At 34.2% G+C, this 115,343-nt stretch carries 111 protein-coding genes, 1 tRNA gene, 1 other RNA gene and 1 pseudogene (2 of these 114 cut by a window edge); 71 read left to right on the top strand and 43 right to left on the bottom strand.

Translation table 11 applies throughout. The annotated features are described in order from the left end of the window. Positions 1 to 1,360, bottom strand: part of the annotated coding region (locus EYD45_RS07630; protein ID WP_130963945.1) for a M14 family zinc carboxypeptidase (this coding region is incomplete at its 3' end). 2,450 nt of the annotated region lie to the left of the window's left edge; 1,360 of its 3,810 annotated nt are in view. Between the two features lie 547 nt (positions 1,361 to 1,907). Between EYD45_RS07630 and EYD45_RS07625 the strand changes: the two are divergent. The 7 genes and pseudogenes from EYD45_RS07625 to EYD45_RS07595 all read left to right on the top strand — a co-directional run. After that, a pseudogene (locus EYD45_RS07625) lies at positions 1,908 to 2,738 on the top strand (SDR family oxidoreductase); the annotation flags it as partial. A gap of 22 nt (positions 2,739 to 2,760) precedes the next feature. Continuing rightward, positions 2,761 to 3,774, top strand: a complete 1,014-nt coding sequence (locus tag EYD45_RS07620; RefSeq protein ID WP_130963943.1) for a Gfo/Idh/MocA family protein — start codon at positions 2,761 to 2,763, stop codon at positions 3,772 to 3,774. Next, entirely contained in the window at positions 3,740 to 4,915 is a 1,176-nt protein-coding gene (gene uxuA / locus EYD45_RS07615; protein ID WP_130963942.1) for a mannonate dehydratase, read from the top strand. The genes EYD45_RS07620 and uxuA overlap by 35 nt, the downstream gene beginning before the upstream one ends. Positions 4,916 to 4,975: 60 nt before the next feature. After that, positions 4,976 to 6,394 (top strand): glucuronate isomerase, encoded by a 1,419-nt coding sequence (uxaC, locus tag EYD45_RS07610; RefSeq protein WP_130963941.1) that lies wholly within the window; start codon positions 4,976 to 4,978, stop codon positions 6,392 to 6,394. A gap of 7 nt (positions 6,395 to 6,401) precedes the next feature. Further along, on the top strand, positions 6,402 to 7,373 hold the full coding sequence (locus EYD45_RS07605; protein ID WP_130963940.1) for a TRAP transporter substrate-binding protein: 972 nt from the start codon (positions 6,402 to 6,404) through the stop codon (positions 7,371 to 7,373). A 45-nt stretch (positions 7,374 to 7,418) separates the two neighbouring features. Continuing rightward, on the top strand, positions 7,419 to 7,868 hold the full coding sequence (locus EYD45_RS07600; RefSeq protein ID WP_233702566.1) for a TRAP transporter small permease: 450 nt from the start codon (positions 7,419 to 7,421) through the stop codon (positions 7,866 to 7,868). Between the two features lie 2 nt (positions 7,869 to 7,870). Then, positions 7,871 to 9,175, top strand: a complete 1,305-nt coding sequence (locus EYD45_RS07595; protein WP_207303297.1) for a TRAP transporter large permease — start codon at positions 7,871 to 7,873, stop codon at positions 9,173 to 9,175. Positions 9,176 to 9,647: 472 nt separating this feature from the next. Here EYD45_RS07595 and EYD45_RS07590 read toward each other — a convergent pair whose 3' ends face one another. The 6 genes from EYD45_RS07590 to EYD45_RS07565 all read right to left on the bottom strand — a co-directional run bounded on the left by EYD45_RS07590 (position 9,648) and on the right by EYD45_RS07565 (position 16,577). Then, positions 9,648 to 10,160, bottom strand: coding sequence for a hypothetical protein (locus tag EYD45_RS07590; protein WP_233702564.1), 513 nt, complete (start codon positions 10,158 to 10,160; stop codon positions 9,648 to 9,650). Further along, the gene (locus tag EYD45_RS07585) at positions 10,150 to 11,301 is read right to left on the bottom strand and encodes a PilN domain-containing protein (RefSeq protein WP_130963937.1); all 1,152 of its coding nucleotides are present in this window, start codon (positions 11,299 to 11,301) and stop codon (positions 10,150 to 10,152) included. Before EYD45_RS07585 ends, EYD45_RS07590 begins: the two co-directional genes overlap by 11 nt. A gap of 62 nt (positions 11,302 to 11,363) precedes the next feature. After that, positions 11,364 to 13,580, bottom strand: coding sequence for a type II secretion system protein GspD (locus EYD45_RS07580; protein ID WP_130963936.1), 2,217 nt, complete (start codon positions 13,578 to 13,580; stop codon positions 11,364 to 11,366). Between the two features lie 9 nt (positions 13,581 to 13,589). After that, positions 13,590 to 14,996: a GspE/PulE family protein gene (locus EYD45_RS07575; protein ID WP_130963935.1), complete on the bottom strand. Its 1,407-nt coding sequence runs from the start codon at positions 14,994 to 14,996 to the stop codon at positions 13,590 to 13,592. Between the two features lie 486 nt (positions 14,997 to 15,482). Continuing rightward, entirely contained in the window at positions 15,483 to 15,887 is a 405-nt protein-coding gene (locus tag EYD45_RS07570; RefSeq protein ID WP_130963934.1) for a prepilin-type N-terminal cleavage/methylation domain-containing protein, read from the bottom strand. A 12-nt stretch (positions 15,888 to 15,899) separates the two neighbouring features. After that, the gene (locus EYD45_RS07565; RefSeq protein WP_130963933.1) at positions 15,900 to 16,577 is read right to left on the bottom strand and encodes a response regulator transcription factor; all 678 of its coding nucleotides are present in this window, start codon (positions 16,575 to 16,577) and stop codon (positions 15,900 to 15,902) included. Between the two features lie 333 nt (positions 16,578 to 16,910). Here EYD45_RS07565 and EYD45_RS07560 point away from each other — a divergent pair, with 333 nt between their 5' ends. The 5 genes from EYD45_RS07560 to EYD45_RS16730 all read left to right on the top strand — a co-directional run bounded on the left by EYD45_RS07560 (position 16,911) and on the right by EYD45_RS16730 (position 25,443). Then, a complete protein-coding gene (locus EYD45_RS07560) occupies positions 16,911 to 19,862 on the top strand; it encodes an RHS repeat domain-containing protein (RefSeq protein ID WP_130963932.1) in 2,952 nt (983 codons plus the stop codon). A 19-nt stretch (positions 19,863 to 19,881) separates the two neighbouring features. Then, positions 19,882 to 20,343, top strand: a complete 462-nt coding sequence (locus EYD45_RS07555) for a hypothetical protein (RefSeq protein ID WP_130963931.1) — start codon at positions 19,882 to 19,884, stop codon at positions 20,341 to 20,343. Continuing rightward, positions 20,340 to 25,049 carry a DUF6443 domain-containing protein gene (locus tag EYD45_RS07550; RefSeq protein ID WP_130963954.1) on the top strand — a complete coding sequence of 1,570 codons (4,710 nt, stop codon included), beginning with the start codon at positions 20,340 to 20,342 and terminating at the stop codon, positions 25,047 to 25,049. Before EYD45_RS07555 ends, EYD45_RS07550 begins: the two co-directional genes overlap by 4 nt. A 16-nt stretch (positions 25,050 to 25,065) precedes the next feature. Next, positions 25,066 to 25,227, top strand: coding sequence for a hypothetical protein (locus tag EYD45_RS16735; protein WP_165453903.1), 162 nt, complete (start codon positions 25,066 to 25,068; stop codon positions 25,225 to 25,227). A 63-nt stretch (positions 25,228 to 25,290) separates the two neighbouring features. Continuing rightward, entirely contained in the window at positions 25,291 to 25,443 is a 153-nt protein-coding gene (locus EYD45_RS16730) for a hypothetical protein (protein ID WP_165453902.1), read from the top strand. Between the two features lie 310 nt (positions 25,444 to 25,753). On the opposite strand, the gene EYD45_RS17015 is transcribed toward EYD45_RS16730, so the two are convergent. Next, complete coding sequence (locus EYD45_RS17015) at positions 25,754 to 25,882, bottom strand: hypothetical protein (protein ID WP_262708600.1); 129 nt, start codon at positions 25,880 to 25,882, stop codon at positions 25,754 to 25,756. 454 nt (positions 25,883 to 26,336) lie between these two features. On the opposite strand from EYD45_RS17015, the gene EYD45_RS07545 reads away from it, so the two are divergent. From EYD45_RS07545 to EYD45_RS07510, 8 genes are all read left to right on the top strand, one after another. Beyond that, positions 26,337 to 26,894 carry an REP-associated tyrosine transposase gene (locus tag EYD45_RS07545; protein WP_130963930.1) on the top strand — a complete coding sequence of 186 codons (558 nt, stop codon included), beginning with the start codon at positions 26,337 to 26,339 and terminating at the stop codon, positions 26,892 to 26,894. A 453-nt stretch (positions 26,895 to 27,347) separates the two neighbouring features. Further along, positions 27,348 to 28,022, top strand: a complete 675-nt coding sequence (locus tag EYD45_RS07540) for a hypothetical protein (protein ID WP_130963929.1) — start codon at positions 27,348 to 27,350, stop codon at positions 28,020 to 28,022. Positions 28,023 to 28,026: 4 nt separating this feature from the next. Next, positions 28,027 to 28,380, top strand: coding sequence for a hypothetical protein (locus EYD45_RS07535; RefSeq protein ID WP_130963928.1), 354 nt, complete (start codon positions 28,027 to 28,029; stop codon positions 28,378 to 28,380). Further along, complete coding sequence (locus tag EYD45_RS07530) at positions 28,370 to 28,825, top strand: hypothetical protein (RefSeq protein ID WP_130963927.1); 456 nt, start codon at positions 28,370 to 28,372, stop codon at positions 28,823 to 28,825. Before EYD45_RS07535 ends, EYD45_RS07530 begins: the two co-directional genes overlap by 11 nt. Further along, positions 28,822 to 30,090 (top strand): hypothetical protein, encoded by a 1,269-nt coding sequence (locus EYD45_RS07525; protein WP_130963926.1) that lies wholly within the window; start codon positions 28,822 to 28,824, stop codon positions 30,088 to 30,090. Before EYD45_RS07530 ends, EYD45_RS07525 begins: the two co-directional genes overlap by 4 nt. After that, a complete protein-coding gene (locus tag EYD45_RS07520) occupies positions 30,078 to 30,410 on the top strand; it encodes a hypothetical protein (protein ID WP_130963925.1) in 333 nt (110 codons plus the stop codon). Before EYD45_RS07525 ends, EYD45_RS07520 begins: the two co-directional genes overlap by 13 nt. Beyond that, entirely contained in the window at positions 30,397 to 30,864 is a 468-nt protein-coding gene (locus tag EYD45_RS07515) for a prepilin-type N-terminal cleavage/methylation domain-containing protein (RefSeq protein ID WP_165453901.1), read from the top strand. Before EYD45_RS07520 ends, EYD45_RS07515 begins: the two co-directional genes overlap by 14 nt. Continuing rightward, the gene (locus EYD45_RS07510) at positions 30,864 to 32,000 is read left to right on the top strand and encodes a type II secretion system F family protein (RefSeq protein WP_130963924.1); all 1,137 of its coding nucleotides are present in this window, start codon (positions 30,864 to 30,866) and stop codon (positions 31,998 to 32,000) included. The genes EYD45_RS07515 and EYD45_RS07510 overlap by 1 nt, the downstream gene beginning before the upstream one ends. 93 nt (positions 32,001 to 32,093) lie before the next feature. Here the strand turns inward: EYD45_RS07510 and EYD45_RS07505 are convergent, their stop codons facing one another. The 4 genes from EYD45_RS07505 to EYD45_RS07490 all read right to left on the bottom strand — a co-directional run bounded on the left by EYD45_RS07505 (position 32,094) and on the right by EYD45_RS07490 (position 34,750). Continuing rightward, positions 32,094 to 32,510: a hypothetical protein gene (locus EYD45_RS07505; RefSeq protein ID WP_130963923.1), complete on the bottom strand. Its 417-nt coding sequence runs from the start codon at positions 32,508 to 32,510 to the stop codon at positions 32,094 to 32,096. 47 nt (positions 32,511 to 32,557) lie between these two features. Next, positions 32,558 to 33,307 (bottom strand): hypothetical protein, encoded by a 750-nt coding sequence (locus EYD45_RS07500; protein WP_130963922.1) that lies wholly within the window; start codon positions 33,305 to 33,307, stop codon positions 32,558 to 32,560. 1 nt (position 33,308) lies between these two features. After that, entirely contained in the window at positions 33,309 to 34,622 is a 1,314-nt protein-coding gene (locus EYD45_RS07495) for a tyrosine-type recombinase/integrase (protein ID WP_130963921.1), read from the bottom strand. A 54-nt stretch (positions 34,623 to 34,676) separates the two neighbouring features. After that, a tRNA-Met gene (locus tag EYD45_RS07490) sits at positions 34,677 to 34,750 on the bottom strand. Positions 34,751 to 34,882: 132 nt separating this feature from the next. Here EYD45_RS07490 and EYD45_RS07485 point away from each other — a divergent pair. Next, on the top strand, positions 34,883 to 35,275 hold the full coding sequence (locus tag EYD45_RS07485) for an START-like domain-containing protein (RefSeq protein WP_130963920.1): 393 nt from the start codon (positions 34,883 to 34,885) through the stop codon (positions 35,273 to 35,275). 64 nt (positions 35,276 to 35,339) lie between these two features. Next, positions 35,340 to 36,182, top strand: a complete 843-nt coding sequence (locus EYD45_RS07480) for an aminotransferase class IV (RefSeq protein ID WP_130963919.1) — start codon at positions 35,340 to 35,342, stop codon at positions 36,180 to 36,182. On the opposite strand, the gene EYD45_RS07475 is transcribed toward EYD45_RS07480, so the two are convergent. The 5 genes from EYD45_RS07475 to EYD45_RS07455 all read right to left on the bottom strand — a co-directional run bounded on the left by EYD45_RS07475 (position 36,179) and on the right by EYD45_RS07455 (position 40,714). Continuing rightward, positions 36,179 to 36,739 (bottom strand): YqgE/AlgH family protein, encoded by a 561-nt coding sequence (locus EYD45_RS07475; protein ID WP_130963918.1) that lies wholly within the window; start codon positions 36,737 to 36,739, stop codon positions 36,179 to 36,181. The genes EYD45_RS07480 and EYD45_RS07475 overlap by 4 nt on opposite strands. A gap of 123 nt (positions 36,740 to 36,862) precedes the next feature. Continuing rightward, a complete protein-coding gene (locus tag EYD45_RS07470) occupies positions 36,863 to 37,135 on the bottom strand; it encodes an HU family DNA-binding protein (protein WP_130963917.1) in 273 nt (90 codons plus the stop codon). A 188-nt stretch (positions 37,136 to 37,323) separates the two neighbouring features. Then, positions 37,324 to 38,271: a methionyl-tRNA formyltransferase gene (gene fmt, locus EYD45_RS07465; protein WP_130963916.1), complete on the bottom strand. Its 948-nt coding sequence runs from the start codon at positions 38,269 to 38,271 to the stop codon at positions 37,324 to 37,326. Next, the gene (locus EYD45_RS07460) at positions 38,268 to 40,175 is read right to left on the bottom strand and encodes a RecQ family ATP-dependent DNA helicase (RefSeq protein WP_130963915.1); all 1,908 of its coding nucleotides are present in this window, start codon (positions 40,173 to 40,175) and stop codon (positions 38,268 to 38,270) included. Before EYD45_RS07460 ends, fmt begins: the two co-directional genes overlap by 4 nt. Further along, the gene (locus tag EYD45_RS07455) at positions 40,172 to 40,714 is read right to left on the bottom strand and encodes an AAA family ATPase (protein WP_130963914.1); all 543 of its coding nucleotides are present in this window, start codon (positions 40,712 to 40,714) and stop codon (positions 40,172 to 40,174) included. Before EYD45_RS07455 ends, EYD45_RS07460 begins: the two co-directional genes overlap by 4 nt. 90 nt (positions 40,715 to 40,804) lie before the next feature. Between EYD45_RS07455 and EYD45_RS07450 the strand changes: the two genes are divergently transcribed. From EYD45_RS07450 to EYD45_RS07435, 4 genes are read left to right on the top strand one after another with little or no spacing between them, the layout of a single operon-like run. Continuing rightward, a complete protein-coding gene (locus EYD45_RS07450; RefSeq protein WP_130963913.1) occupies positions 40,805 to 41,098 on the top strand; it encodes a DUF493 family protein in 294 nt (97 codons plus the stop codon). A gap of 52 nt (positions 41,099 to 41,150) precedes the next feature. After that, the gene (locus tag EYD45_RS07445) at positions 41,151 to 41,780 is read left to right on the top strand and encodes a DUF4290 domain-containing protein (RefSeq protein WP_130963912.1); all 630 of its coding nucleotides are present in this window, start codon (positions 41,151 to 41,153) and stop codon (positions 41,778 to 41,780) included. An 8-nt stretch (positions 41,781 to 41,788) separates the two neighbouring features. Then, on the top strand, positions 41,789 to 43,096 hold the full coding sequence (gene murA / locus EYD45_RS07440) for a UDP-N-acetylglucosamine 1-carboxyvinyltransferase (protein ID WP_130963911.1): 1,308 nt from the start codon (positions 41,789 to 41,791) through the stop codon (positions 43,094 to 43,096). A gap of 33 nt (positions 43,097 to 43,129) precedes the next feature. Then, positions 43,130 to 44,029 (top strand): SMP-30/gluconolactonase/LRE family protein, encoded by a 900-nt coding sequence (locus EYD45_RS07435; RefSeq protein WP_130963910.1) that lies wholly within the window; start codon positions 43,130 to 43,132, stop codon positions 44,027 to 44,029. A gap of 11 nt (positions 44,030 to 44,040) precedes the next feature. On the opposite strand, the gene EYD45_RS07430 is transcribed toward EYD45_RS07435, so the two are convergent. Beyond that, positions 44,041 to 44,895: an AraC family transcriptional regulator gene (locus tag EYD45_RS07430; RefSeq protein ID WP_130963909.1), complete on the bottom strand. Its 855-nt coding sequence runs from the start codon at positions 44,893 to 44,895 to the stop codon at positions 44,041 to 44,043. A 152-nt stretch (positions 44,896 to 45,047) separates the two neighbouring features. Here EYD45_RS07430 and EYD45_RS07425 point away from each other — a divergent pair, with 152 nt between their 5' ends. Then, positions 45,048 to 46,220: an alpha/beta hydrolase-fold protein gene (locus EYD45_RS07425; RefSeq protein ID WP_130963908.1), complete on the top strand. Its 1,173-nt coding sequence runs from the start codon at positions 45,048 to 45,050 to the stop codon at positions 46,218 to 46,220. Here EYD45_RS07425 and EYD45_RS07420 read toward each other — a convergent pair. Further along, entirely contained in the window at positions 46,217 to 46,786 is a 570-nt protein-coding gene (locus tag EYD45_RS07420) for a GNAT family N-acetyltransferase (protein WP_130963907.1), read from the bottom strand. The genes EYD45_RS07425 and EYD45_RS07420 overlap by 4 nt on opposite strands. A 39-nt stretch (positions 46,787 to 46,825) precedes the next feature. On the opposite strand from EYD45_RS07420, the gene EYD45_RS07415 reads away from it, so the two are divergent. The 6 genes from EYD45_RS07415 (at position 46,826) to mnmE (ending at position 53,084) form a co-directional block, all read left to right on the top strand. Beyond that, positions 46,826 to 47,251, top strand: a complete 426-nt coding sequence (locus tag EYD45_RS07415) for a PaaI family thioesterase (RefSeq protein WP_130963906.1) — start codon at positions 46,826 to 46,828, stop codon at positions 47,249 to 47,251. 4 nt (positions 47,252 to 47,255) lie between these two features. Further along, on the top strand, positions 47,256 to 48,371 hold the full coding sequence (locus tag EYD45_RS07410) for a chorismate-binding protein (RefSeq protein ID WP_130963905.1): 1,116 nt from the start codon (positions 47,256 to 47,258) through the stop codon (positions 48,369 to 48,371). Positions 48,372 to 48,423: 52 nt separating this feature from the next. Then, a complete protein-coding gene (menD, locus tag EYD45_RS07405) occupies positions 48,424 to 50,184 on the top strand; it encodes a 2-succinyl-5-enolpyruvyl-6-hydroxy-3-cyclohexene-1-carboxylate synthase (protein WP_130963904.1) in 1,761 nt (586 codons plus the stop codon). Between the two features lie 85 nt (positions 50,185 to 50,269). Beyond that, on the top strand, positions 50,270 to 50,608 hold the full coding sequence (locus tag EYD45_RS07400) for a DUF2853 family protein (protein WP_130963903.1): 339 nt from the start codon (positions 50,270 to 50,272) through the stop codon (positions 50,606 to 50,608). Between the two features lie 236 nt (positions 50,609 to 50,844). Beyond that, on the top strand, positions 50,845 to 51,678 hold the full coding sequence (locus EYD45_RS07395) for a CvfB family protein (protein WP_130963902.1): 834 nt from the start codon (positions 50,845 to 50,847) through the stop codon (positions 51,676 to 51,678). A gap of 17 nt (positions 51,679 to 51,695) precedes the next feature. Then, positions 51,696 to 53,084, top strand: a complete 1,389-nt coding sequence (gene mnmE, locus EYD45_RS07390; RefSeq protein WP_130963901.1) for a tRNA uridine-5-carboxymethylaminomethyl(34) synthesis GTPase MnmE — start codon at positions 51,696 to 51,698, stop codon at positions 53,082 to 53,084. A gap of 4 nt (positions 53,085 to 53,088) precedes the next feature. Here the strand turns inward: mnmE and EYD45_RS07385 are convergent, their stop codons facing one another. From EYD45_RS07385 to EYD45_RS07360, 6 genes are read right to left on the bottom strand one after another with little or no spacing between them, the layout of a single operon-like run. Beyond that, a complete protein-coding gene (locus EYD45_RS07385; protein WP_130963900.1) occupies positions 53,089 to 53,802 on the bottom strand; it encodes a 4'-phosphopantetheinyl transferase family protein in 714 nt (237 codons plus the stop codon). A 9-nt stretch (positions 53,803 to 53,811) separates the two neighbouring features. Next, positions 53,812 to 56,220 (bottom strand): condensation domain-containing protein, encoded by a 2,409-nt coding sequence (locus EYD45_RS07380; protein ID WP_130963899.1) that lies wholly within the window; start codon positions 56,218 to 56,220, stop codon positions 53,812 to 53,814. Positions 56,221 to 56,231: 11 nt separating this feature from the next. Further along, complete coding sequence (locus tag EYD45_RS07375) at positions 56,232 to 58,454, bottom strand: acyl carrier protein (RefSeq protein WP_130963898.1); 2,223 nt, start codon at positions 58,452 to 58,454, stop codon at positions 56,232 to 56,234. Beyond that, on the bottom strand, positions 58,451 to 59,242 hold the full coding sequence (locus EYD45_RS07370; protein ID WP_130963897.1) for a class I SAM-dependent methyltransferase: 792 nt from the start codon (positions 59,240 to 59,242) through the stop codon (positions 58,451 to 58,453). The genes EYD45_RS07375 and EYD45_RS07370 overlap by 4 nt, the downstream gene beginning before the upstream one ends. Before the next feature lie 18 nt (positions 59,243 to 59,260). Then, positions 59,261 to 62,191: an amino acid adenylation domain-containing protein gene (locus EYD45_RS07365; protein WP_130963896.1), complete on the bottom strand. Its 2,931-nt coding sequence runs from the start codon at positions 62,189 to 62,191 to the stop codon at positions 59,261 to 59,263. Positions 62,192 to 62,232: 41 nt separating this feature from the next. Beyond that, entirely contained in the window at positions 62,233 to 63,459 is a 1,227-nt protein-coding gene (locus EYD45_RS07360; protein ID WP_130963895.1) for a HupE/UreJ family protein, read from the bottom strand. A 237-nt stretch (positions 63,460 to 63,696) separates the two neighbouring features. Here EYD45_RS07360 and EYD45_RS07355 point away from each other — a divergent pair, with 237 nt between their 5' ends. Beyond that, entirely contained in the window at positions 63,697 to 64,761 is a 1,065-nt protein-coding gene (locus EYD45_RS07355) for an ornithine cyclodeaminase family protein (protein ID WP_130963894.1), read from the top strand. A gap of 67 nt (positions 64,762 to 64,828) precedes the next feature. Here the strand turns inward: EYD45_RS07355 and EYD45_RS07350 are convergent, their stop codons facing one another. Next, positions 64,829 to 66,121 carry a hypothetical protein gene (locus EYD45_RS07350; protein WP_165453900.1) on the bottom strand — a complete coding sequence of 431 codons (1,293 nt, stop codon included), beginning with the start codon at positions 66,119 to 66,121 and terminating at the stop codon, positions 64,829 to 64,831. Between the two features lie 719 nt (positions 66,122 to 66,840). Here EYD45_RS07350 and EYD45_RS07345 point away from each other — a divergent pair. From EYD45_RS07345 to EYD45_RS07320, 6 genes are all read left to right on the top strand, one after another. Then, positions 66,841 to 67,992: an acyl-CoA dehydrogenase family protein gene (locus tag EYD45_RS07345; RefSeq protein WP_130963892.1), complete on the top strand. Its 1,152-nt coding sequence runs from the start codon at positions 66,841 to 66,843 to the stop codon at positions 67,990 to 67,992. A 1-nt stretch (position 67,993) separates the two neighbouring features. Next, positions 67,994 to 69,556 (top strand): amino acid adenylation domain-containing protein, encoded by a 1,563-nt coding sequence (locus EYD45_RS07340; protein ID WP_130963891.1) that lies wholly within the window; start codon positions 67,994 to 67,996, stop codon positions 69,554 to 69,556. Between the two features lies 1 nt (position 69,557). Continuing rightward, on the top strand, positions 69,558 to 69,794 hold the full coding sequence (locus tag EYD45_RS07335; RefSeq protein ID WP_130963890.1) for an acyl carrier protein: 237 nt from the start codon (positions 69,558 to 69,560) through the stop codon (positions 69,792 to 69,794). Positions 69,795 to 69,809: 15 nt separating this feature from the next. Continuing rightward, on the top strand, positions 69,810 to 72,938 hold the full coding sequence (locus tag EYD45_RS07330) for a non-ribosomal peptide synthetase (protein WP_130963889.1): 3,129 nt from the start codon (positions 69,810 to 69,812) through the stop codon (positions 72,936 to 72,938). Beyond that, entirely contained in the window at positions 72,931 to 73,401 is a 471-nt protein-coding gene (locus EYD45_RS07325; protein ID WP_130963888.1) for a hypothetical protein, read from the top strand. The genes EYD45_RS07330 and EYD45_RS07325 overlap by 8 nt, the downstream gene beginning before the upstream one ends. Positions 73,402 to 73,519: 118 nt before the next feature. Beyond that, a complete protein-coding gene (locus EYD45_RS07320; RefSeq protein ID WP_130963887.1) occupies positions 73,520 to 75,757 on the top strand; it encodes a TonB-dependent receptor in 2,238 nt (745 codons plus the stop codon). A 119-nt stretch (positions 75,758 to 75,876) separates the two neighbouring features. On the opposite strand, the gene EYD45_RS07315 is transcribed toward EYD45_RS07320, so the two are convergent. Continuing rightward, complete coding sequence (locus EYD45_RS07315) at positions 75,877 to 76,953, bottom strand: LytTR family transcriptional regulator (RefSeq protein ID WP_165453899.1); 1,077 nt, start codon at positions 76,951 to 76,953, stop codon at positions 75,877 to 75,879. Positions 76,954 to 77,221: 268 nt separating this feature from the next. On the opposite strand from EYD45_RS07315, the gene EYD45_RS07310 reads away from it, so the two are divergent. From EYD45_RS07310 to EYD45_RS07270, 9 genes are all read left to right on the top strand, one after another. Further along, positions 77,222 to 77,587 (top strand): hypothetical protein, encoded by a 366-nt coding sequence (locus EYD45_RS07310; protein ID WP_130963885.1) that lies wholly within the window; start codon positions 77,222 to 77,224, stop codon positions 77,585 to 77,587. Between the two features lie 17 nt (positions 77,588 to 77,604). Next, on the top strand, positions 77,605 to 78,171 hold the full coding sequence (locus EYD45_RS07305) for a YceI family protein (RefSeq protein WP_130963884.1): 567 nt from the start codon (positions 77,605 to 77,607) through the stop codon (positions 78,169 to 78,171). Next, positions 78,168 to 78,560, top strand: a complete 393-nt coding sequence (locus EYD45_RS07300) for a hypothetical protein (RefSeq protein WP_130963883.1) — start codon at positions 78,168 to 78,170, stop codon at positions 78,558 to 78,560. The genes EYD45_RS07305 and EYD45_RS07300 overlap by 4 nt, the downstream gene beginning before the upstream one ends. 10 nt (positions 78,561 to 78,570) lie before the next feature. Beyond that, positions 78,571 to 79,419 carry a DUF5777 family beta-barrel protein gene (locus tag EYD45_RS07295; protein ID WP_130963882.1) on the top strand — a complete coding sequence of 283 codons (849 nt, stop codon included), beginning with the start codon at positions 78,571 to 78,573 and terminating at the stop codon, positions 79,417 to 79,419. Between the two features lie 12 nt (positions 79,420 to 79,431). Continuing rightward, a complete protein-coding gene (locus EYD45_RS07290; protein WP_130963881.1) occupies positions 79,432 to 79,704 on the top strand; it encodes a heavy-metal-associated domain-containing protein in 273 nt (90 codons plus the stop codon). Positions 79,705 to 79,748: 44 nt separating this feature from the next. After that, a complete protein-coding gene (locus EYD45_RS07285; protein WP_233702562.1) occupies positions 79,749 to 80,927 on the top strand; it encodes a hypothetical protein in 1,179 nt (392 codons plus the stop codon). A gap of 87 nt (positions 80,928 to 81,014) precedes the next feature. Next, the gene (locus EYD45_RS07280) at positions 81,015 to 81,440 is read left to right on the top strand and encodes an OB-fold protein (RefSeq protein ID WP_130963880.1); all 426 of its coding nucleotides are present in this window, start codon (positions 81,015 to 81,017) and stop codon (positions 81,438 to 81,440) included. Positions 81,441 to 81,467: 27 nt separating this feature from the next. Continuing rightward, on the top strand, positions 81,468 to 81,986 hold the full coding sequence (locus EYD45_RS07275) for a YceI family protein (RefSeq protein WP_233702560.1): 519 nt from the start codon (positions 81,468 to 81,470) through the stop codon (positions 81,984 to 81,986). Next, positions 81,976 to 82,875: a DUF5777 family beta-barrel protein gene (locus tag EYD45_RS07270; protein ID WP_130963878.1), complete on the top strand. Its 900-nt coding sequence runs from the start codon at positions 81,976 to 81,978 to the stop codon at positions 82,873 to 82,875. Before EYD45_RS07275 ends, EYD45_RS07270 begins: the two co-directional genes overlap by 11 nt. A 35-nt stretch (positions 82,876 to 82,910) precedes the next feature. On the opposite strand, the gene EYD45_RS07265 is transcribed toward EYD45_RS07270, so the two are convergent. Beyond that, positions 82,911 to 83,954 (bottom strand): glutaminyl-peptide cyclotransferase, encoded by a 1,044-nt coding sequence (locus tag EYD45_RS07265; RefSeq protein WP_130963877.1) that lies wholly within the window; start codon positions 83,952 to 83,954, stop codon positions 82,911 to 82,913. Between the two features lie 89 nt (positions 83,955 to 84,043). Between EYD45_RS07265 and ffs the strand changes: the two genes are divergently transcribed. The 4 genes from ffs (at position 84,044) to fsa (ending at position 86,367) form a co-directional block, all read left to right on the top strand. Beyond that, positions 84,044 to 84,142: signal recognition particle sRNA small type (ffs, locus tag EYD45_RS07260), an RNA gene on the top strand. A gap of 70 nt (positions 84,143 to 84,212) precedes the next feature. After that, positions 84,213 to 85,016: an SDR family oxidoreductase gene (locus tag EYD45_RS07255; protein ID WP_130963876.1), complete on the top strand. Its 804-nt coding sequence runs from the start codon at positions 84,213 to 84,215 to the stop codon at positions 85,014 to 85,016. 43 nt (positions 85,017 to 85,059) lie between these two features. Beyond that, positions 85,060 to 85,479, top strand: a complete 420-nt coding sequence (locus tag EYD45_RS07250; protein ID WP_130963875.1) for a hypothetical protein — start codon at positions 85,060 to 85,062, stop codon at positions 85,477 to 85,479. 234 nt (positions 85,480 to 85,713) lie between these two features. Then, a complete protein-coding gene (fsa, locus tag EYD45_RS07245) occupies positions 85,714 to 86,367 on the top strand; it encodes a fructose-6-phosphate aldolase (protein ID WP_130963874.1) in 654 nt (217 codons plus the stop codon). Positions 86,368 to 86,444: 77 nt separating this feature from the next. Here fsa and EYD45_RS07240 read toward each other — a convergent pair whose 3' ends face one another. The 5 genes from EYD45_RS07240 to EYD45_RS07220 form a co-directional block, all read right to left on the bottom strand. After that, a complete protein-coding gene (locus tag EYD45_RS07240) occupies positions 86,445 to 87,065 on the bottom strand; it encodes a coiled-coil domain-containing protein (protein WP_130963873.1) in 621 nt (206 codons plus the stop codon). A 138-nt stretch (positions 87,066 to 87,203) separates the two neighbouring features. Next, complete coding sequence (locus EYD45_RS07235; RefSeq protein WP_130963872.1) at positions 87,204 to 88,652, bottom strand: glyceraldehyde-3-phosphate dehydrogenase; 1,449 nt, start codon at positions 88,650 to 88,652, stop codon at positions 87,204 to 87,206. Positions 88,653 to 88,786: 134 nt separating this feature from the next. Beyond that, the gene (locus EYD45_RS07230) at positions 88,787 to 89,521 is read right to left on the bottom strand and encodes an LVIVD repeat-containing protein (RefSeq protein ID WP_130963871.1); all 735 of its coding nucleotides are present in this window, start codon (positions 89,519 to 89,521) and stop codon (positions 88,787 to 88,789) included. A 7-nt stretch (positions 89,522 to 89,528) separates the two neighbouring features. Continuing rightward, a complete protein-coding gene (locus EYD45_RS07225; RefSeq protein ID WP_130963870.1) occupies positions 89,529 to 90,050 on the bottom strand; it encodes a hypothetical protein in 522 nt (173 codons plus the stop codon). A gap of 104 nt (positions 90,051 to 90,154) precedes the next feature. After that, on the bottom strand, positions 90,155 to 91,558 hold the full coding sequence (locus EYD45_RS07220; protein ID WP_130963869.1) for a trypsin-like peptidase domain-containing protein: 1,404 nt from the start codon (positions 91,556 to 91,558) through the stop codon (positions 90,155 to 90,157). Positions 91,559 to 91,684: 126 nt separating this feature from the next. Between EYD45_RS07220 and dapF the strand changes: the two genes are divergently transcribed. From dapF to EYD45_RS07195, 5 genes are all read left to right on the top strand, one after another. Further along, positions 91,685 to 92,458, top strand: a complete 774-nt coding sequence (gene dapF, locus EYD45_RS07215; RefSeq protein ID WP_130963868.1) for a diaminopimelate epimerase — start codon at positions 91,685 to 91,687, stop codon at positions 92,456 to 92,458. Beyond that, positions 92,455 to 92,979, top strand: a complete 525-nt coding sequence (locus tag EYD45_RS07210) for a GNAT family N-acetyltransferase (protein ID WP_130963867.1) — start codon at positions 92,455 to 92,457, stop codon at positions 92,977 to 92,979. The genes dapF and EYD45_RS07210 overlap by 4 nt, the downstream gene beginning before the upstream one ends. Continuing rightward, positions 92,980 to 94,023 (top strand): endolytic transglycosylase MltG, encoded by a 1,044-nt coding sequence (gene mltG / locus EYD45_RS07205; RefSeq protein ID WP_130963866.1) that lies wholly within the window; start codon positions 92,980 to 92,982, stop codon positions 94,021 to 94,023. It begins immediately after the preceding gene. Further along, positions 94,024 to 94,932 (top strand): DUF2279 domain-containing protein, encoded by a 909-nt coding sequence (locus EYD45_RS07200; protein ID WP_130963865.1) that lies wholly within the window; start codon positions 94,024 to 94,026, stop codon positions 94,930 to 94,932. Positions 94,933 to 95,043: 111 nt separating this feature from the next. Then, on the top strand, positions 95,044 to 95,709 hold the full coding sequence (locus EYD45_RS07195; RefSeq protein WP_130963864.1) for a lysozyme family protein: 666 nt from the start codon (positions 95,044 to 95,046) through the stop codon (positions 95,707 to 95,709). 7 nt (positions 95,710 to 95,716) lie between these two features. On the opposite strand, the gene EYD45_RS07190 is transcribed toward EYD45_RS07195, so the two are convergent. The 3 genes from EYD45_RS07190 to dnaA are packed head-to-tail and all read right to left on the bottom strand — an operon-like array spanning position 95,717 to position 98,348. Further along, the gene (locus EYD45_RS07190) at positions 95,717 to 96,433 is read right to left on the bottom strand and encodes an SAM-dependent methyltransferase (protein ID WP_130963863.1); all 717 of its coding nucleotides are present in this window, start codon (positions 96,431 to 96,433) and stop codon (positions 95,717 to 95,719) included. Positions 96,434 to 96,455: 22 nt separating this feature from the next. Continuing rightward, on the bottom strand, positions 96,456 to 96,908 hold the full coding sequence (locus EYD45_RS07185) for a low molecular weight protein-tyrosine-phosphatase (RefSeq protein ID WP_130963862.1): 453 nt from the start codon (positions 96,906 to 96,908) through the stop codon (positions 96,456 to 96,458). A gap of 12 nt (positions 96,909 to 96,920) precedes the next feature. After that, on the bottom strand, positions 96,921 to 98,348 hold the full coding sequence (gene dnaA / locus EYD45_RS07180; RefSeq protein ID WP_130963861.1) for a chromosomal replication initiator protein DnaA: 1,428 nt from the start codon (positions 98,346 to 98,348) through the stop codon (positions 96,921 to 96,923). Positions 98,349 to 98,541: 193 nt separating this feature from the next. On the opposite strand from dnaA, the gene EYD45_RS07175 reads away from it, so the two are divergent. After that, positions 98,542 to 98,937 (top strand): acyl-CoA thioesterase, encoded by a 396-nt coding sequence (locus EYD45_RS07175; protein WP_130963860.1) that lies wholly within the window; start codon positions 98,542 to 98,544, stop codon positions 98,935 to 98,937. A gap of 5 nt (positions 98,938 to 98,942) precedes the next feature. Here EYD45_RS07175 and EYD45_RS07170 read toward each other — a convergent pair whose 3' ends face one another. From EYD45_RS07170 to EYD45_RS07155, 4 genes are read right to left on the bottom strand one after another with little or no spacing between them, the layout of a single operon-like run. Further along, positions 98,943 to 99,551, bottom strand: coding sequence for an IMPACT family protein (locus EYD45_RS07170; RefSeq protein WP_130963859.1), 609 nt, complete (start codon positions 99,549 to 99,551; stop codon positions 98,943 to 98,945). 1 nt (position 99,552) lies between these two features. Beyond that, entirely contained in the window at positions 99,553 to 100,164 is a 612-nt protein-coding gene (locus tag EYD45_RS07165) for an HAD family hydrolase (RefSeq protein WP_130963858.1), read from the bottom strand. Continuing rightward, the gene (gene ribD / locus EYD45_RS07160; RefSeq protein WP_130963857.1) at positions 100,157 to 101,161 is read right to left on the bottom strand and encodes a bifunctional diaminohydroxyphosphoribosylaminopyrimidine deaminase/5-amino-6-(5-phosphoribosylamino)uracil reductase RibD; all 1,005 of its coding nucleotides are present in this window, start codon (positions 101,159 to 101,161) and stop codon (positions 100,157 to 100,159) included. Before ribD ends, EYD45_RS07165 begins: the two co-directional genes overlap by 8 nt. A 2-nt stretch (positions 101,162 to 101,163) precedes the next feature. Beyond that, entirely contained in the window at positions 101,164 to 101,619 is a 456-nt protein-coding gene (locus tag EYD45_RS07155; protein WP_130963856.1) for an NDR1/HIN1-like protein, read from the bottom strand. Positions 101,620 to 101,671: 52 nt separating this feature from the next. On the opposite strand from EYD45_RS07155, the gene EYD45_RS07150 reads away from it, so the two are divergent. From EYD45_RS07150 to EYD45_RS07135, 4 genes are all read left to right on the top strand, one after another. Further along, a complete protein-coding gene (locus EYD45_RS07150; RefSeq protein WP_130963855.1) occupies positions 101,672 to 102,163 on the top strand; it encodes a GNAT family N-acetyltransferase in 492 nt (163 codons plus the stop codon). Continuing rightward, a complete protein-coding gene (prmC, locus tag EYD45_RS07145) occupies positions 102,160 to 103,029 on the top strand; it encodes a peptide chain release factor N(5)-glutamine methyltransferase (RefSeq protein ID WP_130963854.1) in 870 nt (289 codons plus the stop codon). Before EYD45_RS07150 ends, prmC begins: the two co-directional genes overlap by 4 nt. Beyond that, positions 103,029 to 105,032, top strand: a complete 2,004-nt coding sequence (ligA, locus tag EYD45_RS07140) for an NAD-dependent DNA ligase LigA (protein ID WP_130963853.1) — start codon at positions 103,029 to 103,031, stop codon at positions 105,030 to 105,032. The genes prmC and ligA overlap by 1 nt, the downstream gene beginning before the upstream one ends. Positions 105,033 to 105,112: 80 nt before the next feature. Further along, the gene (locus EYD45_RS07135; RefSeq protein ID WP_130963852.1) at positions 105,113 to 105,817 is read left to right on the top strand and encodes a hypothetical protein; all 705 of its coding nucleotides are present in this window, start codon (positions 105,113 to 105,115) and stop codon (positions 105,815 to 105,817) included. On the opposite strand, the gene EYD45_RS07130 is transcribed toward EYD45_RS07135, so the two are convergent. From EYD45_RS07130 to EYD45_RS07120, 3 genes are all read right to left on the bottom strand, one after another. Next, entirely contained in the window at positions 105,810 to 106,193 is a 384-nt protein-coding gene (locus EYD45_RS07130; RefSeq protein WP_130963851.1) for a DoxX family membrane protein, read from the bottom strand. The genes EYD45_RS07135 and EYD45_RS07130 overlap by 8 nt on opposite strands. Before the next feature lie 67 nt (positions 106,194 to 106,260). Beyond that, complete coding sequence (locus EYD45_RS07125; RefSeq protein ID WP_130963850.1) at positions 106,261 to 107,175, bottom strand: bifunctional metallophosphatase/5'-nucleotidase; 915 nt, start codon at positions 107,173 to 107,175, stop codon at positions 106,261 to 106,263. Positions 107,176 to 107,179: 4 nt separating this feature from the next. After that, entirely contained in the window at positions 107,180 to 107,947 is a 768-nt protein-coding gene (locus tag EYD45_RS07120; RefSeq protein WP_130963849.1) for a 5'-nucleotidase C-terminal domain-containing protein, read from the bottom strand. 60 nt (positions 107,948 to 108,007) lie between these two features. On the opposite strand from EYD45_RS07120, the gene EYD45_RS07115 reads away from it, so the two are divergent. The 8 genes from EYD45_RS07115 to recN form a co-directional block, all read left to right on the top strand. Further along, positions 108,008 to 108,526, top strand: coding sequence for a DUF6913 domain-containing protein (locus EYD45_RS07115; protein ID WP_130963848.1), 519 nt, complete (start codon positions 108,008 to 108,010; stop codon positions 108,524 to 108,526). A gap of 2 nt (positions 108,527 to 108,528) precedes the next feature. Beyond that, on the top strand, positions 108,529 to 109,407 hold the full coding sequence (gene dapA / locus EYD45_RS07110) for a 4-hydroxy-tetrahydrodipicolinate synthase (protein WP_130963847.1): 879 nt from the start codon (positions 108,529 to 108,531) through the stop codon (positions 109,405 to 109,407). A 1-nt stretch (position 109,408) separates the two neighbouring features. After that, positions 109,409 to 110,332 (top strand): ion channel, encoded by a 924-nt coding sequence (locus EYD45_RS07105; RefSeq protein WP_130963846.1) that lies wholly within the window; start codon positions 109,409 to 109,411, stop codon positions 110,330 to 110,332. 107 nt (positions 110,333 to 110,439) lie between these two features. Beyond that, positions 110,440 to 111,267: an outer membrane protein assembly factor BamD gene (locus EYD45_RS07100; RefSeq protein WP_130963845.1), complete on the top strand. Its 828-nt coding sequence runs from the start codon at positions 110,440 to 110,442 to the stop codon at positions 111,265 to 111,267. A gap of 9 nt (positions 111,268 to 111,276) precedes the next feature. Continuing rightward, complete coding sequence (locus EYD45_RS07095; RefSeq protein ID WP_207303298.1) at positions 111,277 to 111,606, top strand: DNA-directed RNA polymerase subunit omega; 330 nt, start codon at positions 111,277 to 111,279, stop codon at positions 111,604 to 111,606. A gap of 9 nt (positions 111,607 to 111,615) precedes the next feature. Then, positions 111,616 to 112,827, top strand: coding sequence for a bifunctional phosphopantothenoylcysteine decarboxylase/phosphopantothenate--cysteine ligase CoaBC (coaBC, locus tag EYD45_RS07090; protein ID WP_130963843.1), 1,212 nt, complete (start codon positions 111,616 to 111,618; stop codon positions 112,825 to 112,827). Further along, complete coding sequence (porD, locus tag EYD45_RS07085; RefSeq protein ID WP_130963842.1) at positions 112,820 to 113,707, top strand: type IX secretion system protein PorD; 888 nt, start codon at positions 112,820 to 112,822, stop codon at positions 113,705 to 113,707. Before coaBC ends, porD begins: the two co-directional genes overlap by 8 nt. A 54-nt stretch (positions 113,708 to 113,761) precedes the next feature. After that, positions 113,762 to 115,343, top strand: partial view of a DNA repair protein RecN gene (recN, locus tag EYD45_RS07080; RefSeq protein WP_130963841.1) — the 5' portion only. 71 nt of this gene lie beyond the right edge of the window; only the first 1,582 of its 1,653 coding nucleotides appear in the window; its start codon is at positions 113,762 to 113,764; its stop codon lies beyond the right edge, outside the window.

Genomic DNA, 115,343 nt, shown 5'->3' with positions numbered 1-115,343 from the left:
CTGAACTCGTTTGTCCTCCAGATGTCACTGCAGGTCCACCTAGCATCCAGTCGTTAACATCACCATTTGCTTCATAAAGCGTATTTGGTGCAGAACCATAAATATATCTGTTATAATGTGTTAAATCATGACAAATTTTGGCATATTCATCTTCTCTTCCTGAATCTAAAGCTGAAACACTACCATTATATGAAGATGTAACAATTGAATTTAAGCCTCCATGATGGTTAACTGCTACTTTAATATCATGAGCTGTTATAAATTCTTGAACAATTTGTGTTTCAGGCTCAGACCCAGCTGAGGGACCTCTATAAGTGTTACTACTAGTTGTAGGGGATGATCCAGAATTATCCCACCCCCAGTAATAATTGAAGTTTCGGTTTAAATCTACCCCACGAACATTATTTGAAGAACTAGTTGTACCATTGTCAGCAACTCCTGGTCTTAAATTTTTACGTTGTAAACCACCACCAGATGGTGCTATAACTTCGTTCCAGCGATAACCATCTGGATTACTTATAGGCATTACATAGATCTCATGGTTATCTACAATATTCTTTACAAATGGATCTGTACTATAGTTTTCTAGCAAGTACCACATAAAGTAGAATGTGTTCATAACACTACTTATCTCACGGGCATGCATTGCACCAGTAATTAGAGTCTCTGGTTCATCACTACCATTCCCATCTTTGTCTAAATCTGGGAAATCTGAAATTTTTACATAATATATTGGTTGCCCAGACCATGTTGTGCCTCCAGTAGAGTTTCCATGGGTTACTGTTCCTGATGTTGAAGCATCTGTTCTAACAGATATCAGATTTGGATACATACTACGCATTAAATCTAGTTCGGCATAAGCTTCACTTAATGTAAATGCTCCACCCATACTTCCTAACTTAAAGTTTGTAGGTTCTACCCAATCAATTTCATCACATTCGTCATGCTGTGTTGGGTTATCAACTAGACTACTTTTCTTGCTCAAGGTTTTACTAGCTCTTTTTGCAGCCGCTATTTGTTGGGATTGTCTTAACTCTTCCTGAGCTATTGGTAAATCTCTGGCGTTTCTTTCTCGATAATAAGTAGTTAAATCATCGATTAAAACATTGTAAGCGATCCCGTTGTTGTCTAGAAGTAACAATTCGGCATAACTAAGTTCCATTTGTAAGTTATTATTAACAAACTTTGGGCCACAGGACAAATCAATCCCTGCCTTTTGTATACTTTGTAATGTAAGAACAGAGGGATTTGGTATCGCAATTCTTTTTGGTTTTTGATTTGTTACCTGAGAGAAACCATAGCTGATAAATAAATTGAAAACAAGTAGTATTACAATTTTTTGGTAGGTAGTTTTTTTCATTAGATTTAGGGGTTAATGAATTATGGGGGCTAATATAGTATATTACAGAATAAAACTCCATGAAAAGCATAAAAAATCGATGAAATACATATTTATAAAAAGAATTTAGATTACATAAGTTTTTTATTTTCTTAAAACACATGCTATTTTTTACTGATAATCAGATATTTGTGTTTATCATGTTTATTAAACAACTGAAAATATCAAGTTTTATAAAAAACCTAAAAATTTAATTTGATCAATAAATTTTCAGCAATTAATAGAATATTAAAACAAATTAAGTTTGGAATTTGCATTCTTGGTTACAACCTGTAACGAGATTAACTATTGTATTGCTAATTTTTCTATTCAACTAGATTTGCTTAAACACTATTTTCAATAAATAATTAGTTTATCCAAAAACTATTTTTATGGAACATTACTCGAAATAAAAAAAAGCAGGACAGAACAGGACAGGTAATCAACTGAATTCGCTATTTTTGTTAAGTAAGTTATTATTACGCTATCAATATTTCAAAACGAAATTTAAACCAACAACCAAGCAAAATTAATGAGTAAGACAATAGTTTTAACAGGGGCAGGAGGTGTACTTTGCGGAACATTAGCAAAGGCACTTGCAAAACAAGGACACAAAATCGCCGTTTTAGACCTTAGAAAAGAAGCAGCCGATAATATAGCAGATGAAATTAATGCCGATGGAGGGCAAGCCATTGGTGTTGCTGCCAATGTTCTTAAAAAAGAATCTTTACAACAGGCTAAAAAAGAAGTAAATCAAGCATTCGGTAAATGCGATATATTAGTTAATGGTGCAGGAGGAAATCATCCTTTAGGTACAACATCAAATCCTCACTACTTAAAAGGAGATTTAGAAAACAAAGCGGAGGGTTTTAAAACGTTTTTCGATTTAGATACCGATGGGATTAAATTTGTATTTGATTTAAATTTTATTGGAACTTTGTTGCCAACACAAGTTTTTGCAGAGGACATGGTTGAAAGAGAAGGGTGTAGTATACTAAACATTTCTTCAATGAATGCATTTACACCTTTAACCAAGATTCCTGCTTACAGTGGGGCAAAAGCAGCTATATCTAACTTTACACAGTGGTTGGCAGTACATTTCTCAAAAGTGGGTATTCGCGTGAATGCTCTGGCTCCGGGTTTCTTTTTGACAGATCAGAATCGTGCGTTACTTACTAACGATGATGGCAGTTTAACACCACGAGGAAACCAAATTATCGAACAAACGCCTATGGGTAAGTTTGGCGAGCCAGAAGATTTAATAGGAACAACGTTATGGCTATGTGGAGAAGGTGCTTCGTTTGTAACGGGAGTTGTTATTCCTATAGATGGAGGTTTTAGTGCATTTAGCGGAGTTTAATTTAAAATCTTAATTACACAAAGTGACTAACGATACTGTTATTTGGGGAATTATTGGCTGTGGTGATGTGGCCGAAGTTAAAAGTGGGCCTGCATTTCAAAAATGTCAAAATTCTAAATTATTAGCTGTCATGCGAAGAAATGGTGATTTAGCCGAAGATTTCGCAAAACGTCATTATGTACCTTTTTGGTATAGCGATGCAGATAAGCTTTTGGCAAATCCTGATATTAACGCTGTTTATATTGCAACACCTCCGTCTACACATTTGCACTATGCATTAAAAGCATTAGAGGCTGGCAAAAATGTATACATTGAAAAGCCAATGGTGCTTGACGATAATGAGGCTTTAGAGCTAGAAAACGCAGTTAATAAAAGTAATCAGAAATTAGTTGTTGCACATTATCGTAGGTTTTTACCAATGTATGTTAAAGTAAAGCAGCTTATTGATAGTGATGCCATCGGATCAATAAAATTTGTAGATTTAAGGTTTTTGCAACCTTATAATTTTAATGATAAGGCTACTTGGAGATTGGACGAGGAAGTGTCTGGAGGAGGCTATTTTCACGATATAGCACCCCATCAAATAGATTTAATGTATCATTTTTTTGGCGATTTTGATTTGGCGAAAGGCATCGCTGTTAATCAATCAAATATTAATAAAGTGGATGATACTGTAAATGGAATTATTAGTTTTAAAAATGGCATTCAATTTAGAGGTATGTGGTCCTTTGCAATCCCAAACTACTTAGAAGAAGACCGTTGTACCATTTACGGTGAAAATGGAACTATTGAAATCTCTTTTTATAAGGAAACGCTTAAACTCAACTCAAACAAAATAAATAAAACATTCGAATTTAAAAACCCAGAAAATATACAACAGCCTATGATTCAGGAGACGGTTAATTATTTTCTAGGAAAACGCAGTAACCCTTGTCCGGTTGAAGATGGCAAATTAGTAACTGAATTGATGCAAGAATTTACAAAAAAGGAAACTATACAAAATGGAGCAAACATGGAGGTGGTACGGGCCAAATGACCCCGTATCTTTATCAGATATAAAACAAGCAGGGGCAACTGGGATTGTTTCTGCACTACATCATATTCCTAATGGCGAGGTATGGACTGTGGATGAAATACAAAAGCGTAAATCTATTATTGAGGAAGAAGGCTTATCTTGGAGTGTTGTTGAAAGTATACCAGTTCATGAGAATATAAAAACCCGTTCAGGACAATTTCAAACATACATAGAACGGTATAAAGAAAGCATTGAAAACTTAGCAAAATGCGGCGTAAATATCGTCTGCTATAATTTTATGCCCGTTTTAGATTGGACTAGAACCGATTTGGATTTTGAAGTTGAAGATGGCTCAAAGGCATTGCGTTTTGATGTTATTGCTTTTGCCGCTTTTGAGTTGTTTTTATTAAAACGACCTGGAGCTGAAGATGCCTACTCAAGTGAACAAAAAAAAGCGGCTAAGGCCTATATTGACAATCTTTCTGATGTTGATAAGACAAAATTGGTAAACAACATTATTGCTGGTTTACCAGGAGCAGAAGAGGGGTATACTTTAGAACAATTTCAAACCATACTTGATACTTACAAGGATATAGATGCGCAAATACTAAGAGATAATCTGGTTTCTTTTTTGAAGGAGATTATTCCTGTGGCGTCTAAAAACAACGTGCTAATGTGTATTCATCCTGATGACCCGCCATATCCAATTTTAGGATTGCCGAGGGTTGTGAGTACAGAGTCTGATTATGCTTATTTATTTGATAATGTTCCAGACAGAGCAAACGGGATTACGTTTTGTACAGGGTCTTTAGGTGTTAGGGCGGATAACGATTTAGTCAATATCTTTAAACGATTTGCAGATAGAGCACACTTTCTGCATTTAAGAAGCACAAAAAGAGATGAGGGTGGTAATTTTTACGAGGCCAATCATCTAGAGGGCGATGTAGATATGTATAATATCGTAAAAGAAATTTTAATAGAAGAAAAAAGAAGAAAGGCTGAAGGGTATTCAGATTTTGCTATCCCTGTAAGACCCGATCATGGCCATCAGATGTTGGACGATTTACATAAAAAAACAAACCCAGGATACTCAGGTATTGGAAGATTAAGAGGTCTTGCAGAGTTAAGAGGGTTAGAATACGGTTTAAAGCACAATATCTAATAGTCCAATAAAAATAGGTAAAACTAATTAGTTAGTAGTTATCTCGAACTAAAGTTATCAATGAATACAACACATTTTATTACAGATAATTTCATACTACAATCTGATATTGCTGAAACGCTGTATCATAAGTATGCAAAGGATTTACCAATTATTGATTATCACAACCATTTATCAGCAAAAAAAATAGCTGAAAACCAACCAATTAAAAATATAACTGAGGCTTGGTTAAAGGAAGACCATTACAAATGGCGTGGAATGCGCGCAAATGGAATTGAAGAAATTTATATTACCGGTCAAGCCACTTCACATAAAGAAAAGTTCTTAAAATGGGCTGAAACCGTGCCCAACACTTTAAGAAATCCATTATTTCATTGGACGCATTTAGAATTAAAGCGTTATTTTGATATTGATGAACTGCTGCAACCTAGTACAGCCGAAGATATTTACAATCGCGCCAATGCTATCTTAGAAAATAAAACACCTGCACAACTTCTAGAATACATGAAAGTTGAAGTTGTATGCACTACGGATGATCCTACGGATGATTTGGTATATCATATGGAAATTGCAAATGGCGATTTTTATACGCAAGTATTGCCAACCTTTAGATCGGACGAGTTGTTTTTTATTGGCAAGGACACGTTTTTAGCCTATATCAAAAAACTTGGTGCTGTATCCAATTTAGAAATAAAAGATGTGGATACCTTTTTGAATGCCATAGATAAACGCTTGGCATTTTTTGATGCACAAGGTTGCAAGCTCTCCGATTTTGGTGTAGGAGAAGAACTGAAGCTTGCAGATTTCACAAGAAAAGAGATTGATGCTATATTTTCAAAACGTTTGAAAGGAAATAAGCTCAATAAAGATGAAGTTGATAAATATAGATCCTTCCTGTTTATTTATTTAGGAAAGAAATATCATGAATACAATTGGGTACAACAGTATCATTTAGGCCCTGTTCGAAATAATAACAGTAGGCTATTGAATCAAATAGGATTAGATGCAGGAGTGGATTCCATAGGGGATTTTCCAATGGCTCAGTTTATGTCAAAACTTTTTGATACCCTTAACTCAACAAATCAATTAGCAAAAACCATTACGTATAATTTAAATCCATCCCAGAATGAAGTATTTGCTACCATGATGGGCAATTTTCAAAATTCAGATTATCCTGGTAAAATGCAATGGGGCTCTGGATGGTGGTTTTTAGATCAGAAAGATGGTATGGAAAAGCAGATAAACTGTTTGTCTAATATGGGGCTATTAAGTCGTTTTGTAGGTATGCTTACAGATAGCAGAAGTTTTTTATCATTTCCAAGACACGAATACTTTAGGCGGATTTTATGTAATATCTTAGCTGAAGATGTAAAACAGGGTTTAATACCAAATGATATAGAGTTTTTGGGTAAAATGGTACAGAACATTTGCTATTATAATGCAAAAAACTACTTCGGTTTTAATCTCATCGAAAACTAAATAAAAGATGAAAAAAATACTTGTAATTAGCTTACTTTTTCTAGCAGTTCTATCTTGTAAGAAAGAAGACGGGAAAAAAGTGCTTTATTTAGGTCATACTTTACCTCAAACACATCCTGTTCACAAAGGGATTGTTGAATTTCAGAAAGCACTAGCTAAAAAATCAGGAGGAACCCTAACAATCAAGATATTTCCTGATGGACAATTAGGTTCAGAGCGTGAGGTTGTGGAGCTGCTTCAGATAGGTAGTGTTGCCATAACTAAAGTTAGTGCGGCTACCATGTCTAATTTTGTTCCAGATTACCACGTGTTTGGAATACCTTATTTATTTAGGGACAAACAGCATATGTTTGATGTTCTGGAAGGTCCGGTTGGAAAATCTATTTTGGAAAAAGGAAGCAAATTTTGGCTTCGTGGTTTGTGTTATTATGATGCAGGAAATAGAAGCTTTTACACATCAAATAAAGCCATTAGAACACCGGAGGATTTAAGTGGTTTAAAGATTAGGGTAATGAACAACCAAATGGCCATTAATATGGTTAATGCATTGGGTGGTTCGGCTACCCCAATGGCTTATGGGGAGTTATATACCGCCATTCAGCAAGGTGTGGTTGATGGTGCGGAAAACAATCCACCGTCTGTAGTGTCATCAAATCATTATGAAATTAGCAAATATTATACTTTAGATGAACATTCTGCTGTACCAGATGTACTTCTAATAGGTACAAAGCAATGGGAAAAATTATCGGAACAGGAGAGAGTTTGGGTTCAGGAAGCAGCAGAAGAATCAGCACAAGCCCAGAAGCAATTCTGGAAGGAATCAGTAGAGGAGAGCATGAAGATTATTAAGGAAGCTGGAGTAGAGGTAATTATTCCTGAAAAGCCTTTGTTTGCTGATAAAGCCAAATCAGTTTTAGAAGAATTTACAAAGGAATACCCTGAACTTGCAGATACAGTTAAGAAAATAAAAGCCAATTAAAATATGAAAACATCCAATTCTCTATTTAACAAAGTTGTAAGGTTTATGGAAATTTTCCTAATCATCATATTTGCTCTTTTGGTATTTGATGTATTGTTTCAAGTATTTGCAAGATACGTGCTAAAAGGTTCATTTTCTTGGACAGAAGAACTTGCCAGATTTTCATTAATATGGATGTCTATCCTAGGTGCTGCTTATTTAAATGCTAAAAGAGAGCATTTATCTATGGATTTCTTGTACCAAAAGTTTTCTGATAAAACCAAGAAGAAAGCATCTATTATCATTGAAGTTCTTATCTTTTTATTCGCCTTGATAGTAATGGTTATAGGAGGACTCAACTTAGTTTACACCACTTTGCATTTAGGACAATTATCGGGAACACTTCGTATTCCGCTTGGATATATATATGCCATTTTGCCGTTTAGTGGGCTACTAATTATGTGGTTTTCCGTGTACCACATCTCAAAAATTTCTAAAGACCAAATACCTGTATAATCATGAGTATTGAAGTATTAAGTATCATCGTTTTATTTGCTAGTTTTTTTACGCTATTAATGCTTAAAGTTCCTGTAGCTTACAGTATTGGGATTGCAACTACCCTTAGTTTATTACTTAATATTGATAAACTCCCTGGTTTAACCACTATAGCACAACGGATGACGACGGGTATAGATAGTTTTGCGCTGTTGGCCATTCCGTTTTTTGTTTTGGCTGGAGAAATTATGAAACAAGGGGGTATTGCCAATAGGCTTATAAATTTTGCAAAATCCTTAGTGGCAAGCCTTCCAGGAGGTTTAGCTTACGTTAATGTATTGGCATCAATGCTATTCGGTGCTATTTCGGGTTCTGCCGTTGCAGCTACTTCTGCAATAGGAAGTATCATGACAGACCGCATGGAGGAAGAGGGCTATCCAAGAGAGTTCAGTGCTTCCGTAAATATTACATCATCAACTACGGGTTTATTAATTCCACCAAGTAATATTCTAATCGTTTATGCTCTGGCAAGTGGAGGAGCAGCTTCTGTTGCAGCTTTGTTTATTGCTGGGTATTTGCCCGGTATTTTATTGGGATTGGCTTTGATAGGGTATATTGTTTTTGTAGCCATAAAAAAGAAGTTTACCAGAGGGAAAAGAGCTACTTTAAGAGAGGTTTGGAACCATTTTAGAAAAGCCTTTTTTAGTTTATTGATGCTAGTAATTGTTGTTGGAGGTATTGTTGCAGGTATTTTTACCGCAACCGAAGCCTCTGTGATAGCTGTTTTGTACGCAGCAGTTTTGGCTTTGATTTATCGAAGTGTTACCATAAAAAGTTTTCCAAACATTCTATTGAATAGCGCAAAGACAACAGCTGTGGTTATGTTCTTAATTTGTACCTCAATGGCTATGAGTTGGCTATTCTCATTCGAGGGAATTCCAGAGCTTATGAGTAATTTTCTTTTAGAACAATTTAGCAGCAAGTTTGCCATTTTCTTAGTAATCAATTTAACATTATTGATCATAGGCACCTTTATGGATATGACACCTGCAGTTCTAATTTTTACACCCATATTTTTACCAGTAGTTATGGCATTGGGTATGCATCCAGTACATTTTGGTATTGTTTTAGTGCTGAATTTATGTGTTGGCTTGTGTACGCCACCAGTAGGTACTATTCTCTTTGTAGGAAGTGGTATAGCGAAGGTATCGGTGTCTCAAGTTGTAAAACCGTTGTTGCCATTTTTACTTATTATGGTAATTGTGCTATTCCTGATAACATATATTCCAGAAATATCAATGTGGTTACCAAGGCTTTTTGATTTATAGGATATATATTTAGCCGACTAGGTATTTCATGGCTAAATTTTTGAATCATATCTCAGTTTTTACTATTCTGTAGATTAAAAAATAAAAAGTATAGTTATTTCAGCTATATTCTAGAAAACAAAAAAGTCAAGAATTATTTCTTGACTTTTCTTTGTAATATGAGTAGCGAGAACGAGATTTGAACTCGTGACCTCCGGGTTGTGAATCCAAGGAGTACTCTATTTTAAACACATTTACTGGACTCAGAGACTACTTTACTATAAAATCGTATGCAAAAACGTATGCAGTTTAATCTTTTAATTAATACAAATTTAAACAAGATATTGAGATAATCATAAATTAAAAGGTGCAAACCTTATGAAACTTGTTATTTTATGATATGGCGTAAACCTTTGGGGAGCTTTCTGTTATCGATTTTTTATTTAATAATATGTAAAGGTTCAGCCATACCACAAAGATTTCTAAGTGTATATTAACCATAACTCCTTAGCAAAACTTTAGCTTGCAAATACTTCTTACGTTTTCTAAAATCAGTTTGTTTTTCTAAATGCAAATTAATTACCTCGCCAAACTTTGTGTTTTGTTCAAAGTGATGTACTAGCTTTAATATATCATTATAATTACCTTGAACAGTGAATCGATATACCTTTACCGAAATATCTTCGTTATCGGTAACATGAGGCTCTAAGAAACCAACAACCTTTAAATTAGAAGTTTTTGAAAAGGACGTCAAAACTTGTAATAAGTTATTTTGGATGGAACCACCTTTTATTTGATGCTCATTTAAAACGGAATCGTAATATTTTTGCTTTTGTTTAAGAAGTGATAACTTTTTGGGAGTATTCTTAAATAAATCCTCCTTTTTTTTTAATAATTGATATTCGTTTTTTAAGTCCATAGTTTTGGATATGGCTAGTCTGTAACTCAAAAATAGTAGCGTTAAGAAACCAAAAACTAAAGCAATATTTTTTGACTTAATTTTCACTTTTCAATTGTATTTTTAAGTTGAACCTAGAAAGGTCTTTACTAATATCACTATAATCTGTTACTTCAATATTTTGTACCCAATCATTTTTTTCTAAATTACTGATCCACAAAGAATAAAGGTCACTGTCGTTTGAAGTTCCAGAAATGACTATAATGTCATCAGATATTGAAATAGGTTTCTCTTTTTTTACACGAGCTTGGAGCGGTTGATAATTAAGCTCTGATAATATGATAGATTGAGGTAAGGTTTTTACAATTTGATTTACAAAAAATGAGCTTTTAGATACGTTGTTTTTAAGAATATCGTCCGCCAGTTGTTGTGATTTTTCAACCTCGGTTTTAAGAGTTATGATATCACTTTTTGTGATATGATTGAGTTGCGCTGTTTCCTGTAATCCTTTTACTTTTTCAAAATAGAAATTAAAAAAAAGAAAATTGCAAAGTAAAAGTGCCAAAATAGTTATCAGACCTATTTTTAAGAATTGATTAAAAAAGCGCGTATTCTTAAATGTAGATAAGAGCTCTGTCTTTTTGTCAATAAAATTGATCTTAGTAGTCCCAAAATTTAAAATAGCATCTAATGCTCCTGAAAAAGAAAGTAAATAATTGCTTGAAACCTCTAACCCATTAATGTCGTAGTTATGCACATCTATATCATTAATAATTTTAATTGAAGAAATTGTTTGGTTTGATAATTCTATCATTGCATTTGACGTATAGAAATTAGGTTCTTCAATAAATTCAATTGCAGATGAGATTTTTGAATTTCCCAAAGAAAAATCAATGACATTTAATTTGTTTGAGATGTATCTTTGAATGATTTCATCCACATGTGATTTTCGACATATAGAAATGAGGTTGGTGTCTTCTGATGATATGATTTCATAATAAAAATTGGAAATATCAATATTTGGAAAACCTGAACTTATGATATTTTTGTCATCAATTTGTACGCGTTTATTTCCTATTATTTTTGTTAAAACCTGGGCGTCGTTAATTATTATTACTACTGGCCAACTAGTTTTTATTTTTTCTAAGATAGTTTCATAAGATTCGCTTAAAAAACTTTGAAGTATAACAATTTCTTTTTTAGTTCTTTTTAAAATGGTGCAATAAAACATACACTTATCATTTTTCACTACATGTTCAATAGCGCAAACCTTATTTCCAAACAAAGCATATGATTTTAAGTGCTCTAACATTAATAAATGATTGTAGGTTTTATAAAGACTGTTAATTTTGCTTTGGAAGCTTCTCTTTTTCTAGAACTGAAAAGCCATTTAATAACAGGTACTCGTGCTAGAAAGGGAACACCTGTTCCTGAATTACTTCGGCGTTGTTCCTCTAACCCCCCTAGAACAACAATATCTTGATCTTGAACCCTTATAATAGAGCTGAATTCACGAGAACTGATATCTGGTGGTGCGTTTTCATCAATACGGTCTCCGAAACTTGATTGAATTACAAAAATATCTAATGTAACTTGTCCGTCTCCAGAGACTAAGGGTTTTATGGTCAACCCCAATTCGGCATCAATGGGTTCATAATTTGTTATTTCTGAAGTCTGTGGGTTATCCGTTCCATATATGTTACGTTGTGTTACAGTATAATATGAAGTTTCCCCATTTGAAAACGTGGCACGATGCCCATTAAGAGTAGATAGTTTTGGAGTAGACCTTATTTTAAGATTTCCATTACTTTCCATAGCCTTTACAGTAGCAAAAAAATTGGGGATAACTTTACCAAGATTTAACTGGTCAAAACCGCTGAAACCATTTATCACCTTATTTATGGTTTTTGCGCCTAAGGTTAAGTCTGTACTCGGAAAAATGCCTCCTCTAGTTTCAACAGATTCGTCTCCAATACCCCAAGTTACTCCAGTCTCAACAGTATTATTTCTACTAACCTCTACAAACATCACTTCTATTAACACTACTGGTACAGTTTTATCAATGTATGTAATAAATTCTTTGAGCCTTTCAATTTTACCGCTGGAACCAGTGACATATAAACAATTTAACTCATTGTCTGCCTGTATGTCTAATCCTTCTGACAGTTCAGGAGGTATAATATCATCGATGGTTTGTGAAGTCCCAATACTGGAATTGTTTGAATTACCATTGAGTCTACTACTATTTTGCTGTCTATTTGTTCCAAATCTATTATTTGAACTGGTGTTAAAAGTGTTTTGGTTTATTCCAGAATTAAAACTTCTATTGTAGTCTCCATAATTGTTGCCAAGATTTCTGCCAACAGTCCTACTTCTGGAATTTCCGCCTTCTGGGTCTGAAAGCAATTCAACAGAACGGTGCATCAAATGTATCACTTCAATCTTACGAACACTTAGCTGATCTTCTGTTCCAAAAAAATAAGTGTTGCCCTCTTTTTTGAATGTAAATGTTTCTAAAGCATCAGAAGATGAGTTGTTTTGAGGTTGAGGTCTGTTGTTATTTGTGTTTTGAGGGTTTGGATTTGAATTTTGGCTTATTTGATTCACAACTCTAGATTCAAACATTTTTACCAACAGTTCATCAAACGCAATTGATTTGGTTTTAAAGGTTAACGAACCAGCTTTTTCAAGAGGTGTAGCGGTAAAAATATCCAGTTCTAAATCAGCACTTAAATTATTGATTATCGAGGCAATGGATGTATTTTGAAAATCTACTTCGAGAATTTTATTTTCAAAATCTAGAATCTTATAATTTTGGTTTTGAGCATTTCTAAGTCTTGATATACTTTGGTTCTCGTCGTTTTTTACTTCATCTTTTTCAAATAGATAAAACCCTTCATTGGTTTTTTCAACATAGAGATTGTTTGAAAGAGCAATCGTGTGCATTGCCGTATCAAAAGGCATTTCCTTAGTGTAAATGGTTAGTGGATTATTTTCTAGACCTGGAGTAAATACCAAATTTTTAGAGCTTTTGTCCATAATGGTTTTAAAAACCTCATAGAGTGTATTGTCTTGTGTATCTATGGAGATTGTAGAATTATTAGGATCGTAATTTACTGTGATAGGATATTTTTGGGGAGCTGTTTCTATGGGTTTAAAGGTTTTAATAGAGAGTATATTACCTGTGAAATCAATGGTCAGGTTGTATTCCTTACATAAGAAAACCAATAAATCTGCCACTATCACATCAGAAAAATTATTGTTTGAAATAGTGATATGATCTAATTCATTTGAAATATTAATGTTTACATCATGGGCATTGGATATGCCCAAAATAAAATTTGATAACGTGATATTACTAACATTGATCTCTGTTTTAGCTTGGTCGTTTAACCCAGGGCTATCAACAGAAAGCAGTTCAAGTTTATGTTTAATTGATGAGAGACGCTCATTGTCCGATTCTACAACCTTAGATTGTGAAAACATAACTGAACTAGCGAATAGTATGATATATAAGAGCTTCCTCATTTAGATAGTTTAATCGATTAATAGAGCATAAACTTCCTCCACAGAAGTAATGCCCTGTTGTACCAATGCTATGGCGTTTAACTTTAAGGTTGATATGTTTTGAGTTTTTAAATACTCGTCAATCTCCAAAGCATTATTTTTGATGAAGGGTGTTAATGTTTTGGTAATGGGTATAATTTCGTAGATCGCTTTTCGTCCTGCATACCCTGTGTGATAGCACTCCGGACAACCAACCGGTGTATAATGATGCCTCAAGCCCTTTGGAATCCTAAAGTTTTCAGGAAATAAAGATGAGGTTACAATATCTTTCGTTTTACAATTGTTACATAGCTTTCTAACCAAACGCTGGGCTACACTTACGTTTAAAGTACTGGCAATTAAAAACCCAGGAATACCCATATCTATTAATCTTGAAATGGTGGCCCAAGCCGAATTAGTGTGAATTGTAGAGAGCACCAAATGCCCAGTTAAAGCAGCACGAATAGCCATATTCGCTGTTTTCACATCTCTAATTTCACCAACCATAATAATATCGGGGTCCTGTCTCAAAAATGTACGTAGGGCACTAGAGAAATCCAGACCAATATTTTCTTTAAGCTGTACTTGATTGATACCTTCCAATGTATATTCTATTGGGTCTTCAATAGTAAGAATATTGGTCAAATCATTATTTAGTAATTTTAATGTAGCATAAAGCGTTGTTGTTTTTCCAGAACCTGTTGGGCCGGAAATCAAAACAATACCATTAGTTTTTTTTGTAGATTCTTTATAGCTATTCAGTTCTTTTTCGGTAAAACCCAAATCTGATAGTTCAATATGATTCGCATCCTTACTTAATAAACGCAGCACTATCTTTTCACCGTGTAATGTAGGTAAGCTGGATACACGAATATCAAATTCACCTGAATTAGTTTTTACAGTGATACGACCATCCTGGGGCAAACGCTTTTCAGAAATGTCCAGACCAGCCTTAATCTTTAGTTTATTGACTATTACTGGGTATTCAGATAAATTAATAATGAAGTATTCTTTAAGTTTTCCATCTATACGAAACCGAACCCGACATTTGTTCTCGTAAGGCTCAAAATGAATATCACTACTTCCAATAGCTTTTGCCGACAATAAAATTTTCTCTAGAAAATCATTGGAATAATGGAGATCTTCAGCTGTTGATAAGCTATTTCTTCTAAAATTATTTGTGAGGTATAAATCTATGTTTTCGGAAGAATCAGAAAGTAGCCGAACGTCTTTTCCAAAAATAACGCTCAATTCACGTTTTAAACTTTCGGAAGGGCTATCAGATTTAAAAGTAATAGTATCATGTTCTGATGCTACAGGAATAATTTTATAATGATAGGCCTGTTCACTACTAATAAGCTGTAGTAAAGATGTTGGAATATTGAAGTCATGATCCATAGTTTTAGAGTGAATAAAGATTAACTGATATGCCAGACCATTGTATAATATAGGCTATAGAAAAAAACAAGCACATATATCCTGCTAGAGGAACGGAAATAGGCGATTTAAAGTCTTTTGTTTTTACCACATGCAACAAAAGAGAAAATATAAGTGCGCCTAAAAAAATGACCACAAATGATACCGTTGAAAATGATGCTGATAGTACCATAAAAAGCAATATATCACCAAGGCCAATGACATTAAGTAAACTCTCTTTAAGTTTTAATCTAGAGTACAAGAAAACAATTAAGATGAGGATACTAATAAAACTAAGATTGAGATAAAATGATGTAAAAAATAGCTCTGGCAACGTATTATAGTAATATAAGATCCCTGATAATATCCCGATTAAAGGAAACATGAACCAAAATACCTTGCGCTCTTTCATATCTTGAAACAGAACCGCAAAAAGCGATAATATCAATATTATTTTTATAAAGACCATTAGTCCTTAACGGTTTGTTTAGGAGTCCCTGTCTCATCTATTTCCCAGACATTAAAAATACCGTCACCATCAAAATCTGTTATGGCGGTAGCTCTTGCCTTAAAGCTATTGTTATCCGCAGCCAATAGCTCATAATTATAATTACTAGTACCATTTTCATTGACAGTACGTGGTGCTTCAAAATCAATTTCATCTAAATCCAGCGCATACTTAGAGTACATATACCTATAAGTGGTTTGCGAGTTGTATATAAATTTCAATTGTGTCTGCGCCTCAACGCTTTTCGTTTTAGCAATAAGTGGCATTAGATTTGGTAAGGCCAATAAAAGCAGTATACCAATTATTACTAATACGATTAATACTTCTTGTAGGTTGTAAGCCTTTAATTTTTTAACTCTTTTCATTATTATATACATTTAAATAAAGCCTTTTTCCTTAGCTATCTTTATGAGCACTTTGTCCGACTTTTTATCATTATTAAATATTTCATTCAGCTTGCGTTTCCTCCGTTCAATACCTGCCAATGAAAGATTAACTAATTCAGGCAAATCCTTTGTTTTATTTCCTTGCGACAAATAGTAAAGTACTTGTCTGTCTATTTGGTCCAAGTTAAAATCATTAGAAATATGTTGCCTCACTAATTTAAGAACAGAGTGGGAGTAATATGGGATACCATAAAGTACATTTGAGATACTTTCGGTAAGCCTATTAAAATCTAATTCATTTTTCAATAACAAACTGTTGGGTTTAAGACATTTTAAAATATTAATTAGTCTATAATTATCACTTAAATGTGTTATAACTAGAATTTTAGCTTTTGGAAAAAGCTGCCTTACCTTAATTCCAATATCATCACCCGATAAAATACTGTATTTCTTTGCTGGAGGTAAGCTAATGTCTAGAAAAACCAAATCAACAGTTCCAAAATTAGCAGCATGTTCTATCTCTAAATAGGCTTCTTCACAACTTTTACTTATCGTGATTTTAAAACTATAATCAGATTCTCTGTTGGCAACAAAATCTAGCGCCATTTTATAAGAATCAATAATAAGTTGATGGTCTTCAACAATGAGGGTGTTTAATGGTTTATTCATTCTGTTAAAATCTTGTTGGCACTCATAAATAAAGGTTTTTCCTGTGGTTCGCCTTTAAAAGAGCAACTAAAAATATTTACTATTCTTAAATCAGAAGTAAGGTTTCCCCTTAGTTTGCGTAAGGCTTATTAAAGGTTTCAAAAATGCCCTTAGCTAGTGAGTATGAAGATGAAAATACAGATTTTTATAAAACAAACAAACCTTACTTGAAGTACATTAAAACCTTAGTATTAGATTTTTCCTTCGAATTAACTTTACTGAACATTTCATAACAGCAGTTTCGACAACTGATCAAGTGTTAATAGTTAATTCATTAATCCTAATTCCAAAACTATGAAAATACTTAGGTATATATTTTTAATTGCTATATCCATAGCATATGGACAAGAACCAAGAATAATTGAACCTAGTATAAACGCTCAGCAATATTTTAATGTAAGGACTGCAACTGAGGATCTCCATACTGGTCAAGTGTCAATGAGCATTCCTTTATTTAATTTAGAATCAAAGGGTATTAAACTTCCAATCTCCATCGTTTTTTCAGAGGGTGGCTTTACTAGACCTGAGGATCGAATAGCATCTAATGTTGGTTTGGGATGGTCTCTATTGGCGGGCGGTGTAATCTCACACACAGTTAGAGATCAAAGAGACTCTGCATCTAACTATAAAGCATGGAAGTCCTCACCTAACTATCTAAGCGGTAAACATAATCAAGCAGAAAATGAACATGACCCCCCTTATTTTGATAATGAGTTTGTTAAGGCTATGGATCATATACATTTAGATAAAGAACCTGATGAATTTAATTATTCGTTTAATGGGTACTCTGGTAAGATTGTTTTTAAATCGGACGATACAACAAATAATACTTACACGGGCATCTTATTTCCAAACATAACCTTCAAAATTGAGCGTTTACCAAGTGGTGGCTATAAAATAACTACTGATGATGGCTTAAAGTATTTTTTTGAGGAGGGAACAAGTGTTAGTATTGAGGGATCTACAGCAAGTTGGTTTTTAACAGAAATACATGCTCCACAAGGTGGTGAAATTTCCTTTGAATATGATATGGATTGCTACACGAAAGATTCACCTTATCACTCTTTTGGAGTTACTTATTGCTCAAGGAGAATAAAAAAAATTATTTATGATAAGGGTTATGTTCTATTTAATTCTGCACCACGTAGTGATATATCCTATAATGACCCTGTTAAAAAGTCTAGACGAATTTCATCTATTGAGTTGTATGATAAAAATGATCAGTTAATAAAAGGGTTTGAATTGGGTAACAACGGCAATGAAGATAGTTTAGTCCTTAATTGGCTTAAACAATATGATAAAAATTATAATTATTTACCTCCATACACTTTTGAGTATGAAACTGTACCTGGACCTGGACCTACTTCGATTAATGGTTGTGGTAGTCCAGGTTTTACTTGCAATAAATATTCTTGGGCTAGTACTCCAACTCCAATAAGTATTGCTCATAGACGATGGAGCATGGAACCTATATTTTGGGGATGGGAAGAAGACGATGGTTATACGCATGATTATAGTCTTACCAGTTATGGAGTTAATCATTATTCTTTTCTCCTTTCAAAAGTTGATTTTCCCACGGGTGGTTATGAATCTTACGAATATGAGAATCATGGTTATTCTGCTTACGGTTCAAATACTGAGTTTTCTCATAGTGGCCAAACAACTTCACCTATACAGGGCAAAAGAATAGCAAAAAAGGAAATTGTAGATGGGGATGGGAATTCCAAAGTAATTGAATATTGGTATTGTTTACATGATGAGGATTACCAACGTATTTCATCTGGATCTCTGACTCCTTCTACTAATCCAAGATATAATGTAAAGTCAAGCGGTGTTTTAATTAATCCCTCAATTAAGGTTTCTAATATGTACAAACCCATATGGAATGATTATTCTAACAATTGGACTGAGTTTTATTCTGGAAATCATATCCGGACTAGGTTTGTAGGCATCCCTCATTACACCCAAGTTTTTCCGCAGAATAAATTAGGGAAATACCATATTTACTATAAGGAGGTTGAAGAGGTGTTTACATCAAGTTCAGAAGAGGAAAACGGTAAAAACATTTATTATTTTAAAGAAGAGGTGGCTGTGCCCGCCAAGAATTATATATATCTGAATTATGAACTTTTTGGAACTGCCAACTTCCCCGCAAGTGCCAACACCTTGATAGAAATCCCTAATAATCTTTATGGAACTAATGATGGTAGTATCTGGAGAAATACAAGCTTTTTGGCTTATCCTATAGGCGATTTTACAGAATATGATTACCTAAAGGGTACGGTTCTAAAACAGGTAACCCTGAACTCAGATGGTAATATTGTTAAAAAAATAGACAATGAATATGATTCGCCATATATAGAAAAACAGTATGGTTTAATTGTACATAAATTTATAGATAATGAAGGTTCTGAAGATGAAGAGAATGGTGTTATGTCTCTTAACAGGTATCTCATTAGTAATTACACTAAACTTTTTAGTTACATAAGATTAGATAAGACAACAGTAACAGATTATTTTCCGGATTCTGGTGGGTCTTTACAACAAGAAATAAGCTATAACTACACAGCCGAAAATTACTTACGCTCTGTAGAAAATAAAAACAGTGATGGTAAAATTAAGACTGATTATTTTCATTACCCAAATGACTATAGTTACTCAGGCGACAATATATTCGGCTTAAAAGCCAATAATATAATATCAAAGCCCTTAGATATGCGCTCCTATAATGACGGGGAGTTTATATCTGGAACTCAGACCAAATACAAAATTGATGGTCAGCCAGAAGCGTTGTTCGTTGCCGAACCGAGAGGAACGCACTTTCCGAAAGATGCAACGAATCCTTATACATTCCCCGAAAAAGCAACATATACTTATAATAACCATCTAATTTCTCAAATTAATCTAAATGATAGCCATAGTAGTGTATATCTGTGGGATGCAACAGGCAACTATGTAATGGCGAAAATTGAGAATACTACTTATAGTGCTGTAGGCTCCTTGAATGGTAAAGTTTTTAGTTATAATAGCGAGACACTATACAACGAGATAAAGGCATTAGTTGGAGATAACGCTATAATATCTACTTACACACACAAGCAATTAGTAGGAATCACCCAAAAAACCGATACCCGTGGCTACACCACCTATTACCAATACGACGATTTCAATCGTCTAAAAGTAGTCAAGGACGCCGAAGGTAAGATTCTTAGCGAGAACCAATACCATTATAAAGGACAACAGTAACAGAATTTACCAATACATCATGAAACCTAGACAATATAAAATCATATTATTTGTATTCATCTTTACGGGTCTATCTTACGGTCAAACAGCAATAGAGGCTAGTTTGTTGGTTGGTGTTTGGAATTTAGATGACACTATATCAATAAATAGTATGGAGCTTTCCCAAAGAGCCAAATGGGATACCATGCCTAGTGAGAAGCAAGAGCGCATCTTGCAACACTGTAAGGAGAGAAAATTGGAACTTACCGAAGAAGGGCAGTATATGCTGACCTTAAAAAATGAGAAAACATCAAGCGGTGCTTGGACATACAATCCAGGGACAAATAGTATTGAGATTACCCATGCCAATGAAAGGATAAGTAACCAAATGTTAAAACTACTAAATACATCGCAATTGGTTCTAGTTCCAGAACAAAAGAGCCATCAACCCTTACTAATTTCTGAGTTACATTATATAAAAACTAAAACATCAATATTATGAATACTTGCCATACAAATAGCACTTCAAAAATTACGATTGTCCTATTATTTTTATTGATGCTTACTGTTAATATTACAGCTCAAAACACATATATACAAGGACCAACCAAGGTACATGAAAATGCGACTGAAACCTATACACTCGATAACTTAAATGGTAACATAAACCCTGGACTTACATCTTGGTATTGGCAAGCTTTTGATAATGATATTAATGACTATCATAATGATTCTATTACAGGAGCCTCTTTTGAAATAGAATTTAGTCATCTTTCAGAATATGAGATTTATGCAGAACTTTACGATTCCAATTCCAATTTTGTGGACGATGGATCGTTAGCGGTTACGGTTATTCCTGCCATACCCGATACACCGCCGAACCCTATTTTTTTAAGTAGCACAACAGGCACTGTAACAATACAACGTGTAGGGGAACCACATACAGACATGGATATTACTTGGTATTGGCAGGGTAGTCCAACAGGAACAAGTACAAGTTACGGTAGTGGGGAGACGATAGTACTTCCATCTGGTGCAACAGCCTGTTATTTACGAGCATATAATGCACATTCAGGATTCTGGAGCGAAGATTCTGGCGAGATAACTAAAAAACCATATTACCAAGATAGCGATGGTGATGGTCTGGGCGATCCTAATAGTTCTACTCCCCCCCAATGGACTCAACCATCGGGATATGTTGATAATGATGACGACCAATGCCCTTTTTTACAAGGAACAGAAGCTAATAATGGATGCCCTATAGTAGATTGTACATTAAGCGACCAGAATTATGTTTATACCATAACACCAACAGAGGGAGTAAATAACCTAGGTTCACTATCTAGTAACCAACGTAGAGAAAGCGTAATGTATTACGATGGATTAGGTAGACCTATGCAGAGTATAGCTATAAGAGCTGGAGGACAAGGACAAGATATAATTACACATATTGACTACGATACCTTTGGAAGGCAGGATAAGAATTATTTGCCTTATGTCATGACCAGCAGTTGCGGGCAGTACCAAACAAATGCTCTAACGGCTACTAATAATTTCTACAATACTTTAAAGTATGAAAACACACTAAATCCTTACTCCGAAATGCATCTGGAGTCCTCTCCCTTAAATAGAGTGCTGGAACAAGGTGCCCCAGGAAATGATTGGGCGGTCGACAAGACTAGTGATAACGACCATACCATAAAGTTTGAGTATGGAGCTAATACAGAAGCTGATATGGTACGCTTCTTTGAGGTTGATTTAACCTGCGGGTCACCAACATTAGTAGAAAGTGGGACTTACAAACCTAATGAATTGTACAAAACTATCACCAAAGATGAGAACTGGCAACCTAATAACAGTTATGAAAAAAACCATACCACAGAAGAATATAAGGATAAGCAAGGGCGGGTTATCTTAAAACGAACTTTTGATAAAATTAAATGGCACGACACGTATTATGTATATGATGACTATGGTAGTTTAACCTTTGTACTCCCACCAGAGTTGCCTACGTATTTAGGTCTTTTACAAAATGACATACATTATAGTGAATATTTTTCGTCAGGTTCTTTACCTAGTGATTTTGCTTTCTTTGCCACCGGAAGCGGCCATGATTATTTTGAAATGTCTATTTCTCTTTCTTCTGGGTCGGGAAGGTTTTCTTCATATGGTTATCTTGAGGGTAGTCCAAATGTACCTCTAAATTCGGGTAAAGTAACGAGTTTAGATATAGACATAGATATGGATGCATCATATATTGATCTAGGTGATATTACTTTTTATAGTGAATTAGGGGAAGAATATACATTAGGGACCGCTTACATTCAAAATGGCGATTTATATTTTAATTCTAATGGTGTAACAATATCTGCTGGTGGTGATTTTTCTTTTAGGTCAGAAACGTTATTTCACCTTCAATCCACAAACCCAACTATTATAACCGAAACAGACCTAAACAATCTAGCCTACCAATACAAATACGATGAGCGTAACAGGCTTGTAGAAAAGAAAATCCCTGGAAAAGAAAAGGAATATATTGTGTATGATAATTTAGATAGACCTATATTAACACAAGATGCTAATTTAAGGGCAGACAATAAATGGCTATTCACCAAGTACGACGTTTTTGGGCGTATAGTGTACACAGGTATATATACACATCCCAGTTTACAAGACCAAAACCAAATGCAGGGGAATTTAGATGCTTTTTATACAACGAATACATCTAATAATTTATATGAAAGTAAACAAGCCTCCGAAGGCAGTTATAACTATTATAGTAACCAGAGTTTTCCAAATACCAATATAGAGATTCTCACGGTCAACTATTACGACGATTATAGTTTTAATACAGATGGACAAGCGTTACCTTCTAGTTGGGACGGGCAAGATATCATCAACCATAATAATTCCAGTAGTAGTAAAAAGTTAACCAAAGGCTTAGCTACCGGCAGTCGAGTAAAAGTGCTGGAACAACCAAACTGGATTACCAGAGTAACAGGTTATGATGCTAAAGCAAGACCAATATATGTTATGAGCAAAAATACATATCTTGGAAGTACAGATATTGTAAAAAACACGCTAGACTTCACGGGAGCAGTAGATAAAATGGTCACAGAACATAATAAGGGTACAAATACTATTATAACCGAGGACCTGTTTACATACGACCATATGGGACGATTAAAAAAACACACCCAAGAGTTAAACAATACAAATGCCTTAGAGGTAATCGTAGAGAACCACTATGATGAGCTGGGACAATTAGAAAGTAAAGGTGTAGGTGGTAGTAATACTAATACCAACAGATTACAAAACGTAGATTATACATACAATATAAGAGGTTGGTTAAAAACCATAAACGATCCCTATAACATAGGTAACGATTTGTTTAGCTTCGGGCTAACCTATAATCAACCTGAAGGTGCTGTAACTGGTAGTATAACACCACTATATAATGGTAATATTAGCCATACCCTATGGAAAACTAATAATGATGACAATCGTATAAAAGAATATAGATACAATTATGATGCATTAAACAGGCTTACTAATGCAAATTGGGCAGAAGGAGGAACTAGCGTTGCTAAATATAATGTAAGTATTGGCTATGATCGCAATGGAAATATTTTAAGGATGAACCGTAACATGCCAATGGATTTAAATAATCCGCTAAATATGTGGTTTGGTGGTTCTAAGGCGATGGATGCTTTAACCTATAGTTATTATGGCAATAAATTACTAAATGTAAAAGATGGTATAGGTTTAAGCACAACAGGCATTGAAGGCTTTAAGGATGGCAACGTAAAAGCAAACACAGGTCTTGATGATTATACCTACGATGCCAATGGTAATATGGTAAAAGATTTAAACAAAGGTATTAATACTATTGAATATAACCATTTAAATTTACCAACAAAGGTAACATTTGATAGCAATGTTGGAGATATTTCGTACGTTTATGATGCCACAGGTGTAAAACAAAAGAAGAAAGTTTTTAGTTATGCCAATGGATGGCCGACCACAACCGTATATGCAGGGAATTACACTTACATTAATGAAGATGATGGAGAAGGAGACGTGCTAAAGTTTTTTAACCACCCAGAAGGCTATATAGAACCCGATAACCAAGGGGGTTACAATTATGCCTATCAGTACAATGATCATTTAGGGAACGTTAGACTCACATATATAAATATAGGGACTGCGAGTAATCCCAATCTTGAGATTATTGAAGAAAATAACTACTATCCTTTTGGACTTGAACATAAAGGTTACAATAATGTTGTGAATGGTGTAGAAAATAAGTATGAAACGTTTCAAGGAGTAGAATATGAGGAATCTTTAGGATTAAATCTTTATGAAATGGATTGGCGACAGTATGACCCAGCCATTGCAAGGTGGACTGGTATCGACCCAGTAACTCATTACCAACAATCTACGTATACTGCTTTTGATAATAATCCTGTATATTTTGCTGACCCAAGTGGTACAACTTCTACAGCAGAATGGATGGAAGAAAACGGAATAACACAAGATGACCTTATCACAGTTTATCAAGCAAGCGATGATAGCGATGATAGCGATGACGATAATGATGATGAGAATAAACTAAGAAAAAAGAGGCAAGAGTTAAGGCAAAATTTAGACGATGCACAAAATGCGTTGACCAATGCCAGTAGGATGAAAAGAGTAATTTCACAATTAGGGAAATACAATCAAGGAGCTGATGCTATAATGCACGTACTTAATCAATTAAAAGAGCAGAATGATGAAATTAAAAGAAAGTACAAAGAAGACCCAACGAAACTAGAAGGAGTTATAGAGGCTTTAGTTGCTGATATTATTGTTATCTATGAAAAAAATGGAAAATGGGATGTTAATATAGATTGGAAAAAACCAGGAGGCTCTGATTTAGATACGGCTATATCGGTTAGTAATTTTGGATTTACAGCTGGCACAGATGCAGCTTTAAAAGGTTATTATGGTAAGGCAGTTATGACTGCTAATGGTGTAGCCACATTAAAAGTAAAGGCACTTGAAAACAAAGTAAGGCAATTAGAAAATGAGTTGCGTTCTGTTGAAAAGCAATTGAACAAAATGAATAAACCAAGTTCTACAGAATCAGGTGGTTTTAGTGACGGCTTTGGAGGCGGTAGTTTTGGAGGCGGTGGAGCTAGTGGAAGTTGGAAAGAAAATAAAAATTAATTTAAATATATAAAAAATGGAAAGTTTATTTTATGCTATTATAATAGCAGCATCAGTTCTTTTATCAGGAGAAACAGAGAGTAATACTACTACTAATGAATCTCAAACAACGACTACCACTAATAGTAGTGATGACGGAGGAAAGTTTGGAGGCGGAGGAGCTAGTGGAAGCTGGTAAAATCAATATTAACTCAAACATACACAGGCGGTATTTCTGTCTGTGTATGTGATTTTTATAAATATGAAACTTCAACTCAATAAAAAGAAAATTTTAGTCTTATTAATTCTATTGGTTACACTATTTTTAGTGTTTTATTTTAATAACGTAGAATCCTCACCAATGCCCTTTGGTGGTGGTAGTTTTGGAGGTAGTGGGGCTAGTGGAAAATGGTAAATTATCTTATTAAATACTCTACTGGTTTTTTACCTAATATTACTTTATTGTAAAGAGTGTTAGGAAATATTTTTACACAAATATTATAATCCCCTACTACTTCATTAAGTTGTGCAATAGCTGGGTATCTTCTATCTATATCACCTTTTTCTCTTAAAATAGATATCTCTGCTTTCTTTTCTTCAATAACATTAAGAAGCTCATTTTATTTTGTATTTACATTGTAAATGTCTATTGCCAAAACAACTACAACTATTGCTAAAACGGCTAATATGATGGACTTTTTTTTCATTATAAAGTAATTTTATAGTTAAGAAATATATGCTTTTTTTGTTTTATGATAACTGATAGCCATATCAATTAAATCATAGATTTTGTTTTTTTCTTCTTCGGTAAAACTCTCAATATCTTTAATTTTTTGGAGTAACTCTTTATCCATAATCATATCATCGCCACCAAGTAGGAAATCGATAGTAACACCAAGTTCATCTGCTATGCTTTTAGCAGTATCTATAGATGGTTTAATTTCCCCCGCTACCGCTAGTCTGTGACTAGTGGCGATAAGAGTAAAAAAAATTATTACATAAAGATAATTAAGCTTTTACAATAGTTTGCGGCCACTAAGTACAGCTTAGCGGTAGCCCCCCGCTACCGCTAAGCTGTGCTTAGTGGTGGTAAGAGTAATAAAAGAAATAAAAAGGTTCGAATACCTCACTTAGAAGGAAGGTGGTCGAACCTTTTTTTTTGAATAAAACTATTAAAAGTCTATTTTGTAATTATGTGATAATCAGAGTGTATTTTTTTATGGGTCTATTTTTTGTATTTGTTTACTAATCAGATGATTAATTCCCCGCTACCGCTGTACTTAATCAAGTTTTTGATACATTAGTTACATGAGCAGAAACTATAAATTCCATAACAAACAAGGTTTGTATTTTGTATCATTCGCAACAGTAAATTGGATAGATGTTTTTACAAGACATATTTATTTTGATGTATTAGCAGAAAGTATAAGGTATTGCAGAGCAGCAAAAGGCATGGAATTATATGCCTATTGTTTTATGCCTAGTCATGTACATTTAATATTTAGGTCAAGCAATGAGCAGCCTTCAGAATTATTAAGAGATTTTAAAAGCCATACAGCTAAAAAAATAATAGAAGCTTTAGAAAACAATCCGCAAGAAAGCAGAAAAGAATGGCTATTATGGATGTTTGAACGCGCAGGAAAAAAGAATGCAACAACAAGCAAATACCAATTTTGGCAACACCATAACAAACCTATAGAGTTATGGAGCGAAAAAGTGATAAAACAAAAGATAGATTATATTCATAACAACCCGGTTAAGAGCGGCTTTGTTACCAATCCTGTAGATTGGAAATACTCTAGTGCTAGAAATTTTCAAGGCGATGATACTATTTTGAAAATTGATGACACTGGCTTCTTAGCATAAGCTATAAAAAAGCAATCGCTACAAACAAGTAATAGCGATAGAGCAAGTTTTACTAGAGCGCCTTGTTGTATTTAGATTTCTGATGAAGTTGAAACCACACGAATCCTTTCATGCGACGGCATAGGCTAAAAACATGAAAACCTTACCAAAAGTAAGCGAAACGCTTACTTTTTTCTTAGGTAAAACTCATTATTTTACAATATTTACCTTTTTACACCTATGAACTGCAAATGTTATAAACATCCTTGCATTAAAAATGGTTTTAAAACCAATAAGAAACAACGGTTATATTGCAAGTCCTTTAATTTAAGCAAACAGAACAGGAGTTCTTATTCAGTTTACAAATTACCTACAAAGATGTACATGTTTATTGCCAAAAGCTTTGGCATTAATAATATTGCTAAAGCTCTAAAAATCTTAGCCTTACTCTTCACAGTATGCAGTTGCAAAACAATGTATTTAAATCAGGACACCACATCAAAAACCACACAACAATTGGTGTTGGGTCATATTGGCTCAGAAAAGGAATATATACTACAACAGGGGTTTAATGGTACCGCCATACCTACATACAAACATCCCATAAAACTTAACGTTTACCCTACTGATTTCAACAAACACTCCTACAATCAATTTATAAATGCCAAAGCATCACAAACGGCAGATGTCCCTATTCAGTATATAGACTCCATAACAGAAAAACCGAAATACCTACAACTACAAATTGTAGATAAAGTAGCAGTAGTAGACGCGATAAACAATAATGAAAATATAAGTGTAAAGAACTATTTAAGCCATAACCGATATGCCAATGTCATCACACATATTTCCATAGCGTTTAATCAAGACCATTATAATGCCATTACGAAAGCCGATGGGGTATTTTTAATAGAAGAAACGCCAAAGTTATATGTGTTGAAACTTCAGAACACCGGTAAAAAAGCAGTGTATATACCTTTTAATAAAGGAGTAGTATTTCAATATAAAGCGTCCAATTGCTGTTGGCAGGAAAATGAAAGGCGACAGCTCAACATAGTGGATTTGGTGAGTAATTATGCTAACTGCCCCAATAAAACATTTAAGTCATCAACAAGGGCAAAAAAGAAATTGAACTTATACAAATTGTAATGTTATGAAACGATGGATACTTTGTCTTAGTTTGCTTTGTTTTTCCTGTGATGATATTACTGAAGTTGAGGATATATCAGAGGAAACTTTGGTTGTTTTAGCTCCAGTTAATGATGCAGTAGTTATCACTAATAACCTTACTTTCACTTGGGAAGGTGTTGAGGCAGCAGAAACATATCATTTACAAATTGCTACACCAAACTTTGCGAGTGCGGTACAAATAGTTAAAGACACCACACTAAATACTACAAGTTTTGCCACTACATTAAACAATAACAGCTACCAATGGCGTGTTAGGGCAGAAAAATCAGGCTATCACACCACTTACACCACACAAAATTTCAGGGTTGAAGAATAAAACAAAAACATATCTGCTGTTGGTATTGGTACTCGCCATTTGGGGAGTTATCGGATATAGAATACTTGCTGCCGTTAATCCATCTGAACCTGAAATAACAGCTCAAAATATTGACGTGACATTTCGTCCAAAAGTGAATTCTAAAATAGATACATTTTCCATCAAAACTGTAAACAGAGATCCTTTTCTAGGTACATTGCACGTAAAGAAACAAGTAGCTGCAAAAAAGATAGCGCCTAAAATAATAGAATGGAAGCCTATAGTGTATCATGGAAAGATTTCTAAAGAAAGTGGAAATAAAAGTGTCTTTATCCTTTCAATTGAAGGACACCAATACTTAGTGAAATCTGGACAAGTGGTGAACGACATTAAATTAATTAGTGGAAACACCAAACAAATAGTGGTGTCATACAAAGGACAGCGAAAAACAGTGTTAAAAACATGATAGACAAAAAACTGAAAGCTGGCGCACTGCAATTCACTATGTACGTGGTGGTGGTTATTGCTTTGGTCTTAGGTGGATTTATCATTTTAATGTACACACACAAACACTTCAAAGCACAACATAACTTCACTCTAGAAACCATTAAAATTTGCGATAGAGGTATTTTATATGCTATGGATACACCTCTAAAGCAACAGGATACCCTTGAATTAGATATATTGGATAAGGATAATGCATCTATAAAGATCCATAAAGAAAGCTGGGGTGTTTATGATAAGATTATATCCATTTCAAAAATAAAAAATAAAGTTTTTAAAAAGATAGCACTAGCTGGAGCAGTTCAACAAGAAACAAATAGGGTAGCACTTTATTTAGAAGATAACAACAAACCTCTTGTTGTGGTTGGTGACACAAAAATACAAGGTGTAGCATATCTTCCTAAACATGGAGTGAGGACTGGTAATATTTCTGGACACTCTTACTACGGTAATGCATTAATATATGGTGCTACAAAAACTAGTGACGAATTACCTAAATTATCTAGCACTTTAAATAGTCAGATCACTACAATAACGAGTATTGCTAACCGTATTGATAAGATTCAATTCTTAGATTTAGATAAAAATAGAACACATCAAAACTCCTTTTTAAATCCTGTTAAAGTAGCTTATAGTTTGGGCGATATAGAGCTGTTTAATTTTAAACTGACAGGAAATATTGTGGTGCAATCAAATACAAAAATTACTGTGGATGCTTCTTCGCAATTAAAGGATATAATTTTAATAGCACCAGAAATACATGTGATGGATGGAGTACATGGTGTGTTTCAAGCGTTTGCCACTAAGACAATTAGCGTGGGCAAAAATTGTAGGCTCAACTATCCTTCGGCATTGGTGTTAAAAAATTCTGAAATATCAAGAACGCCTTCTAAAAATTCAGGTGGTAGCTCATTAATTCAATTGGATAAAGGAGCCACTGTGAAGGGAGTGGTGGTATTTTTAGGTGGCGAAAAGAATTACAAACCCCAAATACGTTTAAAGAACAGGGCAACAATTGTTGGAGAAATTTATTGTAATAGAAATTTGGAACTATTAGGAAGGGTGAAAGGTACGGTGTTTACTTCTGGATTTGTTGCAAATCAGTCAGGTTCCAGTTATCAAAACCATATTTACGACGGACAAATAATAGTCGATAATTTACCCGAACAGTATGTAGGCCTCTCATTTCAGAATTCAAAAAAAGGTGTTGCAAAATGGTTGTACTAAAAAAAGTTAAAGCATCAACATTAATGGAAACTTTAGTGGCTTCTATTCTTATCGTTGTAATTTTTATGATGGCCAGTATGATTTTTAATAATCTATTTTCCTATAGCATAAAAACTAGCACAAGAGTTATAGATACACATTTGAATGAAATGGAGTATTTGTTCATCAATGAAGAAGTCACAACACCTCTTTATGATGATTTTGAAGCATGGACTATAACTGCCGAAAGACAGATTTTGAATAAAGAGGATGTTATAGTAATTGAAGCCACACACCAAGATAGAAAACAAAATATTTCAAGAACTATTGTTACAAACTAGGCATAAAATAGAGGCTTTTACGTTGAGTGAAATGATTGTGGTCATCATCATTACTACGATTGTTGTGGGGATGGCTTTTTCGGTCTTGGCAATGGTTCAAAAACATATGAAAGGCATTCAAGCTAACTTTAATAAAACATTGGAGATTGAAAAGTTAGAACAAGTACTAAATATAGATTTTAATAGACACACCAAAATAGAGTATGATACCATCAATGATGAATTGTTTTTCATATCTGAAATAGATACCGTGGCCTATCAATTCACCGAAAACCATGTTATAACACCTATGGATACATTACATATTCCATTGCATCACAAACAGTTTTTTTTTAATGGTTTAAAGGTTAATTATGGTAGAATAGATGCGATAAAGTTAGAGACAACAAAAACATTTTTGTCACAAAATGTATTCGTTTATAAACGTAATGATGCAACTCTATTTTTAGATTAATGGGATTTCAGTTAGAAAACATAGCACTAAAAAAAAATGAAAGAGGAAAATCTGCACCTTTAGAAAAATCATTCTTAAAGCGAGAAATCCATGTGTTTAATAATGCATTTTCCAATAAGATTAAAGAGGATTTTTATTCAGAATTAGGGGTGCTCATAAAAGCTGGCGTCTCTTTAAGAGAAGGTTTAGAGCTAATTGAAAAATCGCAAAAAAAGAAGCAAAATAAAGCTATTGTTAACACACTTTCTAATGCTATTGTTTCTGGCAGTAGTTTTTCAGAAGCGTTAAAAGCCCATAAACAATTTACTAATTACGAACTTTATTCGATAGAAATAGGCGAGGAAACAGGAACCCTATCACGCGTAACAGAGCAATTAGGAAGTTTCTTCGCAAGAAAAAATGAACAGAGACGGAACTTAATTAGTGCATTGACCTACCCTATAATCATATTAAGTACGGCGGTTTTAGTAGTGCTTTTTATGTTGCATTATGTGGTACCCATGTTTCAAGATATTTTTGAACAGCAAGGGGTAGAATTGCCAACTATAACCAAATTTATTATTAAAGCTTCAGAATTACTGAGTAGTTATGGATGGGTGTTATTAATCCTCTTAATAGCAGTTTTCTTCATTCGCCCTTTGATGAAAAAGAAACAGCGAATCAAAGCATTTATAGATCGTGTAACATTAAGACTTCCATTTATTGGAAATTTTGTAAAAACAGTTTATCTGTCACAGTTTACACAGGCAGTTGCTTTGTTAACAGCTTCGAAGGTGCCAGTGGTAAATAGCATTCAGCTTGTGAAGCAAATGATTCAGTTTTCGCCATTGCAAAATGCCCTAGGAGACATAGAGAAGCAAATTCTACAAGGAGCGTCGTTAAGCGATAGTTTAAGTCAGCACAAACTATTTGACGATAAGATGATTGCGCTTGTAAAAGTGGCAGAAGAAACGAATCAGACAGAATACGTGTTTGAACGACTGAATATGCAGTACAATACCCAAGTACAACAGCAATCAAAAATGCTTTCAACCTTAATGGAGCCTTTTATTATTCTAATTGTTGGGGTTTTGGTTGGTATCATATTAATTGCAATGTATTTGCCAATGTTTAAATTGAGTAGTGTAATGGGATAGATTTAATATATTATATTTCGATTATGATCTAATCAATAAAATAATGAGGTTCTAACAGAAGTATGAACTCTTTTGCAAATTGAGCTTTAGGAATTATATGTAAATAACATGTTTGGTCTGCACATCATAAAATGCGCTCCTCCCATAAACATCTTTTTCCATATTATATACTGGTAGGTATCTATTTGAAATCAAATTCTTCAATTCCCGAATATCCTTTTTTGTTGCAGGTTTATTCTCTGATTTAGTAAGAGCCGATTTAATCCCATCAGCAACCAAACTTCCTGCTGTAGCGTTTCCCACTCCGGCAAATGACATTTTATCCTGTTTTTTTTCTGTTAAAGAAACGCTTTCTGTTGGGGTGATTTTAAGCTTATCTATTTTCGTGTTCTCTTTTTGTTTTAAGAACCAATACCTACTCCGACATGAGTTGCTACAAAACTTTTGCACACCTCTGCGACGTGGAATAAAGTTGTCTCCACAATTGTGGCAAATCTCAGTTCTTTTCATAATACACGTAAATTAAACGTTTAATTACGTATATTTTATTTTTAATCTTATATTTTTAACTTAAAAACTTTTTTTAGCAATAATTTTTCAGCATCTGATGGCTCTATAATAGGCTGTTTGTCAATCTTATCCTTCTGTTGTAGTACTTCTTTCTGCGTTTGGTTCTGGTTAACTTTCAATGAAATTTCGTCTGTTGAGATTTTATTAGGGATATCGTCTTTACTAAAATTTAATTTAGGGTTCTTTTTTAAGTCTTGAGCAATTTCAATAAAATCTGTGTCAATAAGCTCTATTGTATTTAGATTGCTTTTTGGTAAGTCATACTGTTTTGGATAAAACTGTTTAACCAAGCTTTCCATATGAATTTTGTATGTGTTATATTGATAATGGAAAATACCTTCGGGTACTTTTTTATCTTTAATAGTGTTTTTTAGATTTTGTTGCATCCAGTTCGATATATAAAGAAAAAAGGTAACCTGCTTATAATATTCATCCAAAAGAAACTTAAAGGCATTCGAACTAAGAGATTGTTGCTTCTCTAGAAGACTGTAGATATTCCTTTTGAGTTTTTCACTTTTTAAGAACACCCTTAATTTGTTCCTATCCGCTTTATAAAGCGTAGGGCCTTTATATTGGTCTATTACGAAAATAGTATCGAATATATTATTCGTTTTGAAATATTCTATATCGTTTAAAACAGAAAGAAACACATCATTATTAGGGATGAAAAAGTATAGTTCGTCCCACAACTCCGAGGCAATTCGCCAACTAAACTGATCTAGTGTTTCCTTATCCATTTTATTGCTTTAACATTTCGGAATAATCCTCGGGTAATTCTGCGTCAATATCTCTAAGGTACTTTTCAAGTGCCGTCATCGTACTATGCCCTGTAATTAGCATCAGCTTACTTTTTGCTTCAAAGGGTGATGACTGCTTAACAATAGCCCTGTAGAGCATAGTAATATAGGTATGTCTAAAACTGTACAATCCATAATCCTTTCCTAGTCCAAATTTGTCCTTTACCACTCTTTTGAAACGCTTACTGAAATAGTCCCTGCGGTTATTCATATCTGTGTCCCAAAAACCTGCAATTTTATTTGGCGTGAATAAATCCGCCTCAGGATCTATATTTGAAAGATCAGGAAGTTCCTTTAGCAATATGTCAGGAATAATCTTTGTTTTCAATGGACTGTTCTTTGCCTTCACTTTTAAAGTCTGACTTCCAATATCTATACTCCCAACTTTGAGCCTACATACCTCTATTGGCCTAAGAAAATTATACGAGATAAATTTTATATAGAGCAATAGTATAGGATCTTCTTTTTCTAAATAGGTAAATATTTGCTCCTGAGTATCTTTGGAGTAGGTCTTGTTGCGTTCTGGAGAGGACTTTAATACAGGTGTTTTTTTGACCATATTAGACATGATAATATCATTATCCTCAAGCACCTGAACAATACTGCTCAGATCAGTTCTGTAGTTGTTCCTATTTCTTGCACTGGTCTTTAAGAGTATATGGTTCAAAAACTGGACTACTATTCTTTTATCAAGTTTTTCAATATTATTAATATCTGGATGATTTTCTTCTAACCACTTAATAAAAGTCCTTACCCTATTTTTATAGCCTTTTTTAGTTGTTGTGTTAATGACTTTTTCTTTCATCTTAATCCCAAAATCAAAAGCGTCTCTTATACTCATTTTGGTTTTTTCTTTCTCATAAGATGTATCACCTTCTTTTAAAACCTCACTTATTTTATTAGTGGGTAATGGTCCTTTCTTTCGGTTCAATTTTTTATAAAGCTCCGTATTATCGACAAAGGGGTTATAGCCAAGTTTAAGTAATTTTAAAAGGGCTTTTCGATAGATTGTAAGTACCTCTAGTCTTTCTTCTTTGGTTTTGTATTTGTTTGCCTCACCATAAAAAGGTGTCATACGTTTTAATTTTCCCGTATCGGGATTTCGGAAGGAGAAATAAATGTGCCAACGTCTGGTTAAATCACCTTTAGCGGTGTAAATCTTTGGTTTAGAAAAAAGCTTTGGCTGGGACAAATCGTATGCACTTTCGTATTCATTAACGTATGCAAATTTAAGAATTTCATTACTATTCAACATAAAAAAACGGTTTAGTGTAGACTAAACCGCTTGTCCTGTTGATTTTATGTTTCGTAGCGAGAACGAGATTTGAACTCGTGACCTCCGGGTTATGAATCCGACGCTCTAACCAACTGAGCTACCTCGCCATTTTAAGGTTGCAAATATAACAACAAAATTAATGTAGGCAAACATAACTCATGCAAAATATTATGAAAAATTATTGCAAATCTTATCAATTAATGTATATATTGAGCAACACAATATTTTAATGATTTTTCATGGACGATAAAACTAAATTTGAAATAGAATTTCCTATTCACGCATCACCTCAATTGTTATATCAATATATATCCACACCATCAGGTTTGTCAGAATGGTTTTCAGATAATGTGAACTCTCGAGGAGAGTTGTTTACTTTTATTTGGGACGATAGTGAGGAACAAGCAAAACTATTGAGTAAAAAGAGTGGAGAGCGTGTGAAGTTTAGATGGATGGCAGATGAAGAAGAAGGCGCTTCATGTTATTTTGAGATTAGAATACAAGTTGATGAAATAACTAAAGATGTATCATTGATGGTTACAGATTTTGCGGATGAGGATGAAGTAGAGGAGGCTAAAATGCTTTGGGATAATCAAATTTCAGACTTAAAACAAGTGCTAGGTTCCGCATAAAAAACACTAATTTAATCTTATATTTGTCCGCACTTAAATCAATAAAAGTAGCGGACTTTTTTTTATGATAAATATTGATGGCAACATTTTAGAAGACAATGCTCATATTTCGATATATAATCGGGGTTTTGCTTATGGGGATGCGGTTTTTGAAACTATAAAGGTGGTTAATGGCAAAAAGCTGTTTTGGGAAGATCATTACTTTAGGTTAATGGCATCTATGCGCATTATGCGAATGGAAATCCCTATGAATTTTACAATGGAGTTTCTTGAAACTGAAATTTCAGAAATTCTAAAAGCAAATGGCTTTGAAACTGGAAATGCCAGAGTAAAACTGATAGTTTATAGGAATGAAGGAGGGTTGTATTTGCCAGAGCATAACTCTGTTGGTTATACCATTAGTGTAAGACCTTTACAAACGGATGTTTATACGCTTAATACATCCAATTACGAAGTTGATTTATTTAAGGATTATTATGTTGCCCCAACTTTACTATCTACTTTAAAAACAAACAATAAGGCTATAAATGTGGTTGGCAGTATATTTGCCAGTGAAAATGAACTAGATAATTGTTTACTACTAAACACAAATAAAAATGTGGTAGAGGCTTTAAATGGGAATTTATTTTTAGTGAAAGGCAATACTATTAAAACACCGCCATTATCAGATGGTTGTTTAAAGGGAGTCATGCGAACACAAATAATAAAGTTTGTAGGGCAATTAAATGATTTTGAGCTACAAGAAGCATCAATTTCTCCTTTTGAACTTCAAAAAGCGGATGAGCTATTTATTACAAATGTGATTACTGGTATTCAGTCTGTTACAAAATATAGAAAAAAAGAGTTTTTCAATTCAGTGGCTAAAATGTTATTGGAAAAACTAAATGTTGCTGTGAGATTATCTTAATTATAATTGGGGTTTTCTGGCGCGTTAGACCAGATGCTGTACTCTCCACCAAGTTCCAGCATTTTTTCTTTCCAAAATGACACGTAATCTTTTTCAATAATGTTTTTTTCATAAACATTTTCAGAAACTACCCAAGAATTTGCTTTAAGTTCGTCCTCTAGTTGATTAGAGTCCCATCCAGAATACCCTAAGAAGAAACGAATGTCATTTTCGTTAATAGTATCATTGGTAATTAACTCTGCCACTTTTTTAAAATCTCCTCCCCAATATATACCTAGTGAAATCTCAATGCTATTAGGAATAAGGTTAGGTACTTTGTGAATAAAATATAGATTATCTTGTTCTACCGGCCCACCATTGTATACCTTAAACGCAGCCTCCACTTCAGGAATTAGGTCTTTTATAGTATACTCCAAGGGTTTGTTTAGGATAAAACCAATAGAGCCTTCTTCAGTATGGTCCGCTAATAAAACAATTGAGCGGTTAAAGGAAACATCTCCAATTATAGCTGGCTCTGCAATTAGTAAATCTCCTTTTTTTGGGGTGGTGCTCGTCATGAGTTATAATGATTTAGTAAATAAATCTAAGATTATTTTGTTAGAAATACAACTTTTGGCATACCCATAAAAAAAATACCTTCCGATTAGGAAGGTATTTTTGTATTTTTTTTAAACTAATTATTAGTTTACAGCACTTGATAAATCAGATCCAGCTTTAAACTTAACAACGTTTTTAGCTTTGATTTTGATAGTAGCTCCAGTTTGTGGGTTTCTTCCTTCTCTTGCAGATCTTCTAGAAACTGACCAAGAACCAAAACCAACTAAAGAAACTCTGTTCCCTTTTTGTAAAGCACCTTCTATTTCAATAAGTGCGCACTCTAAAGCTTTCTTAGCAGCTGCTTTAGTGATTCCTGCGTGTTCTGCCATTGCATCGATTAAATCTGTTTTGTTCATAATGTAAATTTTAATTGTTAATAAATTGGTTAAACTTTTTTGTTAAATCCTCTACAAAATTATACGGATTATGCTTTCGTGCAAGTAATAGCAAGGGAAATACAGGGTTTTGTTGATAACTTATAGCATTTGTTAATAAAGGAACTGTATTTTGTCGATGTTTTTGTGAAATGAGTAATGATAAGGGCTTAGCGCATTTTTGAGTTGTTTTCAAATTTGTAACCGTTCAACAATGATACTGCATCCATCAATTTTTTTCCTGGAAGCTTAATTTTTAGAATATTTATATGACCTCCATCCACAGCAACTTTGATGGTTTTCTTAGTGGTGATAATACTGCCGATTTCGTTGTTATGAGTTTCAATCTCTTTTTCAGCTTCATATATCTTAACTTTTAAAACATCTTTGCCGTTAACTAGTTCACACCAAGCAGCAGGATAGGGACTAAGGCCTCTAATCTTATTGAAGATGTTATCAATATTGTCATTCCAATCAATCTTACAATTGTCTTTATTTAATTTGTAGGCAGTTTTAATATCGTTATTTTCTACTTGAGGTGTGGTTTCTACATTATTAATTTCAATAAGTTTTACCGTTTTTAATACCATTTCACTGCCCAAATACATTAATTTATCGTGAAGGGTACCTGCATTTTCATCTGGTTCAATCGCAACCTCCTCCTGTAAAATCATCTCCCCAGTATCTATCTTTTCATCAATAAAAAAAGTGGAGACTCCTGTAGTTGTTTCTCCATTTATAATAGCCCAATTAATAGGGGCAGCACCTCTGTAATTTGGTAATAGCGATGCATGTAAATTAAATGTGCCGTATTTTGGCATTTGCCAAACTACTTTGGGAAGCATTCTAAAAGCCACAACGATTTGCAGATTTGCTTTGAGCGATTTCAAATCATCTAAAAACGCTTCGTCTTTAAGGTTTTTAGGTTGTAAGAGATGTAATCCAGCTGCTTTAGCGTATTTTTTCACAGCACTTTCCTTAAGTCTTCTTCCGCGACCCGCTGGCTTGTCAGGAGCAGTAATAACGCCTACAATGTTGTAATCATGTTCTACTAAGGTTTTTAGAGTGGAAACTGCAAAATCTGGAGTGCCCATAAATACTATTCGTAAATCCCTCATAAATGGCTTAATTTGTATTTGTTTGTTTTTGTAATTGTGATTATTTGATGTTCTAACAGCAATTTTAATACCTTTTTTATATCCGTATCATTGCATTCTAAAGTGTTGCTTATATATCTTGAAGATTTTTCTCCTGTTTCTAAAAGGGTTATGATTTTATTCTTGAGATCTTGCTGATTAATAGTTGGTGCATTTTTTTTCTTTTTGGTGCATACCGAACATATACCGCAGGGTGCAATATCATTTTCTCCAAAATAGTTGAGGAGTTGCATGCTTTTGCATACATCACTGTTATTTATATAATTTATCACAGCGCTAACCTGCTGATCTTTCAGTTTATTTTGTTGCTTTATAATAGTAGAAATTCTGTTTATAGTTTTGTCGTCTTCCCTGGGTTCTATAAACGTAATTTGAGCATCGGTTTTAGAATGGTTCAATGTAATGATTCCATCCTTTGCCAGTTGTTTCAAAATTTGGATTAAACTATGTTCAGACATGGAAGCTTTATCAGCTATTTTTGAAGTATTGATATTGGTCTCATGATCAAAAACACCACCATAGGATCTTAATATTGATTTGACTGCAGCATCTAATTTAGGATGATTTTCTAAATATTTAAATATTGAACTATTTGTTGAAATAAATTTTATTAAAACCTTGTTTTTAAATTGTTTAGTAAGTGATATAACTCCATTTCTATCTAAAGTTAATAGTGCATTGTAGCATAAGGTTCCGTTGTAGTTGTAGGTTTTGCAAAAACTGTTGAAGTCAAAATCAAAGGTTTGATATCCTCCTTCACCATAGGAAATCTGAAAGTAGTTGCAGAGTTTTCTGTAGACTTGTTTAATGAATTCTATTGAAGGCAATACTTTTAAAAACTGGTTTTTAACCAAAACCTCATCATTTTTATTTTTTAATATCACGGCGTAAGATATCTCCCCGTTTCTTCCAGCGCGACCAGCCTCTTGAAAATAACTTTCTAAACTTTCGGGAAGATTTAAGTGTATAACTGTTTTTACGTCGGGTTTGTCAATGCCCATACCAAAAGCATTTGTGGCGACCATAACCTGTTTTTGGTTTTGCATCCACGCACTCATATTGCTGTCTTTTTCCGTCATATTAAGTCCGCCATGGTAATATGTTGCACTTATATTTTTTGAATTTAATAGCGTGCTTACATCGATAGTTGCTTTTCTGTTTCTTACGTAAATTATTGACGGGCCTTGATATTTTTTTAAGATGGTTTCTAGCTTATAATATTTATCTTCTTCATGTAAAACAATATAGCTTAAATTCTCTCTAAAAAATGATTGTGTGAATATTTTGGGGCTAATAAAATCGAGTTGCTTCATGGTGTCTTCAACGACTTTAGGTTTAGCTGTAGCTGTTAAAGCTATTATGTTGATAGATGGGTGTAATTGTCTCAATTTTAAAATATTGCCATAGGCAGGTCTAAAGTCGTTTCCCCATTGAGAAATACAGTGTGCTTCATCAACGGCAATCAAATTCACATTCATTTGCCGAATTCTATCTTGTACCAATTCTTGCTGTAAGCGCTCAGGCGATAAGTATAAAAATTTATAGTTTCCGTAAATGCAGTTATCTAAAAGGGCATCTAATTCATTGTTGGAAATACCGCTAGTAATGGCTAGAGATTTTATACCTCTATTGTTTAAATTTTGAACCTGATCTTTCATTAGGGCTATCAAGGGAGACACAACAATACAAATACCTTCTTTTATTAATGCAGGTATCTGAAAGCAAATAGATTTTCCTCCACCTGTTGGCATTAAAGCAAAAACATCTTCTCCTTCAAGAACTGCATTTATAATGGCTTCTTGATTCTCACGGAATGAGGTGAATTTCCAGTAACGCTCTAATATGTTTACAGGGTGCTTGTTCATTTTAAATTTAGGCTACTTAAAATAAAGTCAGCTCTATCTTCAACGTTTCCAAAGGGGACATCAATTGGTTTGTAATTGTAAGCTTTATATGTGCTAAGTAGGTGTTTGTGAATGGTTTTGGCTTGAGTAAAACTCTCATAACGTTCATTATCACTTTTATAAATAGCTTCCCAAGGTTTTAAAATAAAAACAGTGTCGTAAACGGTGTTTTTCGTTACCATATCAAAATCCTTTGGATAGCTGTCTCCAATGAAATCCATGTAAGCCAGCACATCAGGTAAGCCTCTATCAAAAAAAACTATTTTACTTTTAAATGTTTTTGCTTTTTCAAATTGCTCTTGTCTACCTTTTAATAGCAGTTCACTAAAAAGTAGAGGGTTGGTTAAAAACAGCTGGTCAATACCTTGTTTTTTGGCCTCCAAAGTTACTTGTCTTGAAATTTCTTCTAAACAATCGTAACCTCTACTTATAAGTTCGTTTATAATTGTTGATTTTCCTGTACCAGGGCCACCAGTAATCACTATTTTCTTCTGGCTCAATATACTCAGCTTTTGACTGTAAAAATCGTAATTTAACTTCTATAAAAAAAATAGAAAGGAAACCTTATATTTGCACCCTAAAAAATAGCTATGGGCGCATCACCAAATCAGGACGAATTTTACCAAAAGTTGAAGGAGCAGTTGTATGATACTACGCTTTGGCCTAGCGAGTATTTGTATAAATTTATTATCAGAACAAATACTGCGGAGATAGAAAAGATTGAAAAGCTTTTTGACAACATGGGGGCTGTCATAAATACTATTCCGTCAAAAAAAGGGAAATACACTAGTGTTTCCATTAATGTGAGAATGAAAAACCCCGATGCCGTAATAGCCAAGTATAAAGAGGTTGCAGAAAAGATAGAAGGCGTGATAAGTCTTTAGTTTTTTTTCGTATTTTGCAGACTACTTCAAAGAACTTAATACCACAAACATTTTGATTGATAATTTAGAATACAATACTGAACGAGAACATTTAATTATTCCTGAGTATGGGCGTCATCTTCAAAAGATGATTAATCATGCCAAAACACGAGAAACCAAAGAAGAACGTGAAAAGTTGGCAAAGGCAATTATCTCCGTAATGGGTAATTTGCAACCGCATTTAAGAGATGTTCCAGATTTTCAGCATAAACTTTGGGATCAGTTATTTATCATGTCAGATTTTGAATTGGACGTAGAGTCTCCATTTCCTAAACCATCACGGGAAGTACTTTCAGAGCGACCTGAACCTTTAAAGTATCCACAAAACCATCCTAAATATCGTTTCTACGGAAATAATATTAAAACTATGATTGATGTGGCAAATACATGGGAAGAGGGCGAATTAAAGGAAGCATTGGTGTATACGATTGCCAACCACATGAAAAAATGTTTTTTGAATTGGAATAAGGATACTGTTGAAGACACCGTAATCTACGATCACCTTTACGAACTTTCTAATGGGAAGATAGATTTGAGAAATTCTGAAGAAGATTTATCAGATTCTAGCAGTTTAATGCGTTCTAAAGGGAAATACAGCAATAAAAAGAAAAAAGGTTCTAACCGTTCTAGAAAACGCCACTAAACTTATTCATGGGAACATTTAAAATTGAAGGAGGTCATAAGCTAAAAGGAAGCATACAACCTCAAGGTGCAAAGAATGAAGCATTACAAATTCTTTGTGCAGTACTGCTTACACCCGAAAAAGTAACCATCAATAATATCCCTGACATCATTGATGTAAACAAGCTTATTAATTTACTTAAGAAGCTTGGGGTAAAGGTTGAAAAACTATCAAAAGGTACATATACATTTCAAGCAGATGAGGTGAATTTAGAATACTTAGAGTCTGATCAGTTTAAAATAGATGGACGCGGATTACGAGGTTCTATTATGATTGTTGGTCCATTACTGGCGCGGTTTGGCAAGGGCTATATACCGAAACCAGGAGGAGATAAAATTGGGCGACGGCGACTGGATACACATTTTGAGGGTCTCATAAAATTAGGTGCAAAATTTGGATACAGCAGAGAAGAACAGTTTTATGGTGTTGAAGCTGAAAAACTTAAAGGCACCTATATGTTGCTTGAAGAAGCTTCGGTTACTGGTACAGCAAATATTGTAATGGCGGCAGTTTTAGCAGAGGGACAAACCACAATATACAATGCGGCTTGCGAACCTTACCTACAGCAATTATGCAAAATGTTGAATAGAATGGGGGCAAAGATAAGTGGTGTTGGCTCTAATATGTTGATAATTGATGGTGTTGGGCAATTAGGTGGAACTGAGCACAGGATGCTTCCCGATATGATTGAAATTGGCAGCTGGATAGGGCTTGCTGCAATGACAAAAAGTGAGCTTACCATAACTAATGTGAGTTGGAATGATCTAGGATTAATTCCAAATATATTTAGAAAGCTTGGTATTAGGATTGAAAAGCAAGGCGATGATATTCATATTCCTGCGCATACCGATGGTTATGAAATACAAAGTTTTATTGACGGCTCTATTTTGACCATTTCTGATGCACCTTGGCCAGGATTTACTCCTGATTTGTTAAGTATCATTTTGGTAGTTGCAACTCAAGCGAGAGGCAGTGTTTTAATTCACCAAAAAATGTTTGAAAGCCGCTTATTCTTTGTAGATAAATTGATTGATATGGGTGCAAAAATTATTCTTTGTGATCCCCATCGGGCAACGGTAATTGGTCATGATTTTAAATCTACTTTAAAAGCTACAACCATGACATCTCCTGATATTAGGGCAGGAGTATCCTTGTTAATTGCTGCATTATCTGCAAAAGGGACTTCAACCATAATGAATATTGAGCAGATTGATCGTGGGTACGAAAATATCGATGAACGTTTACGCGCCATTGGTGCTAGAATAGAACGCGTTTAGTGCATTAGTCTACAAACTAAAAAAACCTTTATTATGAAAACGTCATACACTGCATTGATCTTTATGGTGGCCATTCTAACTATTTCATGTAATAACAAAAAGAAGGAGAAGTTAAAGAATGTAGAGGTTGAGAGTGAAACTAACGTTGTAAAACCTTCTTTAGAGTTTCTTTGGGAGACAGATTCACTATTAACTACCTGTGAGGCCGTTTTGTTTGATAAGGCTTCGCAAACCATTTATGTGGCCAATGTCAATAATTCTCCTTGGGGAAAGGATAACAATGGTTTTATTTCTACTATAAATACTAACGGAGAAATAACAGCATTAAAATGGGCTGAAGGGTTAAGCGGACCAAAAGGTATGGGTATTCTCCATGGGAAACTATATGTTAATGATATTGACAGGGTTGTTGAGATTGATTTACTTTCTAAAAAAGCGACTAACACATTTTCTGTTGAAGATAATCCGCATTTGAATGATATTACTGTTGGAAACAATACGGTGTTTGTTTCAGGCTCAAATTCTGATGCTATTTATGAGATTACGGAAGGTAAAATTACCGAAGTTGCAAAAGATAGTTTGGGCAGGTTAAATGGATTATCTTTTCAAAAAGAAGGTATGTATTATGCAGCTTCAAGATCTCATAATTTTGGGATTTATAATAAAGATGACAATACGTTTAAAACTCTAACAACTGATATAGGACATGGCGACGGCATTGTAAGATTGGAAAACGGAGATTTTATAGTCTCTAGTTGGCAAGGTGAACTATTTTATATTTATAGCAAAGATTGGACTAAAACTCAGCTTTTAGATACTCGTGATAAAAAGATAAACGCCGCAGACATCGATTACATACCGGATACTCAAACATTGTTGGTGCCAACTTTTTTTCATAATAGGGTAATGGCATACAAGGTAAAGTTTGAGTAGTTGGAATGAGTTTATTTAATCGGTATATAGAATTCAGTTTTTAGCTTTTCTTCAGCTACACGATCTGGGTGGCTGATATATCGTTCTCTTACAGGTTCATCCCTAAGTTCATAGTCGCTATTCAACAACCAATCATTAAAAATATAATCGTAAACTTCGGCAAAATAGCTATATGAACCTTGGTATAAAAACACTGCAAATTTCCCGGATTTTAAAGTTTTTACACCTATTTCTCCCTTTGGTTTTGCAACTTTGTGTATCACGAGGCATGCGTCATATCTAATCTTTGTTTCGTCTGTAACTTTTGGGTCGTCATGTGGTAACCCAAACATTTGGATACCTTTTGTAAATAGTTTTTGTTCTTTTACCTGCCCCCAAAGTTTTTCCCAAGCACCAGCATAATCTAGCGTTTGGTAAGCCCCGTGCATGCGTAAATAAAGACATTTTTTTTCTTCTATATCTTGAATCTTAGGATTTTTAATGCTCAATATTGTTTTCATAATAGTAGTTTTTTTGATTGTGAATGATTTATCTTTTCTATAGCCATTTGGCGTTATATTAAAATGAGATTTAAATGCTTTTGTTAATGATGAAGGCGTTTCAAAACCAACATTATAGGCAATATCTTCGATGCTTAATAACGAATAGCGCAATAATTTTGTTGCTGTTTCTAATCGGGTTCTGGTAATATATTTCCCAATAGGTTCACCTAACAGTGCTCTGGTAATTCTATGAAAATGGAATGGTGAAAAGCATGATAGTTCTGCCAGCGTCTTAATGTCTATTTTATTGTCAAGATTAGTATTAATGTACTCTGTAACAATATTTAACTTTTCTTGATAAAAATTTTTGTTAGTTTGCTTCACTTTACTCTCACTTTGATATTACAAATCTAATGGAGTTTTCAATGAATTACTTATCCATTCTTGCTGAAAAGTCATAGCTAAGGATTTTTTGGGTGTTTTTTAATGAACAATTAATTACTGTAGATTAACGTTTACATAAAAAACTAACCATCATGAAAATTTTGCAAAATCTCTTTATCGTTTGCTTTATTCTAGTTGCAAATATTATTTCAGCTCAAGATAAATCTAACATAAGCCATTCTATTGATTCCAAAATATTTGATAAGGAACGAGAAGTTAAAGTATTCTTACCTGAAACCTACCATAGAGATTCAATTTCGAAATACCCAGTAGTTTATGTACTTGATGCACAAAGTGAATCTTTTTGGGGGATCCTTACGGGAAATGCTGGTTATATGGTTGATAATTATTCGGTTATGCCAATGATTTTTGTGGGTATTGTATCTGATAATCGCGGGCCAGAGTTCAATCCCAAAAACGCTGAGCTTCACAATCATTTTAAAAAAGAGGTGTTTCCATTAATTGAATCGAACTATCGAACAGAGGGTTTCAGAGCCGTTTTAGGACATTCTTGGGGTGGTGCTTTTGTTGGTAACACATTGTTTAGTGATAAAAGGGATATGTTTGATGCTTATATTGGTATTAGCCCGTCGTTTGGAGATACTGATGATAATATTATTGTAAAAAATGCGGACACGCTCCTTCAAAAGAATACAGAATTTGGGAAATACTTGTATTTCTCACATGGTGATGTTGGTAGACGGGAAGTTGAGTTTGAAAGGAATGTGAATAATATTGATGTCTTGGTTAAAAAGTACCCCAACAATACATTGTCTTGGCAACCGAGATTAATAAAAGGTGTTGGGCACTGGCAAATAGTTGGACCCTCTATTTGTGATGGCTTATTAAGTATGAGCAGAAATTATTTTGCAGACCAAAAGGTGATTCAAGATTTTGCTAAAAGCTCAAAAGGCAATTTGAAAGAAAAGATAGAGGATTTTTACAAGACTCGGAAAGCGATATTTGGATATTCCTATGAAGCAAGTGCTGGGTATCTAAATTTTGTGGCCAATGATTTTAGAGATTTAAATGATTATGAAACTGCCTTAGAAGTCTATAATTTGGCATTGAACAAAAAGCCAAATAGTGTTAGGGTGTATGTAAACATGTGCGATGTGTACGACAAAATGGGAGATAAAAAAGTTGCCAAAACCTTCATTCTTAAAACTCAAAAATTATTGGAAGAACAGAAGGATGACGTAAGCGACAATTACTATAAAAATATTTCAAAGTGGATAAAGGAAAAGCTCGAAAGCTATAATTAAAAACCCTTAAAAATTGTTGTTTTAAGACCCTTCCATTCTTCATTTAAAATACCATAACAGCAAGTATTGCGCTTAAAACCATCGGTTAATAGCACATTTTTACGTAGAATACCTTCCAGTATTCCTCCTATTTTTTCAACAGCTTTCCTGGATGCCATGTTACGTTCATCCACACGAAATTCAACTTTATCAAAATTTAAGGTTTCAAAAGCATGCTGTAACATCAAAAACTTCATGTTCATATTTAAATCAGTGCCTTGAAATTTTCGTCCAATCCAAGTTGCGCCGATTTCTAAAACGCTATGATGCCAACTTATATTCATGTAACGAGACGTTCCTGCATAGGCATTCACTGCCTTGTCAAACACAATAAAAGGAATAGCAGTGTTGTTGTCTTGCCATTCTAAGGCAGTTTCAACATAAGCTTTCAAATCTTTTGGCGTATCCACTTTGCTTGGCGAGTATTGAACCAAATTAGGCTCGCTTCCAATTGTAATTAAATGGGAATAATTATCCAACGTAAGTGGCGACAATTTTACTCTGTTATTTTCTAAGGTAATTGGCATTTCGTATTTTTACAAAACATAAAAATAGGAAAGATTTTCATGCAAATTTCGAAAGAAGAGATACTTAAACGCGCAAATGCCATTACCAAAAATACGCTGATGGAAACATTGGAAATTGAGATGGTGGATTTCGGTGAGGATTTTGTGGTAGGAAGAATGCCGGTAAATAAGCGCGTATACCAACCAGATGGTGTGTTACATGGCGGGGCAACGGTTGCTTTGGCAGAAACTACAGGTAGTTTTGCGGCAGAAATGCTTTTAGACCTTAAAGATTCCTTTGTTAGAGGTATTGAGATAAGTGCAAATCATGTAAAAAGTATTAAAGAAGGCTACGTATATGCTACTGCCAAATTCATTCATAAAGGTAGAACCACGCAATTATTTGAAATAAAAGTTACTGATGATGATGGTAATCTTATTTCACTTTGTAAGCTAACAACAATTTCTTTACCTAGAAAAAAATAAAATCTTGCAGCACTTTTTTGAACGTTTAGAACGTCACTTAAAAAACAACTTGCCTTTTGTTGTTTATCGTAAACCGAATAACATTGCATTAAAAGCAATTCTGCAACAAGATGATGAGTTGCATAAAGTAAAAGGCTTCAATAAAACTGGTTTTGTGTTTTCTCCTTTTGACAATTCTGCCGATAGTATTTTAATACCGCTTTCGGTGTCAGAAACCATTGTTTTTTCAGAAATTACTAATGACAAAGGCAATCAAACTTCCGAGGTTATTTCAAAAGTGAATTCCGAAGCAAAAGAGTTTCATCTAAGACTAGTAGACAAAGGTATAAGAGCCATTAAAAATGATGAATTTCAAAAAGTGGTATTGTCAAGAAAGGAGATTTGCGATTTTAAGGACGGCAACCCGCTTACCACTTTTAAAAAACTGTTAAACGCCTACCAATCCGCATTTGTATATTGCTGGTACCATCCAAAAATTGGCTTATGGCTAGGTGCAACTCCAGAAACACTTTTAAAGATTGAAGGTAAGCAATTCTCGATGATGTCCCTAGCAGGAACGCAGGATTATAAAGGCGATTTAAATGTAAAATGGAAGCAAAAAGAATTGCAGGAACAACAGTTTGTTACAGATTTTATTTTAGAAAGCATCAAGGATGTTGTGGACAATATACAAGTATCTAACGTTGAAACCGTAAAAGCTGGAAACCTGTTGCATTTGCGAACATTGATAAAAGGTGTTTTAAATGAAACCGCTATTGATTTTGAAAGATTGCTTTATAGTTTGCACCCGACGCCTGCGGTTTGTGGCATGCCAAAAACACCGGCAAAAGCTTTTATCTTGAAGCATGAAAATTACAATCGTGAATTTTACACAGGTTTCTTAGGAGAACTTAATTTTGAAACCGAAATTAAACCAAGAACCGGACAGCGCAATATAGAAAACAGAGCCTATACTTTAAAGCGTAAAAGCACGCAACTCTATGTGAACTTACGCTGCTTGCAGATAAAAGGTGATACGGCTTTTGTCTATGTTGGAGGCGGTATTACGGAAACCTCAAATCCTGAAAGTGAGTGGGAGGAAACCGTTGCAAAATCTAAGGTCGTTAAAAAGGTGTTATAAATAAAATGGTCTCATGGCTATTTCTTAATTTTGCTAATAGAAATAGAAGTTGATGATATACCCGAAAATTCCGCTTGCACAAACTGTGGTTCAACTGTGTAAAGCGAAAAACATAAAACACATAATAATTTCTCCTGGTAGCCGAAGTGCACCGTTAACCATTGGGTTTACGAACGATACCTTTTTTAAATGCTATAGTATTGTTGATGAACGCTGCGCTGCTTTTTTTGCACTGGGCATCGCACAACAGATTAAAGCACCAACAGCTTTGGTATGTACTTCGGGTAGTGCGCTTTTAAACTATTATCCTGCTGTTTCAGAGGCGTTTTACAGCGATATTCCGTTAGTGGTTTTATCTGCAGACAGACCCAAGCATTTAATTGGTATTGGAGATGGGCAAACCATTAACCAAAAGAATGTATATAAAAACCACATTTTATATTCAGCCAATTTAAAGTTGGATTTAAAGGATGGGAAGAACATTCCAGGTCATGAAGAGTTGCCCATTATGAAAAATCTTGAAAATAAGTTGGAGCGATTCTTAGGGCTTCAAAAAGGTATTCAGGAGTACAATGAGCACGAGATAAATAATGCTATTGATTTTGCAAAGTTCCAAAATGGTCCAGTTCATATAAATGTTCCTTTTGATGAGCCGCTATATGAAACAGTTGATAAACCAACGGTCCATGCAAAAGCAGTATCTTATTTTAAGAAGAATTCAGGTGTTGAGCCATCAGTTTTAAAGGCATGTTATGAAGATTGGATAGCGGCTTCAAAAAAGATGATTTTAGTTGGAGTTAACAACCCAAATGAAGTTAACCTATCAGTATTAGAAGAGTTGGCTAAGGATGAAAGTGTTGTTGTTTTTACTGAAACAACGTCAAACTTGCACAACAAAAGTTTTTTTCCAAGTATAGATCAAATTATAGCGCCCCTGTCAAGCAAGGAACAAAAGGCATTGCAGCCTGAAATTATAGTAACATTTGGAGGGTTAATCGTTTCTAAAAAAATAAAAGCCTTACTTAGAACGTATAAGCCGCAACAACATTGGCATATTGATGAAAAAAAAGCCAACGACACGTTTTTTTGTTTGTCAAAACATATAGAAGCTAATCCTAATGATTTTTTTGAATCGTTCTTACCATTGATAAATCAGTACACAAAAACTGATTATAGACCAGTATGGGAAAAAGTAAAGCAAAAACGTTTAGAACTTCACGAACAGTATTTAAAAAAAATTCCGTTTAGCGATTTTTTGGCTTTTAATACTATTCTCAAACAGATACCAAACAACTCTATTTTACAAGTTGGAAACAGCTCTGCTATTCGTTATACTCAGCTCTTTTCCTTGCATAAAACCATAGAAGTGTATTGTAATAGAGGCACAAGTGGTATTGATGGAAGTACCTCAACGGCCGTTGGATGTGCGGTTGCAAATGATAAACCTACTACCTTTATCACAGGGGACTTAAGTTTCTTTTATGATAGTAACGCACTTTGGAATAATTATATACCCAATAGTTTTAGAATTATTGTTGTGAACAATCAAGGTGGTGGGATTTTTAGGATTTTGCCAGGACATAAGAATACCGAGAATTTTAGTACGTATTTTGAAACACATCATCAATTAACCGCAGAGCATTTGTGTAAGATGTTTAATTTTGAATACATGACAGCTTCTGATGAAAACACGTTGAATAATGCGCTGTCTGGTTTCTTTGGTGCTTCAGATGCCCCTAAACTCCTAGAGGTGTTTACGCCAAAACAGCTAAACGACGAAATACTTTTAGACTATTTTGAATTTATCAGATAGAACAATGTGACTTAACATAAGTTAATGTGTCTAAAAAATTGATTATATTTATTGAATAATTATTAACCTAAAAATACTTTTTATCATGAGTAAACGTGACGAGCTTATTACAAAATATGCAGCAGATTTAAAAGACAAATGTGGCGTTAATGCCGATATGGATTTATTAACTAAAGTAACTATTGGTTGTGGTCCATCAATTTACAATGCTGATGCTTCTACAGTTTCAGGTTCTGATAAGTCTGAATTAGAGACTGTAAAAAACAACTTCTTAATTAAAAAACTAGGATTAAGTGCTAGCGATGATTTAGATGGTGCTATTGCTAAGGTTATGGATACTTATGGAAAGTCTAACCGTAACAAATATAGAGCTGTAGTTTATTATTTATTAACTAAGCACTTTGGAAAAGAGTCCGTTTATTAGTAGAAAAAACACTATACATCATAAGCGCTGCATTTGCAGCGCTTTTTTTTTACTCTAATAATTAGCAAATTTGCTACTATTTATGATATACAACTGATATTAGCGAGCAGTTGCGCAAGGGATTGAACGGCATGTTTGAAATCCCCTCTCCCGATAGCTATCGGGAGAGGGATTGAGTAGTGAAAGCCCGACCCTTTGGGTTGCGCCCTAATAATAAAGTGTTACCTTTGCCCACTATGGAATTAGGACAAATAAATACCTTAGAAATACTTCGTGAAACCGACCATGGTGTGTATTTAATTGATGCAAATGATGAAGAAGTATTGTTACCCAATAGATATGTGCCTTCTGAGTTTAAAATTTGGGATAAAATAGACGTTTTTGTGTATCTGGATAATGAAGAACGTCCAGTAGCTACAACGGATATTCCATATATTAAAAGAGGGGAGTTTGCGCTTTTAAGATGTAATCAAGTTACAGATTTTGGCGCGTTTTTAGATTGGGGATTGGTAAAGGAATTATTTTGTCCGTTTAAGGAGCAGGCCTTTAAAATGAAACCCGGAGGTTGGTATTTGGTGCATTGCTATTTGGATGAAAAGACAGAACGTTTAGTGGCTTCAAGCAAAACCAATAGGTTTTTGGATAATAAGGAATTGACTGTAGATCAGTTTGATGAGGTAGATTTGATTGTGTCCCATCCTTCTGATATAGGGTGGAACGTAATTGTAAACAAGAAACACTCAGGATTAATTTACAAGGATAACATTTTTAAGGATATAAGTGTAGGCGATACATTAAAAGGTGTTGTTAAAAAGATAAGACCGGGTAATAAACTTGATATTTCATTAGAAAAAATAGGATTTAGAAATATAGAACCCAATGCTCAAAAAATACTAAAGGAACTTGAGGATAATAGTGGGTTTTTAGAGCTTACAGATAAATCGGCCCCCGAAGCTATAAAAAGCAGGCTTGAAATGAGCAAAAAGAGTTTTAAGAAAGCTCTTGGGAATCTATACAAACAGCGGTTAATTGATATAACACCTGAGGGTACATTTCTAACAAACAGGTAATTTGGTAATTTTGCGTCATGATTTTAAAAGACACTATAGTTGCGTTAGCTACGCCATCTGGAGCAGGAGCAATAGCCATTATAAGGTTATCAGGAAAAGATGCTATCTCTATTGCTGAAAGACAGTTTCAATCTGTTTCTGGTAAGGTTTTAAGCAAGCAAAATACACATACCATTCACCTGGGGCATATCATTGATGATGGCATCACTTTAGATGAGGTGTTGGTGTCTGTTTTTAAAAACCCAAATTCATATACTGGTGAAGACGTTGTTGAGATATCTTGCCATGGTTCCAATTATATTCAGCAAGAAATTATTCAATTATTTCTTCGGAAAGGTTGTAGAATGGCAAATGCAGGAGAGTTTACACTACGTGCTTTTTTAAACGGCAAATTAGATTTAAGTCAGGCCGAAGCAGTTGCAGATTTAATCGCTAGTGATAATGCAGCCTCCCACCAAATAGCGATGCAGCAAATGCGAGGAGGCTTTTCATCAGAAATTGCGAGGCTAAGAGAAGAGCTATTGAACTTTGCATCTTTAATAGAGTTGGAACTAGATTTTGCCGAGGAAGATGTAGAATTTGCAGATAGAACCCAGTTTGGGGAACTTATAGAGCGAATTACATTCGTCTTAAAACGTCTTATAGATTCCTTTGCTGTGGGCAATGTCATTAAAAATGGTATACCAGTGGCTATCGTTGGAGAACCTAATGTTGGGAAATCCACCTTGCTCAATGCACTATTAAACGAAGATAGAGCTATTGTATCCGAAATTGCCGGAACTACACGAGATACCATTGAAGATGAAATCTCTATTGGAGGTATAGGTTTCAGATTTATTGATACGGCAGGTATCAGAGAAACTGAAGATGTTGTTGAAAGTATCGGTATTAAGAAGACCTTTGAAAAGATTGAACAATCACAAGTGACTATTTACTTGTTTGATGCCCAGAAGAATATAAACAATATAGAATCTGTGAGGATTGAGGTTGAAAAGATTAGAAATAAATATCCTCAAAAACCTCTGTTGGTTATTGCAAATAAAATAGATACGTTAACTGATATACAATTGGCAGAAATCAATACATCAATAGCTGATGTATTATTACTATCTGCTAAAACGGGTTTTGGAGTGGAGCAACTAACGAATTCACTTCTAAATTTAATAAATACAGGTGCGTTAAGAAACAATGAAACCATAGTTACCAATACACGTCATTATGACGCACTTTTAAAGGCATTTGAAGAAATACAAAAAGTAAAAGAAGGGTTGGAAACAGGCTTATCTGGAGATTTGTTGGCAATTGATATCCGTCAGGCATTGTACCACTTTGGGGAAATCACTGGAGAAATCACAAATGATGATTTGTTGGGTAATATTTTTGCTAATTTTTGTATCGGGAAATAGTTTTTCAAATAAAGTCTAGGCTGTATTTAAAATATTCTATAGTGTTTATTTGTCCCTTTACTGCAAGTGCCGCTTTATAATTTGCAGCGGTTTCAAAAGGTACAATTTGCCATAAGCTTTTTTCGCTTTTATCCCAAAGGGTTTCTATTAATTCAGCTTTTATATCTGAATCTATTGATACAGAAAATGAATCTAGAGGAAAAGATAACCCTTGAGATTTGGCCTTAATAAAAGCTTCTTTTCTTGTCCATCCTCTAAAAAATGCTTCGGTTTGTGTCGCTCTAGGGAGTTTGTGTAAAGCTTCTATTTCTGTTTTAGAAAAATAATTGTTAACGATATTAAAAATATTAAAGTCGTATCTAATTTGTTCAATATCAACTCCTACCTCGGTATTTTCTGAAAGTGCCATAACTACAAATTCACCTGCATGGGAAACATTAAATTTTGCAGTTTTATTATTTACTAACTCTGGTTTGCCATATTTTCCATATTTGAATATAATAGCATCAGTAGGGCAGTTTAAATATTTTGATAATAATAGTCTTAACACACCTCGAGCCAACGTTGATGTAATTCTATCTTTTTTAAACTTGAATCGTTCTACTTTTAGCTTTTCGTCTTTAGATAATAAGTTGTAGAAGTAATCGTAATGACTTTTGGTTTGGGAAATATTAAGTTGCCAAATATCCACGTTGTTATTTAATACGTATTTCGGCATATTATATGTTTAGTGTTTGTAAATTTCAGCCTCAATTGTTTTTGCTATACTGTAAATATATGGAACTGTGAATAGTTGATGGTGTTTGCCATTGGTGTGCTTCACATTAACTTTTCCATCTGTAATGCTTTTCCAAGAGTTAATGTAGGTATGGTTTAAGTTTTTATCGGCTTTATCGGATAGGATTAACAAAACATTGTCTGGGTGATTTTTATCCCAACCATATTTTATATAAATCTTTCTTAGGTTAAGTTTTAACTTCTCAAGATGTTTGTCGCTTTTAGAGGCAAAAAGGTTTGAAACTATCGGATGTATGAATTTGTAGTACTGATTTAAGACCATAAGTTTAATGGCGTTTACTGGGTTTTTACGTATTCTGCCCAAAAACCCGCTAATGCGCATTTTAATTCTATCTGGGCTTGTAAAATCCTCTTGCTTTATGATGCTATCTATCACTACAAGGTTGGTTTCTTCACCTTCAGCTTTAAAAATATTTGCTATTTCTATTCCTAGGCCAGTACTAAAACAATAACTTAACAAATTGTAAGGGCCACTAGGTTGTACGGCTTTTATTTCCTTAGCATAGTCTATAGCCATTTCTTCTAAGCTATTGTGCATTTCATTACTGCTATTGATGCCCGCGGGCTGTAAGGCGTAAACAGGAATATCATTTTCTAAAGCTTGCACAAGGGGGTTGAAAAAAATCACATACCCACCGCCACCGTGTAGGCAAAAAATAGGTTTCTTATCGCCTGAAGAGCGGATAGGTACTATAAATTGAAACGATTCACTTTTAGTTCCTGAAAGTATATGGTTAGAGAGAAGCTCTATGGATGGATATTCCAAAAGCGCCGTTGCAGATAATTTTGTTTTGAAGGTTTTATTAATGATTGAAAATAGTTTAACTGCTATAAGCGACTTGCCTCCTAACTCAAAAAAATTGGACGTAGTACTTATGTTATTAATGCCTAAAACATGCTCCCATATTTGTAAAAGTTGCAGTTCGGTTTTGTTTTTAGGTACATTATGGCCTTGATTGGTTGCACTTGAAGCAGTCTCAGTAGTTGATGAAAATTGTTTAAAGGGCTCTAGGTGGGATTTTAAAGCTTTATAAGTAGTAACTTCTCCCAAAATAATTAGCGAAATAGCTTTTTCTAAAGTATTTACAATCCATTGTGCTGTATCTGTATTTATATAAGTTGTGCTAGTGGTAAGTACAAATTCCATGCAATTATTTGGTAATATAGCTAAAGTTACGGAATAGGTAGATGTTAGTCCACTTTTTATATTTATGGCTTCAAGACCAGCCTTTTTTTCATTTATAGTTGGGTAATTTTCAAAAACTATAAGGCTGTCAAACATAGTGGCGTGTTCTGGCCAATCACAATAAGAGTAAAGCTTATCGAGGCTAGTATGTTCGTAGTTTCTGGCTTCAAAATGTAATTTTTGTATTGAGGCAAACCAACTTGGAAAGTCTAACTCTGAATCAATTTTTCCACGTACAGGCTGTACGTTCATAAACATACCAGTCATTTTATCCAGACTTGCGAAATCTCCACTTCTTCCAGAAACGGTATTGCCATGGGTTACGTCGGTTTTATTAAAATATAACGCTAATACAAGAGACCAAACACTTTGTATAAATATATTTGTTGTTATTTTATGTTGTTTGCAATAGGTTTTTAGTTTTGCTGTGGCTTCCTCTGTAAGCGAAAAACTATTTGTGGAAAATGTTTCTTGTACATCTTCTTTTTTGTTGATCTTTATATTGCTGAAAAGGGATGCATTTTTAAAATCTTTTAAATAGTTGCCCCAAAAAGTCTTTGCATTTTCTTCTGGTAAGCTTTTAATGTAATTTAAGTATGCTTTGTAATTTGGCAACGGCTGTACCGTAATAGCTTCACCATTATGAATCGTGTTGTAACAATTCAAAATATCCTTAATAAGCAAACTAGCAGACCATCCATCCAATAGAATATGGTGCATGGGCCACAAAAGTTTGTGGAGCTTACTGGATAATTTGATAATGCTAATGTTCAGTAAAGCACCTTTTTCTAGTGGCGCCTTTTCTAAGGAAGAGCTGTACTTTAAAGTTTTCCATTTACTTTTTTGCTCTTCTTCAGATAGTTTTTCCCAATCTAAATACCTAATATCAATTTCTTTCTCCTTATGGATAACTTGAACGGGCTTTTCTAAATTTTTCCAATGAATGGTGGCGCGCAAAACTTCGTGCCTTTTAAGAACAATGGTACAAGCCTGTTTGAAAACATCAAGCTTTAAATCACCTTTTAAGCAGCATTCAGTATTTAAAAAGCCTTGATCTACATCATTGGATAAATGGTGCATCAACATCCCTTGTTGCATGTAGCTTAGAGGGTAAATGGCTTCTACTGATGATTTAGTTGTATTTGTTCCCATTAAGATTTTGGTTAAAATTGGCTTAAAAGATTATCTAGATCATCTTGATCAAGATCTACTTCGGAGAAATCTGAAGGCGTATAAGATACGCCTTCTTTACTCAAACAATGTTGAATGATACTATTTAAGTAACTTATAAACGTATTGGCTAGCATTATGGCGGTACTCTCTTTATAAAGAGTTTTGGCAAAACTCCAGTTGGCAATCAATTTTCCATCTGTAATATATGCATTAATTTCAATTTCATAGTGGCGTTCACTCTCCGGATATCTTGATAATAGACCTTTTGCAAAGGAATGGTCTAGTGCATTTTTGTTATGAGATTTGGTAGATTTACCAAGATAGTTAAATAGAATTTTTGGCTTTATTTTATCTAATACCTCATTATTGTTGGCGAGGTATTTTAAAATACCAAAGCCTATGCCATTGTTTGGTATAGCTCTTAGTTGCTCTTTGGTTGTTTTTATAATTAGTGTTGTATCTTCAACATTAATAGAGTTTAATGTAACAGGAAAATAAGATGTAAACCAACCGACTGTATTGGAAAAATCCATTTCCAAATCTTTTATGGTACGTCCTTGTTTTTCTATACCTAAGGTGATGCGTTCTAAATTGCTCCAGTTACCAATGGTAGCAATTAGTGCCGTAATTAACAAATCTTCAATTGTAGTATTGTAGGCTGAATTTGCATTGTTAACTAAATTCTCGGTTTGCTCTTTATACAACTCAACTGAATGTGTAAAAGTGGTATCTTCGGCAAAGACAGAAACTCCAGAAGTATAATCGGTCGGGAGCTTTTGGTGTTCAACTAATTGTGACTCCCAATATTTCAACTCTTTGAAATCTACATGTTTTGATAGTTGAATAAGGTAATCGCTCCAATCTTTTATTGTCGTTCTATGATTTTGTTTTGAAGTTGTATCACTTAAGGCACTTTTAATGTCATTAAAAATAATATTCCAAGATATATGATCCACAACTAAATGATGCGCAACAATAATTATTTTATTGGTTTGAATTGAATTGCAATCAAAATATAAAACCTTAAATAGGCTGTCTTTAGCTAAATCTGTTTCGTGCTGTAGCTTTAGTAATTCTGTATTTATTCTATCATTTTGTTCGTTTGCAGACTGCCCGGTTACATTAATTTTGTAAAACACTTTTGTTTGTGCTGCGGGCTTAATAAATGCAGTCCACTTTCCGGAGTTATTTTTAAAACCTAACCGTAGTGCTTCATGAGTGGCAATAATTTGTTCTGATATATTTTCAAGGGTTCCGCTTGTTATGTTATCGATATTGTGTAGCTCTATAATTTGATTCCAATAGTGCGGTGCTTTTTTATGCGTTTCAAAAAACCAATGTTGAATTGGGGTTAGGGGGACTTCTCCTTTAAGTTCTACATTTTTATTAGTTACTAAATCCTTATCGCCCGGGATACTGGCAACTTGCGATAGTGCTTCTATAGTTTGATTTTCAAATAAATGATTAACTTTTAGTTCAATACCTACTTTACGTGCCTTGGCAATTATTTGAATGCTTAAAATAGAATCTCCACCAATTTCAAAAAAGTTATCGTTTGTATGAATTGGAGAAAATCCTAAAACCTCTTCCCAAATGTTAACGAGCTTATCCTGAATGATTTTGGTGTCATCTTTTTCATCCTCAGAATCTGTGCTTTGACTTGCTATAAGCGCAAGTTCTGCTATAGTTTGGTTTTCGAATAACTGATTCGCTTTTAAATCAATACCTTCATTACGAGCTCTTGATATAATTTGAATACTCAATATGGAGTCGCCACCAATTTCAAAAAAGTTATCGTTTGTACTTATGGGCTCAAACCCTAAAACATCTTCCCATATTTTTACCAACTTTTGTTCTATCTCATTTTTTGATGTTGCAAAAATGTCATGGGTATCTTGTACTGGTATAGTTTTCTCTTTAATTTTGAGTAAACTATTTTTATCCACCTTTCCATTGGGAAGTAATGGTATTTCTTTCAAAATTTCAATTGAAGATGGTATCATATATTCTGGAAGCTCTTTCCTTAAGTAAGTTTTAAGATTTTCTTTGTTTAAAGAATTATTAGCCTTCAGAAATGCTATTATTTTCTTTGAAGAGTCTTCGCCCTTATCCTTAGGTTTTGAATGTAAAGCCTCATTTAACTTGTAGGCAAGTAACTTTTTCTCGTCAGATGAGAGTTCATTTATTTTTTGTACTAGTTCCTGTTTTGTCATTTCACTGCTTTAATCACTGCAATACTGTTTGCCCACCAAGTGTCTTTAACATCATCTGGAATAGATAGGGGAAGTGCTTGTATACTAAATGAGGAAAAATGTTTTAACAACAACTGCTGGTGTTCTCTGCTTAAAGAATTTATTTCATTCGAGAAATAGGTAAACGCACCACCTGGTTTTAAGTGGTTTGAGGCATGTTCAAAAAAATGTTCGGCAAAAGTGATACTGCCATTAACGTACTGCATATATTCATCATCGTTTAACGGATAAGTATGAAATAATATGCCATCGTATTTGCCAACATAATCTATATGGTCTTGCCACAGGCCATGGTACAGTTTTACATTTTTGTTGCTATGTTTAGCCTCAAACGGTTTATAATAGGTATCTACAACGGTATTATTACACTCAATTGTGGTATAAGAAGCGATGGGGTATGCCATTATCATTTCCGCTGATATGCCTCTTCCAAAACCAATTTCTAAAATATCTCCACCATCTTCAGCAATTGTTTTGGCCATTTCTTTCATAAGGGGGATTTGCCAATCTTCCATAATTTCTTGAGCCTCAAGAGTTATTTGAGACCTATCCTTCTTTGTGGCATGCACCGTCTCACCGGGCACGAAGTGCTTAGTTTGCTCATTTAAAATATTCAAATTACCTACAAATTCTTTTAAGGCTCGATTAATCACTGCATTTCTCTGAGCTTCTTTTGGAGGATTTATAAAATCATCATCAGTTACATTAAGTACTATTTCAAATGCTCTAGATCGTTTAATTTTTCTCATAGCTGTATATCTAATTGGTTATGTTAAGTAAGTATTTTTTTGTTCGTTACTTAACGCTTTTACCGAAGAAATCATGTTTTCAATTTCCTTTATACTTATTTGTTCAATGAGCCTATTTATGTTTTCTTCCAGATTGACAATGATGTCGATACCACCTGGTAGCTCAGAGTTATTGTTTTCAATTAAAACAAACGTATCATCTATATCATCGCTGTATGCTGCAATTACTTTTTCAATTTCACTTAGTTCAACTCTATAGCCTCTTATTTTTATTTGTTGATCGCTTCGTCCTAAAAATTCTAATTTTTTATTTCTGTTATATTTTGCTAGATCTCCCGTTTTATAAAGCTTTTCAGGTGGATTGAAAGGGTTGATAATAAATGCTTTTTGATTTAAATCAGGTCTTTTAATATAACCTGATGTTAATCCGGGGCCTCCTAGATAAATTTCGCCTACAATACTAAATGGCACAGGATTTAGCTGTTCATCTAACAAATATATTTTTGAATTTGCAACAGGCTCGCCAATAGGAATTATTCCGTCATCAATATTCTCTTGTTTTATTTTATGGGCAATACACCAAACACTGCCTTCTGTAGGACCGTACTCATTATATAAATTAGTACTAGGCAATTTTTCAAAATGTTCAATACAAAGGTTAGCGCTACAGGCTTCTCCTGCAACCATTACGTGTGTAAGGCTTTTCAGTTTGGTAATATTAACATACTGAAGCATTAGTTTATAGAGCGATGGTAGCATCAGGGTATGGCTAATGTTGTTTTCATCTATCATGTCCCCTAATTTATCTATATCCTGTTCAATACGTTTTTCAGCAATTACTAAATTACCACCTGTACATAGTGTCCAAAAAATACCAGCCTTTGAACTATCAAAAGATATAGATGACATTAGTAGAAACGCCGATGGATTTTTATCATAAAAGCTAAGTCTTCCCTCGGTTGAACTCATAATATTTTTATGCGTAATTGGTACACCTTTAGGTTTTCCCGTACTTCCTGACGTGTAGATAATATATGCTAAATTTGAAGCCTTGGATTTTGGAAAATTGATATTGTCAATAGAAACACTTCTTTCTTTGGTGTCAATGTAAACTTTAGCGGCTTTGCTATGTGCAAACTTATCTGAAAAAGCCTGTGTGGTTAAAATTGTTTTAACCTCAGCATCTTCTATCATAAAGTCTATACGCTCCTTTGGGTATTCTGGATCCAATGGTAAATAGGAGCTTCCAGATTTTAATATGGCCAGTATGCCCACAATCATGTCTGTAGATCTTTCAATGCATAAGCCTATAACATGATTTTCCGTTGAATTATTGGATATGAGTTCTTTGCCTATAGCATTAGCCTTTTCATTGAGCTCTTTATAGGTTAAATGCTCTTTTTTGTAGGTAACGGCTCTAGCGTATGGAGTACTTTGGGCATATTGCTCAATTATCTGGTGTATACCATTAAACGCTTTGAAATGATTTTCATAAATCTTTGTATTCCCAAAAAGCAAATTTTTCTCGTTTTGGGCAAGTATAGGTATGTTTTGAATTTTTAACTCAGAGTTGAACACTATTCCTTGTAATACGTTGTTGAAGTAGTTTTGAAACCTATCAATGCTTGAAGTGGTAAATAACTCTGTTGAATATTCAAATCTATAGCTCAACGCTCCACCTTCTTCAGAAACAAACAATGTTAAATCAAATTTTGAAACTTTAGGATCCAAAAACTTATGTTCTACTTCTAAATTTTCTCCAAACGACGGTGTTTTAAGAGGTTCATTATAAACAAACATTACCCTAAAAAAAGGATTGGTGGACGAACGACGCTCGACTTTTATAACTTTAACTAGCTCGCTAAAGGGCATGTTTTTATGACTTATAGCCTCGAGAGTTGTTTGTTTTACATGTTCTACAAAATCTCTAAATGTTATGCTAGGAGTTATTTTAACCCTCAGTACAAGTGTATTAAGAAAAAAACCAAAAACACTTTCGAGTGACGAATTATCTCTATCCGTGACTGGCGAACCCACCAAAATATCCTTTTGTCCGCTAGATCTGTAAAGCATAACATAATACACAGATAGTATTAGCACAAAAGGTGTTATGTCCAGTTTATTTGCCGTATCAAATATTCTTTGGGAAAACTGTTTACTAAAACTTTCCTTTGGTGATAGTTTTCCCTTAAAGGTTGATTTTATAGGTCGTGTATAATCTGTTGGGAGATTTAAAACTGGAATTTCCCCTGAAAGCTTATGTTTCCAATACTCTTTATTTTTAGATTTTAAGCTCTGTTTAGATTCCCAGTAAGCATAGTCGGTAAACTGAATGTTGTTTTTTTTACCGGTCACACTTTTCCCAGCGAGAAGCTTTATGTAGTATTCAGAAAGTTGTTTCCTAAAAATTATCATACTCCACTCATCGGTAACAATATGGTGCATACTTAATTGGAGATAATGTTTCTTTGCTCCTAATTTTATAATACACACTTTAAGCAAAGGGCCATTTTGTAGATCAAAACTATGTTTTGTATACTTATTAAGGATATTTTGTGCCTTAGTTTTTGAAGTTTTACCATCTGGGGCTGAAACATCATATTCATTTATTTCAAAAGGGATATCTTCATTTACCACTTGATATATCTTACCATTTTCCTCATGATATGTGCTTTTTAAAACATCGTGTCTTTCATAAATCTTTGATAAAGCTTGTTTTAAAATTTCTACGTTAAGTTTGCCACTAAGTATATAAACTTCTGAGTAGTTGTAAAACGGGCTATTAGGGTACATTTGCTGCAAGAACCACAAACGTTTTTGTCCGTAAGATAAAGGTATGTGGATACCTTCAGGAACTTTGCTAATTTTGCTGGTTAACTGCTTTTCCTGTTTTTTTTTGTTTTTCCACCTCTCTAGCAAAGAGGCTTTACTTTTTTCTTTTTCAGACATAGTATTTTGAAAATTTTATTTTGAAAATTTTCAAGTGCAATTTATTTTAATCCTGTAGCTTTAGCCACTTTATACAGCAACTGAAATATCTGTTCGTCCAGTGGTAAATTGATGTCAAAAACTCTTTCAATACACCAATATAAGGAGATTATGATTAATAATCCAGACAAGAATACCAAAAGCTTGGGATAAAAATTACGTTTTCTTATGAAATAGAGGATAGGGAAAATAGCTGCAATAATCACTAACTGACCGATTTCTACACCTACGTTGAAGCCTAAAAGCGAAAGTGTTAAAAATTCACCAGTTAAACCTAAATCACTTAAAACACTGGCAAAACCAAACCCGTGAAATAACCCAAAAATAAAAGCAATAATCCAGTCTCTCATTTTAAAAATGGGTTTGATGTTATGGTATGCCGCTAAACCTATGGAGAAAGCAATTATGGATTCAACAAGTCTTGATGGCAACATTACAATTTCTAATGAAGCAAGAGTAAGTGTTATAGTGTGGGCAATAGTAAAAAAGGTAACAACTTTAATTATGTATAGAAAAGCCGACTTAAATGTCATTACCGGTTCCCAGCCAAAAATACTGCTGCTCTTCCTTCTTACAACAGATGGTAAAATTAGAGCCAAAAGAAATAGAATATGATCCAGACCAATCCAAATATGCCAAACGCCTTGTTTTATCATGGCATAAAATCCGTTCCAGACCGAGTATTTGTTCAAATCCATGGTGTCTGTCGCGCTTCCGGGTGCAAAGTCTAGGGTAATATTTCGTTCTTCGTTAATTACACCAGCCCTCCAGTTATATTCCGTTATCAAGTAACCGCGATGCGTATTATCTTTTTCAAAAACGGCATCATAGGTCACCTGTAATTCATCAGGTACCTTTTCGGTATTTTCCAACTGAAAATGCAATTGAACAAAATCGCCTAAATTAAATTCGAACATACCCACTTCTCCAAAAATTACTTTATGGTTTCCTGTTTCTGACGAAAAATTGCTATGACTCAATAAGTACGCTTGAATATCTTCAATGTATGGTTGAATATCTTCCAGAGTAGCAGAATCATCAAAACTACTACCAAAAATCTTATTGATTTCCCTAGTGTTTATCTCAAACCTTCCGTGAATACCATTTGTCTCATAAATTCTGAGGAAAATATAACTTTGATTGGGAATATGACTAAGAACTATAAGTGGTAAGAAAAGAAAAAGGGCAATAAAAAAACTAGTTTTCTTATTAAAATCACATTTCATCATGTTACTGGTTTAAGGTTGGCAATTTTTTATACAAGTAAAGAAAAATACTTTCCAAAATATTAAAATCCCCAAATAATCGATTAAATACTGCTTTTTAGAAATATAAATGTTCAATGTCTTGAAAATACAGCCACTTGTCGAAACATGTAGCATTTGAGTAATTTATTTCATAAAAATCTTTAAATTTCAAAAAAAACGCTTGCTGATAACCCTTTGCAAGTGCGTTTTAATAAAGCTATGAGCAAAATTACTACGCTGTTATTGTCTGCCACCGATGTTAATTCTATAATGAATGACTATGGGAAAAACAGGTTAATGGACGACTTGATCTTTAGGCTCATAAATGAATTTAAAAACTTTAATCCTGAAGAAACAACTATTCCAATACGTTCGGGTTTTAATTATACTAATGACAACCCCGGATTAGTAGAATGGATGCCAGTTTATAAAAAAGGTGAAGAAGTTGTTATTAAAGTTGTTGGGTATCATCCCAAAAATCCAGCTAATTTCAATTTACCTACAATTCTGTCAACTATTTCGTCTTATGATACAAAAACAGGACACTTAAAAGGTTTAGCCGATGGTGTATTGCTTACAGCACTTAGAACTGGTGCAGCATCTGCAGTTGCCACAAAGTATCTTGCACACCCTAAGAGTGAAACACTTGGTCTGGTTGGTTGTGGCGCACAGTGTATTACCCAATTGCATGCAATATCTAGACTATTTCCAATAAAAAAAGTTTTGATTTTTGATACGGATGTAGAATGTATGGATTCTTTTAGTAAAAGAATTGAAATTCTTGATTTGAATATTGAAGTTGTATCATCTAATATTCAAAGTATTTTACAAGAAAGTGATATTGTTTGTACTGCTACTTCTATTGATGTTGGTGAGGGGCCTTTGTTTGATAAATATGATGTTAAAGAACACCTACACATAAATGCCATTGGATCAGACTTTCCAGGAAAAATTGAATTGCCTTTATCATTATTACGCAATAGTTTTGTATGCCCAGATTTTACAATGCAAGCAAAAATTGAAGGAGAGTGCCAGCAACTTAGTGATGATGAGATTGGTTCAGATTTGGTAGGTATTATTCAAAATTATGATGCCTTTAAAGAGCAAAGAAATTCACTAACAGTTTTCGATTCTACAGGTCTAGCATTAGAGGACCAAGTGGTTATGGATTTATTTATGGATTTGGCAAAGGAATTTAGTATAGGTATTGATATTTCACTTGAAAATATTAGTAAGGATGTAAAAAATCCTTATCATTTTATTAAACATAAGGCTAATGTTTAATAGCGTCTTCTACAATTAGTTACCTTATGTCTTGATTTCGTATTTAGGAGATTTGTTTAACACTATGCTATTCAGAATTAATATTTAAGTAATATACGGGCCTCTCTCTTATAATTTGGTAAGTTTCTCCATCAAAATACGAAAGTTTTTGATGTATGGTTAGCTTAACAATTTTAGTATTCCCTTGGTAGAGGTTATCCTTGTTGTTCATTGATATTCGTTGCGGAGGTGCTGAGATGCCTGTCAACCAAGGATTTTTTCTTAATTTATAAGTGTCTCTATCATTGATGAATTTACTAAAATATGTATCAAAATCTGAAGACAGATTTTGGTTAAACTTATTTCCCCCATATTTATGTTCTACAGCAAATATTTCTTCAGCAGATTTGGAGGTAATCAAATCGTGGAGCAACTCTTTTTCTCCAACGGTTACCCAACTGATGTTAAGCGTTTGTTTATTGCGTAGATAGTGAAAATTATATCTGTGAAATTCAAAATACTTAGGCCAAAAAAGCTCGGTGGGCACATACGAAGTATCGCCAAATTCATCTTCAACTTCAAATTCGTAAACATAATTAATGGGAGACTCATACCACGCATAAACCGAACACATGAGCCAAACCGGAGAACCTACAACCATAAAAATGGATAAAATTATATGCCACTTCGTGTAATTTTTAACAACTTTATGTAGAACATTTTTTTTGTAAAACCCATAAAGCAATATTAACTCAACCAATACCCATGGCAAAAAACCTATCCCCGTAAGTAAAAAAACTACGAAATGAAATAAAACGAAACCGATTAGGAAAAAAGTTATTGATTTTACCTTTCGGATTAAGAAAAAAATACAACCGAATTCTAAAAGAATGGCAATTACTTTAAATGGCATATTGAATTTTGCGAGAAATCGAGTTGTTTGGGAAATCGTTTCTTCGCTAAGAAATCCCATCCAACCATCTGCATACATACCTGGAAGGAACAAGTAAAGATGGTACCTTGAAAGCCATCCTAAAAGTAACTTACCCAAACCAGCCGGAAAATAGTTGCCCATTAAAACACCAAATAATAAAAAAATAAATGCTCCAATATCCCAACGTAACTTGCCTACAATCAAAAATAAAATTAATTGCGCTCCAAAGAGTATCAATAAGCGCATTGGCATCTCAGTAACACTCCAATTATTTACCAAAAACGGTTCTCCAAAATGAAATATAATAGGATACAGTAGAAACGGAATTAAAAAAAATGGTCTCCATAGAACTAATCCGGTTAATACTGCAATACATATTCTTTCAAGTATTACAGATTCATCAATGAAATATAGATGAGGGTAAGAAACATGAATCCAACAAAGCATAACCGCGCAACACCCTATGACTGCCCGGACAAAATTTCCACCAAATAAATCCCTCCATTTTGTAAGCAATAATTTATAGCGAAAAACAGTTAAAACTAGAAGTAATAGAAGAATATAGAGAGAAATAGACTGAGAGGAAAAATATTGTTGAGGTTCTTTTACCATTACAAAATTACTGAAATCTGAGGATGAAATCTCAGTAAGATCACGATACCACCAATTTAACAGAAGGAAAACAATAGCTAGAAGACAGATATTGAATAAAGAGGGAAGTGTTTTGAATAATGACTCTGGTAAAATCCCTTTTGTTTTGCTGAGAAATTTTTGTAAAATCGAGTCCATATCATCGTGCTATATTATACTCCACTTGTTGTGTTTGATTTATTGCCAAGTTACGTGACTACAGTGAATTATAACAGAAATTAAATAACTGATGTACACTACCGTCCCAATTTTAAATAACAACCTTATCCAATCCTGAATTGTAGAATTGAAGTTTCTTGAAATGTAGTTATATCTATATCTTTTCATAAAAATACATTAGATTTCATAATGAAGAAAAATTAACGATTATTTTCGTCAAACTTAAGTAATTAATGGTTAAGCTACGGTTTAAAGGTTTGATTTACTAAACAATATAAAGTATTTTAGTAATTGCAAATTCGTTAAATTGATACTTACAATTAAAAGAATTTTAATATTAATGAACACCTACTATTTTGGATTTATCTTGGAGTAAAGCTCAAATTGAGTATAAGAAAAAAGTAATTGAATTTGCTGAACAAAACCTCAACAATTCCATTAGTGAACGCGATCATGTCCTGGAGTTTTCCCGAGAGGATTGGAACAAATGTGCAAAGTTTGGCATACAGGGTTTGGCAAGTCCAAAAAAGTATGGTGGGCATGAAGACGACATTGATATTTTAACGGCAACCTTGGCCATGGAAGGGCTGGGTTATGGGTGTAGGGATAATGGTTTGCCATTTAGCCTTAATGCCCAAATGTGGACAGTACAGCTGCCCATTGCCCAGTTTGGTAATGCGTTTCAAAAAGAAAAATATTTAAAACCTTTGGCTTCAGGAGAATGGATTGGAAGCCACGGTTTGACTGAAGCTAATGCAGGTTCTGATATTTTTAATATGGAGACCACAGCCACTAAAGTTGATGGTGGTTATCTTTTAAATGGCTCTAAGAGATTAATTACTTTAGGACCTATTTGCGATATGGTGCTGGTTTTTGCAAAAACAAATCCTAAACTCGGAAAGTGGGGAGTAAGTGGCTTTATAGTCGAATCAAATTCTAAAGGATTTAAACGAAGCGCTAACAAAAGCAAAATGGGTCTAAGAACCGTACCCATTGGTGATTTGGAATTTAAGGATTGCTTTGTTCCGGAAGAAAACAGATTAGGTAAGGAGGGCGCAGGTTGGAGTATTACCATTGCATCATTAGAGTATGATAGGTGCAATATTCTGGCGAGCCAATTAGGTGCTATGGAATATCAACTGGAAGATACTATTAAATTCGTAAAAGGCAGAAAGCAATTTGGGCAGTCCATTGGAGGATTTCAATCCATTTCAAACAGAATTGCAGATATGAAGTTGCGTTTAGAAACTTCCAGATTACTACTTTATAAAGTGGCGTGGTTAAAAAGCCAAGGTAAATCTGCTATGATGGAAGCGGCTCTTTTAAAATTACACTTAAGCGAAAGCTTTATTAGCTCAAGTTTAGATGCCATAAGGTGCCACGGCGGGTCTGGTTACCTAACCGAGTTTGAAGTAGAGCGCAATTTAAGGGATGCTGTTGGTGGTGTAATTTATGCAGGAACATCAGATATTCAACGCAATATCATCTCTCAAATTTTAGGTTTGTAGTATGCAGTTATTTACACTTCCGGATATAGTAAAAAACTCAGCTAAGCTTTATCCAAATCGAGAAGCTTTTAAGAACAGTACCAATACCGTTACTTTTTTTCAATTAGATACAAAAACTAGTCAATTGGCTAAATATTTAATTGATTCTGGGGTTAAAAAAGGAGATAGAGTAGGCATTTATCTTAACAGGTGCTTGGAAACTGTAATTGCAATTTATGGTATTTTGAAAGCAGGAGCAGTATACGTACCATTGGATTTTACTGCACCGCATACCAGGACAAAATTAGTTCTAGAAAATTGTGAAATAACATTTTTAATTTCCTCACCAACACTAAAATCTAAAGTTACGAAGTTGTTGGGACATAATTTGAGTTTGAAATGTATCATAGGGCTAACACATGATGTTCCTGTTAAAACCATATCATGGGAAGATATATTTAAGATTGATTTGACAGAATACCAACCAATAAAAATTTTAGAAAACGACTTGGCCTACATTATGTTTACTTCAGGTTCAACTGGGGAGCCGAAAGGCATAATGCATACCCATAAAAGCGGGCTGTCTTATGCAAAATTATCATCAGACTTATATGGTTTAAACCATGAGGACAGAGTGGGCAATCATGCGCCCATTAACTTTGATATTTCTACTTTTGGATATTTTAGCGCACCATTGGTGGGAGCCAGTACTGTTTTGGTGTCAGATGCGCACACTAAACTTCCCAGTAGTTTAGCACAACTTATAGGAAATGAAAATATAACCATTTGGTATTCAGTTCCTTTGGCTTTAATACAGCTATTAAATTCTGGAATGCTGGATAAATTAAATATGGCATCTTTAAGATGGGTGCTTTTTGGAGGTGAGGTCTTCGGTTTAAAGTATTTAAAGGAACTAATGAAAAAATGGCCTAATGCTAAATTTTCAAATGTATATGGACCTGCTGAAGTTAACCAGTGCACCTACTACAACTTTCAAAGTTTACCTCCTAATATTAAATCGCTTCCTCTTGGTAAGGTTTGGAGAAATACCGATTTCAAAATTCTTAATACTGATGATGAAGAAGCTAAGCTAGGGAAAAAAGGAGAATTGGTAATACGGTCTGGAACAATGATGAGCGGTTACTGGAAGAACAAAGAACTTACAGAGAAGTCACTTTATCGAGAAACTTTGGATACAAGCATTGAATATGTGTATTATAGAACCGGCGATATTGTATATCAAGATGAAAATGGTGTTTTGTTTTTTGTGGGTCGTGATGATAGACAGGTAAAAATTAGAGGATATAGGATAGACCTGGATGAAATTGAATCGGTGTTAATCAATCATCCTGATGTTAATGAGGCAGCCGTAATGGTTTTGAATGTAGGTAATGAAAAAGAAATTTATGCTGCAATATTGCTTTTTGAAGACAGAGTGATAACGCCCAAGGAATTAAAACTGTTTTGTAAAAAACATTTGGCAATTTATGCCATTCCCGATGACTTTGAAATACTAAAGGATTTACCAAGAACAAGTTCGGGAAAAATAGATAAAAAAAGAATAATTGCTATAAAGAAGAATTAAAATGGAACAAGTAATATTAAAATATATCAACGAGCAATTGCTTTTTGATAACGAAATGGAAGAGGATCTTGATAGCGATACTGATTTGTTGGGCAGCGGTATTTTAGATTCTTTAGGTATGGTTCAGCTAATAGCTTTTGTGGAGAAAGAATTTATGGTAAAAGTTCCTCCAGAGGACATGGTGATTGAGAATTTTATGAACGTCGATAGTGTATGTGCCTATCTTTTGAGTAAATAATTAAGGACTCTTGCAATGGATAATACATACTTGTCTTTAACCCAAAATCAACAATTACTTTGGATTGGTCAGGATTTAAACCCTGAATCTCCAATGTATAACATGATTATGGTGTATGAGATTAAGGATGCCATTTCAGTATCCCATTTCAAGCTTGCGTTTCAAAAGTTAGTTGAGACAAGTGATGTCTTGCGCTCCGTTTTTATGGAGAAAGAAGGCATACCCGTCCAAATTTGTCTCTCGAATATTAAGTATGAACTTGATGTTATAGATTTTTCTTCAGAAGAACATCCTCTTGAAACTTATAAAACCTGGGAAAAGGAAAGGGTCAAGTTTCATTTTAACCTAAGCCAGTGCCTCTTTGATTGTGCTTTGATAAAACTTGCAAGCAACCATTTTATGTGGTATATCAACCAGCATCATTTAATAACGGATGGCTACAGTACTACCATTCTATTTTCAAGAATGTCCCAGCTTTATGAAAAAGCATTATCCAATACAATGGACGAGGTGGAAATGTTTCCTTCCTATAAAGCATTTCTAGACCATACAGAAATTATAAATGAGCAAGACGGAGGATTAGAAGCAGCTACCTATTGGAAAGAAAAACAATCAATATTTCCTACTGCCCCAGAATTGTATCATAAAAAAGATACACTACTAAGCACCAATTCCAAACGTATATTAGTAAACTTAGGCATGGAACGTTCAGAAAGGATCAATGAATTGGCCAATGCTAAGGGTATAAAAGGCTGGAGTTTAGACTTAACACTTTATAATATCTTTTTAACTGCACTTTTTGCATACGTTTACCGTATTTCTGGTCAAGAAAGTTTTGTCATTGGCTCTCCAACGCACAATCGTACTAAAAAAAGTTTTAGAGACACATTAGGCTTTTTTGTTGAGAGTTTTCCAATTTACGCTAAAATAGAGGCACGTGAGACCTTCTTTTCCCTAATTAAAAAAATACAGGTGGAAAGTAATGCATTTTTGAAAAATGCCCGAACAGGAGCTTCCACAGTAGAAATGAGCAGGGCCTACAATGTGCTTTATAATTACATCAATACCGGCAATGGCACTTGTTTCAATAATAAACCTGTATGCACAAGTTGGGTACATCCAGGGCACATGGATCCGAGGCATCATTTAAGGTTTCACGTGCATGATTTTGATAACACTGGAAGCATTAAGCTTTACTTTGATTTTAATACTAAAATTTTTGATACGGATTTACAGGATATAGCATGGCGGCATTTTTTAAAAGTTTTAGATGCTTTTATTGATAACCCCAATCAAGCGATTGATACCGTGTCTATAGCCACTGATGGTGAAATTGCTAAAATTGAATCTTGGAACAATACCAAGGTGCAGTATCCCAGAAATGAAACCTTATTGACAAAGTTTGAAGAACAAGTCCAAAAATCACCTGAAAATACTGCATTGATATTTGAAGGAGAAAAACTTTCATATAAAGATTTAGACGAAAAAGCGAATCAAGTAGCTCATTTTTTAATTAGTAAAGGTGTAAATTGCAATGATGTAATTGCGGTGAGCTTAAACAGGTCTTTAGACATGATGGTTTACATCTACGGTATTATTAAGGCTGGTGGCGCTTATTTGCCAATAGATACTGAGACACCTCATAAACGATTAGCTTTTATCTTAAAAGATGCCGGAGTAAAACTCCTGTTTTATAATCATGATGAAATTTATGAAAGCATAACTCATGATTTTCATACCGTTTCCACAGAAACGCTAAATACTAATTTGCATCAATTTCCAATTACAACGCCTTCAGTAGAACTATCAACAAATGATTTGGCCTATATTATCTATACATCAGGCAGTACTGGGAAACCAAAAGGTGTAAAATGCCATCATGAAGGCATTTGTAACAGGCTTCATTGGATGAATGATGATTATCCCATTTCAAACAATGATACCTTTATCCAAAAAACACCAATAACCTTTGACGTATCGGTCTGGGAGCTATTCTGGCCTTTACAAGAAGGCGCTAGGTTAGTGGTTGAAATACCTAATGGGCATAAAAACCCAGAGCAATTGGTGCGTACCATCCGTAAACATAAAGTTACTAATATTCACTTTGTGCCATCCATGTTGAACGTGTTTGTTCAAACAGAAGGGATAGAACACTGCATAAGCTTAACTAGGATATTTTGTAGCGGGGAATCACTCTCAGTTGCTGTTGTACAGAAAACCTTTGAGAAGTTAGATGTTGAGGTGCATAATTTGTACGGACCCACAGAGGCATCGGTTGATGTTACTAGCTGGCATTGTAAGAAAGAAGAACTGCAGCATGGTATCCCAATAGGTAAACCTGTAGCCAATACTAAACTGTATATTCTCGACCCCGCTTTAAATCGATTACCAATTGGTGTTATTGGAGAATTGTATATCGCAGGCAAGCAGGTAGCCAAAGGTTATTTAAATAGAGAAGGACTAACAAAGGAACGTTTCGTTAAAGATATATTTTCAAAAAACCCAAATACTACTATGTATAAAACTGGGGATTTGGCTAGATATAGACAAGATGGTGCTATAGAATTTCATGGTAGATTAGATAATCAAATAAAACTAAGGGGCCTTAGAATAGAGCTTGGTGAGATAGAACGGCAATTAGAGAATATAAATGGTATTTCTCAGGCCATAGTCGCTGTTGATGATGATGCAAATCTAGTGGCGTTTTATGTTGGTGTCCAAGTAGACGAACCCTTAATTATTAAAGGTTTAGAGGAGAGGCTTCCAGAGTACATGGTACCTCAAATTTACGTGCATTTAGATGGTTTTGAACTTTTACCTAGCGGAAAAGTAGATAGAAAAAAACTGCCCAGAACAAATTTACGTAAGGATATTGAGAAACCAAAAACCAAAATCCCTCCGCAAAACGAAATTGAGGAAATTGTACATGATGTATGGGTTGATGTTTTAAAACTAGAGGTCATTGGTGTGAATGAAAATTTTATCAGAATAGGAGGGAATTCTTTAAGTGCCATTGCTATTACATCGCGCCTAAAGTCTATTTTGGAATTGGATATGTCAATAACCGATGTATTTAATTATCCTACTATTTCATCTTATGCTAATAATATAGAACAAACAATAACCACTTTGCTTAATGAGTAAAGAAATTAAAAAAGGCTTCAAGTCATTTATAGTTAAAGCTGTAACCATAGCAATGTGTTTTTGCTATGTTTTCGGTCCGCTTCATAGTGAAATAAGTGAGGTTCTTCATAAAATTGCACATCAATTGGAGATGCCTGAACATGTTATTTCGCATTCAGACACTTTTTTTACGAATAACGCTCAAGCACATTCCGAGCATAGTTTGGAAACATCAGCGAACATTCATAATCATTATGTCTTAAATATTATCGATAATCTTTTTAAGGCATCAGAATCTGAGAACGACTCTGAAAACACTGACGTTTTAATTATAAAATTAGACAAACATACCCGTTATAAACAGAAGTATAAAAGATCATTGTCTTTTGTTCTGAACACTCAAAGCAAAATGACATTTTTCTTAACTGGACAAATACGCTTAGGCTACCTTAAAAGCCCTATTCAACCACCACAGTATATATAATTCTCTTATTCTAAAATGTACGGATATTACTGTACACTAATCTATTTAAAATTAAAAAAATAACAGCATTGCTCTTAGTAGTTATTAACTGCTATAGTCGTGTGTAATAATATTTGTTATGCTAAAAAAAATTATAATACTACTCGGGTTTACACTAAGTATGGGATTTATCAACGCCCATGAGCTAAATGGAACAGTAATTTCCGAAGACAATGAAAAACCTTTACAAGGAGTAGGGGTTTATAACAAAACAACAGGATCATACACCTATACCAATGTTTCTGGGTATTTTGAAATTGATGATATTTCGGTAGGCGATGTCATTTATTTTTATCAATTAGGTTATGAAAACTATGAATTAACCATTGATGAATCACATTTAGATAGCACCGTTCAGGTGATTATGAAGATATCCTCTGCATCGCTAGAGCAAGTGCTTATTGTTTCCAAGGTAAATGTGCTAAGCAATATTGTGAATGTAGATTTAAAAACAAGTCCTGTAAAATCTTCACAGGAAATCCTAAGAAAAATCCCAGGATTGTTTATTGGTCAACATGCAGGAGGGGGAAAAGCGGAACAAATCTTTTTAAGAGGTTTTGATATTGACCATGGAACAGATATCGCTATTGACGTAGATGGAATGCCTGTAAATATGGTGTCTCACGCACATGGGCAGGGATATGCCGACATGCACTTTATTATTCCAGAAACAATCGAAAATTTAGATTTTGGGAAAGGATCCTATTATGCTGATAAAGGAAACTTTAATACCGCAGGCTATGTGGATATCAAAACCAAAACTAAAATTGATAAAAACTTGATTTCTGTTGAAGCGGGCCAATTTAACACAGTAAGGGCACTTAGTATGCTCAAAATTTGGGACGGTAAAAACAGTAATGCCTACGTTGCTAGTGAAATGAACCTAACCGATGGTGTTTTTGAGTCTCCTCAAAACTTTAATCGCTTAAATGTTATGGCGCGTTACAATTATAATAATTATAAAGACCAAGAGTTCAATTTATCTTTATCCCATTTTCAAAGCAAGTGGGATGCTTCGGGGCAAATACCGCAACGTGCTGTGGATCAAGGGTTAATAAGTAGGTTTGGAGCTATCGATGATACTGAAGGAGGAAACACTAGTAGGACAAATATCTGGATGAACCATATTAAGCATTTTGATGAACACTCTAGCTTAACCTCCTCTGCTTACGTTTCTAATTATGATTTTGAGTTGTTTTCAAACTTTACATTCTTTTTGGATGATCCAGTTAATGCAGACCAAATCCGCCAGTATGAAGAGAGAACCATTATTGGAGCCAAAAGTATTTATGAGAAGTCACTTCATTTAGAGGACCACGATAAGCAACTAAAATACAGAGTAGGTGTTGGTTTTAGGTATGATGATGTAAACGACAATCAGTTGTCGCGTACTAAAAATAGAAAAGAGTTACTGGAAAGATTAGCTTATGGAAATGTTGATGAAATAAATGCGTTTTCTTTTGCAGATTTAACTTATAAAGTAAAAAATTGGACGATTAATCCTGGGGTACGTTTAGATTATTTCACATATGATTACGAAGATTTACTTTCTACAACTTATGATAGTAAAAGCGAAAATAAAACGTTATTGAGCCCGAAACTGAATTTTATATATGCAGCTTCACCTAATACTCAGTTTTTTCTTAAAACAGGTTTAGGATTTCATTCAAATGATACTAGGGTAGTCGTGGCCAATAGTGGTGAGCAAATACTGCCAACCGCCTTTAGTACAGATTTAGGTACAGTTTTAAAACCAACAGATAAATTAGTAATAAATGCAGCACTATGGTCTTTGTTTTTAGAACAAGAATTTGTTTATGTTGGAGATGCTGCCATTGTAGAACCTAGTGGTAAGACTTCGCGCTACGGTATCGATTTCGGATTACGTTATCAAATTGCCGATTGGTTATACTTTAATTCTGATATCAATTATACGGTCGCCAGAAGTACCGAAGAGCCAGAAGGTCAAGATTATATTCCTCTGGCTCCAGATTTAACTTCTGCTGGAGGATTTACAGTAAACAATTTAGGGAATTTTTCGGGTGGAATTAGCTACCGTTACATAAAAGACCGTCCTGCAAATGAGGACAATTCTATTGTTGCAGAAGGATATTTCGTTACAGATTTAAATTTAAATTATAACCATAACAATTGGACCTTTGGTTTAATAGTTGAGAACCTTTTTGATGTAGATTGGAATGAAACCCAATTTGCTACAGAAAGTAGGTTGTTCAACGAGGCGAGTTCTGTAGAGGAAATTCACTTTACGCCCGGTGTACCATTCTTTTTACGAGGGAAGATATCAGTAAGATTTTAAGAATAACATCTTGATAAATCAGAGCAATAAGAGTTCCGTTCTAAATACTTAGAGAGGAACTTTTACTGTTCATAAAGCCTTTATACAGGCCAAAAAGGAATTAGTTTTGGTTTGTGCTATTAAGTATTAAGCCATTGCTTAAATTGGGCAGCTTTATTTTTACTGATAATAATACTAGATTCTGAATCAGGAGTAACTAAAATTTTGAGTTGATTATTGCCATATTTCACAATTTTCTCAATGCTTGCAATTGAAATGATAAATTGTCTATTTGCTCTAAAGAAAAATGATTCGTCCAACTGTGCAGATAATTCATCTAAGCTTTGATTCGATGCGGAGCGTTTTTTATCATTACAAACTACATAGGTAATGGTGTTTTCGGTGTAAATATAGGCGATATCGTCTGTGGAAACAGGCACTAATTCATTTCTAACATAGGTTAACAGCCTTTTTTTGGATGCGCTAGATTCCTCTGCTGTGTTTGTGTTTTCTTCGCTAACTTTCTGTTGATATTCCCCAATAGCTCGATTTAGTTTAGAAAGGTTAATCACTTCATCCTCCAATTTTTCATTTTTAAGCTCCAACGTTTTTTCATAGGAGCTACCAAAAATTCTAAGAATAACAACGGCAGCTATTATGATAAAAAGCCCCATGACTATAAAAACAATTAGAAACTGATTTTTAAAATCCCCTACTTGACTTTTAATATTGTCCGTTCTTAAATGTGCAGCCAATATCCAATCAGAATTTTGAATAGAGCTTAGTGCAATTACCTTTGATTGTTTTTCAATGGTTTCAGTATTAGAGATGTCATTTTCAGCATTTAATAAATCATAAAATGCCTTTGGGGTAAGATCGTCATTTACAGAAGACACATAAGAGTTATTAGAACTTGCCAATAACCCTACATTTTTAATATCAGGATGAGCTATAACCTTTCCAGACCAATCATAGATACTTAAAAACCCCATTTCAAAATCAGTACCATTCAAACTTTTTTGAATGTTATCTATCAAAGTATCCTTAGCAATATTTTGCGAAAGTTGATGACTTAAAAGTGTAGAGAATGATTTAGCTTCTTTCTTGCTAAATACTAAATGGGTTTCCAATAACTTCAATGAGCTTTGCTTAACCAGATAGTGAAATGCTAAACTAGCCACGATACCATAAATGATAGTTATGGATAAAAACGTCAAAAAATAAAGTTTGTCTTTTCTCATTAGCAACCATAAAACTCAAGCTAATATAAGAATTTAGAATATTGAACTTACTATTGGTTATGTTCAAGTTCAAATATTCCATTTTCAGGTTTCCACTTAATTATTCATCCTAAAATATTCCCTTTTAAGGCTGTTTTTTCCCTCTCGCATAGGTTTATAGTGTAAAACACGTGCATTAACAATTCCTTTGTAGTGCCTTTAATTACTGGCATTATAAACAACTTCAATATTAAAAATCAAACTTATGAAATCAATTTATTATCTAATTCTACTATTATCGTTAACAACTCTATTAGGATGTAGTAACGATAGCCAAAGCGACCTTGTTGAAGAACAAAATCCTGGTACTTCGATTACGTATTCAAACACAATCCAGTCCATTATCAATAATAATTGTGTTGGATGTCATTCTAATCCACCTCAAAATGGTGCACCATTTCCACTAGCAAATTTTGATGAGGTTTTTACACGTGCGAACAACGGACAGTTATTAAGGTCTATCAGTAGGCAAACCGGAGAGCCTAGAGCAATGCCTCCGTCAGGTAGATTGCCACAAGCTACTATTGATTTAGTGGAGCAGTGGATTGAGCAAGGTATAAAAGAAAACTAATCATTAAAACTATTGAAATGAAGACATATAGAATAATCAAACTGTTACCAATCATCACGTGCTTGTTAATCTGTACAATAAGTTTTGGTCAAGATAAATACATTGATAAAAACGGCACTATTGTGTTTGAAGCATCAGAAAAACTGTTTGAAGAAGTAAAAGCCACCAATAAATATGCTACCGCTATATATAATATTGAAACCAATGAAATAGCAGCCTTGGCACTAATGAAAGGGTTTCGATTTAAAAACTCCTTAATGGAGGAACATTTTAACGAAAACTACATAGAGTCAGACACCTATCCCAAAGCCATATTTAAAGGGAAAATTGTCGATTTCAATGCTACAAAAAACCTTGGAGAGACTGCTGTAGAAGTCGATGTAAAGGGTGTTTTGGAATTGCATGGAAAACAGAAGACGATTGAAACGGTTTTAACCCTCCAAAAGGTTGATAATATAATATCCATGACCGGAAGTTTTGTTGTGTCTCCATCAGATTTTGATATTGAAATTCCCAAAATAGTACGTAATAAAATAGCCAAAATGGTTCATGTAAATCTGGATTTTAAACTGATAAGAAAATGAAGAAAAAAACCGCTTATATCATTGCCTTCTCCGTATTTACATTAGGTGTTTTAGCATGTGCTGTTTACGGCTATATGTACAAAGAACATAGGGATATTGCTACTGAAGAGGTGGATTACAGCCTAAGCTCCAATGATTTAAAAAATGTAATGCGTACCGATTCTGTTTCTGGTCAATTTATAGATAAAGTTATAAAAACAGAAGGTGTCATTACTTCAATTGAACAAAACTCCGTAGTACTCAACAATGTTATACAGGTTAACTTCATAAATACTGATGTAAGTATGTTAAAGCCTGAAGCAACATTAAGTATAAAAGGGAGATGCGTAGGATACGATGACCTACTAGAAGTAGTAAAAATAGACCAAGCAACAATAACTAACCCATAAACTATCAACAATGAAAAAACTATTATACATTTTTTGCTTAGTATCCTTTTTTGGAAATGCGCAAGATGAATTACTGGACGAAATAGATAACCAAACTACTGGAGAAAACTACAAATCTGCTGCATTTAAAGGCCTCAAAATTGTAAATTTTGAATCTACTAAAATGGTATCCCAAAAGGAGCTTTATTTTGTGGTATCGCATAGATTTGGTTCCATAGAGACGGGAATAAGCGACTTTTTTGGACTAGACCAAGCTGTAACCCGACTTAACTTTATTTATGGAATTTCTGATGGAGTAAATATTGGCATATCGAGAAGTTCCTTTCAAAAGACCTATGAAACCTCACTAAAGCTACGTTTGCTTCGACAAAAATCTAATGGCATGCCCTTTACCGTAGTGCTATTTAATAGCCTCTTAATCAATACGGTTTTAGATAAAGATGAGCTTCCAGGGCTTGAGTTTAAACACAGGTTAAGCTATGCTGTTCAAGCTTTAATATCCAGAAAGTTTAGCAAGGACTTTTCTTTGGAAATTATTCCTTCAGTTTTTCATGATAACTTGGTGGCCTTTGATCCACAGACTAATACGCAATATGCACTTGGTTTTGGAGGAAGACATAAATTAAGTAAACGTTGGTCCATTAATTTCGATTATGGTTTACACTTAAATAGAGCGTCAAATTCTCCTTTTAAAAACCCACTTTCTATCGGGTTCGACCTAGAAACTGGAGGACATGTTTTTCAACTACATTTTACCAATGCCCAACCTATGAACGTAAATACATTTTTAGGACAAGCAACGGGCGATTGGGCAGATGGCAATATTTTCTTCGGATTTAACCTTTCACGAATCTTTTAAACCAATAAACCTATGACAACAAGCTTAGCAAGAATAGTAGTTCAAAATCCATTTTGCACAAACTGTAGTGTTTCAATCAAGAAAAAAATTATGGAAATAGAACAGGTACAAAACGTTAGGTTATTTCCGGAAGACGCCTTAGTCGTTTTCAATTTTAACCGCGCAAACCAAATTTCAGAAGTCTTAAATACGCTTATGAATTTGGGATATCCCCCAGAAGGTGATCGTATCACGCAAACTTATACGAACAAGCCATTATGCGGCTGTTTGGAAATTTCAAATTAAATCAATTTAAAAATCAAATAATCACTTAAATACATTTAAAAATCATGAAACATCTATTTTTAATTTTAATCGCACTTTTTACCATATCAAGCTGTAGTAATGACGACGATGATTATACTACAATTCCACCACCACAAAACAATGCGGTGCAACTTAAAACGAACGCTACATTTGGTAGTGTACTAACAAATTCTCAAGGTTTTACATTGTATTTCTTTTCAAAGGACAGTAAAGCAGCATCAAATTGTAGTGGAGGATGTCTTAATAATTGGCCTGCTTTTTTTGCAGAAGATTTAACTTTAGATAATGGTTTGAATGCTTCTGATTTTGGAACAATAACAAGAGCCGATGGGAGCAAACAAACTACTTTTAAAGGATGGCCGCTATACACTTTTGCGAACGATGCGTCAGCGGGTGACATTAATGGAGATGGTGCTGGAGGCGTCTGGTACGTTGCAAAACCAGATTATACGGTAATGATGGTTAGCGCCCAATTAGTAGGTAGAGACAAAGATGGTAACGAAAGCAATCTTACCAGCAACTATACCGAAGGCGACGAGGAAACATTTTACATGGTAGATGCAGAAGGTAATACGCTTTACAGTTTTGTAAACGATACTAAAGGTGTAAATAATTTTACAAAGGACGATTTTTCTAATAACGGCGTCTGGCCAATTTTTGAAGCTACCATAGTAAATATACCTAGTGTTTTAAGCGCGTCAGATTTTGGAAGTATAAACGTTTTTGGAAGAAGCCAAATTACTTATAAAGGATGGCCATTGTACTTCTTTGGTCAAGATACGCAGAGAGGTGATAACTATGGTGTAGGTTTTCCTGCTGCTGGTGTATGGCCTATCGTTAACCAAAATATAGATGAGGCACCAGAAGCTCAAACACCAAGTGCAACAACTTATACGGTAAGTAACCAGGGCGCATCAGCATATTTATTTAGCGGTGAAGGATTGAGTAATGCTTCAAATCCTGATATAACCCTAAAAAGGGGAGAAACCTATGAATTTGTTATTGGTACTCCAGGTCATCCATTTATTATAAAATCTGCGCAGACTACAGGAACGGGTGATGCATTTAACGAGGGTGTAACCAATAATGGCGCATCTCAAGGCACTATAACATTTACCGTACCTACAAACGCGCCAAACACATTATTTTACATATGTGAGTTTCATGCATCCATGAAAGGCACTTTTAATATAGTTGATTGAAAAAGGGAAGTTTAATTTTTAGTAGTTTTGAACCTAGGGTGTAATACCCTAGGTTTAATCAAATAAACTAGAATGTAATAGCAAAAGTTGAGTAGAACATCAATCGTAAATATAGGATTATTTCTTGCAGTACTGGTACTTGCATTTTTTATAGCAAAGCATTTAGTTTGGGATAAACCCGATACTACGGACCTTTCATATAGAACACCGGTTTATAAGTTAGATGCTGAAACAGTTATTAATTTCATTCAAAATGAAGATAGCAATAACTTAAAAGCAGAACAAGTTATTGAAGTTGAAGGTGTAGTAAAAAAAATTACTTATTTGAATAACCGAATTACGATCTTGTTAGGAGCTGATGGAAAGGAAAATGCGTTTGTAATTTGTGATATGGAAAGTAATCAAGCCGAAAAAGTTGCAAATGTGGCAACTAAAGATACGATTACGTTAAAAGGCGTTTTTAAGGGGGTACTTGAAGATGCTATTTTTTTAAATTGTATAATCTCTGAATAATTTATGCATAAATTTATTCTTGTTATCATGTTATCTTTTCTGAGTATTCAAAAGGACTCGGGAAAAATAATTGCGAGACAGGGCAATGTCTCTTTCTTTTCGTATACGCCTGTTGAAAATATTAAAGCCGAAAATAATCAGGTGCTAAGTATTGTAGATTTGAAGAACAATAAAATTGCGGTGAGTATTTTAATGAACGCATTTGTGTTTGAAAAAGCCTTGATGCGCGAGCATTTTAATGAAAGTTACATAGAATCTGATATTTACCCAAAAGCCACTTTTGAAGGTAAAATAATTGATTTTGATCCCAGTATGAAAGGTGTTCAAACCCGTATGATAAAAGGTGACTTTTCAATGCACGGGTCTAATAAGGAATTGGAAATAAAAGCAAAAATTGAAAAACAAAATGATGTTTTTGTAATTACTGGATCGTTTGAGGCAGTGGTTGAAGATTATGATATTAAGATCCCTCCACTTTTAAGAGGGAACATAGCCAAAATTATTAATGTTGATTTTAAGTTTGAATATGAAGCTTATGAAAACTAAAACGATAGTATCTATTTTAACTTTTTTGTTAGCGATAAGTTTTGTTAACGGACAAGAATTATTGGATATTTTAGATAAAGAGCATAAGGACACTTTAAGGTTTACCGAGGCAACATTTAAGTATTCCAGAATTACCTACGGGCAATCCGTACAAACAAGAAAAAGCGGAACTTTAGATGTTTCGGCTAATATTAGATTTTGGAATACACCCGAAGAGCGTTCCCAAAGCTTTTTTGTAGATCGTTTAAACACGAGATTTGCTTTAGAATATGGCATTTCTGACAGGCTTTTACTTGGAGTAGGTGGTAGTACTTTTGACGAAAGGTTTGACGGATTTATTAAGTATAAACTAATACGACAGGGGGTTAGTAGCGGTTCGCCCGTAACGGTATCACTATTCCAAAATGCGAGTTATTTTAGTGATGCATTGCCATATTCTAGTCCTGGTAGAATGTCATCAAATAGGCTTTCATTTACATCCCAAATTTTGATTGCCAAAAAGATAACTTCAGATTTTTCATTACAAATAGCACCAACATTTGTGCATCGTGGTTTAGTTTTTAATGATAATGATCCACAAAATCATTTTGCAATAGGCTTCGGCGGACGATATAAACTTGGTGGGCACGTTTCGTTGGTTTCAGAATATTATTATGTAGCCAACCCTATAAAATCGTTTGATACGTATGGTCCTTTCTCATTGGGTATCAATTGGGAACTTAGTGATGTAATGTTACAGTTTATGCTTACCAATGCAGTAAGCATGGTGGAAGATGCGTTTATAACACAAACCAGAAATAATTTCAATTTTAAAAATCCTAATTTAAATTTTGGATTTAATTTTACCTATACCATTCACTTTAAGAATAAATTAAAAGGAAAACGGTAAAAATCGATTTAAAGTTCTGTGTTAATCTTTTTTAGTTACTCTATTATTTTTATTTCAAATAACTTATCCCAACGTTTTCCAGTAACAAAAATAGTTTTGGTTTCCGGGTTGTAAGCAATACCATTTAACACATCTAGCTTTTCATGTTGTGTCACTTTATTTTTTAGAGGTGTAAAATCGATTACAGCTTCTACAGCACCATTTTTAGGATTAATAATAGCTACGCCATTTTTCTGGTAGCGGTTAGCATAAATTTTACCGTCTATCCATTCCATTTCATTAATCTGACTTATTTTCCCTTTGTTGGTGTATACTTGAATCTTCTCCTTTTCTATTAAAGTCTCTGGTTCTAGCAGCCAAATTGCTTCAGTACCATCACTTTTATATATGTGGGTGTCGTTATGTGTCAATCCCCAGCCTTCTTTACTTTTTCCGTAAGCAAAACTTCCTGTCTTCTCAAATGTGTTTATATCATAAATAAAACCAACCCCTTTCCTCCAAGTCAATTGGTAAATTTTATCGTTCATAACTGTTAAGCCTTCTCCAAAGTATTCATCGGCTAAATTTACGTTTTGTAAAACTTCGCCGGTTTTGTAATCTACCTGTCTCAATTTAGATTCTTTGTACTGTCCAGTACTTTCATAAAGTTTACCGTTATAAAACTCCAAACCTTGAGTATAAGACGTGATATCATGTGGATACTCATTTATGATTTTATAATTTTTTTCGCCCAAAACCTTCGGGGATTTATCATTTAAAATAGTTATTGATGAAGATATAGCTTGCGTATCATCACCATTAAAATAAACTATGGCATCAATTGGATGTTTTCCTAGTTTATGATGCTTTAAACTGAAGTTTTCAGAAATAGTTTTACCATTAAGTTTGTACACCACTGAATCGATAGTGTGATTCTTTTTGTTTTCAATCGATAGATTAAGAGTTTCAGCTATTGAAATATTACCCTTTTCAGCATTAGTTTTGATACTAAAATAATTTTTCCTTTGCCCTGAATTTGAGCCACAAGACAAAACCATGGATAATAAGAATATGTAAGCTAGGTGTTTAGAGATTTTCATTTGTAGGATGTAATTTTGGTCGAATATATTTATTAAAAATCGGTTTAAAAAATCATTGTGAAAATTTTAAAAGATTGTATCTTTGCAGCCGGCAAGTCCTACACAACCAGCTCCTGTAGAATCCTCCAGGGCGGGAACGCAGCAAAGGTATACGGTTGTAGCGGTGTGATGTAGGTAGCTTGCCTTTTTTTTGTGCCCTAAATTTAAATTTTATTTTCGCATTTCGTTGTTGTAATTTGCCACTCTAATTTATTTGGTATGTCTAAAGTTGTTTTAATCACGGGAGGTTCTTCAGGTATAGGAAAATCAATTGGCGAATTTTTGCATCATAAGGGGTTTACAGTCTTTGGAACGAGTAGAAACCCAAGCAATTACAAAAACAGCATTTTTCCGCTTTTAGAATTAGATGTTAAGCAGGTAAGCACCATTACAGCTGCGGTTCAAACGGTGATTGATTCAAAAGGTAGATTAGATGTTCTTATAAATAATGCAGGTGCTGGTATTACGGGGCCTATTGAAGAAATACCAGAGGAAGAGATTAAAGCAAATTTTGATACTAATTTCTTTGGACCTATAAATGTGATAAAGGCAGTTTTGCCGCAAATGCGTGGGCAAAAAAGCGGACTTATAATAAATGTTACTTCAATTGCTGGTTATATGGGTTTGCCGTATCGCGGTATTTATAGTGCCAGTAAAGGTGCGCTGGAAATTTTAACGGAAGCATTTAGAATGGAGTTAAAACCTTTTGATATAGAAATGACTAATGTTGCCCCAGGAGATTTTGCTACCAATATAGCCGCTGGACGCTATCATGCACCTTTAAAGGAAGATTCACCATACAATGCCAGTTATGGAAAGTCCTTGGAGTTAATGAATGCACATGTTGATGCAGGGAGTGACCCAGAAATGATGGCGAAAGCAGTATACAACATTATTAATACTAATAAGCCTAAGATTCATTACAAAGTAGGGGAGTTTATGCAGAAATTTTCTATCGTTCTAAAACGTGTTCTCCCTGATAGAGTTTATGAGAAATTGTTGATGAACCACTACAAAATATAGATTTGGTACACTATTTGTGTCTTGTTAGCACAAATGTAGCCAGATGAATAAAAAAATTCTTTTTCCCTCGATTTTAGCCCTATTTTTTTTGGCAACAGGTTGTCAAGATGTTTTAGAATGTGTTATCAATAGAAAACCTATTTTATCCGATAACAGATTAGGTACTGCTTTTGTTAATCAAGATTATTTTGAATTGATTACTGCCGAAATTCAAAATGAACCTAGAGACAATGATTATTTTTACTTTTTTTCCGTGATTGGAGATTTGCCACGTGGTATAGATGTATATTTTGATTACAGGGATGTCATTATTGAGGGTAGACCACTAGAACGAGGTCGGTACAGATTTACTATAAGACTTGATGTAGAGCAAGCTGATAACTATTGTGAAAATAATTTGAATGACTGTGATGGACTCTGCGAAGAAAGTACTGCAAGAACTTATATTTTAACGGTGAATTAAACTGATTTTTTTACTGAAAAATTTATCTCCGAAAACTTTTAGCAACTTGTTGATAGATTTTACCAAAAGGTAATTAAGTAAAACTCATAATGTTGTAAATTCGCTGCGTTAGGGATTGAGGCATTTGTTGAAGCTCCCCGACGTAGGAGGGAGCGACTGCCGAAAGCCCGACCCCTTGTGGGTAACGCAAAAAGTATTGCAATAAGATAAATTAAAAACTATATAACTGAAATAATGAAATTTTTTATTGACACAGCAAATTTAGACCAGATAAGAGAAGCCCAAGATATGGGGGTTTTAGATGGTGTGACTACAAACCCATCTTTGATGGCCAAAGAAGGTATTACGGGACATGATAATATTATGAAGCACTATGTTGATATTTGTAATATTGTGGATGGTGATGTAAGTGCAGAGGTAATCTCTACTGACGTGGATGGCATGATAAAAGAAGGGGAGGCTTTAGCTGAACTGCACGAACAAATTGTAGTAAAGCTACCTATGATTAAGGATGGCGTAAAGGCTTGTAAATATTTTTCTGGTAAGGGTATAAAAACAAATGTAACTTTGGTGTTTTCTGCAGGACAAGCACTATTAGCTGCTAAAGCTGGAGCTACTTACGTATCTCCTTTTTTAGGGCGTTTGGATGATATTTCTACGGATGGATTGAACTTGATTTCTGAGATCCGCCATATCTATGATAATTATGGTTTTGAAACTCAAATTTTATCAGCTTCAGTGCGTCATACCATGCATGTTATTGATTGTGCGAAAATAGGATCGGATGTGATGACTGGACCTCTAAGTTCTATTGAAGGTTTATTAAAGCACCCTTTGACTGATATTGGTTTAGCTAAATTTTTAGCTGATTACAAGAAAGGAAACTAGAAGATAGGTTTTAAGTATAAATAAAAAGGCGCAATAATCAATCTGATTATTGCGCCTTTTTATTTATAACATTAAGCTTATGCTTTTTTCTGCTTATTAATTTCGTCTTGCAATTGTCTTCTCACTTTTTGCTCGCGTTCTAGCGCGGTTTTTCTGTGCTCATCAAATTCTTCCTCAATTTCTGAAAGGCTTTGTTTAGCTTGTCTTGTGATGGCATTACTGTTTTTAAACTTGTAAATAAATAACAACAATAAAGCGAGTAAACCTGCAATGATACTCCATAACAGGGTATTATATCCAGTTTTGCTCATTTGCATACCAAATAGCGACATGCTGTTTTTTTCTGTATTGGTTTTATCTAAATCGGCTTGCGTTTTAGAAAGATTACTTTTTAATTCCGTAATCTCATTGGCCTGAGTTTTTACAACGGTTTGTGTTTCATTTAAGTCTTTTCGAATTTCATTTAACGAATCTCTTACATGATTTCTTAATTTCAATAACCATGCAGTTTTTACGGCTTCATAAGGTTGGCCATTGGTACCTTTAAAATTTCCAGATTTTCTAAAAATGTATTCAAATTGGCTGTCGATAGTGCCACTATTAAGAGAAAGTGTTTCTGGTTGTTGCGTGGTTTGAGAGAATGATAAACTAAAAATAAATGAAAATACGAGGGTAATAAGGTATTTTGAGGAATTCATTTGGTTGTGTTTAAATAGGTTAACTGTTGATGCGAAAATATAAAATAAAGTTTAAAAACATAATTATATTACCAAATAGCCCCAAAAAATTGAGGCTATTATGATACATTTACGATTATTGAGAGAATTTAGATGTTTTTAATAGTACGTGTAGCGTCTTACTTTTGAGATGTATTTTGCCAACCTAATTACTTGATGGCTGTACCCATATTCGTTATCATACCAAATGTAAAGTATAACGTTTTTTCCATCAGAACGTACGATGGTTGCTTTACTATCATAAATTGCTGGTGCGGAGCAGCCTACGATATCGCTGGATACTAACTCATCGCTCAATTCGTATTTTATCTGCTCTACTAAATCGCCTTCAAGCGCATATTTTTTAATAGTTGCATTTATGCCATTTAAGGATGTCTTTCTATCCAATTCTAAGTTTAAAATAGCTAATGAACCGTTCGGTACAGGCACTCGAATGGCATTTGAGGATAATTTACCTTCTAGACTAGGTAAAGCTTTTGCTACTGCTTTTCCAGCACCAGTTTCAGTGATTACCATATTTAATGCTGCTGCACGACCGCGACGGTATTTTTTGTGAAAGTTATCTACCAAGTTTTGGTCGTTCGTATAGGCATGAATGGTCTCTAAATGTCCGCTTTTTACACCGTAAGAATCTTCAATTGCCTTTAAAATTGGTGTAATGGCATTTGTGGTACACGATGCCGCTGAAAATATATTTAACTTATCCGGGCTATAATCTTTATGATTGACGCCATGTACTATATTTGGTACTTCCTTTCCTGGTGCGGTCAGTAGTACTTTTTTAACACCTTTTGCTTTTAAATGCCTTGACAACGCTGCTTTGTCCCTAAACGCTCCTGTATTGTCAATAACTAGTGCGTTGTTAATACCGTACTTTGTATAATCAATTTTTTCTGGAGCATCGGCCGAAATCATTTTAACGGTTGTACCATTAACAATAAGGGCATTATCTTTTTCATTAACGGATACTGTTCCTGAAAACTCCCCATGAATGGAATCGTTGTTTAATAAAGATGCTCTTTTTTCGAGAACTTCCTTGGAAACCGAACCTCTTGTTACAATCGCCCTTAGTCGTAACTGGCTACCTTTACCTGTTTTTGCCATAAGTTCGCGCGCCACCAATCTTCCAATTCTACCGAAGCCATAAAGGATAACGTCTTTTGGTTCTATAGTATTACCATTTCCGGCATCTTTAATTTTGTTGGCCACAAAGTGAATGGCGTCATCAAATTTGTTTTCCTCCAAATGAAATTCGTAGGTCAATTTCCCGATATCTAGTTTTGCAGGTGGGATATTTAGCTTTTTGATGGCTTTGGCGATTTCAACAGAATCAAAAATGGAAATTGGTTTTTGAACAAACTTACCAGCATATTCGTGCAGGTTTAAAATCTCGCTGACATTTTTGTCAATTAATTGATTTTTAAAGAGAATTAACTCGATGGAGTTATCATACCAAAGATCATTAACGGCTTTGATAAATTCAACAGTCGCTCTTCGTCGATCTGCTTGAAACGCTAACTCTTTTTCATAAGTTGCATCTGTAGACATTTTTTTGAGTTTAGTGGGTTTTGATTTTGCAAAAGTATCATATTTCAAACGTTTTCGTAAGCTATTTTAACAAAAAAATAACCCTTTCGATTTCAGGGTTATTTTTCTATTATATTATGTTTTAAAATGGATGTCTATATGCTAATATTACTCAACAAAGGCGTGTTTTTTATGTCGTTTGTATCCAATGCATATTGATTTAGTTGATTATCTCCAACCGCAATAAGATGGTTGTTTTGTATAATAACATCAAAAGCACTAATATCAATGCTGTGGGCTAGTTTCGAATTTTCTGGATCGGAAATATCAAATACCTTCACTTCATCATCACATACAAAAAGATAACTGCCATAAAGCCCCAAGCCTTTTGGTGCTATAAGGTTACGTTGAGAAATTAAAACAGGTTTGGTCACATCCTTCACATCGTATATCTGCAAAGCACTAATAGTATTGCCACAGCCAGCACTTGTGTCTAAAGTAACAAAAGCATGGGTGTCATTTGCAATTACAGGGTCGCAAGCTGTAAAGTGCTGTACGGCACTTAATTGTTTTGGGCTCTCTGGGTTAGAGGTTTCGTAAATAAACATTCCGTTTCTAGAGCCTATATACAAAAAGTCCTTATAGCTTACCAAGGTTTCAATATTAAAGCCAATAGGTACTCGGTTAACTAAAACAGGGTTTGTTTTTGTACTTATATTAAATACGTTTAACGATCTGTTGTCAACCGTATATAAATAATCGTTAAGTATGGTGAATGTTGCTAATGAACCACCTTGACCTACATCAGAAACGGCTTCATTGGAGCTGTTGGAATCATTTTCGCAAGCTAATAAAGCGAAGACAAATAGTATGTATATTAATTTTTTCATGGTGGTTTTAGTTTTTTAGTGTCCAATCTATAACAACTTCATCCGAGGCTATGTTTGCACGATAGCCATCAGGAGAAATCATTTCAGGAAATACGTTTTCTATACGTTTTGAAACGGTCACTTCATTAAAATCATTACTGAATGATAATGCAATGATATCTACGGCATTATTCACATAAAGAATATCTTGCTTAATGGATACATCAGTAGACCCAAGAACTTTAAGAAATTTCAGCTTAATTGGGTTTTCAGGATTAGAATTGTCATAAATATGAAATCCTTTGTTGGGTTCATTTATAAAAAGGTAGTTGTCTTTTATATAAATTTTCCCCATAATTCCCTGGTTTTGAGGCGGCATCAGTTCAATGGAAGTGTTGAAACTTTCACGTTTTAAGATTACAGGGTCATACCTGTTGGAAGTAACATCAATTAGAGGATCATCGTCATCTGAACCTCCAAAATAGATACAGGAGGACAGCAATAAAGTAAATAATAAATACAGTAGTGGTTTGTGTTTTAAGGTGGTCATCTCATAGTTTTATTATAAGATGCCAGATTTAAAAAAGGTTGCGTGTAACTCATAAAAAAAGTCCTCATTTTTGAGGACTTTCTTTTTGTAACAAAAAATTATTTTTATTTGAAGTTATAACGTTCTGTTTCGCCATCTTCATTAATTAATTCAATTCTAAATGAATCATATTTAGACATGTTTCTAATTATATTCTGAACATCATCCACGTTGTTTACTTTTATATCGTTGACAGCAGTTATTATGGCACCTTGTTTGATGCCATTTTTGTTCCAATATTCAGCATAATTTTCATCAAGTAGAGAAATTTTCACACCGTTTTTGGCCTTGTATTTCTTTAATTCTTTAGGTTTTACATTTTTTATTTGACCAACGTACGGTAAAACAGAGGTTTGATTTCTAATTAATCTCACAGGCACTGTTTCTAGTTGCCCGTCTCTTGAAAAAGTAACATCAACCACATCATCAGGACTTTTTGTACTTAAATGTCCCTTTAAATCGGAGAATTTTAAGATTTTGATGTTGTCAATCTTTTTAATGATATCTCCTTTTCTTAAGCCTGCTTTTTCAGCTCCAGAATCTTCTTCAACACTACTAACATAGAATCCCTGTGTATCGTTTATCTCTATGTCTTCTGCTCTCGCACTGTTTAAGGCAGTACCCATAACCCCAAGAATGCCATTCTGAACATTACCATACTCCATAATGTCATTAACAACTTTTCTAGCAATATTACTTGGGACGGCAAAAGAGTAACCAACATAAGATCCAGTTTGTGATGTAATAGCGGTATTAATGCCTATAAGTTCTCCATTGGTATTAACAAGTGCGCCACCTGAATTACCCGGATTTACAGCAGCATCTGTTTGTATAAAAGCTTGAGAAGCATTACCAGACAAATCTCTTGCCTTAGCGCTAATTATTCCTGCAGTTACCGTTGAGGTCAGATTGAACGGATTACCAACTGCTAAAACCCATTCCCCAATTTTGGCATCATCAGAGTCTCCAAAAGTAACTACAGGTAGTTCTTCATCTGCTTCAATTTTTAAAAGTGCAATATCCGTTTTGGGATCGGTGCCCACAATTTCAGCTTCGTAAGTTTTGTTGTTGTTCAACGTTACCGAAAGTTCTTGAGACTTATCTACTACATGATTGTTGGTAATGATATAGCCATCTGGTGTAATAATAACTCCAGAACCTGTTCCCAACTGTGCGCGTTGGGGGCTTCTGCCCCTAAATAAATCCTCAAAAGTCATACGCCCTCTACTTAACGTAACATTTTTTACATGAACTACCGCGTTTACAGTATTTTCTGCAGCCTGAGTAAAATCAGGAGTTTCATAAGGTTTATAAAGTGCGTTTGTTGTACTGGTAGGAATCAAAGTGGGTTGTGCCTCAACAGCGTCAACTACCAACGTTTTGTCTTCTTCTATAAATAATTTGTATGCTCCTAATGTTAATATACCACCAAGAGCTGAAACCATAACTAATGTTAAAATCTTCTTCATAATTTTCAGTTTAAGATATATTCTTCAACGATTAAAATTAAATATTTATTGAACTGTGTTTTCAACTTTAACGACGATTTAACAATCTAAAAACCGGTTTAATATTTATATCTTTGCTACTTCAAAATGAAGCAGAAATTTTACAAATATCAAGGAACAGGAAACGATTTTGTGATGATTGATAATCGTCAACAAAATTTCGACAAAAATAATGCCAAACTCGTGGCAGACCTTTGTGACAGACGTTTTGGCATAGGCGGCGATGGTTTAATTCTTCTTGAGAATCATAATGAATATGATTTTAAAATGGTGTACTATAACGCCGATGGAAACGAAAGTACCATGTGTGGTAATGGGGGAAGGTGCTTGGTAGCCTTTGCAAAACAGTTGGGTGTTATTTCAAACAAAGCAGTTTTTGAGGCTATAGATGGTTTGCATCATGCCGAAATTGATGGAGATATTGTCAGATTGCAAATGCAGGATGTGCCTGTGATTGATAAAAAAGAAAATCACGTGTTTTTAGACACTGGATCGCCACATCATGTGCAATTTGAAGATGCCATATCAGATTTTGATATAAAAACTAAAGGTGCCGCAATACGATATGGCGCACCTTATAACGAAGAAGGGTCTAATGTGAATTTCGTCAAGAAAATATCTAATAACGCATTTAGATTAAGAACTTATGAGCGTGGTGTTGAAGATGAAACTTTGTCATGTGGCACCGGTGCTACTGCGGTGGCAATCGCAATGCATGCCTTAAATGAAACGAAAAGCCATGAGATAGATTTAAAGGTTGAAGGCGGGGAATTAAAAGTGTCATTTGATGTGGAAGATGGTATTTATAAGAATGTATGGTTGATTGGATCAGCAAATTTTGTATTTGAAGGCGAAATATGAACACATTAAAAGGAGAACATATTGACCTTAGAGCGCTTGAGCCTGAAGATTTAGAGTTTGTTTTAGAAGTAGAAAATAATGAAGACACTTGGCATTTAAGCAATACCCAAACACCATTCTCACGATTTGTTATTAAGCAATATTTAGAAAATGCCCATAAGGATATTTTTGAAGTGAAGCAATTGCGCTTGGTCATTTGTGATAAAACCAAAAAATCTTTAGGGCTAATAGACTTATTTGATTTTGACTTTAAGAATAAAAGGGCAGGAGTAGGCATTATAATAAAGGATACTCGAGATAGAGAAAAAGGCTTTGGCAATGAGGCATTGCAGTTACTTTTAAAATATAGTTTTACACATTTGGGTTTACATCAATTGTATTGTAATATTTCTGAAAATAACACTGCAAGCATCAAGCTATTTACCAAACTAGGTTTTCAAAAGATAGGATTAAAAACAGATTGGAATTTCAATAACGGTAAATTTGAAAACGAATATTTATTACAACTCATACATCAATAAATGTACATTAAAAAGATACTTTGGGCTATTGCCCTCATAGGATTAGTAGTAGCTGGATTTTTTGCTTATTACGTTTACAGTGCAATGCTAGCACCAAACACGAAATTCAATAATGATGAGGCTTACATCTATGTGAAATCAACAGATAATTATAATGATGTAAGAGCGCAATTAGAACCCTTACTACAAGATATTGATAAATTTGATGTTCTGGCAGAACAAAAACAGTACGTTAGTAATATAAAATCAGGCAAATACGTCATAAAAAAAGGAATGAGTAATAACGATATTATCAATTCCATAAGAAGCGGTAACATTCCCGTTAAAGTATCTTTTAACAATCAGAGTTCCTTAGAGAAATTGGCAGGACGCATTGCAAATCAAATTGAAGCGGATAGTTTGGAACTTATAAAAGTAATGACTGATACCAGGTTTTTAAGTGAAAACGGTTTTAAGCCAGAAACAGGATTAGGCATGTATTTACCTAACAGCTATGAGCTGTATTGGGACACTTCAGCAGAAGTCTTTAGAGACCGTATGTTGAAGGAGTATAAGCGTTTTTGGAATGATAAGAGAATAGCAAAAGCACATGATATCGGCTTATCGGAAGATCAAGTTATCGCCTTAGCGTCTATCGTTTATGAAGAGTCTAAAGAACGTTCTGAGCAGCCTAGAATTGCTGGTGTTTATATGAATAGACTTCGAATTGGTATGCCATTACAAGCGGATCCTACCTTAAAGTTTGCAGCTTATAAATTGCCAAAATATAAAAACACCGTGATTAAGCGTGTTTTAAATATTCACAAGGAAATTGAGTCGCCATATAATACTTATAAAAACAGAGGGTTGCCTCCTGGGCTTATTGCAATGCCCGACATTTCTGCTATTGATGCCGTATTAAATTATGAAAAGCATAATTATCTTTACTTTGCGGCAGATCCAAAACACTTTGGTTACCACAAGTTTGCTAAAACATTGTCACAACATAATGTGAATGCTAGGGCATATCAACGCTATTTATCGTCTCAAGGCATCAATAAATAAGTGAAATCTTGGGTATTTAATATTGTTGTTTTTCTGTTTTGCTTCTTAAATAGCTTCTCACAATCATCTTTAGAACAGTTTTTAACACCAAGTGATACACTACATACAAAGCGAAGAAATGCAGTAATCATTTCTGAAGCCACTTTATCTTCTGTGGCGCTTATTGGTTTAAATGAATTATGGTACGCAGATTTTGAGCGTTCAAAGCTTCGTACCATCAATGATAATTCCGAATGGTTACAAATGGATAAGTTGGGGCATGTGTTTACTGCCTACCAAATGGGTAAGCAAGGTGCAAATCTTTTAAATTGGAGTGGCGTTAGTAAAAAAGACCAACTCATTTATGGGGCTACGCTTGGATTTGGATTTTTAACTGCTGTTGAAGTGCTGGATGGCTATTCAAGCGAATGGGGTTTTTCATGGGGAGATGTGGGTGCAAATGCCTTAGGAACAGGGCTCTATATTTCGCAAGAATTATTGTGGAATGAGCAGCGAATTGACGTAAAGTTCAGTTTTAGCCAGTCGAGATATGCAGCACAACGCCCCGATAAACTTGGGAAATCATTTGTTGAACAGATTTTAAAAGATTACAACGGACAAACGTATTGGCTTAGTTTTAATTTGCATTCTTTTTTTAAGCAAAGTAAAATTCCTAAGTGGCTAAATATAGCTTTGGGCTACGGTGGAGAGGGTATGCTAACAGCTGTTAATGATACTGACAATCAATTGTTAACAACTATTCCAAGATATCGGCAGTTATATCTGAGTTTAGACGTAAATTTGTCAAACCTAAGCACTAATTCAGCACTATTGAAGTCAATTTTTAGCATTTTTAATATGATAAAAATACCTTTTCCAACTTTAGAATTTAATAAAAATGGGGCTGTATTTCATCTATTCCATTATTAAAAATTGTACTTCAACGATTAGTTTTGATAAAATCAAAAAAAAGCGTAATTTTGCCGGCTCAAATTTTCAAGCAATTTTACGATTAAATTTTGCTGAAGAAATTTAAGTTATATGGTAAAAAATATTGCAAGTTACCTAGGATTAGCACTTACAATATGTATACTATTGCAAGTATCGTTTTCAAGTGAGGAAACGGTAGATTTAAGTAGGTATTCAACCGATGGCTTGGTGTTAAATTACACAGTTAAGCCAGATGTAAGCATTACTGATAATGTTGAGACATCAAATGAGGGGTACGAAGCGTTTTCACCATATCTTGGGAAATCGTTCGTAGGATTCAAGGAAGCACTTGCTTTCAGTGAATCTGGTGGAAATTATGCGACCATTAACACTTATGGATACTTGGGGAAGTATCAATTTGGAAAAGAGACGCTAAAGTTAATTGGAGTTAGAAATCTTCATAACTTTTTAAATAACCCAAAACTTCAAGAAAAGGCTTTTATAGCTAATGCCCAACGTAATAAATGGATTTTACGTAGAGATATCAACCGATTTGTTGGAAAACGTATTAACGGTGTTTTGGTAACCGAATCGGGTATTTTGGCAGCAGCACATCTTGCGGGTCCAGGAAGTGTGAAAAAGTATTTGAGAAGTTATGGTTTGGATAACTTTGCAGATGGATATGGCACAACCATATCTAATTATATGAAACGATTTTCAGGTTATGATACATCGTTTTTAATAGCGAATAAAAAAGCAAAAGTGAATACGCTTTAGGAGCGCGTTACCTTTTATGGATAATAAAAATTGTAGGTCTCTTATGGAGATCTACATTTTTTTTTGCCCATACCTTAGCTGGTAGTGTTTTTATAAATTCAGTTTGCAGCGTAATATCGCATGCCACACAAACATTGGTATCACCTGAAATCGTGGCACAAATATCTTCTAACATTTTATTATTGCGATAAGGTGTTTCTATAAAAATTTGGGATTGATTTTGTTCAAATGATAAACGTTCCAAACGTCTCAGTTCTCGTTTTCTTTCACTTTTATCAATTGGTAAATAACCATTAAATGAAAAGTTTTGTCCGTTTAAGCCAGAACTCATAATAGCCATTAATATTGATGATGGTCCAACCAATGGCACTACTTGAATATCTTTCTCATGGGCTAGTTTCACAACATCAGCTCCAGGATCAGCAACACCAGGGCAACCCGCTTCAGAGAGCAGTCCTACATTTTTACCGTTAATGCATGGTTCTAAAAACTCTGGCAATTCAATAGATTGGGTAAATTTATTCAATAAAAACAGTTCTAAGGCTGGTTGTGATTTCTTCGGACTTATTTTTTTTATAAATCGTCTCGCAGATTTTTCATTTTCAACTATAAATATCGAAACATCTTCAATTACTTTTTTTACCGAAATTGGTAATACCTCAAGAGGTGCATTGTCTCCTAAAGTTGTTGGGATAAGAAACAGTTTGCCTTTAGCCGTTTGCATTCTGCTAATATAAGGTTATTTACTAGGTTAATCTATTTGCAATCTGGTCACAGGCTTCGTCAAGCATTTGATATACGTTTTCAAAACCTTGATCTCCACCGTAATAAGGGTCTGGAACGCTCAAATTCTCGTTTGGGGTGATTTCATTGAGAATGAGTTTCACCTTAGATGAATCATTGTCATTTTCGGCCATGGCCATGATATGATTAAAATTTGATTCATCCATTGCGTAAATAAAATCAAATGCTTCAAAATCCTGTTTAACAAATTGTCTGCCTCTAAGATGCGTAATATCAATACCGTATTTTTTGGCTACTGAAATAGAGCGGGGGTCTGGTCTGCTTCCAATATGGTAAGCTGCAGTTCCCGCAGAATCAATTGTAAATCTATCTTTTGGTAGTTTCGACTTTAAAATACCTTCAGCCAATGGAGATCGGCAGATATTGCCTAAACACACCATTAGAATTTTAGTCATTTTTAATTGAGTTTAAACCGAGAGTTTTTTTGCAATATCTTCTACGTATTTTCTAAACTGCTTGTCTGTAGAAGAAAGGTTATCCACTGTTTTACAGGCATGAAGTACCGTGGCATGATCGCGTTTACCAATTTGAGAGCCAATACTTGCCAATGAGGCTTTAGTCATTTTCTTAGCAAAGAACATGGCTAACTGTCTTGCCTGTACGATATGGCGCTTGCGTGTCTTGGATTGTAAGGTATCGACATCCATTTGAAAGTAGTCGGAAACCACTTTTTGTATATAGTCAATGGATACCTCACGTTTTGTGTTTTTAACAAATTTCTCTACAATCTGTTTTGCAAGGTCAAGTGTAATTTCTTTTCTATTAAAAGAGGATTGTGCAATTAATGAAATAATAGCACCCTCTAATTCACGTACATTGGTTTTAATGTTTTTGGCGACGTAATCTACGATTTCATCAGGCATTTCAACACCGTCACGATATAATTTGTTCTTTAATATAGAAACACGAGTCTCAAAATCTGGATGTTGCAATTCGGCAGAAAGTCCCCATTTGAAACGGGATAACAAACGTTGCTCAATGTCTTGCATATCCACAGGTGCCTTGTCACTAGTTAAAATTACCTGTTTGCCATTTTGGTGTAAATGGTTAAAAATATGGAAGAATACATCTTGTGTGCCTGATTTTCCAGAAAGAAATTGTACATCATCAATAATTAAAACATCAATTATTTGATAGAAGTGAATAAAATCATTTCGATTGTTCTTTTTAACGGAATCAATATATTGTTGCGTGAATTTCTCTGCAGAAATATATAATACTGTTTTTTCGGGATATTTATCCTTTATATCAACACCGATGGCGTGTGCTAAATGCGTTTTACCTAAACCTACACCACCAAAAATTAACAAAGGATTAAAAGATGTGCCTCCAGGTTTTGCTGCAACGGCTAAACCAGCACTTCTTGCTAATCTATTTGAGTCTCCTTCTAAAAAGTTTTCAAAACTATAGTTAGGATTTAGCTGCGATTCAATCTTCACATTTCTAATTCCAGGAATTACGAATGGATTTTTTAACTCAGGACTTTTATTGTTTAGTGGAATATCAACTTCTTGTGATTTTACTGGCGTTCTATTAGAACTTGGAATTTTTTCAGTAAAAGGTTGTTTGTTGCCGTAGGTGTTTTCCATCTTAATGATGTAAACTAATTTGGCGGTTTCTCCTAACTCTTTCGTGAGGGCAACTTTTAAAATTTTAACGTAATGTTCCTCGAGCCATTCATAAAAGAACTTACTAGGAACTTGAATACTTAAAGCGTTATCCTGAAGCTTTACTGCTACAATGGGTTCAAACCAAGTTTTATAGGCTTGCGGTTGGATGTTATCCTTTATAAAATTGAGACAGTTACTCCAAACCGATTGCGCAGTTGTACTCATTTAGTTAAAATATTTGGTTTTTAGTTAGTAAATTATTTAAAGAGAAGAATACCTCTTTAAATCCCCCATTTGTTGTGTGGCAAATATGTGAACAAAATTCTAAAAAAAAAAATCAAATCGGGTTGAATTTTCAGAAATTTTTCCTCATGTTTAAGCACTAGCCGAAACTACAAAAAAATATTGATATAAAGTCATGAAATTCGATGAAATACAAATAAGAGTGAGATATGGTGAAACTGACCAAATGGGAGTAGTATATCACGGCAATTATGCACTATACTTAGAAATGGGGCGGATTGAATGGCTGCGTAAACTTGGGATTTCCTACAAAAAAATGGAAGAAGATGGTATAATGTTGCCAGTAGTTTCCTTAAATATAAATTATAAAAAATCAGCAGGTTACGACGATCTAATTAATGTAAAAACTCAACTTAAAAACAAGCCTACTGCTAAGATTGAATTTGAGTATGAAATTACGAATGAAGCTGGTGAAATTTTAACCACAGCAAATACAACTTTAGTTTTTATAGATATGAAAACGAATAGACCAACTAGACCGCCTAAATATATCATGGAAGCAATTACCTAGGATTGTTATATTTTTTCAATAGATACTCCGTAGACTGAATTGAAAACTTCGAATATTTTCTCTGATTCACTTTTTCTAACTGAAATGGTAATAATACAATTTAGTTCCAACTGTTGATTGGTAATTTGTAATTGCCTTTCCTTAATGATTCGCATCACTTTATTCATCTCTTTGTACTCAAAAGTAATTTGAAACTGAACATCAATGGTTTTTTCAATAATTTTTGAAGATTCTAAAGATAATAGCGCAGTAGTTTTGTAGGCTTGTATCAAACCGCCAATGCCCAATTTAACACCTCCAAAATACCGAACAACTATAACGAGTACGTTGGTAACCTCAAAAGACAATATTTGACCATAAATGGGCATTCCCGCAGAATTGCTGGGTTCACCATCATCATTTACTCTGAAAACAGGTTGTTCAGTGCCAATTTTGTAAGCGTAACACCAATGTCTAGCGCTGTGATGCTGTTTTTTTACTGCTGTTAAATGTTTTTTTATAGCATCCTCATTTACAACAGGGTAGGCGTAACCATAAAATTTACTATTCTTTTCTTTAAAAAGTACACTTTCGGTTGGAGAAGTAATCGTCTTATATGTGTCATTAAGCTCCAAACTAAAAGAGTTGTTTTTGAATTAAAAACAAATCTGCTACATCCTCTATGTAAGGTGTAATATGCCATGTTTTTATGCTCAAAGCGTCTGCAGTTGCAATATTATCTGCATTATCATCAATGAATAGGCATTTTTCTGGATTCAGTTTATTAGCGTTTAAAACGAATTCAAAAATATCAGAATTGGGTTTTCTTAAATGGATTTCGTGTGATAAGTAAAAAGTATCAAAACAATTTTTGAACTCTTCATAGAATGAAATATTGTTTTTTATCCAATCAATATGAAGCTCATTTGTATTGCTTAGTAAAATGAGGTTGTATCGGTTTTGCGCTTTTAAATTTTTTAAAAACTCCAAACGGTGTCTAGGGAAATCTTTCAAAATGATATTCCATAAATCAGTTAGTTGATTTTTAGTCAAATGTGGAAATGTTTCAGCATAAAAATCAATGAATTTCTCTGTTGAAACTTCTCCTGTTTCGTATAGTTTGTTGATGTTGATGATGTCGTTTGACGGTGCGCTTATTCCAAGTTGTTCAAGGGATGCTTTATAACCATTTTCAATATCAAGATTAATAAATACATTCCCAAAGTCGAATATAATGGTATCAATCATTGTTATAAATATTTAAAAGATCGTTTTGTAATTTGGTTTGAGACAAAAGTGTTGCTGAGAATTTAGGGGCTTTTATGCCATTTTTAAAAATAGAATCCCCAACGAAAACGCGCGCCTCATCCCAAAGATTTTCATCAATAAAGGTTTGCAGTGTTTTTGCACCACCTTCAATAATCAAAGAATTTATATTCTTTTGAAATAGAATGTCACAAATTTGTATTCCTACAGGTTTTGAAAAATCAATGATATTCTGATCGATTACTATAGTTTCAGCTTCGCTAGTAAAAATATTTAGATGCTTTTTAAGCCTGTTGCTACTATCAATTAATACTCTTATGGGGTTTCCACCTGTCCAATTGCGGACAGTCAAACTAGGATTATCCTCTAATGCAGTATTGGTGCCCACTAAAATCGCCTGTTCTTCGGCACGCCATTTATGTACCAATTGCCTTGAATATTGGTTTGTAATCCAAACGGGCTCTTGTTTTGCTTTTGATTTTGGTGCAATAAAACCATCTTTGGTTTCGGCCCATTTCAAAATAATATAAGGTCGTTTTTTATTATGGAACGTAAAAAAGCGCTTATGGTGTTGCTTGCATTCATCTTCTAAAACGCCGACTGTAACGTCAATACCGGCCTCAATTAATCTTTTTATACCTTTTCCAGCTACTTGTTGGTTGTCATCGATACAGCCAATTACCACTTTAGGAATGCGGTGTTTTATTATCAAATCACTACAAGGTGGTGTTTTTCCAAAATGGGAGCAAGGTTCTAAGGTTACATAAAGTGTGGCCTGTTTTAAAGCAGATTTATCTTTTACCGCTTCAATGGCATTTACCTCTGCATGATTACCGCCATAAGCACTGGTGAAGCCTTCACTTATAATTTTGTTATTGGCAACAATAACACATCCTACCATTGGGTTTGGCCTCGTTATGCCCAAGCCGTTTTTGGCGATTGCAATACAGCGTTTTATATAAGATTCGTGAATGCTCAATCTTAAATTTTAATTTTCACTTCTTCAGTTTCATCAACGTCATACGTATATGAAAACCCTAGTGTTTTGTATATAATATCACCTTTGTATTGTACTTTCATTTTTTTGCTAAATAAACTACCGATAAGCCCGCCGATACTTTTACCGCTTATCAAGCTATCAACAGGAACGGTTGCTTTAAGCGGAATGCTAAATTCTTCTTTTGCAGGTACTTTAAAACTTTCAGTTGAGACATAGGCAACCTCATTATCATTCACATAAATCTTAATTTCGTCGGTTTTAAGTTCACCACCAATATCGTTTGGATTTACAAAAAGTGCATCCGCAGATAAAATGATGTATTTAGATGTAGATTCCTCAACCTTTATATTTTCAACATTTACGAATAGAGGTTTCTCATTCACTTTACAGTTGAAAAAAGTACACCATATTGTTAATAATAATAAAGCACGTTTCATATTATTTTTTTCAGAATTGCTGTATCTTCACTTTTGGAAAAGACCAGTTAAAGTGCGTAAAGATACTACAGTTATTCGAGAAATTCAGCCACATGACAATGCGCAGTTGGAAGTAGTGATTCGCGATTGTTTTCATGAATTTAAGATTCCTCTAGAAGGTACAGCCTATGCAGATCCTGAAACAAAGGCCATGTTTGAATCTTATCAAAATGATAATGATGTGTATTATGTAGTAGATAGGGACGGAGAAATTTTGGGAGGGGCAGGTGTTAAGCCACTTAGGGATTTTGAAGGTAATATCTGCGAAATTCAAAAAATGTACTTTTCACCTAAGGTTCGTGGAGCAGGTTATGGTAGGTTGATGTTTGAAACATGTTTAAAAGCCGCAAAAGATTTGGGTTATGAAACATGTTATTTAGAGTCTGCACCACAATTAAAAGCTGCCATACATATTTATGAGAGTTACGGTTTTACTCATTTAGATGCGCCTCTAGGAAATACAGGGCATTTTTCCTGTGGGGTTTGGATGATAAAAGATTTATGAAGTTAGCTCAAATAAAAAATGAATTTCATAACGTTTTGCGCAAGCTATTTCCGAAGGAGGAAATAGATACCTTCTTTTATCTCATTTCTGAAAAGTTTTATGGTATAAAGCGGATTGATTTAACAATGTATCCTGAGAAAGAAGTGAAAGATGAAGCTTTAATCTTAGAAGCATTAGAGCTTCTGAAACAGCAAAAACCAATTCAGTATATATTAGGAGAAACCGAATTTTATGGTCTGCGATATAAAGTGAATGAAGATGTCTTGATTCCACGCCCTGAAACTGAAGAATTGGTTGAATGGATTTTAAATTGGTATTCAAAACGAAGCGAAGCAACTACCGACATCAATATTTTAGATATTGGCACTGGTAGCGGCTGCATTGCAATTTCATTGGCTAAAAACTTACCCCAAGCCAAAGTTTATGGTTTTGATTTCAGTAAAAATGCTCTAAAGATAGCTAAAGAGAACACAAAATATAATTCAGTAAACATTGAATTTGTTGAAGGCGATATTTTAAATGAAGATGCTTTTGAAACGTATTTTAACAATGATAAATTTGATGTAATAGTGTCTAATCCGCCTTATGTGAGGGCAAAAGAAAAACAATTGATGAAGCCAAATGTTTTAGATTATGAACCGCATTTAGCCTTATTTGTTGAAGATGATAACCCGCTATTGTTTTACAATGCTATTGCTAAATTTGCAAAAAAAGCATTGCGGACAAATGGAGTGTTATTTTTCGAAATAAATGAATACTTAGGACAGGAAACTGTCTTGCTTTTGGAGAAATTCAATTATAAAAATATAGTTTTAAAACAAGACGCTTTTGGTAAGGATAGAATGGTAAAAGCAGAACTTAACTAATGGAAGATATTCAGAAAAAAATAAATCAACTAAGAGAAGAACTTAGAGAGCACAACTATAATTATTATGTGCTTGATAACCCTACAATTTCAGATTATGAGTTTGATGTTAAGCTGAAAGGACTTCAAGAACTGGAAGCAAAGCATCCGGAATTTTATGATGCAAATTCGCCCACCCAACGCGTAGGTGGAGCCGTTACAAAGAATTTTGAAACGGTGAAGCATGAATATCGCATGTATTCCCTGGATAATTCCTATTCCAAAGAAGATGTGTTGGATTGGGAAAAGCGCATCAAAAAAATAGTAGATGGCGAAGTGCATTATACTTGCGAGCTAAAATACGATGGTGCCTCCATGAGTTTAACCTATGAAAACGGTAAATTGGTAAAGGCTGTAACTCGTGGTGACGGATTTCAAGGGGATGATGTTACTGCAAATGTAAAAACCATTAAATCTGTACCCTTACAACTTAAGGGCGATTATCCCAATAAATTTGAAATTAGAGGAGAAATTGTACTGCCTTTTGAGGGTTTCAATAAGATGAATCAAGAGCGTATTGCCAATGGGGAAGAGCCCTATAGAAATCCAAGAAATACAGCTTCTGGAAGCCTTAAACTGCAGGATAGTGCTGAAGTGGCTAAACGCCCATTAGAGTGTTTACTATACAGTTTAAAAGGGAGAAACTTACCAATTTCAACCCAATTTGAAAGTTTGAAGAAGGCACGCTCCTGGGGGTTTAAAGTGCCAGATGTAGCCATTTTAGCAAAAAATGTTGATGAAGTTTTAGAATTTGTAAACTATTGGGATACGAAACGTCATGAATTACCTTATGAAACTGATGGCGTAGTGGTAAAGGTTAATAGTTTGCAACAGCAAGAAGAGCTGGGATATACCGCCAAAGCACCGCGTTGGGCTATGGCTTATAAGTTCAAGGCAGAACAGGTGTCTACAGTATTAAACCAAATAACCTACCAAGTTGGGCGTACTGGCGCCATTACGCCAGTGGCGAACTTAGAACCTGTTGAGTTAGCTGGAACAACGGTAAAACGTGCCTCTATTCATAACGCAGACCAAATTGAAAAGTTGGACATACGTGAAAGAGACACCGTTTATGTGGAAAAAGGAGGGGAGATTATCCCAAAGATTATTGGTGTTGATATTGCACAACGTCCTTCGGATTCACAACCCACAAGATATATAACGCATTGTCCAGAATGTAATACAGAACTGGTAAGAACTGAAGGTGATGCCAAACACTATTGTCCTAATTATAATGGATGTAATCCGCAAATTATTGGTAGAATTCAACATTATATCTCTAGAAAAGCTATGGATATTGAGGGCTTAGGAGGAGAAACTGTTGCGCTTTTGGTCAATGAAGGCCTGATTTCAAATTATTCAGATTTGTATGAATTGACCAAAGAGCAAGTTATTCCTTTGGAACGTATGGCTGAGAAAAGTGCTGAAAACTTAGTTAATGGGATTGAAGCCTCTAAAACTATTCCTTTTGAAAGGGTGTTATATGCCATTGGTATTCGCTATGTAGGAGAAACGGTTGCAAAAAAACTGGCGAAACATTATAAATCCATCGATAATTTAATTAATGCATCTCAAGAAGATTTAGAAAACGTTGATGAAATTGGGGTGAAAATTGCAGAAAGTGTAAAACTGTTTTTTGCTTCAGAAGAAAATATCAATATCATAAATCGATTAAAGCAATTTGGAGTGCAGTTGGAAATATCTTCAGAGGAATTGGAAGGTCAAACAGATATCCTAAAAGGGCAATCTATCGTTGTTTCTGGAGTATTTGAACACGTTTCAAGAACAGAACTTAAAAAGCTCATTGAGGATAATGGTGGAAAAGTAAGTAGTTCTATATCTTCAAAAACTAGTTTTGTGGTTGCTGGGGATAAAATGGGGCCAAGTAAAAAGAATAAGGCCGATGCTTTGGGAATTGATTTGATTAATGAAATTAAATTCTTACAAATAATTAATAAAATGTAAATATTAACGATAAAAAGCATTTTTTTATCGATTAATTACATTTTTTGGTTATATTTGCTTTAAAGCTATTAACCAATATTATGTGTAGCCCCAAAGTTTTAGCATGTATGGTAGGTTCAATTTATGCACTATTCGTGTATTTTTTGTTCTCAGGCAAGCTGTTCTACGCAGATGCTACCAGTGCGTTGATTTTACCTATTATCACGATAGCGTATTTCTGTAATGTTGAAAAACGATCGCTGTATTTCGTCTTATTTCTGGTGCTGTATTCAATATCAGATTTAATGATAATCTTTTCTGATAAACTATCCTATCACATTGATTATTTCATAGGAAATGGCTTGTATATTCTTGCATATATAGCCTTAACTATTGAAATAGGCAGAAATTTATCTCTTAGCTATATTTTGAAGCACTATCTTTTTTCTATAATAGTATTATTTATCTTAAATTCATATATAGCTTATGTCCTTTTACAGATTGTAAACCCCTATTTAGATTTAGGTGCGGAATATATTTTAGAAATAGTATACAACGCTTCCATGCTAATGATACTCTCCTTGGCACTTTTAAATTATTTTTACAAGGATAGCAGAAAAGCATTTTACATATTAGTAGGTGCGATATGTATTGTTTTTGCCGAGGTAATCAATATTGCGTATTTATACGTCTCACATCAAAACCTTCTTAACTTCTTTACGATATCATTGGGGCTTGTAGGCTTTTATTTCTTATATGAACAGGCAAAATTAAAGTACAGAAAACAGGACAAAGTACTTAATTAAGCTTTTTTAATAACGGAATTTTATTTCTGTAAATAAAGGCTATTACCGCAGACAACAAAAAGGTAATTACTGCTGTCCCGAATAGTAAACCACCATCACCCTTTACGTCAATGCCCAATGTAGTAAGGTGCATTACTATGGCTCCACCAATGATGCCTAAGGTTAAAAGTGCGCCCGCCCATGCTGTTTTTCTGAATATCAACAGTATGCCTGCAATTAATTCCATAATACCAATGCCTATTCTTCCGTGTGGCTCCAAGCCTACAGTTTCAAAAATGTAGATGCTGTCTTCGTGTCCTAGAAATTTAAATCGAAGTGTTTGAATTAAGATTACTGCAACTATAATGCGTAATGCTAAGGGAACGTATTTTTTCATATTGTTTTGGTTTGATACAGTTTTAGACGCAACAATTACCAAAACTTATCATAACCTTAAGAAAAAACTAAACTATAATTGAAGTGCCATTGGCAGTTTTGTTTTTATCTGTATCAAAATAAAAATCTATCTGACCGAGGTAAAGCCCATAGCATCCTACTTGGTTTACCAGTATATTTTTCCCATCCAGATTCTTTACAATAGTAGGTTTTGGTAAAAATGTATGTGTATGGCCCCCAATAATTAAATCGATATCCTTTGTGGCTTCAGCAAGTTTCAAGTCACTTACTTTGTCAGGATTATTTCTATAATTATATCCCAAATGAGATAAACATATAATCAAGTCGCATCGCTTTTCAAGCTTCAGAATGCGCGTCATTTCCTGAGTAATTTCAATAGGATCTAAATATTTGGTCTCTTTGTAAAGCTTTTTCCCAACCAGTCCGTAAAGCTCAATGCCCAAACCAAACACGCCTATTTTAACACCGTCTTTTTTAAAAACCTGATAGGGTTTTACGTGGGTATCCATAATGGTATTAGAGAAATCGTAATTGGCTGAAACAAAACCAAATTCGGCATGAGGTAATTGGGCATATAATCCTTCTATGCCATTATCAAAATCGTGATTACCGATAGTGGCTAAATCATATTTTAACTTGCTCATGAGTTTAAACTCCAGTTCACCTCCATAATAATTAAAGTAAGGCGTGCCTTGAAAAATATCGCCAGCATCAAGCAATAGTGTATTGGGGTTTTGCTTTCTGATGCTTTCAATTAAAGAAGCGCGCCTTGCAACCCCACCTTTATTGGCATTTCGGCCTTCATCTGGACCAAATGTATCAATATGGCTGTGTACATCGTTGGTATGTAATATGGTAATTTTAGTAGGTTTTGAGGTAAAAGACTGAAGCCCAAAACCACCAGCAGCAGCCAAAGCTGTTGTGCCAGCAGATACCTTTTGAATAAAATCTCTTCTTCTCATCTTCTTATTTTATAATAAATCTGTCATCGATTACAGGATTAATAGTGTCTGTCTTTTTAAAATAATCAATCATTGCATTTCTTATTTTAAAGTCTAATTCATAAACGCCTTCATTTGGTTGGAAGAAGTTCATATTGTCGCCTCTGTTGTACAAATAATCGCTGGTGGCAAAATAGTATATCTTGTTTGCATCGATTGCTTCATTGTTAATCGTGGCGCTAATCAAATTAAAATCCTTATCAACCACAATCTTAAGTCCGGCAATAGGATTTGCTCTTTTTCTGCTTACTAAATAATTAATAGCCCCATCTATCTGTTTTCCTTTAAGCCCAACAACAACAATTTCGTTTTCAAATGGCATAACATTATAAGCGGTTCTGGCACTCACAGGTCCCTTGGGAATTTCTGCACGGATACCTCCGTGGTTTAGGATAACAACATCAATGTTTTTGCCGGTTCTTTTATGGAAAATGCCATTTCCTTCAGATTGTACAATATCGGCCATTAAATTTCCAATGGCAGTGTTTAGTTCTCCATCATTTTTAGAATAGGTATCAACGGCAACGGCCAAAACACTATCTAAATCACTCTCAATTCGATTTTTATATGGCGCAATAAATGCCTCAACATCAGGATTTGGCGAAACATCCTTGTTGATATCCAAACGCTTGCCCTCAATTTTGCTTAAATGCAGTTTCTCAGTTTTACAACTAATTATCAGAAGCAAGACCAGTAAGCATAAGCTTAGTTTTGATTTGGTAAAATTTACCATCTTAAATTTGATTATTTTTTGAGTGTACTTTTGCTACCTTTGCGCAAAGTGTAAATTTAAATGTTTTTAAAAGCTTTTAAGACAAAATCAAATAAAAAGTATTTGAATAAATTATTATCCAAACGTAAAGTTAACGTTGATAATACTAAAATTAAAAGCCTAGGTGTTATTTTAAATTTTGATGAAATTGAGGATTTTAATGCGTTTAATGTTTTGGCGTCCCGCTTGAAGATTCATGCAAATAAAATTAAGGTAATAGCATATACTACTGATTTAAAAAGCCATGGTAACTCTTGGGATGCCTGCTTTAATGAAAAGGATTTTGGCTGGAAGGGAGAGATAAAAAATGTAGAGTTGCAAACGTTTCTTGATGAATCTTTTGATGTTTTGATTAGTTATTACACCCAAGAGCATTTGGAATTAAAATTATTAACAGCATTGTCTAAATCTCAATTTAAAATTGGAATTTTGCAGACTGATGCCCGTTTGAATGACCTAATTATAAAAACTAAAATTAAGGAGATTAATATATTTAGCGATGAAGTGGTTAAATATTTAACGGTATTAAATAAAATTTAAAGATGAATAGTAAGTTTCTTGGAACTGGAGTTGCACTCGTTACACCTTTTAAAACAGACTTAAGTGTAGATTATGATGCGCTTAATAAGATTGTTGAGTACAATATTGAAAACGGTGTGGAGTATTTGGTAATATCTGGCACAACGGCCGAAAGTGTAACCATAACCAAACAAGAGAAAAAGGATATCACTGCTGCTGTAATTGAAGCAAACAAAGGTAGATTACCACTGGTTTTAGGAATTGGAGGTAATAACACTGCTGCGATTATCGAGGAAATACAGACTACGGATTTAAGTGAAATTGATGCGATTCTTTCGGTGTCTCCATATTATACAAAACCAACACAAGAAGGCATATACCAGCATTTTAAGGCAATTGCAGAGGCTAGTTCTACAGATATTTTGTTGTACAATGTTCCTGGGCGCACTTCTAAAAATATTGAACCAGATACTATTGTTCGTCTTGCAAATGACTTTGATAACATCATCGGAGTGAAAGAAGCCGGTAACAGTACGTATCAATATTTGCAAATTTTGAAAAACAAGCCAGATGATTTCTTGGTAATCTCTGGAGATGACGATTTAGCTTTGGGTGTTACACTTGCTGGTGGTTCGGGTGTTATCTCTGTAATAGGTCAGGCCTTTCCGAAGGAGTTTTCAGAAATGATACGATTAGGATTAAAAGGGGATGCCAAAGCTGCCTATAAATACCACTTCCGTTTAATGGATGTTATCGACTATATTTTTGAAGAAAATAATCCAGCAGGCATTAAAGCTGTTTTTGAGGCATTGAATTTATGTGAATCTGCGGTAAGATTGCCATTGGTGCCAGCTACTGATGGGTTGAAAGCTAAAATATCTGCTTTTGTAAAGGGTTTTTAATTTGGGCAAAAAGATAAAAGATCCAGGTATTGGTAACTCTTCAGCAGAACATGTAGGGCGGTTAATCAATGACAACGGAGCTTTTAACGTAGTGCACAAAAATAGACCAAGGCGGTTTTCTGAGGCCTACAATTATCTGATAAATATTTCGTGGTGGCAATTTTTTGTTCTCGCTTTTATCTCATACATCATAGCCAATGTTTTTTTTGCTTTGTTATACTTGGCAATTGGTATTGAGGAAATTACTGCTGCTTCTGGAGATATATATCAAGATTTCCTAAACGCTTTCTTTTTTTCATCCCAAACTTTTACTACACTTGGTTATGGTGCAATGTCACCATCTGATATGGCCAGTGGTATTGTGTCTTCAATAGAAGCGTTTATAGGTCTTATGTTTTTTGCTTTTACTACAGGTTTGCTTTATGGTCGTTTTTCTAAACCTAAGGCAGCAATTCGATTTACAAAACATCTAGTTCTAAATCAATTAAAAGAGCATAATGCGTTGATGTTTAGAATTGAAAACGATAGAAGAAGCACAATGATTCAGCCAAAAGTTACGGTAACACTTACGCTTTCAAGGAAAAACAAAAAGGGCGAATATGTAAATGATTTTTATAATCTGGAATTGGAACGTGATAACATTAACTATCTGCCAACAACTTGGACTATCGTTCATGAAATTGATGATAAAAGTCCATTATTTAAGTTTTCGGAAAATGACATTTTAAAACAACAAGGTGAATTGATAGTTATGGTAAGTTATTATGACGAATCCTTTAATCAAGAGGTGCATCAAATGTGTTCTTACTTATTGAAAGATGTTAAACTTAATTACAGATTTGTAAAAACGTATTACTATAACGAAAAAGGAGAAATGGTGCTAGATCATAAACTTTTTAATGCCATTGAATCTTCCAAAAGTTAAATATAACTTAAACCTGATAGCTACTAGGTTTGAAGAATTATTTTAGCCGTAAAATAATATTTTTAAATTACGTTTAATAAGTGTAATTTTGCAACTTGTTTAAATTTATGAGATACGTTTTCGGCATAATTGTTTTTATCTGCACTTTAAGTTCATGCAGTGAATATCAAAAGGTTTTAAAATCTGAAGATATTGCTCTGAAGTTTAAAACAGGTGATTCTCTTTTTCAAGAAGGTAAGTATGAGAAGGCCAATAGGATTTTTCAACAAATTGTGCCTAAATATAAGGGTAAGCCTCAAGCACAAAAATTGATGTACTTATACTCAAAATCTTTTTATGAAATGAAAGATTATTATGTGTCAGGTTATCAGTTTGAGCGTTTCGTGTCCAGTTACCCTAAAAGTGAAAAGAAGGAAGAGGCAGCTTTTTTAAGTGCAAAAAGCTATTATATGCTTTCACCGCGGTACTCAAAAGATCAGAAGGAAACTAGGGACGCTATTGAAAAACTACAAGAATTTATCAATTTATATCCGAATTCACAATATGTAGCAGAGGCAAATACACTTGTTAAAGAATTGGATTTTAAACTGGAGAAAAAAGCATTTGAAATAGCGAAGCAATACGATCATATTTCAGACTATAAGGCTTCAATACGATCATTTGATAATTTTATATTCGAGTTTCCAGGATCGGTTTTACGTGAAGATGCTTTATTTTATCGGTTTGATGCGGCATATGAACTTGCTATTAATAGTATAGAGCTTAAGCGAACTGCTGAAGGAGTTGTTAGGTTGAAGAAAAACAGATTGGAACAAGCAAAAGAATATTTTAATGTCTTTAAAAAGGCTTATGCAAATTCTAAGTATATTGCAGAAGCTGAAGAAATGGCAGCAACTATAGATATAGAATTAGAAACTTACAGTGCTAAAAGTTAATATATAATGATGGATTTAAAGAAAACTACTGCTCCGGTAAACACGGTAACGTATGACAGAAATCAAGTAGATGAACCAACAGAAAACATTTACGAGGCAATTTCTATTATTTCAAGGAGAGCAGAGCAAATTAACACAGAGATTAAAAAGGAATTGATTGATAAGTTGGAGGAATTTGCAACTTACAATGATAGCTTAGAAGAAATCTTTGAAAATAAGGAGCAAATTGAGGTGTCAAAATTTTATGAAAAATTACCTAAACCTCATGCTTTAGCTGTTCAAGAATGGCTTACAGATAAAATTTACTTTAGACATACTGAGGAAGAAGACGCTCAGTAATCACAATTTATGAGTATACTAAGCGGCAAAAACATACTGTTAGGCATTACTGCAGGTATTGCCGCTTATAAAACTGCTTCGTTAGTACGTTTATTTATAAAATCGGGAGCAAAGGTTAAGGTTGTAATGACACCTGCTTCAAAAGATTTTGTAACCCCACTTACGCTTTCCACGCTTTCAAAAAGCCCAGTGCATTCTTCTTTCACTAATGAGGGTGACGATAATGCCGTATGGAATAACCATGTGGATTTAGGTCTGTGGGCAGACTTATTTGTTATAGCACCAGCAACAGCAAATACCTTGTCTAAGATGGCAAATGGTACTTCAGATAATTTATTGCTAGCCACATATCTATCTGCAAAGTGTCCAGTATATTTTGCACCTGCGATGGATTTAGATATGTATAAACATGAATCCACTAAGAATTCGTTTAAAACTTTAGAATCTTACGGCAATATCATGATTCCAGCCACAAGTGGCGAGTTGGCTAGTGGTTTGGTAGGCGAGGGTAGAATGGCGGAACCTGAAGATATTGTTACTTTTATAGAAAATGATATCCTAGATAAGCTTCCTCTAAGGGGCAAAAAAGTACTGATTACAGCGGGTCCGACATATGAAGCAATTGATCCAGTACGATTTATAGGAAACCATTCCAGTGGGAAAATGGGTTTTGAAATTGCCAAGGCATCGGCAAATTTGGGAGCTGAGGTGGTATTGATTACAGGGCCTACGCATCAACATGTTTCTCATAACCTTATAAATGTTGTACCAGTTACCAGTGCTGAAGATATGTATCAAGAAGTACATAAGAGCTTCAAGGATGTTGATGTAGCTATACTTTCTGCAGCAGTGGCCGATTTTAGACCTAAAGAAGTAGCAACTCAAAAAATTAAAAAGAAATCTGATACATTAACTTTAGATTTAGAGCGCACTAAAGATATTCTTGCTTCTCTAGGAGAGATTAAGCAACAGCAATTTTTGGTGGGGTTTGCTCTTGAAACCAATAATGAATTAGAGAACGCAAAGCAGAAATTAAAAAAGAAAAACTTAAATTTAATTGTTTTAAATTCGTTACAAGATAAAGGAGCAGGTTTTAAAGGCGACACTAATAAAGTTACTTTTATAGATAATAAAAATAACGTAACAGAGTTTGAATTAAAGTCTAAAACCGAAGTAGCGAAAGATTTATTAAACGAAATTGTAAAACAAGTAAATGCGTAACTTAATATTCATTTTATTATTTAGCCTAAGTTCACTTGGCTTTTCCCAGGAGTTGAACTGCACTGTGGTTGTAAATGCGCAACAAACGGGTAATGAAAACTTGCAGATTTTTAAGAATTTAGAAAAGCAATTAACCGAATTCATTAATAATACGAAATGGACGGATAGAACTTTTTCACCTCAAGAACTCATCAGTTGCAGTATGAATATTATCATATCAGAGTATAGCGGTGAGTTTTTTAATGCTACAATACAGGTACAATCTTCAAGACCTATTTATGGGTCTTCATACAGTTCGCCGATTTATAATTTTAACGATAAAGATTTCACATTTAGATACTTAGAGTTTCAGAATTTGATTTATAATCCAACACAGTATACATCAAATTTAATATCAGTTTTAGCATTTCATGTATATATGATTTTAGCTTTGGATGCGGATTCTTATGAGCAAAACGGAGGACAGGATTACTACAAGCAGGCCCAAACCATTTTAAATTATTCACAACAGGAAAACTTTAAAGGTTGGAAGTTGGAAGACGGGCTACAAAGCAGATTTATACTAATTGATAATGTGCTGTCTACTACATTCAAGGAATTTAGAAATGTAATTTACGATTATCATAGGCTTGGTTTGGACGAAATGAGTAATGACACCAAAAAAGGAAAGGAAAAGATAGCAGCAAGTTTATCAAAGTTTAAGGCTATGAATAGTAGGCGTCCAAATTCATTCTTATTACGAACGTTTTTTGATGCCAAGGCAGATGAAATAGAACAAATATTTACAGATGGCCCACAGGTAAACATTGCTAATCTAAAGGATGTATTGCAGAAAGTAGCACCAATGCATTCCAGTAAATGGCGAAACATTAAGTTTTAAGAATTCCTGTAAAAGCAGGAATCTATTCATCTACAATTTCCCTATTTTTACAAAATGCTCACATCGCTAACCATAAAAAACTATGCATTGATTGACCATCTTCAGGTTAATTTTAACGATGGCTTTACCATAATTACTGGAGAAACTGGAGCGGGAAAATCTATTTTGTTAGGTGGTTTATCCTTAATATTAGGTAAACGTGCAGATTTAAGTAGTCTGAAAGACAAAAACGTAAAGTGCATCATAGAGGCTGTTTTTAATGTTTCAAACTACAATTTAAAAACGTTATTTCAAACTGAAGATTTAGATTATGAATCTCAAACCATCATCAGAAGAGAGATTTTACCATCGGGAAAATCTAGAGCTTTCGTAAATGATTCTCCTGTTAATTTAAATAGTTTGCAGTTACTTGGAGAGCGCTTAATTGATGTACATAGTCAGCACCAAACACTGCAGCTAACGCAGAATAATTTTCAGTTTCAAGTGATTGATGCGTTGGCAAAAAATGAAAGAGAACTAGAATCATATGTGGTGGAGCTGACAAACTATAAGCAGTTAAATGTTGATTTAGAACAACTTAATGCCCTTAAAGCAAATGCTATTAAGGAATATGATTATAATGCCTTCTTGCTAAATGAATTGGTTGAAGCAAACTTGGTAGAAGATGAGCTAGAATCTTTAGAAGAGGAATATGAGACCTTAAATAATATTGAAGACATTAAGGCTCATCTATCTGAAGCTTATCAGTTATTAGGTGATGAACAAATTGGGGTTATAGCAATAATGACCAATTTAAAAAGTAGCCTCTCAAAACTGTCCGAACTATCATCTAAATATGAAGAGCTTTACGAACGTGTGAATAGTAGCCTAATTGAAATTGATGATGTATTTAGTGAAGTCGATGCGAAACAAAGCGATATTGAAGCCGACCCTATGCGTTTGGAAACCGTAAATGCGAAGCTTCAAACATTAAACAATCTGCTTCAGAAACATCAGGTGTCAGCAGTTTCAGAATTGATTGAAATAAGAGAGGCTCTAACTGAAAAAGTAGGAATTACAGAGAATTTAGATGAAACTATTCAAAATAAAATAGAGGCCATCTCAAAGTCTGCCGAAAAACTTGATGCCGTAGCTAAAACCATTAGTTCTAAAAGAAACAAAGCGATTCCCAATTTGATAGCGCAATTACAAGCGATACTTTCAGATTTAGGCATGCCAAACGCGCAGTTTAATATAGAATTGTCATCTACTGAAAATTATTTTTCAAATGGAAAAGATGAGTTGTCATTTTTATTTTCAGCAAACAAGGGAGGTAGTTTTAACGCTTTAAAAAAGGCAGCTTCTGGAGGTGAATTATCTCGTATTATGCTGGCAATTAAGCTTATACTGTCAAATTATACGCAGTTGCCAACAATTATGTTTGATGAGATTGATACAGGGGTCTCTGGTGAAATTTCAAATAAAATGGCGGACATCATGTTACAAATGAGTAAAAACATGCAGGTGTTTTCCATTACTCATTTACCGCAAATTGCAGCTAAAGGGCACTCTCATTTTAAAGTGTATAAGGAGGATGTGGATAATGTAACACAAACTAAATTGGTTAAATTAAACCATGATGACCGTATTGTAGAAA

The sequence above is a fragment of the Hyunsoonleella flava genome (genome assembly GCF_004310325.1).
GTDB classification, from domain to species: Bacteria; Bacteroidota; Bacteroidia; order Flavobacteriales; family Flavobacteriaceae; genus Jejuia; species Jejuia flava.
This window is presented reverse-complemented; position numbering and strand designations above follow the sequence as displayed.

What these genes read in the sequence shown, in the direction of transcription:
- uxuA (WP_130963942.1), top strand. Translation starts at nt 3,740, where the DNA reads ATGGAGCAAACATGGAGGTGGTACGGGCCAAATGACCCCGTATCTTTA.
- uxaC (WP_130963941.1), top strand. Translation starts at nt 4,976, where the DNA reads ATGAATACAACACATTTTATTACAGATAATTTCATACTACAATCTGAT.
- EYD45_RS07605 (WP_130963940.1), top strand. Translation starts at nt 6,402, where the DNA reads ATGAAAAAAATACTTGTAATTAGCTTACTTTTTCTAGCAGTTCTATCT.
- EYD45_RS07600 (WP_233702566.1), top strand. Translation starts at nt 7,419, where the DNA reads ATGGAAATTTTCCTAATCATCATATTTGCTCTTTTGGTATTTGATGTA.
- EYD45_RS07595 (WP_207303297.1), top strand. Translation starts at nt 7,871, where the DNA reads ATGAGTATTGAAGTATTAAGTATCATCGTTTTATTTGCTAGTTTTTTT.
- EYD45_RS07580 (WP_130963936.1), bottom strand. Translation starts at nt 13,580, where the DNA reads ATGAGGAAGCTCTTATATATCATACTATTCGCTAGTTCAGTTATGTTT.
- EYD45_RS07575 (WP_130963935.1), bottom strand. Translation starts at nt 14,996, where the DNA reads ATGGATCATGACTTCAATATTCCAACATCTTTACTACAGCTTATTAGT.
- EYD45_RS07570 (WP_130963934.1), bottom strand. Translation starts at nt 15,887, where the DNA reads ATGAAAAGAGTTAAAAAATTAAAGGCTTACAACCTACAAGAAGTATTA.
- EYD45_RS07565 (WP_130963933.1), bottom strand. Translation starts at nt 16,577, where the DNA reads ATGAATAAACCATTAAACACCCTCATTGTTGAAGACCATCAACTTATT.
- EYD45_RS07560 (WP_130963932.1), top strand. Translation starts at nt 16,911, where the DNA reads ATGAAAATACTTAGGTATATATTTTTAATTGCTATATCCATAGCATAT.
- EYD45_RS07555 (WP_130963931.1), top strand. Translation starts at nt 19,882, where the DNA reads ATGAAACCTAGACAATATAAAATCATATTATTTGTATTCATCTTTACG.
- EYD45_RS07550 (WP_130963954.1), top strand. Translation starts at nt 20,340, where the DNA reads ATGAATACTTGCCATACAAATAGCACTTCAAAAATTACGATTGTCCTA.
- EYD45_RS16735 (WP_165453903.1), top strand. Translation starts at nt 25,066, where the DNA reads ATGGAAAGTTTATTTTATGCTATTATAATAGCAGCATCAGTTCTTTTA.
- EYD45_RS16730 (WP_165453902.1), top strand. Translation starts at nt 25,291, where the DNA reads ATGAAACTTCAACTCAATAAAAAGAAAATTTTAGTCTTATTAATTCTA.
- EYD45_RS17015 (WP_262708600.1), bottom strand. Translation starts at nt 25,882, where the DNA reads ATGGATAAAGAGTTACTCCAAAAAATTAAAGATATTGAGAGTTTTACC.
- EYD45_RS07545 (WP_130963930.1), top strand. Translation starts at nt 26,337, where the DNA reads ATGAGCAGAAACTATAAATTCCATAACAAACAAGGTTTGTATTTTGTA.
- EYD45_RS07540 (WP_130963929.1), top strand. Translation starts at nt 27,348, where the DNA reads ATGTATTTAAATCAGGACACCACATCAAAAACCACACAACAATTGGTG.
- EYD45_RS07535 (WP_130963928.1), top strand. Translation starts at nt 28,027, where the DNA reads ATGAAACGATGGATACTTTGTCTTAGTTTGCTTTGTTTTTCCTGTGAT.
- EYD45_RS07525 (WP_130963926.1), top strand. Translation starts at nt 28,822, where the DNA reads ATGATAGACAAAAAACTGAAAGCTGGCGCACTGCAATTCACTATGTAC.
- EYD45_RS07520 (WP_130963925.1), top strand. Translation starts at nt 30,078, where the DNA reads ATGGTTGTACTAAAAAAAGTTAAAGCATCAACATTAATGGAAACTTTA.
- EYD45_RS07510 (WP_130963924.1), top strand. Translation starts at nt 30,864, where the DNA reads ATGGGATTTCAGTTAGAAAACATAGCACTAAAAAAAAATGAAAGAGGA.
- EYD45_RS07505 (WP_130963923.1), bottom strand. Translation starts at nt 32,510, where the DNA reads ATGAAAAGAACTGAGATTTGCCACAATTGTGGAGACAACTTTATTCCA.
- EYD45_RS07500 (WP_130963922.1), bottom strand. Translation starts at nt 33,307, where the DNA reads ATGGATAAGGAAACACTAGATCAGTTTAGTTGGCGAATTGCCTCGGAG.
- EYD45_RS07495 (WP_130963921.1), bottom strand. Translation starts at nt 34,622, where the DNA reads ATGTTGAATAGTAATGAAATTCTTAAATTTGCATACGTTAATGAATAC.
- EYD45_RS07485 (WP_130963920.1), top strand. Translation starts at nt 34,883, where the DNA reads ATGGACGATAAAACTAAATTTGAAATAGAATTTCCTATTCACGCATCA.
- EYD45_RS07480 (WP_130963919.1), top strand. Translation starts at nt 35,340, where the DNA reads ATGATAAATATTGATGGCAACATTTTAGAAGACAATGCTCATATTTCG.
- EYD45_RS07475 (WP_130963918.1), bottom strand. Translation starts at nt 36,739, where the DNA reads ATGACGAGCACCACCCCAAAAAAAGGAGATTTACTAATTGCAGAGCCA.
- EYD45_RS07470 (WP_130963917.1), bottom strand. Translation starts at nt 37,135, where the DNA reads ATGAACAAAACAGATTTAATCGATGCAATGGCAGAACACGCAGGAATC.
- fmt (WP_130963916.1), bottom strand. Translation starts at nt 38,271, where the DNA reads ATGAGGGATTTACGAATAGTATTTATGGGCACTCCAGATTTTGCAGTT.
- EYD45_RS07460 (WP_130963915.1), bottom strand. Translation starts at nt 40,175, where the DNA reads ATGAACAAGCACCCTGTAAACATATTAGAGCGTTACTGGAAATTCACC.
- EYD45_RS07450 (WP_130963913.1), top strand. Translation starts at nt 40,805, where the DNA reads ATGGGCGCATCACCAAATCAGGACGAATTTTACCAAAAGTTGAAGGAG.
- murA (WP_130963911.1), top strand. Translation starts at nt 41,789, where the DNA reads ATGGGAACATTTAAAATTGAAGGAGGTCATAAGCTAAAAGGAAGCATA.
- EYD45_RS07435 (WP_130963910.1), top strand. Translation starts at nt 43,130, where the DNA reads ATGAAAACGTCATACACTGCATTGATCTTTATGGTGGCCATTCTAACT.
- EYD45_RS07425 (WP_130963908.1), top strand. Translation starts at nt 45,048, where the DNA reads ATGAAAATTTTGCAAAATCTCTTTATCGTTTGCTTTATTCTAGTTGCA.
- EYD45_RS07420 (WP_130963907.1), bottom strand. Translation starts at nt 46,786, where the DNA reads ATGCCAATTACCTTAGAAAATAACAGAGTAAAATTGTCGCCACTTACG.
- EYD45_RS07415 (WP_130963906.1), top strand. Translation starts at nt 46,826, where the DNA reads ATGCAAATTTCGAAAGAAGAGATACTTAAACGCGCAAATGCCATTACC.
- menD (WP_130963904.1), top strand. Translation starts at nt 48,424, where the DNA reads ATGATATACCCGAAAATTCCGCTTGCACAAACTGTGGTTCAACTGTGT.
- EYD45_RS07400 (WP_130963903.1), top strand. Translation starts at nt 50,270, where the DNA reads ATGAGTAAACGTGACGAGCTTATTACAAAATATGCAGCAGATTTAAAA.
- EYD45_RS07395 (WP_130963902.1), top strand. Translation starts at nt 50,845, where the DNA reads ATGGAATTAGGACAAATAAATACCTTAGAAATACTTCGTGAAACCGAC.
- mnmE (WP_130963901.1), top strand. Translation starts at nt 51,696, where the DNA reads ATGATTTTAAAAGACACTATAGTTGCGTTAGCTACGCCATCTGGAGCA.
- EYD45_RS07385 (WP_130963900.1), bottom strand. Translation starts at nt 53,802, where the DNA reads ATGCCGAAATACGTATTAAATAACAACGTGGATATTTGGCAACTTAAT.
- EYD45_RS07380 (WP_130963899.1), bottom strand. Translation starts at nt 56,220, where the DNA reads ATGGGAACAAATACAACTAAATCATCAGTAGAAGCCATTTACCCTCTA.
- EYD45_RS07375 (WP_130963898.1), bottom strand. Translation starts at nt 58,454, where the DNA reads ATGACAAAACAGGAACTAGTACAAAAAATAAATGAACTCTCATCTGAC.
- EYD45_RS07370 (WP_130963897.1), bottom strand. Translation starts at nt 59,242, where the DNA reads ATGAGAAAAATTAAACGATCTAGAGCATTTGAAATAGTACTTAATGTA.
- EYD45_RS07365 (WP_130963896.1), bottom strand. Translation starts at nt 62,191, where the DNA reads ATGTCTGAAAAAGAAAAAAGTAAAGCCTCTTTGCTAGAGAGGTGGAAA.
- EYD45_RS07360 (WP_130963895.1), bottom strand. Translation starts at nt 63,459, where the DNA reads ATGATGAAATGTGATTTTAATAAGAAAACTAGTTTTTTTATTGCCCTT.
- EYD45_RS07355 (WP_130963894.1), top strand. Translation starts at nt 63,697, where the DNA reads ATGAGCAAAATTACTACGCTGTTATTGTCTGCCACCGATGTTAATTCT.
- EYD45_RS07350 (WP_165453900.1), bottom strand. Translation starts at nt 66,121, where the DNA reads ATGCTTTGTTGGATTCATGTTTCTTACCCTCATCTATATTTCATTGAT.
- EYD45_RS07340 (WP_130963891.1), top strand. Translation starts at nt 67,994, where the DNA reads ATGCAGTTATTTACACTTCCGGATATAGTAAAAAACTCAGCTAAGCTT.
- EYD45_RS07335 (WP_130963890.1), top strand. Translation starts at nt 69,558, where the DNA reads ATGGAACAAGTAATATTAAAATATATCAACGAGCAATTGCTTTTTGAT.
- EYD45_RS07330 (WP_130963889.1), top strand. Translation starts at nt 69,810, where the DNA reads ATGGATAATACATACTTGTCTTTAACCCAAAATCAACAATTACTTTGG.
- EYD45_RS07325 (WP_130963888.1), top strand. Translation starts at nt 72,931, where the DNA reads ATGAGTAAAGAAATTAAAAAAGGCTTCAAGTCATTTATAGTTAAAGCT.
- EYD45_RS07320 (WP_130963887.1), top strand. Translation starts at nt 73,520, where the DNA reads ATGCTAAAAAAAATTATAATACTACTCGGGTTTACACTAAGTATGGGA.
- EYD45_RS07310 (WP_130963885.1), top strand. Translation starts at nt 77,222, where the DNA reads ATGAAATCAATTTATTATCTAATTCTACTATTATCGTTAACAACTCTA.
- EYD45_RS07305 (WP_130963884.1), top strand. Translation starts at nt 77,605, where the DNA reads ATGAAGACATATAGAATAATCAAACTGTTACCAATCATCACGTGCTTG.
- EYD45_RS07300 (WP_130963883.1), top strand. Translation starts at nt 78,168, where the DNA reads ATGAAGAAAAAAACCGCTTATATCATTGCCTTCTCCGTATTTACATTA.
- EYD45_RS07295 (WP_130963882.1), top strand. Translation starts at nt 78,571, where the DNA reads ATGAAAAAACTATTATACATTTTTTGCTTAGTATCCTTTTTTGGAAAT.
- EYD45_RS07290 (WP_130963881.1), top strand. Translation starts at nt 79,432, where the DNA reads ATGACAACAAGCTTAGCAAGAATAGTAGTTCAAAATCCATTTTGCACA.
- EYD45_RS07285 (WP_233702562.1), top strand. Translation starts at nt 79,749, where the DNA reads ATGAAACATCTATTTTTAATTTTAATCGCACTTTTTACCATATCAAGC.
- EYD45_RS07275 (WP_233702560.1), top strand. Translation starts at nt 81,468, where the DNA reads ATGTTATCTTTTCTGAGTATTCAAAAGGACTCGGGAAAAATAATTGCG.
- EYD45_RS07270 (WP_130963878.1), top strand. Translation starts at nt 81,976, where the DNA reads ATGAAAACTAAAACGATAGTATCTATTTTAACTTTTTTGTTAGCGATA.
- EYD45_RS07265 (WP_130963877.1), bottom strand. Translation starts at nt 83,954, where the DNA reads ATGAAAATCTCTAAACACCTAGCTTACATATTCTTATTATCCATGGTT.
- EYD45_RS07255 (WP_130963876.1), top strand. Translation starts at nt 84,213, where the DNA reads ATGTCTAAAGTTGTTTTAATCACGGGAGGTTCTTCAGGTATAGGAAAA.
- EYD45_RS07250 (WP_130963875.1), top strand. Translation starts at nt 85,060, where the DNA reads ATGAATAAAAAAATTCTTTTTCCCTCGATTTTAGCCCTATTTTTTTTG.
- fsa (WP_130963874.1), top strand. Translation starts at nt 85,714, where the DNA reads ATGAAATTTTTTATTGACACAGCAAATTTAGACCAGATAAGAGAAGCC.
- EYD45_RS07240 (WP_130963873.1), bottom strand. Translation starts at nt 87,065, where the DNA reads ATGAATTCCTCAAAATACCTTATTACCCTCGTATTTTCATTTATTTTT.
- EYD45_RS07235 (WP_130963872.1), bottom strand. Translation starts at nt 88,652, where the DNA reads ATGTCTACAGATGCAACTTATGAAAAAGAGTTAGCGTTTCAAGCAGAT.
- EYD45_RS07230 (WP_130963871.1), bottom strand. Translation starts at nt 89,521, where the DNA reads ATGAAAAAATTAATATACATACTATTTGTCTTCGCTTTATTAGCTTGC.
- EYD45_RS07225 (WP_130963870.1), bottom strand. Translation starts at nt 90,050, where the DNA reads ATGACCACCTTAAAACACAAACCACTACTGTATTTATTATTTACTTTA.
- EYD45_RS07220 (WP_130963869.1), bottom strand. Translation starts at nt 91,558, where the DNA reads ATGAAGAAGATTTTAACATTAGTTATGGTTTCAGCTCTTGGTGGTATA.
- dapF (WP_130963868.1), top strand. Translation starts at nt 91,685, where the DNA reads ATGAAGCAGAAATTTTACAAATATCAAGGAACAGGAAACGATTTTGTG.
- EYD45_RS07210 (WP_130963867.1), top strand. Translation starts at nt 92,455, where the DNA reads ATGAACACATTAAAAGGAGAACATATTGACCTTAGAGCGCTTGAGCCT.
- mltG (WP_130963866.1), top strand. Translation starts at nt 92,980, where the DNA reads ATGTACATTAAAAAGATACTTTGGGCTATTGCCCTCATAGGATTAGTA.
- EYD45_RS07195 (WP_130963864.1), top strand. Translation starts at nt 95,044, where the DNA reads ATGGTAAAAAATATTGCAAGTTACCTAGGATTAGCACTTACAATATGT.
- EYD45_RS07190 (WP_130963863.1), bottom strand. Translation starts at nt 96,433, where the DNA reads ATGCAAACGGCTAAAGGCAAACTGTTTCTTATCCCAACAACTTTAGGA.
- EYD45_RS07185 (WP_130963862.1), bottom strand. Translation starts at nt 96,908, where the DNA reads ATGACTAAAATTCTAATGGTGTGTTTAGGCAATATCTGCCGATCTCCA.
- dnaA (WP_130963861.1), bottom strand. Translation starts at nt 98,348, where the DNA reads ATGAGTACAACTGCGCAATCGGTTTGGAGTAACTGTCTCAATTTTATA.
- EYD45_RS07175 (WP_130963860.1), top strand. Translation starts at nt 98,542, where the DNA reads ATGAAATTCGATGAAATACAAATAAGAGTGAGATATGGTGAAACTGAC.
- EYD45_RS07165 (WP_130963858.1), bottom strand. Translation starts at nt 100,164, where the DNA reads ATGATTGATACCATTATATTCGACTTTGGGAATGTATTTATTAATCTT.
- EYD45_RS07155 (WP_130963856.1), bottom strand. Translation starts at nt 101,619, where the DNA reads ATGAAACGTGCTTTATTATTATTAACAATATGGTGTACTTTTTTCAAC.
- prmC (WP_130963854.1), top strand. Translation starts at nt 102,160, where the DNA reads ATGAAGTTAGCTCAAATAAAAAATGAATTTCATAACGTTTTGCGCAAG.
- ligA (WP_130963853.1), top strand. Translation starts at nt 103,029, where the DNA reads ATGGAAGATATTCAGAAAAAAATAAATCAACTAAGAGAAGAACTTAGA.
- EYD45_RS07135 (WP_130963852.1), top strand. Translation starts at nt 105,113, where the DNA reads ATGTGTAGCCCCAAAGTTTTAGCATGTATGGTAGGTTCAATTTATGCA.
- EYD45_RS07130 (WP_130963851.1), bottom strand. Translation starts at nt 106,193, where the DNA reads ATGAAAAAATACGTTCCCTTAGCATTACGCATTATAGTTGCAGTAATC.
- EYD45_RS07125 (WP_130963850.1), bottom strand. Translation starts at nt 107,175, where the DNA reads ATGAGAAGAAGAGATTTTATTCAAAAGGTATCTGCTGGCACAACAGCT.
- EYD45_RS07120 (WP_130963849.1), bottom strand. Translation starts at nt 107,947, where the DNA reads ATGGTAAATTTTACCAAATCAAAACTAAGCTTATGCTTACTGGTCTTG.
- EYD45_RS07115 (WP_130963848.1), top strand. Translation starts at nt 108,008, where the DNA reads ATGTTTTTAAAAGCTTTTAAGACAAAATCAAATAAAAAGTATTTGAAT.
- dapA (WP_130963847.1), top strand. Translation starts at nt 108,529, where the DNA reads ATGAATAGTAAGTTTCTTGGAACTGGAGTTGCACTCGTTACACCTTTT.
- EYD45_RS07100 (WP_130963845.1), top strand. Translation starts at nt 110,440, where the DNA reads ATGAGATACGTTTTCGGCATAATTGTTTTTATCTGCACTTTAAGTTCA.
- EYD45_RS07095 (WP_207303298.1), top strand. Translation starts at nt 111,277, where the DNA reads ATGGATTTAAAGAAAACTACTGCTCCGGTAAACACGGTAACGTATGAC.
- coaBC (WP_130963843.1), top strand. Translation starts at nt 111,616, where the DNA reads ATGAGTATACTAAGCGGCAAAAACATACTGTTAGGCATTACTGCAGGT.
- porD (WP_130963842.1), top strand. Translation starts at nt 112,820, where the DNA reads ATGCGTAACTTAATATTCATTTTATTATTTAGCCTAAGTTCACTTGGC.